104 protein-coding genes (1 of these 104 running past the window's edge) are annotated in these 115,343 nt (G+C 57.7%); 54 read left to right on the top strand and 50 right to left on the bottom strand.

Annotated elements, in window-relative coordinates; translation table 11 throughout:
• The 4 genes from C3451_RS14715 to hslO form a co-directional block, all read left to right on the top strand.
• Positions 1–1,552, top strand: the 3' portion of a protein-coding gene (locus C3451_RS14715; RefSeq protein ID WP_045621728.1) for an intracellular growth attenuator family protein. Its footprint begins 587 nt before the window's first position; the window shows 1,552 of its 2,139 coding nt (coding positions 588–2,139); the start codon falls outside the window, past its left edge; it ends in the stop codon at positions 1,550–1,552.
• Positions 1,553–1,616: 64 nt separating this feature from the next.
• The gene (yrfG, locus tag C3451_RS14710) at positions 1,617–2,300 is read left to right on the top strand and encodes a GMP/IMP nucleotidase (RefSeq protein WP_003861619.1); all 684 of its coding nucleotides are present in this window, start codon (positions 1,617–1,619) and stop codon (positions 2,298–2,300) included.
• Complete coding sequence (gene hslR, locus C3451_RS14705) at positions 2,297–2,698, top strand: ribosome-associated heat shock protein Hsp15 (protein ID WP_003861618.1); 402 nt, start codon at positions 2,297–2,299, stop codon at positions 2,696–2,698. Before yrfG ends, hslR begins: the two co-directional genes overlap by 4 nt.
• Before the next feature lie 18 nt (positions 2,699–2,716).
• The gene (hslO, locus tag C3451_RS14700) at positions 2,717–3,601 is read left to right on the top strand and encodes an Hsp33 family molecular chaperone HslO (RefSeq protein ID WP_162268585.1); all 885 of its coding nucleotides are present in this window, start codon (positions 2,717–2,719) and stop codon (positions 3,599–3,601) included.
• Between the two features lie 122 nt (positions 3,602–3,723).
• On the opposite strand, the gene C3451_RS14695 is transcribed toward hslO, so the two are convergent.
• On the bottom strand, positions 3,724–5,481 hold the full coding sequence (locus C3451_RS14695) for a DUF4153 domain-containing protein (protein WP_045621730.1): 1,758 nt from the start codon (positions 5,479–5,481) through the stop codon (positions 3,724–3,726).
• A 376-nt stretch (positions 5,482–5,857) separates the two neighbouring features.
• On the opposite strand from C3451_RS14695, the gene pckA reads away from it, so the two are divergent.
• Complete coding sequence (gene pckA, locus C3451_RS14690) at positions 5,858–7,474, top strand: phosphoenolpyruvate carboxykinase (ATP) (RefSeq protein ID WP_045621731.1); 1,617 nt, start codon at positions 5,858–5,860, stop codon at positions 7,472–7,474.
• Between the two features lie 530 nt (positions 7,475–8,004).
• Here pckA and envZ read toward each other — a convergent pair.
• Together envZ and ompR are read right to left on the bottom strand one after the other, a co-directional pair.
• Complete coding sequence (envZ, locus tag C3451_RS14685; protein WP_003861615.1) at positions 8,005–9,351, bottom strand: two-component system sensor histidine kinase EnvZ; 1,347 nt, start codon at positions 9,349–9,351, stop codon at positions 8,005–8,007.
• Positions 9,348–10,067 carry a two-component system response regulator OmpR gene (gene ompR / locus C3451_RS14680; RefSeq protein ID WP_001157751.1) on the bottom strand — a complete coding sequence of 240 codons (720 nt, stop codon included), beginning with the start codon at positions 10,065–10,067 and terminating at the stop codon, positions 9,348–9,350. The genes envZ and ompR overlap by 4 nt, the downstream gene beginning before the upstream one ends.
• 228 nt (positions 10,068–10,295) lie before the next feature.
• On the opposite strand from ompR, the gene greB reads away from it, so the two are divergent.
• The 5 genes from greB to feoC all read left to right on the top strand — a co-directional run bounded on the left by greB (position 10,296) and on the right by feoC (position 16,348).
• The gene (gene greB / locus C3451_RS14675) at positions 10,296–10,769 is read left to right on the top strand and encodes a transcription elongation factor GreB (protein WP_022649631.1); all 474 of its coding nucleotides are present in this window, start codon (positions 10,296–10,298) and stop codon (positions 10,767–10,769) included.
• Between the two features lie 87 nt (positions 10,770–10,856).
• The gene (locus C3451_RS14670; protein ID WP_045622210.1) at positions 10,857–13,187 is read left to right on the top strand and encodes a Tex family protein; all 2,331 of its coding nucleotides are present in this window, start codon (positions 10,857–10,859) and stop codon (positions 13,185–13,187) included.
• A 336-nt stretch (positions 13,188–13,523) separates the two neighbouring features.
• Positions 13,524–13,751, top strand: coding sequence for a ferrous iron transporter A (gene feoA, locus C3451_RS14665; protein ID WP_022649633.1), 228 nt, complete (start codon positions 13,524–13,526; stop codon positions 13,749–13,751).
• 30 nt (positions 13,752–13,781) lie between these two features.
• A complete protein-coding gene (feoB, locus tag C3451_RS14660; protein WP_124304337.1) occupies positions 13,782–16,100 on the top strand; it encodes a Fe(2+) transporter permease subunit FeoB in 2,319 nt (772 codons plus the stop codon).
• Between the two features lie 11 nt (positions 16,101–16,111).
• Positions 16,112–16,348 (top strand): [Fe-S]-dependent transcriptional repressor FeoC, encoded by a 237-nt coding sequence (gene feoC, locus C3451_RS14655; protein ID WP_015571443.1) that lies wholly within the window; start codon positions 16,112–16,114, stop codon positions 16,346–16,348.
• Here the strand turns inward: feoC and bioH are convergent.
• Entirely contained in the window at positions 16,323–17,105 is a 783-nt protein-coding gene (bioH, locus tag C3451_RS14650; RefSeq protein ID WP_045622171.1) for a pimeloyl-ACP methyl ester esterase BioH, read from the bottom strand. The genes feoC and bioH overlap by 26 nt on opposite strands.
• A gap of 36 nt (positions 17,106–17,141) precedes the next feature.
• Between bioH and gntX the strand changes: the two genes are divergently transcribed.
• The 3 genes from gntX to gntT all read left to right on the top strand — a co-directional run bounded on the left by gntX (position 17,142) and on the right by gntT (position 20,081).
• A complete protein-coding gene (gene gntX / locus C3451_RS14645) occupies positions 17,142–17,822 on the top strand; it encodes a DNA utilization protein GntX (protein ID WP_032626815.1) in 681 nt (226 codons plus the stop codon).
• Positions 17,823–17,883: 61 nt separating this feature from the next.
• Complete coding sequence (gene nfuA / locus C3451_RS14640; protein ID WP_003861601.1) at positions 17,884–18,459, top strand: Fe-S biogenesis protein NfuA; 576 nt, start codon at positions 17,884–17,886, stop codon at positions 18,457–18,459.
• A 305-nt stretch (positions 18,460–18,764) separates the two neighbouring features.
• A complete protein-coding gene (gene gntT, locus C3451_RS14635) occupies positions 18,765–20,081 on the top strand; it encodes a gluconate transporter (RefSeq protein ID WP_022649637.1) in 1,317 nt (438 codons plus the stop codon).
• Between the two features lie 87 nt (positions 20,082–20,168).
• Here the strand turns inward: gntT and malQ are convergent, their stop codons facing one another.
• Together malQ and malP are read right to left on the bottom strand one after the other, a co-directional pair.
• The gene (gene malQ / locus C3451_RS14630) at positions 20,169–22,247 is read right to left on the bottom strand and encodes a 4-alpha-glucanotransferase (RefSeq protein WP_045622173.1); all 2,079 of its coding nucleotides are present in this window, start codon (positions 22,245–22,247) and stop codon (positions 20,169–20,171) included.
• A 9-nt stretch (positions 22,248–22,256) separates the two neighbouring features.
• A complete protein-coding gene (malP, locus tag C3451_RS14625; RefSeq protein WP_045622175.1) occupies positions 22,257–24,650 on the bottom strand; it encodes a maltodextrin phosphorylase in 2,394 nt (797 codons plus the stop codon).
• A gap of 574 nt (positions 24,651–25,224) precedes the next feature.
• Here malP and malT point away from each other — a divergent pair.
• Complete coding sequence (malT, locus tag C3451_RS14620; RefSeq protein ID WP_022649640.1) at positions 25,225–27,930, top strand: HTH-type transcriptional regulator MalT; 2,706 nt, start codon at positions 25,225–25,227, stop codon at positions 27,928–27,930.
• A gap of 97 nt (positions 27,931–28,027) precedes the next feature.
• Here malT and C3451_RS14615 read toward each other — a convergent pair whose 3' ends face one another.
• Genes C3451_RS14615 through glpE form a run of 3 tightly spaced genes read right to left on the bottom strand, consistent with a single transcriptional unit; the run spans position 28,028 to position 30,013 of the window.
• The gene (locus C3451_RS14615) at positions 28,028–28,786 is read right to left on the bottom strand and encodes a DeoR/GlpR family transcriptional regulator (RefSeq protein ID WP_022649641.1); all 759 of its coding nucleotides are present in this window, start codon (positions 28,784–28,786) and stop codon (positions 28,028–28,030) included.
• Positions 28,787–28,802: 16 nt separating this feature from the next.
• Complete coding sequence (gene glpG / locus C3451_RS14610; RefSeq protein ID WP_022649642.1) at positions 28,803–29,633, bottom strand: rhomboid family intramembrane serine protease GlpG; 831 nt, start codon at positions 29,631–29,633, stop codon at positions 28,803–28,805.
• Between the two features lie 47 nt (positions 29,634–29,680).
• The gene (gene glpE / locus C3451_RS14605; protein WP_022649643.1) at positions 29,681–30,013 is read right to left on the bottom strand and encodes a thiosulfate sulfurtransferase GlpE; all 333 of its coding nucleotides are present in this window, start codon (positions 30,011–30,013) and stop codon (positions 29,681–29,683) included.
• A 285-nt stretch (positions 30,014–30,298) separates the two neighbouring features.
• Between glpE and glpD the strand changes: the two genes are divergently transcribed.
• Entirely contained in the window at positions 30,299–31,807 is a 1,509-nt protein-coding gene (glpD, locus tag C3451_RS14600; protein WP_022649644.1) for a glycerol-3-phosphate dehydrogenase, read from the top strand.
• Positions 31,808–31,897: 90 nt separating this feature from the next.
• Here glpD and glgP read toward each other — a convergent pair whose 3' ends face one another.
• The 6 genes from glgP to asd form a co-directional block, all read right to left on the bottom strand.
• Complete coding sequence (gene glgP, locus C3451_RS14595) at positions 31,898–34,345, bottom strand: glycogen phosphorylase (protein ID WP_045622177.1); 2,448 nt, start codon at positions 34,343–34,345, stop codon at positions 31,898–31,900.
• A gap of 18 nt (positions 34,346–34,363) precedes the next feature.
• Positions 34,364–35,797, bottom strand: a complete 1,434-nt coding sequence (glgA, locus tag C3451_RS14590) for a glycogen synthase GlgA (protein ID WP_022649646.1) — start codon at positions 35,795–35,797, stop codon at positions 34,364–34,366.
• On the bottom strand, positions 35,797–37,092 hold the full coding sequence (gene glgC / locus C3451_RS14585; RefSeq protein WP_003861582.1) for a glucose-1-phosphate adenylyltransferase: 1,296 nt from the start codon (positions 37,090–37,092) through the stop codon (positions 35,797–35,799). Before glgC ends, glgA begins: the two co-directional genes overlap by 1 nt.
• Positions 37,093–37,109: 17 nt before the next feature.
• Entirely contained in the window at positions 37,110–39,083 is a 1,974-nt protein-coding gene (glgX, locus tag C3451_RS14580; protein ID WP_023307124.1) for a glycogen debranching protein GlgX, read from the bottom strand.
• Positions 39,080–41,266 carry a 1,4-alpha-glucan branching enzyme gene (gene glgB, locus C3451_RS14575; RefSeq protein ID WP_023298793.1) on the bottom strand — a complete coding sequence of 729 codons (2,187 nt, stop codon included), beginning with the start codon at positions 41,264–41,266 and terminating at the stop codon, positions 39,080–39,082. The genes glgX and glgB overlap by 4 nt, the downstream gene beginning before the upstream one ends.
• Before the next feature lie 239 nt (positions 41,267–41,505).
• Positions 41,506–42,609 (bottom strand): aspartate-semialdehyde dehydrogenase, encoded by a 1,104-nt coding sequence (gene asd, locus C3451_RS14570; RefSeq protein WP_045622178.1) that lies wholly within the window; start codon positions 42,607–42,609, stop codon positions 41,506–41,508.
• Between the two features lie 178 nt (positions 42,610–42,787).
• On the opposite strand from asd, the gene C3451_RS14565 reads away from it, so the two are divergent.
• Entirely contained in the window at positions 42,788–43,381 is a 594-nt protein-coding gene (locus tag C3451_RS14565) for a YhgN family NAAT transporter (RefSeq protein WP_063139279.1), read from the top strand.
• 105 nt (positions 43,382–43,486) lie between these two features.
• Here the strand turns inward: C3451_RS14565 and gntU are convergent, their stop codons facing one another.
• The 5 genes from gntU to C3451_RS14540 form a co-directional block, all read right to left on the bottom strand.
• Positions 43,487–44,827, bottom strand: a complete 1,341-nt coding sequence (gene gntU / locus C3451_RS14560) for a gluconate transporter (RefSeq protein WP_017693851.1) — start codon at positions 44,825–44,827, stop codon at positions 43,487–43,489.
• 3 nt (positions 44,828–44,830) lie between these two features.
• The gene (gene gntK / locus C3451_RS14555; protein ID WP_003861569.1) at positions 44,831–45,358 is read right to left on the bottom strand and encodes a gluconokinase; all 528 of its coding nucleotides are present in this window, start codon (positions 45,356–45,358) and stop codon (positions 44,831–44,833) included.
• Positions 45,359–45,484: 126 nt separating this feature from the next.
• Entirely contained in the window at positions 45,485–46,480 is a 996-nt protein-coding gene (gene gntR / locus C3451_RS14550) for a gluconate operon transcriptional repressor GntR (protein ID WP_003861567.1), read from the bottom strand.
• A 91-nt stretch (positions 46,481–46,571) separates the two neighbouring features.
• Entirely contained in the window at positions 46,572–47,267 is a 696-nt protein-coding gene (locus tag C3451_RS14545; RefSeq protein ID WP_003861565.1) for a pirin family protein, read from the bottom strand.
• A gap of 123 nt (positions 47,268–47,390) precedes the next feature.
• Positions 47,391–48,428, bottom strand: coding sequence for an oxidoreductase (locus C3451_RS14540; RefSeq protein ID WP_045622180.1), 1,038 nt, complete (start codon positions 48,426–48,428; stop codon positions 47,391–47,393).
• A 257-nt stretch (positions 48,429–48,685) separates the two neighbouring features.
• On the opposite strand from C3451_RS14540, the gene yhhY reads away from it, so the two are divergent.
• Positions 48,686–49,174 carry an N-acetyltransferase gene (gene yhhY / locus C3451_RS14535; protein WP_038416861.1) on the top strand — a complete coding sequence of 163 codons (489 nt, stop codon included), beginning with the start codon at positions 48,686–48,688 and terminating at the stop codon, positions 49,172–49,174.
• Positions 49,175–49,274: 100 nt separating this feature from the next.
• On the opposite strand, the gene ggt is transcribed toward yhhY, so the two are convergent.
• The gene (gene ggt / locus C3451_RS14530) at positions 49,275–51,020 is read right to left on the bottom strand and encodes a gamma-glutamyltransferase (RefSeq protein WP_192894888.1); all 1,746 of its coding nucleotides are present in this window, start codon (positions 51,018–51,020) and stop codon (positions 49,275–49,277) included.
• Between the two features lie 122 nt (positions 51,021–51,142).
• Between ggt and C3451_RS14525 the strand changes: the two genes are divergently transcribed.
• A complete protein-coding gene (locus tag C3451_RS14525) occupies positions 51,143–51,514 on the top strand; it encodes a DUF2756 family protein (RefSeq protein WP_023298798.1) in 372 nt (123 codons plus the stop codon).
• On the opposite strand, the gene ugpQ is transcribed toward C3451_RS14525, so the two are convergent.
• The 10 genes from ugpQ to livK form a co-directional block, all read right to left on the bottom strand.
• Complete coding sequence (ugpQ, locus tag C3451_RS14520) at positions 51,504–52,244, bottom strand: glycerophosphodiester phosphodiesterase (RefSeq protein WP_045622182.1); 741 nt, start codon at positions 52,242–52,244, stop codon at positions 51,504–51,506. The two genes, C3451_RS14525 and ugpQ, sit on opposite strands and share 11 nt — an antisense overlap.
• Positions 52,241–53,311, bottom strand: a complete 1,071-nt coding sequence (locus C3451_RS14515; protein ID WP_022649656.1) for a sn-glycerol-3-phosphate import ATP-binding protein UgpC — start codon at positions 53,309–53,311, stop codon at positions 52,241–52,243. Before C3451_RS14515 ends, ugpQ begins: the two co-directional genes overlap by 4 nt.
• Before the next feature lies 1 nt (position 53,312).
• Positions 53,313–54,158, bottom strand: coding sequence for a sn-glycerol-3-phosphate ABC transporter permease UgpE (gene ugpE / locus C3451_RS14510; RefSeq protein WP_022649657.1), 846 nt, complete (start codon positions 54,156–54,158; stop codon positions 53,313–53,315).
• Positions 54,155–55,042 carry a sn-glycerol-3-phosphate ABC transporter permease UgpA gene (gene ugpA, locus C3451_RS14505; RefSeq protein WP_045622184.1) on the bottom strand — a complete coding sequence of 296 codons (888 nt, stop codon included), beginning with the start codon at positions 55,040–55,042 and terminating at the stop codon, positions 54,155–54,157. The genes ugpE and ugpA overlap by 4 nt, the downstream gene beginning before the upstream one ends.
• A gap of 102 nt (positions 55,043–55,144) precedes the next feature.
• Entirely contained in the window at positions 55,145–56,461 is a 1,317-nt protein-coding gene (ugpB, locus tag C3451_RS14500; protein ID WP_045622185.1) for a sn-glycerol-3-phosphate ABC transporter substrate-binding protein UgpB, read from the bottom strand.
• Positions 56,462–56,707: 246 nt separating this feature from the next.
• The gene (gene livF, locus C3451_RS14495) at positions 56,708–57,421 is read right to left on the bottom strand and encodes a high-affinity branched-chain amino acid ABC transporter ATP-binding protein LivF (RefSeq protein WP_023298801.1); all 714 of its coding nucleotides are present in this window, start codon (positions 57,419–57,421) and stop codon (positions 56,708–56,710) included.
• A 1-nt stretch (position 57,422) separates the two neighbouring features.
• Entirely contained in the window at positions 57,423–58,190 is a 768-nt protein-coding gene (livG, locus tag C3451_RS14490; RefSeq protein WP_022649661.1) for a high-affinity branched-chain amino acid ABC transporter ATP-binding protein LivG, read from the bottom strand.
• Complete coding sequence (locus C3451_RS14485) at positions 58,187–59,464, bottom strand: high-affinity branched-chain amino acid ABC transporter permease LivM (RefSeq protein WP_045622187.1); 1,278 nt, start codon at positions 59,462–59,464, stop codon at positions 58,187–58,189. The genes livG and C3451_RS14485 overlap by 4 nt, the downstream gene beginning before the upstream one ends.
• Entirely contained in the window at positions 59,461–60,387 is a 927-nt protein-coding gene (gene livH / locus C3451_RS14480; protein ID WP_003861540.1) for a high-affinity branched-chain amino acid ABC transporter permease LivH, read from the bottom strand. Before livH ends, C3451_RS14485 begins: the two co-directional genes overlap by 4 nt.
• Positions 60,388–60,433: 46 nt before the next feature.
• Positions 60,434–61,543: a high-affinity branched-chain amino acid ABC transporter substrate-binding protein LivK gene (livK, locus tag C3451_RS14475; RefSeq protein ID WP_022649663.1), complete on the bottom strand. Its 1,110-nt coding sequence runs from the start codon at positions 61,541–61,543 to the stop codon at positions 60,434–60,436.
• A 424-nt stretch (positions 61,544–61,967) separates the two neighbouring features.
• On the opposite strand from livK, the gene panM reads away from it, so the two are divergent.
• Positions 61,968–62,351, top strand: coding sequence for an aspartate 1-decarboxylase autocleavage activator PanM (gene panM, locus C3451_RS14470; RefSeq protein WP_022649664.1), 384 nt, complete (start codon positions 61,968–61,970; stop codon positions 62,349–62,351).
• Between the two features lie 163 nt (positions 62,352–62,514).
• Here panM and livJ read toward each other — a convergent pair whose 3' ends face one another.
• The 6 genes from livJ to ftsY form a co-directional block, all read right to left on the bottom strand.
• Positions 62,515–63,615 carry a branched chain amino acid ABC transporter substrate-binding protein LivJ gene (gene livJ, locus C3451_RS14465; RefSeq protein WP_015571474.1) on the bottom strand — a complete coding sequence of 367 codons (1,101 nt, stop codon included), beginning with the start codon at positions 63,613–63,615 and terminating at the stop codon, positions 62,515–62,517.
• A gap of 197 nt (positions 63,616–63,812) precedes the next feature.
• Positions 63,813–65,078 (bottom strand): 4-aminobutyrate--2-oxoglutarate transaminase, encoded by a 1,266-nt coding sequence (locus C3451_RS14460; protein WP_045622189.1) that lies wholly within the window; start codon positions 65,076–65,078, stop codon positions 63,813–63,815.
• Positions 65,079–65,214: 136 nt separating this feature from the next.
• Entirely contained in the window at positions 65,215–66,072 is an 858-nt protein-coding gene (gene rpoH, locus C3451_RS14455) for an RNA polymerase sigma factor RpoH (RefSeq protein ID WP_000159624.1), read from the bottom strand.
• Between the two features lie 250 nt (positions 66,073–66,322).
• Positions 66,323–67,378: a permease-like cell division protein FtsX gene (gene ftsX / locus C3451_RS14450; protein WP_022649667.1), complete on the bottom strand. Its 1,056-nt coding sequence runs from the start codon at positions 67,376–67,378 to the stop codon at positions 66,323–66,325.
• Positions 67,371–68,036 carry a cell division ATP-binding protein FtsE gene (gene ftsE, locus C3451_RS14445; protein ID WP_006812284.1) on the bottom strand — a complete coding sequence of 222 codons (666 nt, stop codon included), beginning with the start codon at positions 68,034–68,036 and terminating at the stop codon, positions 67,371–67,373. Before ftsE ends, ftsX begins: the two co-directional genes overlap by 8 nt.
• A gap of 2 nt (positions 68,037–68,038) precedes the next feature.
• Complete coding sequence (gene ftsY, locus C3451_RS14440) at positions 68,039–69,499, bottom strand: signal recognition particle-docking protein FtsY (protein WP_124304336.1); 1,461 nt, start codon at positions 69,497–69,499, stop codon at positions 68,039–68,041.
• 126 nt (positions 69,500–69,625) lie between these two features.
• Between ftsY and rsmD the strand changes: the two genes are divergently transcribed.
• Entirely contained in the window at positions 69,626–70,228 is a 603-nt protein-coding gene (gene rsmD, locus C3451_RS14435; protein ID WP_022649669.1) for a 16S rRNA (guanine(966)-N(2))-methyltransferase, read from the top strand.
• Positions 70,212–70,493 carry a DUF1145 family protein gene (locus C3451_RS14430; RefSeq protein ID WP_022649670.1) on the top strand — a complete coding sequence of 94 codons (282 nt, stop codon included), beginning with the start codon at positions 70,212–70,214 and terminating at the stop codon, positions 70,491–70,493. The genes rsmD and C3451_RS14430 overlap by 17 nt, the downstream gene beginning before the upstream one ends.
• A 54-nt stretch (positions 70,494–70,547) precedes the next feature.
• Here the strand turns inward: C3451_RS14430 and C3451_RS14425 are convergent, their stop codons facing one another.
• Positions 70,548–70,907, bottom strand: a complete 360-nt coding sequence (locus tag C3451_RS14425) for a DUF2500 domain-containing protein (protein ID WP_045622190.1) — start codon at positions 70,905–70,907, stop codon at positions 70,548–70,550.
• 129 nt (positions 70,908–71,036) lie between these two features.
• Between C3451_RS14425 and C3451_RS14420 the strand changes: the two genes are divergently transcribed.
• Both C3451_RS14420 and zntA read left to right on the top strand, forming a co-directional pair.
• A complete protein-coding gene (locus tag C3451_RS14420; RefSeq protein WP_022649672.1) occupies positions 71,037–71,663 on the top strand; it encodes a lysoplasmalogenase in 627 nt (208 codons plus the stop codon).
• A 76-nt stretch (positions 71,664–71,739) separates the two neighbouring features.
• Entirely contained in the window at positions 71,740–73,911 is a 2,172-nt protein-coding gene (gene zntA / locus C3451_RS14415) for a Zn(II)/Cd(II)/Pb(II) translocating P-type ATPase ZntA (RefSeq protein ID WP_045622191.1), read from the top strand.
• A gap of 89 nt (positions 73,912–74,000) precedes the next feature.
• Here zntA and C3451_RS14410 read toward each other — a convergent pair whose 3' ends face one another.
• The 4 genes from C3451_RS14410 to tusA form a co-directional block, all read right to left on the bottom strand.
• A complete protein-coding gene (locus C3451_RS14410) occupies positions 74,001–75,287 on the bottom strand; it encodes a TRAP transporter large permease (protein WP_022649674.1) in 1,287 nt (428 codons plus the stop codon).
• Between the two features lie 10 nt (positions 75,288–75,297).
• Entirely contained in the window at positions 75,298–75,807 is a 510-nt protein-coding gene (locus C3451_RS14405; RefSeq protein WP_023298808.1) for a TRAP transporter small permease, read from the bottom strand.
• Positions 75,808–75,819: 12 nt separating this feature from the next.
• Positions 75,820–76,791 carry a TRAP transporter substrate-binding protein gene (locus C3451_RS14400; protein WP_022649675.1) on the bottom strand — a complete coding sequence of 324 codons (972 nt, stop codon included), beginning with the start codon at positions 76,789–76,791 and terminating at the stop codon, positions 75,820–75,822.
• 234 nt (positions 76,792–77,025) lie between these two features.
• Positions 77,026–77,268, bottom strand: coding sequence for a sulfurtransferase TusA (tusA, locus tag C3451_RS14395; RefSeq protein ID WP_000130627.1), 243 nt, complete (start codon positions 77,266–77,268; stop codon positions 77,026–77,028).
• 169 nt (positions 77,269–77,437) lie between these two features.
• Here tusA and C3451_RS14390 point away from each other — a divergent pair, with 169 nt between their 5' ends.
• The 20 genes from C3451_RS14390 (at position 77,438) to acpT (ending at position 94,089) form a co-directional block, all read left to right on the top strand.
• Positions 77,438–78,103 carry a 7-cyano-7-deazaguanine/7-aminomethyl-7-deazaguanine transporter gene (locus C3451_RS14390; RefSeq protein WP_045622192.1) on the top strand — a complete coding sequence of 222 codons (666 nt, stop codon included), beginning with the start codon at positions 77,438–77,440 and terminating at the stop codon, positions 78,101–78,103.
• A gap of 72 nt (positions 78,104–78,175) precedes the next feature.
• A complete protein-coding gene (locus C3451_RS14385) occupies positions 78,176–78,733 on the top strand; it encodes a DcrB family lipoprotein (RefSeq protein WP_022649677.1) in 558 nt (185 codons plus the stop codon).
• 135 nt (positions 78,734–78,868) lie between these two features.
• The gene (locus tag C3451_RS14380; protein ID WP_003861270.1) at positions 78,869–79,918 is read left to right on the top strand and encodes an AI-2E family transporter; all 1,050 of its coding nucleotides are present in this window, start codon (positions 78,869–78,871) and stop codon (positions 79,916–79,918) included.
• Between the two features lie 125 nt (positions 79,919–80,043).
• Positions 80,044–80,766 (top strand): beta-ketoacyl synthase chain length factor, encoded by a 723-nt coding sequence (locus tag C3451_RS14375; RefSeq protein WP_023307137.1) that lies wholly within the window; start codon positions 80,044–80,046, stop codon positions 80,764–80,766.
• On the top strand, positions 80,763–81,578 hold the full coding sequence (locus tag C3451_RS14370) for a lysophospholipid acyltransferase family protein (protein ID WP_063139278.1): 816 nt from the start codon (positions 80,763–80,765) through the stop codon (positions 81,576–81,578). The genes C3451_RS14375 and C3451_RS14370 overlap by 4 nt, the downstream gene beginning before the upstream one ends.
• Complete coding sequence (locus tag C3451_RS14365) at positions 81,559–81,816, top strand: phosphopantetheine-binding protein (RefSeq protein WP_003861263.1); 258 nt, start codon at positions 81,559–81,561, stop codon at positions 81,814–81,816. The genes C3451_RS14370 and C3451_RS14365 overlap by 20 nt, the downstream gene beginning before the upstream one ends.
• An 11-nt stretch (positions 81,817–81,827) precedes the next feature.
• Positions 81,828–82,079, top strand: a complete 252-nt coding sequence (locus tag C3451_RS14360; protein WP_022649680.1) for an acyl carrier protein — start codon at positions 81,828–81,830, stop codon at positions 82,077–82,079.
• Complete coding sequence (locus tag C3451_RS14355) at positions 82,051–82,650, top strand: hypothetical protein (protein WP_045622193.1); 600 nt, start codon at positions 82,051–82,053, stop codon at positions 82,648–82,650. Before C3451_RS14360 ends, C3451_RS14355 begins: the two co-directional genes overlap by 29 nt.
• A complete protein-coding gene (locus C3451_RS14350) occupies positions 82,643–83,989 on the top strand; it encodes an AMP-binding protein (RefSeq protein ID WP_045622194.1) in 1,347 nt (448 codons plus the stop codon). Before C3451_RS14355 ends, C3451_RS14350 begins: the two co-directional genes overlap by 8 nt.
• Positions 83,976–84,326 (top strand): (3R)-hydroxymyristoyl-ACP dehydratase, encoded by a 351-nt coding sequence (locus C3451_RS14345; protein WP_022649683.1) that lies wholly within the window; start codon positions 83,976–83,978, stop codon positions 84,324–84,326. The genes C3451_RS14350 and C3451_RS14345 overlap by 14 nt, the downstream gene beginning before the upstream one ends.
• The gene (locus C3451_RS14340; RefSeq protein WP_045622195.1) at positions 84,317–86,008 is read left to right on the top strand and encodes a glycosyltransferase family 2 protein; all 1,692 of its coding nucleotides are present in this window, start codon (positions 84,317–84,319) and stop codon (positions 86,006–86,008) included. The genes C3451_RS14345 and C3451_RS14340 overlap by 10 nt, the downstream gene beginning before the upstream one ends.
• A gap of 3 nt (positions 86,009–86,011) precedes the next feature.
• A complete protein-coding gene (locus C3451_RS14335) occupies positions 86,012–86,434 on the top strand; it encodes a thioesterase family protein (protein ID WP_006812302.1) in 423 nt (140 codons plus the stop codon).
• Complete coding sequence (locus C3451_RS14330) at positions 86,431–87,036, top strand: outer membrane lipoprotein carrier protein LolA (protein WP_045622196.1); 606 nt, start codon at positions 86,431–86,433, stop codon at positions 87,034–87,036. Before C3451_RS14335 ends, C3451_RS14330 begins: the two co-directional genes overlap by 4 nt.
• Entirely contained in the window at positions 87,005–89,326 is a 2,322-nt protein-coding gene (locus C3451_RS14325; RefSeq protein WP_045622197.1) for an MMPL family transporter, read from the top strand. Before C3451_RS14330 ends, C3451_RS14325 begins: the two co-directional genes overlap by 32 nt.
• The gene (locus tag C3451_RS14320) at positions 89,323–89,901 is read left to right on the top strand and encodes a DUF3261 domain-containing protein (protein ID WP_022651978.1); all 579 of its coding nucleotides are present in this window, start codon (positions 89,323–89,325) and stop codon (positions 89,899–89,901) included. The genes C3451_RS14325 and C3451_RS14320 overlap by 4 nt, the downstream gene beginning before the upstream one ends.
• Before the next feature lies 1 nt (position 89,902).
• Positions 89,903–91,069, top strand: a complete 1,167-nt coding sequence (locus tag C3451_RS14315; protein ID WP_032626844.1) for a beta-ketoacyl-[acyl-carrier-protein] synthase family protein — start codon at positions 89,903–89,905, stop codon at positions 91,067–91,069.
• The gene (locus C3451_RS14310; protein WP_045622214.1) at positions 91,069–91,542 is read left to right on the top strand and encodes a 3-hydroxy-fatty acyl-ACP dehydratase; all 474 of its coding nucleotides are present in this window, start codon (positions 91,069–91,071) and stop codon (positions 91,540–91,542) included. Before C3451_RS14315 ends, C3451_RS14310 begins: the two co-directional genes overlap by 1 nt.
• The gene (locus tag C3451_RS14305) at positions 91,536–92,267 is read left to right on the top strand and encodes a 3-ketoacyl-ACP reductase FabG2 (protein WP_032626847.1); all 732 of its coding nucleotides are present in this window, start codon (positions 91,536–91,538) and stop codon (positions 92,265–92,267) included. Before C3451_RS14310 ends, C3451_RS14305 begins: the two co-directional genes overlap by 7 nt.
• Positions 92,264–93,493: a beta-ketoacyl-ACP synthase gene (locus C3451_RS14300; protein ID WP_045622198.1), complete on the top strand. Its 1,230-nt coding sequence runs from the start codon at positions 92,264–92,266 to the stop codon at positions 93,491–93,493. The genes C3451_RS14305 and C3451_RS14300 overlap by 4 nt, the downstream gene beginning before the upstream one ends.
• 2 nt (positions 93,494–93,495) lie before the next feature.
• Positions 93,496–94,089, top strand: coding sequence for a 4'-phosphopantetheinyl transferase AcpT (gene acpT / locus C3451_RS14295; RefSeq protein ID WP_022649693.1), 594 nt, complete (start codon positions 93,496–93,498; stop codon positions 94,087–94,089).
• 59 nt (positions 94,090–94,148) lie between these two features.
• Here acpT and C3451_RS14290 read toward each other — a convergent pair whose 3' ends face one another.
• Positions 94,149–94,607, bottom strand: coding sequence for a phenolic acid decarboxylase (locus tag C3451_RS14290; RefSeq protein WP_223862226.1), 459 nt, complete (start codon positions 94,605–94,607; stop codon positions 94,149–94,151).
• Between the two features lie 147 nt (positions 94,608–94,754).
• Here C3451_RS14290 and C3451_RS14285 point away from each other — a divergent pair, with 147 nt between their 5' ends.
• The 3 genes from C3451_RS14285 (at position 94,755) to C3451_RS14275 (ending at position 97,232) form a co-directional block, all read left to right on the top strand.
• Complete coding sequence (locus C3451_RS14285) at positions 94,755–95,636, top strand: LysR family transcriptional regulator (protein WP_023298821.1); 882 nt, start codon at positions 94,755–94,757, stop codon at positions 95,634–95,636.
• Positions 95,637–95,668: 32 nt separating this feature from the next.
• Positions 95,669–96,463 (top strand): SDR family NAD(P)-dependent oxidoreductase, encoded by a 795-nt coding sequence (locus tag C3451_RS14280; protein WP_022649696.1) that lies wholly within the window; start codon positions 95,669–95,671, stop codon positions 96,461–96,463.
• 106 nt (positions 96,464–96,569) lie between these two features.
• On the top strand, positions 96,570–97,232 hold the full coding sequence (locus tag C3451_RS14275) for an HAD family hydrolase (protein ID WP_063201337.1): 663 nt from the start codon (positions 96,570–96,572) through the stop codon (positions 97,230–97,232).
• 83 nt (positions 97,233–97,315) lie between these two features.
• Here C3451_RS14275 and C3451_RS14270 read toward each other — a convergent pair whose 3' ends face one another.
• Positions 97,316–98,341 carry a TerC/Alx family metal homeostasis membrane protein gene (locus C3451_RS14270; RefSeq protein WP_023298822.1) on the bottom strand — a complete coding sequence of 342 codons (1,026 nt, stop codon included), beginning with the start codon at positions 98,339–98,341 and terminating at the stop codon, positions 97,316–97,318.
• Positions 98,342–98,669: 328 nt separating this feature from the next.
• On the opposite strand from C3451_RS14270, the gene C3451_RS14265 reads away from it, so the two are divergent.
• Positions 98,670–100,004: an MFS transporter gene (locus tag C3451_RS14265; protein ID WP_022649699.1), complete on the top strand. Its 1,335-nt coding sequence runs from the start codon at positions 98,670–98,672 to the stop codon at positions 100,002–100,004.
• 36 nt (positions 100,005–100,040) lie between these two features.
• On the opposite strand, the gene C3451_RS14260 is transcribed toward C3451_RS14265, so the two are convergent.
• Positions 100,041–100,778, bottom strand: a complete 738-nt coding sequence (locus tag C3451_RS14260) for an IclR family transcriptional regulator (RefSeq protein ID WP_045622200.1) — start codon at positions 100,776–100,778, stop codon at positions 100,041–100,043.
• 169 nt (positions 100,779–100,947) lie between these two features.
• On the opposite strand from C3451_RS14260, the gene C3451_RS14255 reads away from it, so the two are divergent.
• Positions 100,948–101,640 (top strand): ribonuclease activity regulator RraA, encoded by a 693-nt coding sequence (locus C3451_RS14255; RefSeq protein ID WP_022649701.1) that lies wholly within the window; start codon positions 100,948–100,950, stop codon positions 101,638–101,640.
• Entirely contained in the window at positions 101,640–102,584 is a 945-nt protein-coding gene (locus C3451_RS14250; protein WP_045622202.1) for a hydroxyacid dehydrogenase, read from the top strand. The genes C3451_RS14255 and C3451_RS14250 overlap by 1 nt, the downstream gene beginning before the upstream one ends.
• Positions 102,585–102,614: 30 nt before the next feature.
• Here C3451_RS14250 and C3451_RS14245 read toward each other — a convergent pair whose 3' ends face one another.
• Entirely contained in the window at positions 102,615–103,811 is a 1,197-nt protein-coding gene (locus tag C3451_RS14245; RefSeq protein WP_023298827.1) for an NAD(P)/FAD-dependent oxidoreductase, read from the bottom strand.
• 228 nt (positions 103,812–104,039) lie between these two features.
• Between C3451_RS14245 and pitA the strand changes: the two genes are divergently transcribed.
• On the top strand, positions 104,040–105,539 hold the full coding sequence (pitA, locus tag C3451_RS14240) for an inorganic phosphate transporter PitA (RefSeq protein WP_022649706.1): 1,500 nt from the start codon (positions 104,040–104,042) through the stop codon (positions 105,537–105,539).
• Between the two features lie 54 nt (positions 105,540–105,593).
• Here the strand turns inward: pitA and uspB are convergent, their stop codons facing one another.
• On the bottom strand, positions 105,594–105,929 hold the full coding sequence (gene uspB / locus C3451_RS14235; protein WP_003861224.1) for a universal stress protein UspB: 336 nt from the start codon (positions 105,927–105,929) through the stop codon (positions 105,594–105,596).
• A 283-nt stretch (positions 105,930–106,212) separates the two neighbouring features.
• On the opposite strand from uspB, the gene uspA reads away from it, so the two are divergent.
• Positions 106,213–106,650, top strand: coding sequence for a universal stress protein UspA (gene uspA / locus C3451_RS14230; RefSeq protein ID WP_003861223.1), 438 nt, complete (start codon positions 106,213–106,215; stop codon positions 106,648–106,650).
• Between the two features lie 92 nt (positions 106,651–106,742).
• Here uspA and rsmJ read toward each other — a convergent pair whose 3' ends face one another.
• Complete coding sequence (gene rsmJ / locus C3451_RS14225; protein ID WP_032621975.1) at positions 106,743–107,495, bottom strand: 16S rRNA (guanine(1516)-N(2))-methyltransferase RsmJ; 753 nt, start codon at positions 107,493–107,495, stop codon at positions 106,743–106,745.
• 7 nt (positions 107,496–107,502) lie between these two features.
• On the bottom strand, positions 107,503–109,545 hold the full coding sequence (gene prlC, locus C3451_RS14220) for an oligopeptidase A (RefSeq protein WP_045622204.1): 2,043 nt from the start codon (positions 109,543–109,545) through the stop codon (positions 107,503–107,505).
• Between the two features lie 208 nt (positions 109,546–109,753).
• Here prlC and C3451_RS14215 point away from each other — a divergent pair, with 208 nt between their 5' ends.
• From C3451_RS14215 to C3451_RS14205, 3 genes are all read left to right on the top strand, one after another.
• Positions 109,754–110,596: a 23S rRNA (adenine(2030)-N(6))-methyltransferase RlmJ gene (locus C3451_RS14215; RefSeq protein ID WP_045622206.1), complete on the top strand. Its 843-nt coding sequence runs from the start codon at positions 109,754–109,756 to the stop codon at positions 110,594–110,596.
• A 70-nt stretch (positions 110,597–110,666) separates the two neighbouring features.
• Positions 110,667–112,019 (top strand): glutathione-disulfide reductase, encoded by a 1,353-nt coding sequence (gene gorA / locus C3451_RS14210; protein WP_045622207.1) that lies wholly within the window; start codon positions 110,667–110,669, stop codon positions 112,017–112,019.
• Positions 112,020–112,201: 182 nt separating this feature from the next.
• Positions 112,202–113,851: an alpha,alpha-trehalase gene (locus C3451_RS14205; RefSeq protein ID WP_032626866.1), complete on the top strand. Its 1,650-nt coding sequence runs from the start codon at positions 112,202–112,204 to the stop codon at positions 113,849–113,851.
• Between the two features lie 110 nt (positions 113,852–113,961).
• Here C3451_RS14205 and C3451_RS14200 read toward each other — a convergent pair.
• Positions 113,962–115,343, bottom strand: a 1,382-nt coding sequence (locus tag C3451_RS14200) for an STY4199 family HEPN domain-containing protein (protein WP_124304335.1), incomplete at its 5' end; no start/stop codon positions are given.

Genomic DNA, 115,343 nt, shown 5'->3' with positions numbered 1-115,343 from the left:
CGTCCTGAGCCGCCCGGATGGCATTCGCGAAGCGGTGCTGATTGTCGTCTCGTTCCTGCTCTTTTTCATCTGCCTGCTGACGCCGGACGTGTTTGTTCCGTGGCTCGCGGGTGGCGCAGTACTGCTTCTGGCCGCCGGGCTGTGGGGCATATTTGCCCCGCCGGCAAAAACGTCATTACGCGAAATTCACTGCCTGCGCGGAACCCCAAAACGCTGGGGACTGTTCGGCGAGAACGATCAGGAACATATCAACAATATCTCGCTCGGGATCATCGATCTTATCTATCCGCGCCACTGGCAGCCGTGGATTGCGCAGGACCTGGGCCACAAAACGGATATTGATATCTATCTCGACCGCCACGTTGTACGCCAGGGACGTTACTTATCCCTGCACGACGAAGTAAAAAACTTCCCGCTTCAGCACTGGCTTCGCAGCGCGGTGATTGCCGGTGGCGCCGCGTTAATCTTCCTCATGCTGCTGCTTTTCGTGCCGCTGGATATGCCGATTAAATTTACCCTGTCATGGATCAAAGGGGCGCAAACCGTGGAAGCCACCAGCGTACAGCAGCTCGAAGAAGCGGGTGTACGCGTGGGGGATACGTTGCGGCTGAAAGGCACCGGGATGTGTAATATCCACTCACCGGGCGCCTGGAACACGCGCCAGAACTCGCCGTTCGCGCCGTTCGACTGCTCTCAGATCATCTGGAATGACGCCTCTCCGCTGCCGCTTCCGGAATCGGATGTGGTCAATAAGGCCACCGCGCTCACCCAGACGATTAATCGCCAGCTCCATCCAAAACCGGATGATGATTCTCGCGTCAGCCCTGCCCTGCGTTCGGCCATTCAGAAGTCCGGCATGGTGCTGCTGGATGACTTTGGCGAAATCGTCCTGAAAACAGAAGATCTCTGCTCAGCTCAGGATGACTGTATCCGGCTGAAGAACGCGCTGGTCAACCTCGGCAACAGCAAAGACTGGGACGCGCTGGTGAAACGCGCCGAAGCGGGACGCCTCGATGGTGTGAATGTGCTTTTGCGTCCGGTCAGCGCCGAGTCGCTGGATAACCTGGTGGCGACCTCTACCGCCCCCTTCGTGATGCGTGAAACCACCCGTGCCGCCCAGGCGCTTAACAGCCCGGCGCCGGGTGGTTTTGTGATTGCCAGCGATGAAGGCAGCGACCTGGTGGATCAACCCTATCCGCAGGTTTCGCTGTATGACTATCCTGCCCAGGAGCAGTGGAGCGAATTCCAGCGTCTGGCGCAGATGCTGATGCAGACGCCATTCAGCGCGGAAGGGATCGTCACCACCCTCTTTACCGATGCCAACGGCACGCGTCATATTGGCCTGCACCGTATGCCGGATAGCGCTGGCCTGTGGCGCTATGTAGGGACATCCCTGCTGCTGATTGCGATGCTGGCGTGTATTATCTGGAACGGTTATCAGGCCGTACGCCGCTATCAGCGCTCCCGCACGCGACTGGCAGAAATCCAGGCCTACTACGAAAATTGCCTAAACCCGAAACTGATCTCCTCTTCTGAGAGCCTGATCGGATAACGTCTCTGCGCGACAAGTTGTGCTACCCTGTCGCGCACGTTTCTTCTGGCTGGAGTTCCCCCTTATGCATCTTAATATCGACTGGCAGGCGGTCGATACCGTCCTGCTTGATATGGACGGCACGCTGCTTGATCTCGCCTTTGATAACTATTTCTGGCAAAAGCTGGTTCCGGAAACGTACGGTGAACAGCAGGGGATCTCCCCGGCGGAAGCGCAGGAATTCATTCGTTCGCAATATAGCGCGGTGCAGCATACGCTAAACTGGTACTGTCTTGACTACTGGAGCGAGCGACTCGGTCTGGATATTTGCGCCATGACCACCGCCCAGGGCGCACGCGCCGTTCTGCGCGAAGATACGGTCCCGTTCCTGGACGCGCTGAAAGCCTGCGGTAAGCGCCGTATTTTGCTGACAAATGCGCATCCCCATAACCTGGCCGTGAAGCTGGAACATACCGGTCTTGCTTCGCACCTTGATTTATTGCTTTCCACCCACACATTTGGTTATCCGAAAGAGGATCAGCGGTTGTGGCATGCCGTGGTGGAAGAGACCGGTTTACAGCCGGAACGCACGCTGTTCATTGACGACAGCGAGCCGATTCTGGATTCTGCGGCCGCATTTGGCATTCGCTATTGTCTGGGCGTGACCAATCCTGATTCCGGCCTGGCTGAAAAAAGCTATCTGCGACATCCGGGGCTGAACGACTATCGCCGGATGATCCCCTCACTCACCGTGAAGGAGACGCCATGAAAGAAAAACCCTCTGATGGGGTAAGACTGGATAAATGGCTGTGGGCCGCCCGTTTTTACAAAACGCGCGCCCTTGCCCGAGAAATGGTTGACGGCGGAAAGGTGCATTACAACGGTCAGCGCAGCAAACCGAGCAAGCTGGTTGAACTGAATGCCACGTTAACGCTTCGCCAGGGCAACGATGAGAAAACGGTGGTGGTGAAAGCCATTACCGAACAGCGGCGGCCCGCAACCGAAGCCGTTTTGCTGTATGAAGAGACGGCCGAAAGCATAGAGAAGCGCGAGAAAACCGCGCTGGCGCGCAAAATGAACGCGCTGACGATGCCTCACCCGGACCGGCGACCGGATAAAAAAGAGCGCCGCGATCTGATGAAATTTAAACACGGTGAGAGCGAGTAACCCTCACCTGCATGAGAGATGAAAATGGCCCAACACGACCAATTACACCGCTATCTGTTTGAACAATTCGCCGTGCGCGGCGAGCTGGTCACCGTATCCGAAACCTGGAAACAGATTCTGGAAAACCACAACTACCCGCTGCCGGTAAAAACCCTGTTGGGCGAACTGCTGGTTGCCACCAGCCTGCTGACCGCCACGCTGAAGTTCGCTGGCGATATTACCGTCCAGTTGCAGGGCGATGGCCCAATGTCACTGGCGGTGATCAACGGCAATAACCAGCAGCAGATGCGCGGCGTGGCGCGCGTTCAGGGCGATATCCCTGAAAATGCGGATCTGAAAACGCTGGTCGGAAATGGCTACCTGGTTATCACGATCTCGCCTGAAGAAGGTGAGCGCTATCAGGGCGTTGTCGGTCTGGAAGGCGATACGCTTGCCGCCTGCCTGGAAGATTACTTCATGCGTTCCGAACAGCTGCCAACCCGTCTGTTCATCCGCACCGGTGAAGTGGATGGCCAGCCTGCTGCCGGCGGTATGCTGCTTCAGGTTCTGCCTGCGCAGGATGCGCAGACCAATGATTTCGAACATCTGGCAACGCTGACGGAAACCATCAAAGCGGAAGAGCTGTTCACCCTGTCGGCGACCGACGTGCTGTGGCGTCTCTACCACGAAGAAGAAGTGACGGTTTACGATCCGCAGGCGGTGGAATTTAAGTGCACCTGCTCCCGCGAGCGTTGTGCTGGCGCCCTGAAAACGCTGCCGGATGAAGAGATCGACAGCATCATGGTGGAAGACGGTGAAATCGATATGCACTGTGACTACTGTGGTACGCACTACGTGTTCAATTCGATGGATATCGCGGAGATCCGCAATAACGCCTCTCCGGCGGATCCGCAGGTTCACTAAGCTCTGAGCCTGTTGCCCGGCGGCGCTACGCTTGCACGGGCCTACAATGAATTGTGCAATTTTTTGATATGATTGCTAATTGTAGGCCGGGTAAGCGTAGCGCCACCCGGCAAGAAAGAGCACTAACGCCGCCGCGCATTATTGTAACTGTCGTAGCTCATATCGACACGCTCCCCAAAAATCTCAATATCCGCCCAGGGCTTCACGACAGATTTCACTTTCCTCTGCCTTAATGCGCGGTCAAGTTCTTCTCTGGTCAATGCCTCCGGCATTTTCCACGCGTCCCCGGCGATCCTCCAGCCCGTGTTGGTTTGTGTGTAAGCCACGATCGTGCGATCGGTAAATTGAAATAGCACGGCTTCAGGCTTGCCGTCGCCGTTAAGATCCAGCGGCATGAGTAAACAGTTACTCTGGGCGCTATCGCAGCTCTCAAAGCGATACTGATTGCTGAGCATGGCTTGCCACAATGCCTTATCAGGACGAGCCATTCCCGGTGCGAGCTGGACCTGTTTTTCCAGCATCGCGGCGGTCATCTTACCTGCTCCGCCAGCGTTCCTGGAGAGAAGACCATTTATTTCACGCTGCCGTTTTGGGTTAGAGATAAACTGCGGATCGTTTTGCAGCGTGAGCATTGCCTCCCGCCCCTTTCGTCCAGCGTTACTGAGCATATACAGGCTGACTTGATCCGCCGTTATTCTGCCGTCCTGATAGCGGGCCATATGGCTTGCAACGCTTATTCGCCACGGATCCAGCACGGGGGTATGGAGCAACGCCAGGAAGATGAGGGAAAGCAGCCCGGTCGCCGGGATGACGTACGCATGGATCTTCTGCGGTTCACGGCGCTGAATCAGAACGCTGGCGCAAAAACCGACCGCCCAGACCAGCGCCACGATGGTTATCAATACCCCGTACAGACGCTCGGGTGACCAGCCGTATTGCGAAATGCGTAGCCACAGCGCCCACCCCGCCAGAACCGGATACGCGGGTACGATAGTCACAGCAAGGCGAATCATCCCTCGCAGCGGGGCATAGTAAGGCAGCGTTTGACGCTGTGGATGCCACACTATCGTCACCAGGAATAACAGCAGCAGCGCTAAGGTGGTCAGCAAGCCCGCGGCGGATATTCTGGCTGAAATGGATTCAAAGCCGACAAAAGGCAACGCGCCAATAAAGAGCAGCGCCAGCGCCGCCATCAGGGGAAGCAGACCGGTGGCGATGAGGGTCAGCAGATTTTGCAGGGCAAGGATTAACCTTACCTGCATACGCGTGAGCACGGCCGCACTGGCTGAAACCACGCCAATCGCCACTGAAATAAATCCGTCAGAATGAAAGAAAAGCCGATCAAAAAAGCCGATGCCGATAAGTTCGAAAAGCTCGGCCCAGAGGAAAAGCACCAGCCAGAAGAGACCATTCGAAACAAAAATAATGAGCAGCGTCAGCGCGTTATGCCAGTTTCGTTGATAAAAGTCGCTGTAGAACGAGGTAGTCGGGACGGGATCCAGACGCCGCTGAAGCCATGGCAACACGAACAGCGTCATCAGCAGCAGATGAAAGCCGAAAACGAGCATCTCATCTCTGAGATTCCAGCTTTCGAGTCCTGCAACGCTCCACTTAAGCCAGCCGCCCATACCCGCGACTGCCGCGCCGATCATCCCGAGTGACAGCCACAAAAATGGCTTTCTGAATGACGTCATGGCAAGAGACAACGTGGTTGTCATTACCACGGTGGCAGGTACTACACACATCAGCCACAGCGTATCCGATGGCAATTTTGCGTACTCGATATACCACGTAATTACATAGCAAATTACGCCCTGTAGAGCCCCCGCCAGCACGACGGCTACGCGCGTTGAAGGAGATAACGTCTCACGGTTTTCCATTTCTCATCCCTTGTTCATGAAAAATCTATTGTCTCATCAAGGCAAAACTCTGGCCCCCACCTCAAACTCTGAAAATAGCTGACCCAAGAGACCTGAATCGTTTTCCCAATGTAACTCTTACGTAATTTTCTTTCATGTATGCGATTACATTCACATTCTTCTGGATAAATTCACCAGAGATTAACCTTTTAAGAACATTTTCCCCAACCAAAAAGCGATTCCTGCGATAATCTGCCCGCCCTGTGACTGGAGTCGCAGCGTTTTCCGTTAGTAAGGGTTTTGACCAGATACGTAAATCTATGAGCCCCGTCGCGGTTAACATCCCCAGAAAAACCCTACAATTTCAGGCAGTACATATTGGCTAAGGAGCAGTGATATGCGTGTTAATGGTTTAACCCCGCAAGATCTCAAGGCTTATGGTATTCACGACGTCCAGGAAGTGGTCTACAACCCCGATTACGATACGCTGTATCAGGAAGAGCTCAATCCGGCACTGGAAGGGTACGAGCGAGGTGTGTTGACGAAACTTGGTGCTATCGCCGTCGATACCGGTATTTTTACCGGCCGTTCGCCGAAAGATAAATACATCGTCCGAGATGATACCACCCGCGATACGCTGTGGTGGGCCGATAAAGGCAAAGGGAAGAACGATAACAAACCGCTCTCTCCTGAAACCTGGCAACATCTGAAAGGGCTCGTCACCCATCAGCTTTCCGGCAAGCGTCTGTTCATCGTCGATGCTTTCTGCGGCGCTAACGCCGACACCCGTCTCTCCGTTCGGTTTATCACTGAAGTGGCCTGGCAGGCGCATTTCGTGAAGAACATGTTCATTCGTCCGACCGATGAAGAACTGCAAAACTTCACCCCTGACTTTATCGTGATGAACGGCGCGAAATGCACCAACCCGCAGTGGAAAGAGCAGGGTCTGAACTCCGAAAACTTCATCGCCTTCAACCTGACCGAGCGTATCCAGCTGATCGGCGGTACCTGGTACGGCGGCGAAATGAAGAAAGGGATGTTCTCGGTCATGAACTACCTGCTGCCGCTGCGCGGTATCGCCTCCATGCACTGCTCGGCAAACGTCGGTGAAAAAGGTGACGTGGCGGTGTTCTTCGGCCTTTCCGGCACCGGTAAAACGACGCTGTCCACCGATCCAAAACGTCGTCTGATTGGCGACGACGAGCACGGCTGGGACGACGACGGTGTGTTTAACTTTGAAGGCGGCTGCTACGCGAAAACCATTCGCCTGTCTGAAGAGGCAGAGCCGGATATCTACCACGCGATTCGCCGCGATGCGCTGCTGGAAAACGTCACCGTGCGTGCCGATGGCTCTGTCGACTTCGACGATGCGTCCAAAACCGAAAACACCCGCGTGTCTTACCCGATTTACCACATCGACAACATCGTGAAGCCGGTGTCGAAGGCGGGCCACGCCACGAAGGTGATTTTCCTGACCGCGGACGCGTTCGGCGTGTTGCCGCCAGTTTCCCGCCTGACCGCCAGCCAGACGCAGTACCATTTCCTCTCCGGCTTTACCGCTAAGCTGGCGGGTACCGAGCGCGGTGTGACCGAGCCAACCCCAACCTTCTCCGCCTGCTTCGGCGCGGCGTTCCTGTCGCTGCACCCGACGCAGTATGCGGAAGTGCTGGTGAAACGCATGCAGGCATCCGGCGCACAGGCATACCTGGTGAACACCGGCTGGAACGGGACGGGCAAACGTATCTCCATCAAAGATACACGCGCCATCATCGACGCGATTCTGGATGGTTCGTTGGATAACGCCGAGACCTTTACGCTGCCGATGTTCGATCTGGCGATCCCAACCGAGCTGCCGGGCGTGGATACGCGTATCCTTGACCCGCGCAACACCTACGGTTCACCGGAACAGTGGCGTGAGAAGGCAGAATCGCTGGCGAAACTGTTTATCGAAAACTTCGAGAAGTATACCGACACCCCGGCGGGTGCTGCGCTGGTGAGTGCGGGACCAAGGTAAAAGCAAAAAGGCAACGAAAGTTGCCTTTTTTAATGTTTTCTCCCTCTCCCCGTGGGCTGAGGGATCCCCAGTAATTTTTTTATGCAGAAGCAATAAAGTTGCTTTCTAAATGACTGAGGGCTGTCAGCGATGCCCTGGTCCGGCTGTAAATCGCTGAGGCGTTTCCTGCAGGCCGGGGCGAGGCGCAGGGATGCGCCGAGAGGGCGGCTTTACAGGGACGTTGCCTCCGCCCGTACCCGATAAGCCGGAAGGAATAAGCCGAGGGCACCGCGAAGCGGCGATTTTCCGCCGGGAGCCCGGGTCGCCAGGGTGGTGGCGACTGAGCCACCCTGGCACGTTCACCGGTCATGTCGTTACAGATTAGCAAGGAACATTAAGTGAACGGAATGACCACCACCGCCGTATATTCCCCTCACCCTAACCCTCTCCCCGGAGGGGCGAGGGGATTGCTCAGTGCTCGCATTAATTTGTGGGGAACCCTCACCCCTGTGGGAGAGGGCCGGGGTGAGGGCATCAGGCCCCACCCTTTTTTAACTCTCTTTCACCTGCCCCCGTAAAACCGGCACCGGTAACCATGCGCGAATGCTCAAACCACCCCGTTCGCTGGTGCCAATTTCCAGCAGTCCGTTATGGTTATCAACAATACGCTGCACAATCGCCAGGCCTAAGCCGGTTCCGCTGGTGCTGCGCGCGCTGTCGCCGCGCACAAACGGCTGGAACAGGTGCTTACGCTGCTCAGGCTTGATGCCCGGGCCATCGTCTTCCACCTGGAACCAGGCGCGGTTGAGTTCCGTACCGCTGCTGACTTTGATCCAACCGTTGCCGTAGCGCGCCGCGTTGACCACCATATTCGCCACCGCGCGTTTTATGGAGAGCGGGTGCATACGTACCTGAATCTCACCCGCCTGAAGGTCGGTCGCAATTTCACGTTCGTAGCCGCTTTCGGCAGCAACAACTTCGCCCAGAACCGCGTTCAGATCCGCCATCTCCATCGGCATCTCCTGCCCGGTACGCAGGTAGTCGATAAACTGCTCGATGATGGCGTTACACTCTTCGATATCCTTGTTGATGGACTCTGCAAGATAACCATCCTGCTCGCCCATCATCTCTGTTGCCAGCCGGATACGTGTCAGCGGGGTGCGAAGGTCATGGCTAACCCCCGCCATCAGCAGCGTACGGTCGTCAGCCAGCTGTTTAACGCCTGCCGCCATGTGGTTAAAAGCACGCGTTACCGAGCGCACTTCCGATGCGCCATACTCGCGCAGCGGCGGTGGGATAATACCTTTACCAACCTGCAATGCCGCATGCTCCAGGTCGACCAGCGGTCGGTTCTGGATACGAATAAACAGCCATGCGCCGCCGATAGCCAGCAGCATGATCGCCAGGGTGTATCGGAACAGCGGTGAGAAGTCGCCCTGATGAATCTCGGTGAGCGGAACACGCACCCAGATGTTGGGTGACAGCCAGGTTTTCAGCCAGACAACCGGCGAGCTTTTATTGACCTCAACGCGCACTTCCGTCGGGCCGCCAAGCTGCTGCGCCATCTGCTGGCTAAGGAATTCATAGTGCTGCGCCCAGCGCAGGCCGGCATCTTCCGCCGCTTCGTTCGAGTAGAGAGAAATGCCCAACTCACGGTAGATTTCCCGACGGAACGCCGGGGGGACAACCAACTGCGTGCCGTCCTCCAGTTGCAGTTTGTCGGTCATCAGCATACGCACTTCGTATGCCAGCACCTTATTAAACTGCTGAAGGCTCGGCAGGATCGCAAAGTTCAGCACCACCAGGTAGGTCGTCACCAGGCTGACAAACAGCAGGGTGACGATCAATAACAGCGTGCGGGCAAACGAACTTCGCGGCGAGAAGCGCATTCGCCTCATGCTTTAGAGCCGTCCGGGACAAACACGTAGCCCAGACCCCACACGGTCTGAATATAACGAGGATGCGCCGGATCTTCTTCCACCATGCGGCGCAGACGAGAGATCTGCACGTCGATAGAACGTTCCATTGCGGAGTATTCACGGCCGCGCGCCAGGTTCATCAGCTTGTCACGTGAAAGCGGTTCACGCGGGTGGCTGACCAGCGCTTTCAGTACCGCAAACTCGCCGCTGGTGAGCGGCATTGGCTCATCTTCACGGAACATTTCACGGGTGCCGAGGTTCAGCTTGAACTTACCGAATGCAATGACGGCCTCTTCCTGAGACGGCGCGCCCGGCAGCTCGTTCGCCTGACGACGCAGCACGGCGCGAATACGCGCCAGCAGTTCACGCGGGTTGAACGGCTTAGGAATGTAGTCATCAGCGCCAATCTCAAGGCCGACGATACGGTCAACTTCTTCACCCTTCGCCGTCACCATGATGATTGGCATCGGGTTGCTCTGGCTACGCAGACGACGGCAAATAGAGAGCCCATCTTCGCCAGGCAGCATCAGGTCCAACACCATCAGGTGGAAGGATTCACGCGTCAGCAGACGATCCATCTGTTCCGCGTTCGCGACGCTACGAACCTGGAAGCCCTGCTCGGTCAGATAACGTTCCAGCAGCGCACGCAGGCGCATGTCGTCATCTACGACCAGAATTTTGTAGTTCTCTTGCATTGTGTGTACTCCCAAAGGTTCGGATAAGCCTGGAACAGCGTATTCTAAAAAAGTGCACGGGTTCGACCAGCAAATTCTGGTATAAATTCTAGACGAAATTGTTACAAAGCATATTTAACAGCAGCTTATCTGTTCATTTCATCACATAAATCATTATTAATCTTGTCTGTTACACTGTGCGCTACGTATTGTGCGCAAAGACAGTTAACCGGCATTAAAGGCAGCACCATGAAAACGCCTCTGATCACCCGCGAAGGGTACGAGAAACTCAAAAAAGAGATGGATTACCTGTGGCGCGAAGAGCGTCCGGAAGTGACCAAAAAAGTCACCTGGGCCGCAAGTCTGGGCGACCGCAGCGAGAATGCGGACTATCAGTACAATAAAAAGCGACTGCGCGAAATCGATCGCCGGGTACGCTACCTGACGAAATGCCTCGAGAATCTCAAAATTGTCGATTACTCCCCGCAGCAGGAAGGTAAAGTGTTTTTCGGCGCGTGGGTCGAAATTGAAAACGACAACGGCGACACCCTGCGTTTTCGTATCGTCGGCTATGATGAAATTTTCGGTCGTAAGGATTACATTTCTATCGATTCACCCATGGCCCGCGCCCTGCTGAAAAAAGAGGTGGGCGATTTAGCCGTTGTCCAGACGCCCGCGGGTGAAGCAAGCTGGTACGTCAACGAAATCGAGTATGTTAAATAGTCCGAGAGCGCCCTCCCCGGCTGGCATTTTTTGGTGTCAGCCCGTATAACTATCCCCCTGATTTTCGATCCACAAGATGAACTGACCATGATGAAAGAGTCGCTCTGCCGCATTATTGCGGGTGATATTCAGGCCAGAGCCGAACAGGTAGAAGCTGCCGTTCGTCTGCTTGATGAAGGGAACACCGTGCCGTTTATTGCACGTTATCGTAAGGAAGTCACCGGCGGTCTGGATGACACGCAGCTGCGTAACCTTGAGACCCGTCTGGGCTATCTGCGCGAGCTGGAAGACCGACGTCAGGCGATCCTCAAATCTATCGGCGAGCAGGGCAAGCTGACCAGTGACCTGGAAAAAGCCATTAACGGTACCCTGAGCAAAACCGAACTTGAAGATCTCTATCTGCCGTTCAAACCGAAGCGCCGCACGCGCGGGCAGATTGCGATCGAAGCCGGCCTTGAGCCGCTGGCCGACCTGCTGTGGAACGAGCCGTCTCACGATCCGGAAACCGAAGCCGCCAGATTTATCGACGCCGAAAAAGGCGTAGCGGACACCAAAGCCGCGCTGGACGGCGCTCGCTACATTCTGATGGAGCGCTTCGCCGAAGACGCGGCGCTGCTGGCCAAAGTGCGTGATTACCTGTGGAAGAACGCCCATATCGTCTCCACCGTGGTGTCCGGCAAAGAGGACGAAGGCGCGAAATTCCGCGACTACTTCGATCACCACGAACCCATTTCTACCGCGCCGTCTCACCGCGCGCTGGCGATGTTCCGCGGTCGTAACGAAGGCGTGCTGCAACTCTCCCTGAATGCCGATCCGCAGTTTGACGAGCCGCCTAAAGAGAGCCACTGTGAGCAGATCATTATGGATCACCTCGGTCTGCGCCTGAACAACGCCCCGGCGGACAGCTGGCGCAAAGGCGTGGTGAGCTGGACCTGGCGCATCAAGGTGCTCATGCACCTCGAAACCGAGCTGATGGGCACCGTGCGCGAGCGCGCCGAAGACGAAGCGATCAACGTCTTCGCCCGTAACCTGCACGACCTGCTGATGGCTGCGCCGGCTGGCCTGCGCGCCACCATGGGTCTCGATCCGGGTCTGCGCACCGGCGTGAAGGTGGCCGTGGTTGACGGCACCGGCAAGCTGGTTGCCACCGACACCATTTACCCGCACACCGGTCAGGCAGCGAAAGCGGCTGTCGTGGTCGCCGCGCTGTGCGAGAAGTACAACGTTGAGCTGGTTGCCATCGGTAACGGTACGGCGTCCCGCGAAACCGAACGTTTCTATCTCGACGTGCAGAAGCAGTTCCCGAAAGTGACGGCGCAGAAAGTGATCGTCAGCGAAGCGGGGGCATCTGTCTATTCCGCCTCTGAGCTGGCAGCGCAGGAGTTCCCGGAACTGGACGTTTCCCTGCGCGGTGCGGTCTCTATCGCCCGTCGTTTGCAGGATCCGCTGGCGGAGCTGGTGAAAATTGACCCGAAATCCATCGGCGTGGGCCAGTATCAGCACGACGTGAGCCAGACGCAACTGGCGCGCAAGCTGGATGCGGTGGTGGAAGACTGCGTTAACGCCGTCGGCGTGGACCTGAACACCGCTTCCGTTCCGCTGCTGACCCGCGTAGCAGGCCTGACCCGTATGATGGCGCAGAATATCGTCGCCTGGCGTGATGAGAACGGTCAGTTCCAGAACCGCCAGCAGCTGCTGAAGGTGAGCCGTCTGGGGCCGAAAGCTTTTGAGCAGTGCGCGGGCTTCCTGCGCATCAACCACGGCGATAACCCGCTGGATGCCTCTACCGTTCACCCGGAAGCCTATCCGGTTGTCGAGCGTATCCTGGCCGCCACCCAGCAGGCGCTGAAAGACCTGATGGGCGACAGCAGCGCGCTGCGTAACCTGAAAGCGGTGGATTTTACCGACGAACAGTTCGGCGTGCCGACGGTCACTGACATCATCAAAGAGCTGGAAAAACCGGGCCGCGATCCGCGTCCTGAGTTTAAAACCGCGACCTTTGCTGACGGCGTGGAAACCATGAACGACCTGCTGCCGGGCATGGTGCTGGAAGGGGCGGTAACCAACGTCACCAACTTTGGCGCGTTTGTGGATATCGGCGTGCATCAGGACGGTCTGGTGCATATCTCTTCCCTGGCCGACAAGTTCGTTGAAGATCCGCACACCGTGGTCAAAGCGGGCGACATCGTGAAGGTGAAAGTGCTGGAAGTGGATCTTCAGCGCAAGCGTATCGCCCTGACCATGCGTCTGGACGAGCAGCCGGGCGACACTAACGCGCGCCGTGGCGGTAATGGCGGTGGCCGTGAACAGCAGCGTCCGGCAGCGAAAGCCGCGAAGCCACGCGGACGTGACGCACAGCCAGCAGGCAACAGCGCGATGATGGATGCGCTGGCAGCGGCGATGGGTAAGAAACGCTAATCCTGTAAATGCCCCTCACCCTAACCCTCTCCCCAAAGGGGAGAGGGAACTTGAACACCCTCGCCCCTTTGGGGAGAGGGCCGGGGTGAGGGGAAAAATTATATCGTAAAATATGAAACCGATTGCATATCCATATTTAAACCGCTACTTATCACTCCATTAACAAATACGCTTTTTATTCCTTCCCGGCTATTCCCGCAAATATTGAGCAAGGTCAAGCAGACCGCAAATTAATACGATTAACAACATCCCGTCACATTTTTATTATTGCTGATAAAAACTATTCTCATTATCATCGCAGTGTTGATTATTTAACCTCTCGTGGAATCAGGCGCTATGCAATTCACTCCAGAAAGTGCGTGGAAAATTATCGGTTTTACCCGTGAGATAAGCCCGGCCTATCGGCAGAAGCTACTGTCACTGGGCATGCTACCCGGCTCATCATTCCAGGTGGTGCGCGTGGCGCCGTTGGGCGATCCTGTTCATATCGAAACCCGACGCGTTAATCTGGTTCTGCGTAAAAAAGACCTCGCATTAATTGAAGTTGAATCTTTATCCCGTTAACAAGCCAGCGGTTTCAGTGAGTCTAAAACAATGAAAAAATTAACTATTGGCTTAATTGGCAATCCTAATTCCGGCAAGACAACCTTATTTAATCAGTTAACCGGCGCACGCCAGCGTGTGGGAAATTGGGCAGGCGTAACGGTTGAACGCAAAGAAGGCCAGTTCACCACGACAGATAATCAGGTCACGCTGGTTGATTTACCGGGGACCTATTCACTCACCACAATTTCATCTCAGACCTCTCTCGATGAGCAAATTGCCTGCCACTATATTCTGAGCGGCGACGCGGATCTGCTCATCAATGTGGTGGATGCCTCCAATCTCGAACGAAATCTGTACCTCACGCTACAGCTGCTGGAGCTGGGGATCCCCTGCATCGTAGCGCTTAACATGCTCGACATCGCCGAGAAGCAAAAGCTGCGCATCGACGTCGACGCCCTCTCCGCCCGTCTGGGCTGCCCGGTGGTTCCGCTGGTTTCTACCCGCGCGCGCGGCATTGACGCCCTGAAGCTGGCAATTGACCGCCACACGGGCAATGCCGACGTCGAACTGGTGCACTACGCCCAGCCGCTGCTGCGCGAGGCCGGGCAGCTGGCGCAGGAGATGGACAACGCCATGCCCGCCAGACAGCGCCTGTGGCTTGGCTTGCAAATGCTGGAAGGCGATATCTACAGCCGCGCCTACGCAGGCGATGCGGCGGATAAACTGAGCGTTGCACAGGCTCGCCTGAGCGACGAGCTGGATGACCCGGCCCTGCATATTGCGGATGCGCGCTATCAGGCCATCGCCGCTATCTGTGACGTGGTCAGCAATGCATTAACCGCTGAACCCAGCCGCTTCACCGCCGCCGTGGATAAGATTGTGCTCAACCGCTTCCTCGGTTTGCCAATCTTTTTACTGGTGATGTACGTAATGTTCCTGCTCGCTATAAACATCGGCGGTGCATTGCAACCCATCTTTGATGGCGGCTCTGTCGCTATCTTCGTGCACGGTATTCAGTGGCTGGGCTACACCCTCCACTTCCCGGAATGGTTGACCATCTTCCTTGCGCAGGGGATCGGCGGCGGGATCAACACCGTCCTGCCGCTGGTGCCGCAGATCGGCATGATGTACCTGTTCCTCTCCTTCCTTGAGGATTCCGGTTACATGGCACGCGCCGCCTTCGTAATGGACCGCCTGATGCAGGCGCTGGGGCTGCCGGGGAAATCCTTCGTGCCGCTGATTGTCGGTTTTGGCTGTAACGTGCCGTCAGTCATGGGCGCGCGTACGCTGGACGCACCGCGCGAACGCCTGATGACCATCATGATGGCGCCGTTCATGTCCTGCGGCGCACGTCTGGCGATCTTCGCGGTCTTTGCCGCGGCGTTCTTTGGTCAGGAAGGGGCGCTGGCCGTCTTCTCCCTGTATGTGCTGGGTATCGTGATGGCTATTCTCACCGGCCTGATGCTGAAGCACACCATCATGCGTGGCGAAGCGTCGCCGTTCGTGATGGAACTGCCGGTTTATCACGTTCCGCATCTGAAAAGCCTGATTATTCAAACCTGGCAGCGCCTGAAGGGCTTTGTTCTGCGCGCCGGTAAGGTGATTGTAGTGGTCAGCATTTTACTGAGCGCCCTGAACAGCTTCACCCTGAGCGGCCAGGCAGCGGACAACATTAATGACTCTGCCCTTGCCTCCGTCAGCCGGATCATTACGCCGGTCTTCAAACCGATTGGCGTACAGGAAGACAACTGGCAGGCAACCGTGGGCCTGTTCACTGGCGCGATGGCAAAAGAGGTGGTTGTCGGCACCCTGAACACGCTCTACACCGCGGAAAACATCCAGGAAGAGGAGTTCAACCCAGCTGAGTTCAGCCTCGGTGACGAACTTCTGGGTGCAGTAGAAGAGACCTGGCAGAGCCTGAAAGACACCTTCAGCCTGAGCGTACTGGCGAACCCGATTGAAGCCAGCAAAGGCGACGGCGTAATGGCGACCGGAGCAATGGGCGTGATGGGCCAGAAATTTGGCAGCGCGTCGGCGGCCTACAGCTACCTGATCTTCGTCCTGCTCTATATTCCGTGCATCTCGGTCATGGGCGCCATTGCCCGTGAGTCCAGCCGCGGCTGGATGGGCTTCTCCATTCTGTGGGGGCTGAACATTGCCTACTCGCTGGCGACCGTGTTTTATCAGGCCGTCAATTACAGCCAGCATCCGCGCTACAGCCTGGTCTGTATCCTCGCGGTGATCCTGTTTAACGTGATGGTGATTGGCCTGCTGCGCCGGGCGCGTAGCTGCGTTGACGTTAACCTGCTGGCAACGCGCAAAACCCCAACGACCTGCTGTAGCAGCCCTGCGGGCGACTGTCACTGAGGGGAAAAAAGATGGCATCGTTGATTCAGGTCCGTGACCTACTGGCGTTACAGGGACGAATGGAGGCGAAGCAGCTCAGCCTCAGCCTGCATACGCCGCAGCCGATGATCGATGCCATGCTGGAAAGGCTGGAGGCGATGGGGAAAGCCGTGCGCATTCAGGAAGAGCCGGACAGTTGTCTGTCCGGCAGTTGTAAAAGTTGTCCGGAAGGTAAAGCCTGCCTCAGGGAGTGGTGGACGCTTCGCTGATAAAACCGGTCAGCGCCGAACAAAACTCAGCAGGATGAGAGATGAACGGCGCATGTGCCGCTTTGGCAACCACCATTGATTCACTCTCCGGCCACAGCGCATCCAGCAGCGGAACCACCTTGCGCGGGACCAGCCCATCCAGATAGCCATAAATACGCAGATGCGGCACCGTCAGTGACGCCAGCGGCTCACGCAGATCGGCCGTTTTCAGGATCTCCAGTCCACCGTTCAGCACCTCAACCTCCGGCATCGGCAGGGAAAGCACCGTCTGCTTCAGCATTCGCGCGTCCTGACGGGCGGTTTCTGTTCCCATCGTCTGCAACGCCAGGAAACGCTCCACCGTCCGCTGGAAATCTTCGCTCAACTGGTGCTGGAACCCGGCCAGCACCTCAGGTTTGATGCCCGGCCACGCCTCGCGGGCGCTGAAACAGGGTGATGAGGCAACGGTGATCAGCGCCTGCACCCGCTCAGGATGGCGCAGCGCAATCTGGCTTGCCACCAGCCCGCCCAGGCTCCAGCCGAGCCAGACGGCTTTTTGCGGTGCCGCTTCCAGAACCTGCTCCGCCATGTCCTCGAGCGTCATCGCGCCGTAGCCGTGGCTACGGCCATACCCCGGCAGATCCACCAGGTGTACCGTAAATTGCGAGGCCAGTTCCTCACTTATGCAACGCCACACTTCGGCGTTCAGTCCCCATCCGTGCAGCAGCACAAGATGACAATTTCCCGTCCCAACGGTCTGCCACCACAGCGTCTTCATCAGTTAACGTTCTCTTTTTTCACATGGAGGTTGCGTATGCTAACAGTGCCCGGCTTGTGCTGGCTATGCCGAATGCCACTTGCGCTGAGCGCGTGGGGCGTCTGTTCCGTTTGCACGGGAGCGCTGGGTTACCTGAAGGGCTGTCCGCAATGCGGCTTGCCTGCCGTAAGCCAGACGCTCCCCTGTGGTCGATGCCTGAAAAAAGTGCCGCCGTGGAGCGCGCTGGTGGCGGTGGATGATTACGTTTTGCCGCTGAGTCGTCTGGTTCATCAGTTTAAGTTTTCCAGCCAGTTCGCGCTGGCGCAGCCACTGGCACGCCTGTTATTACTGGCGGTATTGCAGGCGCGAAGAACGCGTGGGCTACCGTCGGTCGACACGCTCGTGAACGTGCCACTCTTTCAGCGTCGGCACTGGCGGCGGGGATACAATCAGAGCGACCTGCTGTGCCGTCCGCTCGCCCGCTGGCTGGGTTGCCGGTACCCCGCCTCTGCGCTGAAACGTATTCATGCCACTGCCGTTCAGCACCGGCTCAACGCCCGGTCGCGCAAAAGAAACCTGAAAAACGCCTTTCGCCTTGAATTGCCGGTCAACGGTCTCCATATCGCGATTGTGGATGATGTCGTCACCACGGGCAGTACCGTGGCTGAACTTTCCCGACTGCTTTTGCAAAGCGGCGCCGCGTCAGTTCAGGTATGGTGTCTGTGCCGTACCTTGTAGCCCTTCTTCAATGGGCGTATGATTATACCCAGGTAATTTAGTCAACTATTAGGCCAAAGCTATGATCCGTATTTCCGATTCTGCACAAGCGCACTTTGCCAAACTGCTGGCAAATCAGGAAGAAGGGACGCAGATCCGCGTGTTTGTGATCAATCCAGGCACTCCGAATGCAGAATGTGGTGTCTCTTATTGTCCTCCGGATGCTGTGGAAGCAACTGACACTGCCCTTAAATTTGAACAGCTCACCGCATACGTTGATGAGCTGAGCGCGCCGTATCTTGAAGATGCGGAGATTGATTTCGTCACCGACCAGCTGGGTTCGCAGCTGACGCTGAAGGCGCCAAACGCGAAGATGCGTAAAGTCTCTGACGATGCCCCGCTGATGGAGCGTGTGGAATATCTGCTGCAATCGCAGATCAACCCGCAGCTGGCCGGCCACGGTGGACGTGTTTCCCTGATGGAAATCACCGAAGATGGTCTGGCGATCCTGCAATTCGGCGGCGGCTGTAACGGCTGCTCCATGGTCGATGTAACCCTGAAAGAAGGGATCGAGAAGCAGCTGCTGAACGAATTCCCGGAACTGAAAGGCGTGCGCGATCTGACCGAACACCAGCGCGGCGAGCACTCTTACTACTAATTCAGTGCCCGTCTGTATTGCCCGGTGGCGCTGCGCTTACCGGGCCTGCTTTTTCTTGCCTCCCCCTCTATATGTTGACCTGCGTCTCATAATTCAAATTTTGCCTCCCTGGGTGATTCTCAATCACGTCATGTTACCCGTATCATTCCCATGGGCACTCAACACCCTTATAACAGCCGACTAAACTTATCGTTTTCGCAGGCATCAGTATGAGTGCCGTTAATACTCTGTTCCCAGTTGGGACAACCGGAATTTGTCGTTGAAACAATGACGTTACCCATAACAATTCAAAGGCCAGGTCAATCATGCCATTAGTCATCGTCGCTATCGGTGTTGTGTTATTACTGCTCTTGATGATCCGCTTCAAAATGAACGGATTTATCGCTCTGGTTCTGGTGGCACTTGCAGTCGGTCTGATGCAGGGAATGCCGCTGGTTAAAGTTATCAGCTCCATTAAAGCCGGTGTCGGCGGTACGCTCGGCAGCCTGGCGCTGATCATGGGCTTCGGCGCCATGCTCGGTAAAATGCTCGCGGACTGCGGTGGCGCGCAGCGTATTGCCACTACCCTTATCGATAAATTTGGCAAGCAGCACATCCAGTGGGCGGTGGTGTTAACCGGTTTTACCGTCGGTTTCGCACTGTTCTATGAAGTGGGCTTCGTCCTGATGCTGCCGCTGGTGTTCACCATCGCCGCTGCCGCCAACATCCCGCTGCTGTTCGTGGGCGTGCCGATGGCTGCGGCGCTGTCCGTCACCCACGGCTTCCTGCCGCCGCATCCGGGTCCAACGGCTATCGCTACCATCTTCCATGCCGACATGGGTAAAACCCTGCTGTTCGGTACGATTCTGGCGATCCCAACGGTTATCCTGGCCGGTCCTGTTTATGCGCGCTTCCTGAAAGGCATTGATAAGCCCATCCCGGAAGGCCTGTACAGCGCCAAAACCTTCACAGATGCAGAGATGCCTGGCTTTGGCGTCAGCGTCTGGACCTCTCTGGTGCCGGTGATCCTGATGGCAATGCGTGCCGTAGCAGAGATGGTTCTGCCGAAAGGTCACGCGTTCCTGTCCGTTGCGGAGTTCCTGGGCGACCCGGTGATGGCAACGCTGATTGCGGTCCTGATCGCCATGTTCACCTTCGGTCTTAACCGTGGTCGTTCCATGGATCAGATCAACGACACGCTGACCTCTTCCATCAAAATCATTGCCATGATGCTGCTGATCATCGGCGGTGGCGGCGCGTTTAAGCAGGTGCTGGTCGACAGCGGCGTGGATAAATACATTGCTGCCATGATGCATGAAACCAACGTATCGCCGCTCCTGATGGCATGGTCTATTGCCGCGGTGCTGCGTATCGCGCTGGGCTCTGCAACCGTTGCGGCGATTACCGCGGGTGGTATCGTTGCGCCGCTGATTGCGACCACGGGCGTAAGCCCTGAGCTGATGGTTATCGCGGTCGGTTCGGGCAGCGTGATTTTCTCCCACGTGAACGATCCGGGCTTCTGGCTGTTCAAGGAGTACTTCAACCTGACTATCGGTGAAACCATCAAGTCCTGGTCCGCGCTGGAGACCATTATTTCGGTGTGTGGCCTGGTCGGGGTGCTGCTGTTGAATATGGTGGTCTGATGCCCTAAGTCGGGTGGCGGCTACGCCTTACCCGACCTACATGAGCACGACCTGATAATAAAAAACCCGCCACTGGCGGGTTTTTTATTATTTCTTCGCGGCTGCTTTTCGCCGTTTATCCAAATCCTTAATCAACCTGTTCACCCCGTCATCGGCGAACATCGCTTCAAGCGTAGTGGACAGCTTGCGACGCCAGTTTTTGTACTGATAGCTGGTACCGGGTATGTTTACCGGCTCCGCCATATCAATCCAGTCTTCCGGTTGCAGACCGAGCAACGCGCTGTTGCTGTCGGCAATATAGCGCTGTAAGCCACGGTTAAGCGTTGGCGTCATCGACATCAGCGCCGCCTTATGCCCGGCGCGCTTCGGCAGACAGCCATGCTTATGCAGCGCATCCAGCAGCCCCTGTTTCGCCAGCTCGCGATCCTGATACAACCCACGCAGAACTTCTTCATCCGGGTAGAGACCCAGCGTTTTGCCGAGCGTCAGGTCGCCGCTTTCCCAGTAGCCTCTGAGCGTAGGAAGATCATGCGTCGTCGCGACTGCCATTGACTGTTCAGGGTACGCTTTCGGCGCGCGGAAGGTTTTCTCATGGTCGTTTTCAAAATAGAGCACTTTGTAGGAGTAAACCCCGCTGTCGCGGAGCTTGCTGACAATCTCAACCGGCACGGTACCGAGATCTTCGCCAATCACCATGCACTGATGACGTTTACTCTCCAGCGCGAGGATTGAGAGCAGATCGTCCACCGGATACTGCACGTACGCCCCGTGATCGGCCGTTTCACCGTACGGGATCCACCACAGACGCAGCACAGACATGACATGGTCGATACGCAACGCGCCGCAGTTCTGCATGTTAGCGCGCAGCAGATCGATAAATGGCTCGTAGGCACGCGCCGCCATCACGTGTGGATCCATCGGCGGCAAGCCCCAGTTCTGACCAAGCGGGCCCAGAATATCCGGCGGCGCACCGACGGAGGCTTTCAGACAGTAAAGTTCACGGTCACACCAGGTCTCCGCCCCACCTTCCGCCACGCCGACGGCCAGATCGCGATACAGACCGATCGGCATGTTATAGCCCTGGCTCACCTGCCAGCAGGCAGCAAACTGGCTGTACGCCAGCCACTGCAACCAGAGATAGAAATCCACCTCGTCGGCATGCGTCTCACAGAACGCCTTCACTTCCGGGGTATCCACGGACTGATACGCTTCCGGCCACACCGGCCAGCCCCAGCGCATCTCATCCTCCTGGACCTGATACGCATGCAGCGCATCAAACGCCGCCTGCCAGTAAAGGCTCTCGCCTTCCTGCATCACAAACTGGCGGAAGGCTGCCATCTGCTCGTCGTCACGCTTCGCAAAGCCCTTCCAGGCCAGACGCAGCGCCGCCATTTTCAGCGCGGTCACGGAGGCATAATCGACCCAGTCCGCATCGCGGGCCTGTTTCAGCATCTGTTGGGTGGTCTCAAGCTTCCACCACGCCTGCGCCTCTTTGCTGTTTTTGAAATCGTCTAACGCGTTAACGTCGATGTAGATCACGTTCAGCCAGCGGCGGGAAGACGGGCTGTACGGGCTGGCGCTTTCCGGATTCGCCGGATAGAGGGCGTGGATCGGGTTGAGGCCGATAAATGCCCCGCCGCGCTCACCAACAGATGCCAGCATCTTTTTCAGGTCGCCAAAATCGCCAATGCCCCAGTTGCTGTCTGAACGCAAGGTGTAAAGCTGCACACAGGCGCCCCACAGCTTTTTGCCTTCGAGTAGCGCCTGCGGCTCATAGCAGCGCTTCGGCGCGACGATCACCCGACAGTGGAAGCGGCTGTCATTCTGGGTGAGCGTCAGGCTGTGATAGCCCTCCGGCAGCTTCGCCGGAAGGGTGAGGGTTTTGCCGCCGGTGGCATGGCCTTTATGCTGATGCCCCTCTTCGGTGGTGAGCAGCCAGCTGAACTCGCCGCGTCCTTCCACCGCCAGCGGCATCTTTTTGCCCGCGGTAAAGACCTTCACGTTCGGCACCGGCGCTCCCGACGCTTTCGCGTCGGTTTTGTGCATGGCATCCAGCAAACGTCTTTTGGTGTCCGCACCAATAGACTGCGGTTTGCCGTGCGCATTGATGTAACTGAGGCTAATTCCCGCCGCCTGCGCGGCACTGTCCAGACGTTTACTCTCCATCGCGCTTCCTTAGCGTTTTGCCTGCCAGATACGAGCCTGATAATCACGGATTGAGCGGTCAGAGCTGAACATACCGCAGCGCGCGGTGTTCAGGATACATGCGCGAGTCCAGGCATCCTGGTCACGGTACAGCACGTCGACCTGCTTCTGCGCTTCAACGTAAGCGGTGAAGTCCGCCATCACCAGGTACGGGTCGCCGCCCTGTTTGTCCATGCTGTGCAGCATCTGGTCAAACGCGTGCTTGTCGCCGTCGCTGTACTTCCCGCTTTCCAGCTCTTTCAACACCGCATCCAGCACTTTGTCTTTTTTACGCCATTTCACCGGGTCGTACCCTTTGGCTTTGATGGCTTTCACTTCTTCAACAGTATGGCCGAAGATAAAGATGTTCTCTTCACCGACCTTCTCGGCGATTTCAACGTTCGCACCGTCCAGCGTGCCGACGGTCAGCGCGCCGTTCAGGGCCAGCTTCATGTTGCCGGTGCCGGACGCTTCTTTACCGGCGGTAGAGATCTGCTCGGAAATATCCGCCGCCGGGATCAGCATTTCAGCCGCAGAGACGCAGTAGTCCGGCAGGAATACCACCTTCAGCTTGTCGCCCACTTTCGGATCGTTATTGATCGCCGCCGCCACTTTATTAATGGCAAGGATAATGTTTTTCGCCAGGTAGTAGCCCGGCGCCGCTTTCGCACCGAACAGGAACACGCGCGGGACGCGGTCGGCCTGAGGGTTCTCGCGGATCTCTTTGTACAGCGCCAGAATGTGCAGCAGGTTCAGGTGCTGACGTTTGTACTCGTGCAGGCGTTTGATCTGGATATCGAAAATCGCATTTGGGTTAATTTCAATTCCGGTACGCATTTTCACGAACTCGGCCAGACGTACCTTGTTCTCCAGCTTAATGGCGCGGTACTGCTCGCGGAACTTCGCGTCGTCAGCGTATTTTTCCAGGTTGATGAGCTGGTCCAGATCGTTGGCCCACTCTTTCTTCAGGGTCTTGTCCAGCAGACCGGCCAGCAGCGGGTTGCACTGTTTGATCCAGCGACGCGGCGTAATGCCGTTGGTCACGTTGTGGAATTTGGTCGGCCACAGCTGGTGGTATTCCGGGAAGAGATCTTTCACCACCAGATCCGAGTGCAGCGCGGCCACGCCGTTCACCGCAAAGCCGCTTACCACGCACATGTTTGCCATGCGCACCTGTTTGTTGTGTACCACGGCCAGCTTCGCCCAGACGGCTTTGTCGCCCGGCCAGGTTTTCTCCACCAGCACGTTAAACTGGTCGTTAATTTTATTGATGATCTGCATATGGCGCGGCAGCAGCGTTTTCACCAGCTTCTCATCCCAGCACTCCAGCGCTTCCGGCATCAGGGTGTGGTTGGTGTAGGCGAAGGTGCGGCTGGTGATGGCCCAGGCGTCGTCCCAGCTCAGCTGATGCTCGTCGATCAGCACGCGCAGAAGTTCCGGGATGGCAATGGTTGGGTGCGTGTCGTTGAGCTGAATAACTTCGAAGTCCGGCAGCTGCGCCAGCTTGCGGCCCGCCAGGTGGTGGCGGCGCAGAATGTCCGCCACGGAGCAGGCGCACTGGAAGTATTGCTGCATCAGGCGCAGCTTTTTACCCGCCAGATGGTTGTCGTTCGGGTAGAGCACTTTGGTCAGCTTCTCGGCGTCGATACCCTGCTGCTCGGCGCGCAGGAAATCACCGTCATTGAATTTAGTCAGGTTAAATGGATGCGCGTGCTTCGCCTGCCACAGACGCAGCGGCTGCGCCACGCCGTTACGGTAGCCGAGCACCGGCAGATCCCAGGCTTCACCGGTAATGGTGAACGCTGGTTCCCAGAGCCCCTGCTTCGTGACTTTTCCGCCAATCCCGACCTGCACATCCAGCTGTGCGTTGTGGCGGAACCACGGGTAAGTATTACGATGCCAGTCGTCCGGCGCTTCCATCTGGTGGCCGTCAGCGAACGACTGGCGGAACAGACCGTACTGGTAGTTCAGACCATAGCCAATGGCCGACTGGCCCACGGTTGCCATGGAATCCAGGAAGCAGGCTGCCAGACGTCCCAGACCGCCGTTACCCAGCGCCGGATCAATCTCTTCTTCCAGCAGATCGGTCAGGTTGATGTCGTGTTCTTTCAGCACATCGCCGACGCCCTGATACCAGCCAAGGTTCAGCAGATTGTTACCCGTCAGACGGCCAATCAGGAACTCCATCGAAATGTAGTTGACGTGACGCTGGCCTTTCACAGGCTTCGTCGCGGGCTGAGCGTCCAGCTGCTCTGCGAGCGCCCCGCTCACCGCCTGCCACCACTGGTGAGGCGTCATCTCGTTTGCAGCATGAAGGCCAAAACGCTGCCACTGACGCGTCAGGGCAGCCTGGAATTGAGCTTTGTTGAAAGTAGGCTGTGACATAGGGAATCGGCATCCTGTAGAGAGAAAACACATTTGGCGCTAGTGTGCCTGGCTCATTGCGCCTCTTCCTCCTCCTGTCGGGGATTAGGCAGGGAGGAGTAGCGGGGATGAGCATAAAAGTGTGATCGAGGCCACTGTGTAAGTGTGCGCTTCGCTGAAAAAGCGATCCCGGAAGAGCGTCAAAGAAATGAAATGCAGTTTCGGAGGAAATTAATCATCGCTGAAATGATTACTTACGTAGAATAATATTTCTCACGTACAGCGGCTTTCCAGCAACACTATTAAGCCAGAGCAACTTTCCCCCAAAGTTAATTAACTTCACCGTCATTATCTCTTTCTGAAACCAGTTTCAGCGCAACCGCGCGCCATGCAGACAAGCCAGTAACAGCGCGGCATCCAGCCATTTATGAAAAGTTCCACCAATGATGAGAATGTTTTGTGACAGAGTGCAAATTCAGAGCCTCCAAACCCAGACATAACTTGCAATAGTTCCTCTATTGGCCGAACTTATAGATATTAATTACGAAGCGCAAAAAAAATAAATTCTCTCGTTCCCCACAGTGAAGTGAAAACTATGTTGATTCCGTCCAAATTAAGTCGCCCGGTTCGTCTTGACCATACTGTGGTCCGCGAGCGCCTGCTGGCTAAACTTTCCGGTGCGCATAATTTCCGACTGGCGCTGGTTACGAGTCCTGCGGGTTATGGAAAAACAACGCTCATTTCGCAATGGGCGGCAGGTAAAAGCGATCTTGGCTGGTACTCCCTGGATGAAGGTGATAACCAGCAGGAGCGTTTTGCCAGCTATTTAATTGCCGCGATTCAGCAGGCAACCAACGGACACTGCGTCACCAGCGAGGTGATGGTGCAAAAGCGCCAGTACGCCAGCCTGTCCTCTCTGTTCTCCCAGCTGTTTATCGAACTGGCCGAATGGCATCGCCCGCTGTATGTGGTGATTGATGATTATCATCTGATCACCAACCCGGTTATTCACGAGTCCATGCGGTTCTTCCTGCGCCATCAGCCGGAAAACCTGACGCTGGTCGTCCTGTCGCGCAACCTTCCGCAGCTGGGCATTGCCAACCTGCGGGTGCGCGATCAGCTACTGGAAATTGGCAGTCAGCAGCTGGCCTTTACCCATCAGGAAGCGAAACAGTTCTTTGACTGCCGTCTGACTTCTCCGATTGAGGCGTCGGAAAGCAGCCGCCTGTGTGATGACGTTGCAGGCTGGGCCACGGCGCTTCAGCTGATTGCCCTTTCCGCGCGGCAAAACAATAGCCCAACGCACCAGTCCGCGCGCCGCCTGGCGGGCATCAACGCCAGCCACCTGTCGGATTATCTGGTGGATGAGGTACTCAACAGCGTAGACCTCACTACCCGCCATTTCTTGCTGAAAAGCTCCCTGCTACGTTCGATGAACGATGCGCTGATTGTGCGCGTCACCGGTATTGAAAACGGGCAGCTTCAGCTCGAAGAGATTGAACGTCAGGGTTTGTTCCTGACGCGAATGGACGATCCCGGCGAATGGTTTAGCTACCATCCACTGTTTGGCAGCTTCCTGCGCCAGCGTTGCCAGTGGGAGATGGCCGCAGAGCTGCCAGAAATTCACCGCGCCGCCGCCGAAAGCTGGATGGCGCAAGGTTTCCCGAGCGAGGCTATCCACCATGCGCTGGCCGCCGGAGATGCCGGTATGCTGCGCGATATTCTGCTCAACCACGCGTGGGGACTGTTCAACCACAGCGAACTTACGCTGCTGGAAGAGTCGTTAAAAGCGCTGCCGTGGGAAAGCCTGCTGGAGAATCCGCGTCTGGTGCTGCTCCAGGCCTGGCTGATGCAGAGCCAGCATCGCTACAGCGAAGTGAACACCCTGCTGGCGCGCGCCGAGCAGGAGATGGAAAGCGAGATGGATGCCACCCTGCACGGCGAATTTAACGCCCTGCGTGCGCAGGTGGCGATTAACGACGGCGACCCGGAAGAAGCCGAACGGCTGGCGATGGTCGCGCTGGATGAGCTGCCGCTGGCGAATTTCTACAGCCGTATTGTGGCCACCTCGGTACACGGCGAAGTGCTGCACTGTAAGGGCGACCTCACGCGTTCGCTTTCGCTCATGCAGCAAACCGAACAGATGGCCCGCCGCCACGATGTCTGGCATTACGCCCTCTGGAGCCTGATCCAGCAAAGCGAGATTTTATTTGCTCAGGGGTTCCTGCAGGCCGCCTGGGAAAACCAGGAGAAAGCGTTCCAGCTGATCCGTGAACAGCATCTGGAACAGTTGCCGATGCACGAGTTCCTGTTGCGTATTCGCGCTCAGCTGCTCTGGGCATGGTCGCGTCTGGATGAAGCAGAAAGCTGCGCCCGCCAGGGCCTGAATGTGCTTTCGAGCTTCCAGCCGCAGCAGCAACTCCAGTGCCTGGCCCTGCTGGTGCAGTGCTCGCTGGCGCGCGGCGACCTGGATAATGCCCGCAACCACCTTAACCGCCTGGAAAACCTGCTTGGCAACGGACAGTACCATAGCGACTGGGTCTCCAACGCCGATAAGGTCCGGGTGATTTACTGGCAGATGACCGGCGATAAAAAGTCCGCCGCCAACTGGCTGCGTCACACGCCTAAACCAGAATTTGCCAATAACCACTTCCTGCAAAGCCAGTGGCGCAATATTGCCCGCGTGCAGATCCTGCTGGGTGACTTCGAGCCTGCCGAAATCGTGCTGGAAGAGTTAAACGAAAACGCCCGTAGCCTGCGCCTGATGAGCGATTTAAACCGCAACCTGCTGCTGTTAAACCAGCTTTACTGGCAGGCGGGACGTAAAAACGATGCCCAGCGCGTGCTGCTGGAAGCGTTGCAGCTGGCGAACCGCACCGGGTTTATCAGCCACTTTGTGATTGAGGGTGAAGTGATGGCCCAGCAGTTGCGCCAGCTGATTCAGCTCAACACGCTGCCGGAACTCGATCAGCATCGCGCCCAGCGCATTCTGCGCGAGATCAACCAGCACCATCGCCACAAGTTTGCGCACTTCGATGAGAACTTTGTTGAACGTCTGCTGAACCATCCGGAAGTACCGGAGCTTATCCGCACCAGCCCGCTCACACAGCGTGAATGGCAGGTGCTGGGGCTGATCTATTCAGGCTACAGCAACGAGCAGATAGCCGGTGAGCTGGCGGTGGCGGCAACCACCATCAAAACGCACATTCGCAATCTGTATCAGAAGCTGGGCGTGGCGCACCGTCAGGACGCGGTGCAGCATGCGCAGCAGTTGTTGAAGATGATGGGGTACGGAGTTTAGTTTTGTGCGGCCTGATGCCCTCACCCCGGCCCTCTCCCACAGGGAGAGGGAGAACAATTTGTAGGTCGGGTAAGCGCAGCGCCACCCGACACCACCGCTAGCACAACTCCAGCTGCAAATTGTTATCCTTAATCACCTGCAACACGCCCGCCGGCGGCATCTCGTCGGTGTAGACCGCATTCACCATGCTAATGCTGCCCATGTTGACCATCGCATTGCGGCCAAATTTCGAGTGATCCACCACCAGCATCACGTGGCGCGAGTTCTCAATAATCGCGCGCTTGGTGCGCACCTCGTGGTAATCAAACTCCAGCAGCGAGCCGTCGGTGTCGATGCCGCTGATCCCCAGAATGCCGAAATCGAGGCGGAACTGAGAGATAAAATCGAGCGTCGCTTCGCCGATAATGCCCCCGTCGCGGCTGCGCAGTTCGCCGCCCGCGAGGATGATGCGGAAATCGTCTTTCTGCATCAACGTGTTGGCCACGTTCAGGTTGTTGGTCACCACGCGGAGGTTCTCGTGATTCAGCAGCGCATGGGCGACCGCTTCCGGCGTGGTGCCGATATCAATAAACAGCGTCGCGCCGTTCGGGATCTGGCTCGCCACTTTACGGGCGATACGCTCTTTCTCTGCCGTTTGCGTCGCCTTACGATCATGCCATGAGGTGTTCACCGAGCTGGACGGCAGCGCCGCGCCGCCGTGATGGCGCAGAATACGGTTCTGATCGGCCAGGTCGTTGAGGTCACGACGGATGGTTTGCGGGCTGACGGCAAACTGCTCCACCAGCTCTTCAGTACTGACGTATCCCTGTTTTTTTACCAGTTCGATAATGGCGTCATGACGTTGTGTTTGTTTCATGAAATATCCCTGGGAATTATGTTCGTTTTCGCGCATGGAGCGTATCGGCCAGCGCCATCGCCAGCCCGACCGCCAGGCCGGTAACGTGCGCACCATTGGCGATAGACATACCAAACAGATCAAACCATCCGGCAATAAGCCATATTAACGCAAAGGTTATTAATCCACGTTGTAAATAGATGCCGCTTTCCGGGTCGCGCTCGCCTCTGAGCCAGGCGTAACCCATCAGGGCGTACACCACGCCGGATAACCCGCCAAACCACGGACCGCTGAATTTATGCTGCACATAGCCGCTTAACAGGGCGCTGATAAGGGTGATCACAATCAGCTTGCCACTGCCGAGCCGCTTCTCCACCGCCCCGCCGAGATACCACCACCACAGCAGGTTAAAGAGGATATGCATTACCGAGAAGTGCATCAGCGCATGCGTGAAGTAGCGCCAGACGTCAAATTGCAGGGAGGGATCGTACGGCCATGCGAGGGCAATCATCACGCTCTGGTCGCCCACCACGCTCATAATAATGAAGACGATGATGCAGGCTGCCATCAAAAGCAGCGTAAACGGTCCTGCGCGCTCGCGGAGGGTGGCGAGAAACGGAAAACGTTGATAGTGCAGGCCACTGTCGGTCTGGCCGGATTGCCAGCTTGCTGCCAGATAACGCGGGTCGCCCGGGTTTTCCAGGAAACGCGCCAGCTCGGCGTTCACGCGCCCAGCCTGGCTTTCGTCTGCCAGCCAGACATCCGTCTGTGTATGCTGCTGAATAGTCAGGATAATGCCCTGCGTCGCCATATAGTCGACAAACGCCTGGGCGACGCGCGGGTTGCTAAAAGAGGTGATCATCAACATGGGCAGCGGTCGCTTATTTCCACACAAAAGGGGACAGTATAGCGGGATCAGCGCTCAAACGCGTATTCAACTTCTGCCGGGAAATGACGATGCCATGCATCAAAGCCGCCGTCGACGCTGTATACCGCGTCGTAACCCTGCTGGAGCAGATACTGCGCCGCGCCTTTACTGCTGTTGCCGTGATAGCACATCACCATCACCGGCGTGTCGAAGTCGTTATCGCGCATAAACGCGCCCAGCGTGTCGTTGGTGAGATGGAACGCGCCCGGCGTGTGGCCCATCGCAAAGCTCTGCGGATCGCGGATATCCACCAGCACCGCGGTTTTCTGGTGCATCTTCTGATGGGCTTCTTCTACGTTAATACATTCAAACTGATCCATGGTGTTCTCATCTTATATTCAGGTGTGGTGCGGTTTTCCCCTCACCCTACCCTCTCCCGGAGGGAGAGGGAAACGGATCACCCTCTCCCCGTGGGAGAGGGCTGGGGTGAGGGCATCAGACCGCACCATTTTACCCCGTAGTGTACGTCCTGGCGGCGGGTAAACGCCATTATGTTATCCATATCACTCTAAATTGTTTTTTTGATGTTACCAAAAGCGCGTTCCTTTGCTATTATGAGCGATATCGAACATTTTTGAGCTTTAACGAAAGTGCATGAGGGGGTTATGGAAACCAAAGATCTGATTGTGATAGGCGGGGGCATCAACGGTGCCGGTATTGCGGTTGATGCCGCAGGACGCGGTTTATCCGTGCTGATGCTGGAAGCTAACGATCTCGCCTGCGCGACGTCGTCCGCCAGCTCCAAGCTGATCCACGGAGGCCTGCGCTACCTGGAACACTACGAATTCCGCCTGGTCAGCGAAGCGCTGGCCGAACGCGAAGTGCTGCTGAAAATGGCTCCGCATCTGGCGATCCCGATGCGCTTCCGCCTGCCCCACCGCCCGCACCTGCGTCCGGCGTGGATGATCCGCATCGGCCTGTTCATGTACGATCATCTGGGTAAACGCACCAGCCTGCCGGGTTCGACCGGTTTGCGTTTTGGCTCAGAATCGGTCCTTAAGCCTGAAATCGTGCGCGGTTTCGAATATTCTGACTGCTGGGTGGACGATGCGCGTCTGGTACTTGCTAACGCGCAGATGGTCGAGAAGAAAGGCGGCGAGGTGAAAACCCGTACCCGCGCGATCGCCGCGCGCCGCGAAAACGGCCTGTGGATCGTGGAAGCGGAAGACGTGGATACCGGCGAGAAGTTTAGCTGGAAAGCGCGCGGCCTGGTGAATGCCACCGGCCCGTGGGTGAAACAGTTCTTCGATGACGGTATGCACCTGCCTTCTCCGTACGGCATCCGCCTGATCAAGGGCAGCCACATTGTGGTGCCGCGCGTGCATACCCAGAAGCAGGCTTATATCCTGCAAAACGAAGACAAGCGCATCGTGTTTGTGATCCCGTGGATGGACGAGTTCTCCATCATCGGCACCACTGACGTGGAGTACAAGGGCGATCCGAAAAACGTTGAGATTGAAGAGAGCGAAGTCAGCTACCTGCTGAAAGTGTACAACGCACACTTTAAGAAACAGCTGGCGCGCGATGACGTGGTCTGGACCTACTCCGGCGTGCGTCCGCTGTGTGATGACGAGTCTGACTCACCGCAGGCCATCACCCGTGACTATACGCTTGATATTCATGACGTGGACGGTCAGGCGCCGCTGCTGTCGGTGTTTGGCGGTAAGCTCACCACCTACCGTAAACTGGCGGAGCACGCGCTGGAGAAACTGGCGCCGTATTACAAAGGCATCGGCCCGGCGTGGACGAAAGGCGCCGTGCTGCCTGGCGGCGATATCGGCAATAACCGCGACGATTACGCCGCGAAGCTGCGTCGCCGCTTCCCGTTCATTACCGAAGGAATGGCGCGCCACTACGCCCGCACCTACGGCAGCAATACCGAACTGTTCCTCGGCGACGCAAAAGAGATTGCCGATCTGGGCGAGCATTTTGGCCATGAGCTGTACGAAGCGGAACTGCGCTACCTGGTGGAACACGAATGGGTGCGCCGTCTGGACGATGCCATCTGGCGTCGTACTAAAGAAGGGATGTGGCTGAATGCCGAGCAGCAGTCTCGCGTGGCGCAATGGTTGCAACAGCATGCGGGAAAGCGTGAATTGTCACTGGCGTCCTGAGGGTGACAAAAAATGCCCGGTGGCGCTGCGCTTACCGGGCCTACAGGATCGAGTAGGCCGGGTAAGGCGGAGCCGCCACCCGGCTTTGTTTTACAACCTCACCGGATCAATATGCCAGATATTCTCGGCATACTCTTTGATGGTCCTGTCTGACGAGAAGTATCCCATGTTGGCGATGTTATGCATCGCGGCGCTGGTCCACTTCTCCTGCTGACGGTACAGTTCGTCCACCTTATTCTGACAATCCACGTAGCTGCGGTAATCCGCCAGCACCTGATAGTGATCGCCAAAGTTAATCAGCGAGTCCACCAGGTCACGATAGCGCCCAGGCTCCTCAGGGTTAAACACCCCGGTGGCGATTTGCGTCAGCACCTGGCGTAACTCTTCATCCTCTTCATAATACTCACGCGGCGAGTAGCCCTGCTTGCGAAGCGCCTCTACCTCTTCCGCCGTATTCCCGAAGATAAAGATATTCTCCGCGCCCACATGCTCCAGCATTTCGACATTTGCGCCGTCCAGCGTGCCGATGGTCAGCGCGCCGTTCAGGGCAAACTTCATGTTGCTGGTGCCGGATGCTTCCGTCCCCGCCGTGGAAATCTGCTCAGAGAGATCCGCCGCCGGAATAATCAGCTGCGCCAGGCTTACGCTGTAGTTCGGGATAAACACCACTTTCAGCTTGTCGCCAATGTCCGGATCCTGGTTCACTACCTTCGCCACATCGTTGATAAGATGAATGATGTGCTTCGCCATGTAGTACGCGGAGGCCGCCTTACCGGCAAAGATTTTCACGCGCGGCACCCACTCCGCCGTCGGGTCAGCCTTAATGCGGTTGTAGTGAGTGATGACGTGCAGGACGTTCATCAGCTGACGCTTGTACTCGTGGATACGTTTGATCTGCACGTCGAACAGCGCTTTCGGGTTCGCCACCACGTTGAGATGCATCGCCAGCCAGACTGACAGCCGTTTCTTGTTCAGCAGCTTGGCTTCCCGCACGGCTTTGTTCACCGTCGGAAAATCAATGTGTTGTTCAAGCTCGCTCAGCTGGCTCAAATCGGTGCGCCAGGTGCGGCCGATATTTTCGTCCAGCACGTCAGACAGCGGCTGGTTCGCCAGCGCCAGCCAGCGGCGCGGGGTGACGCCGTTGGTCACGTTGCAGAAACGCGTCGGGAAGATCTTCGCAAAGTCCGCAAACAGGGATTGCACCATCAGGTTCGAATGCAGCTCTGAAACCCCGTTAACCTTATGGCTGATCACCACCGCCAGCCAGGCCATGCGTACGCGGCGACCATTGGATTCATCAATGATCGAGGCGCGGCTCAGCAGGCCGGTATCGTTCGGGTACTGCTCCTGCAAGGTCTTGAGGAAGTAGTCGTTGATCTCGAAGATGATTTGCAGGTGGCGCGGCAGAATTTTGCCGAGCATATCCACCGGCCACGTCTCCAGCGCTTCACTCATCAGCGTATGGTTGGTGTACGAGAACACCTGGCAGGTCACTTCAAACGCGTCATCCCAGCTGAACTTATGCTCGTCAATCAGCAGGCGCATCAGCTCAGGGATCGACAGCACCGGATGGGTATCGTTGAGGTGAATCGCCGTTTTCTCCGCCAGATTCGCATAGGTTTTGTGCAGCTGATAGTGACGGCTAAGGATATCCTGAATCGTTGCCGAGACGAGGAAATACTCCTGACGCAGACGCAGCTCGCGGCCCGAGTAGGTCGAGTCATCCGGATAAAGGACGCGGGACACGTTCTCAGAGTGGTTTTTATCTTCCACCGCCGCGAAGTAGTCGCCCTGATTGAATTTACCGAGGTTGATCTCGCTACTGGCCTGCGCGTTCCACAGACGCAGCGTGTTGGTCGCATCGGTGTCGTAGCCGGGGATAATCTGGTCATAGGCCACGGCGAGGATCTCTTCGGTTTCCACCCAGCGGGATTTTTTCCCTTCCTGCTGAATACGCCCGCCAAAACGCACCTTGTAGCGCGTGTTGTGGCGCTTGAACTCCCACGGGTTACCGTACTCCAGCCAGTAGTCCGGCGACTCTTTCTGACGCCCATCAACGATGTTCTGCTTGAACATGCCGTAGTCGTAGCGAATACCGTACCCGCGTCCCGGCAGCGCCAGCGTCGCCAGTGAATCGAGGAAGCAGGCGGCAAGACGCCCGAGACCACCGTTACCCAGCCCCGGGTCGTTCTCTTCGTCAATCAGCTCTTCTAAGTCCAGCCCCATCTCTTCCAGTGCGTTTTTGACGTCGTCATAAATCCCGAGCGATAACAGCGCATTGGAGAGGGTGCGACCAATCAAAAACTCCATCGACAGGTAATACACCTGTCGCGTCTCCTGCGAGAGCTGGGCGCGGTTGGAGCGCAGCCAGCGTTCGACCATACGGTCACGCACCGCAAACAGCGTGGCGTTCAGCCACTCATGTTTGTTGGCAATAACGGGATCTTTCCCAATGGTAAACATCAGCTTATAGGCGATGGAGTGTTTCAACGCCTCAACGCTGAGCGTGGGGGAAGAGTAGCTAAATGGAGCATTCATATCAGTAACTTCGCCTCGTTACATCAAGCGTTGATAAAGGTCGCGGTAGGACTGCGCCGCAACGTGCCAGCCAAAGTCCATGGACATCGCCTGACGTTGTACGTAACGCCACAGGGATGGACGGGACCACAAGACGAAAGCACGCCGGATCGCCCGAAGCAGCGACCAGGCATTACTGTCCTCGAAAACAAACCCGCTGGCGATACCATCCGCCAGGTTTTCCAGGGAGCTGTCAGACACCGTATCCGCCAGCCCGCCCGTGCGGCGTACCAGCGGCAGCGTGCCGTATTTCAGACCATAGAGCTGCGTCAGGCCGCAGGGCTCGAAACGGCTCGGCACCAGAATCACGTCTGCGCCGCCCATGATGCGGTGCGAGAACGCTTCGTGATAGCCAATCTGCACGCCCACCTGCCCCGGATGTTCCGCCGCGGCCGCGAGGAAACCTTCCTGCAATACCGGGTCGCCCGCGCCGAGCAGCGCAAGCTGCCCACCCTGCTCCAGTAATCCCGGCAGCGCTTCCAGCACCAGATCCAGCCCTTTCTGGCTGGTCAGGCGGCTGACCACCGCAAACAGCGGTACCTTGTCGTTGACCTTCAGCCCCATCGCAATCTGTAGCTGACGCTTGTTCTCCGCTTTGTCCTCCACGGAGTCGCGACCATAGCGCGCTGCCAGCAGGAGGTCCGTTTCCGGATTCCAGATCTGTTCATCCACGCCGTTCAGAATGCCCGACAGACGACCTTCACGGTGGCGCTGTTGCAGTAGCCCTTCCATACCGTAACCGAACTCCGGCTGGGTAATTTCCCGCGCGTAGGTTGGGCTGACCGCCGTGATGTGGTCGGCGTAGTACAGACCGGCCTTCAGGAACGAAATCTGTCCGTTAAACTCCAGTCCGTGCATGTTAAAGAACGACCATGGCAGATCGATGTCATTCATATGATGCGCGTAATACATGCCCTGATACGCCAGGTTGTGCACCGTAAACACCGATTTCGCCGGGTGTCCTTTCGCCGCCAGATACGCAGGAGCCAGCCCCGCATGCCAGTCGTGCGCGTGCACCACGTTCGGACGCCAGAACGGATCCAGCCCGACGGCCATCTCCGCCCCCACCCAGCCGAGCAGGGCAAAGCGCAGCACGTTATCGGTATAGGCGTACAGGTTGGTATCGTGATACGGGCTGCCGGGTCGGTCGTATAAATGCGGCGCATCAATCAGGTAAATCCCTACGCCATTGTAATGTCCAAACAGCAGGGTGATACGTCCCGCGAAGGTCTCGCGGCGGGTAACAACCTTCGCATCGGGAATACCACGCCGGATATCCGGAAAAGCGGGTAACAACACGCGGGTATCCACCCCTCCGGCAATTTGCGCCGCCGGTAATGCACCAAGAACATCCGCCAGTCCGCCCGTTTTTAACAACGGGAACATCTCAGAACATACGTGTAAAACCTGCATCATCGCTCCTGTTTGATTTGCAGCTTCCGCAACATTTCCCGTGTTACTAACACGATCCCCTCTTCCGATCGGTAGAAACGACGTGCATCTTCTTCCGCGTTTTCCCCAATCACCATCCCTTCGGGAATGACGCAGGCACGGTCGATAACGCAGCGACGCAGACGACATGAGCGCCCTACCCAGACATCCGGCAGCAGGACTGCCGAATCGATATTACAGAATGAGTTTATACGCACGCGCGGGAACAGCACGGACTGCACCACCACCGAACCGGAGATAATGCACCCGCCAGAGACCAGCGAGTTCAGCGTCATACCGTGGCTGCCGGAGCGATCCTGGACGAACTTCGCCGGCGGCAGCGATTCCATATGGGTGCGAATCGGCCAGTTCTGGTCGTACATATCCAGTTCAGGCGTCACAGATGCCAAATCGAGGTTGGCTTTCCAGTAGGCTTCCAGCGTGCCGACGTCGCGCCAGTAAGGTTCCGCATTTGGATCGGACTGCACGCAGGACAATGGGAAAGGATGTGCATACGCCATGCCAGCTTTGGTAATTTTCGGGATGATGTCTTTACCGAAGTCGTGGCTGGAGTTTTCGTCTTTGTCGTCTTCTTCCAGCAGCTCATAAAGATAATCGGCATCAAAGACATAGATCCCCATGCTGGCGAGCGATTTGGTGTCGTCTCCCGGCATGGTTGGCGGATTCGCCGGTTTTTCGACAAAGTCGATAATCTTGTCATCGCCATCTACATGCATCACGCCAAACGCGGTTGCTTCTGCAACAGGCACCGGCAGACACGCCACGGTGCAGCGCGCACCTTTTTCGACGTGGTCGATCAGCATGTGGGAGTAATCTTGCTTGTAGATGTGGTCCCCGGCGAGGATAACGATGTATTCCGCGTTGTAGCGGCGAATGATGTCGAGGTTCTGGGTCACGGCATCCGCCGTGCCGCGGTACCAGTTCTCCCCGTGAACGCGCTGCTGCGCCGGGAGCAGATCGACAAACTCGTTCATCTCTTCGCTGAAGAATGACCAGCCGCGCTGAATGTGCTGCACCAGCGTGTGCGACTGATACTGGGTAATGACGCCAATACGGCGAATGCCTGAGTTCAGGCAGTTGGAGAGTGCAAAATCGATAATACGGAACTTACCACCAAAGTGAACGGCCGGTTTGGCGCGCTTGATGGTCAAATCTTTCAGACGGGTACCACGCCCGCCCGCGAGGATCAGGGCAACTGTTTTTAATGGTAGCTGGCGCGCCAACATTAACGGATCGTTCTTCTCTAATCTAACCATGACTAACTCCTTTTTTATCATCTTTGGAATACGCACACTCCGTGCGCAGGCCCGTGCCAGACAGCCATAACAACCGGATTATCCGCTCCGGCAAAGGGAGGAATGGCTCGCCATTCCCCGTCAGGTAAAACAATCTCTGCGACGTCATCCGTCGCGTTCAGCGTCACCAGCCACGCATCCGAAAGCAGGATTTGCAGACAGGGTATGCCGTGTTGCCACTCTTGCGCGCTTAACGGTTGCGCGTCTTTATTCAGCCAGCGAACGTTGCCGTCGCCCTCTTCCCACCAGCAGTCGGCGGTGAGCGCGGGGATGTGCTGGCGAAGATGGATCAGCGCCGCGGTGAAATGGGTCAACCCGCTGTTCGCTTCTTCCCAGTTGAGCCAGGTCAGGGTGTTGTCCTGGCAATAGGCGTTGTTGTTGCCGTGCTGGCTGTGACCGTGCTCATCGCCCGCCAGCAGCATCGGCGTGCCCTGCGACAACAAAAGCGTCGTCAGCAGCGCATGAACGCTGGCGCGTCGCCGCTCGATCACATCCAGACTTCCGCCTAACCCTTCTATACCATGGTTAAAGCTATGGTTGTTGTTAGTCCCATCGCGATTCTCTTCGCCGTTTGCCTCATTGTGTTTCTGATTGAAACAAACGCAGTCGCGCAGCGTAAAACCGTCGTGCGCCGTCACCAGATTAATGGTGGCCGACGGACGTTTGCCGTCACGCTTAAAGAGATCGCTGGAGCCGGCAAAGCGACCGGCAAACTCCCCCAGCGACAGATCGCGCGTCAGCCAGAAGCGGCGGACGGCATCGCGGAAGTGGTCGTTCCACTCGGCAAACAGCGGCGGGAAGTTCCCCACCTGATAGCCGCCCTCGCCGATGTCCCAGGGCTCCGCAATCAGCTTCACCTTTGAAAGCACCGGACAGTTTTTGATGGCCTCAAACAGCGGCGCCTGCTGGCTGAACGCCGGGGTGCGCCCCATTACCGGCGCCAGGTCGAAACGAAAACCGTCCACGTGGAACGTCTCAACCCAGTATTTCAGGCACGCGTATGCGTAATGCGTAACGGCCGGATGACTGAGGTTGAGGGTGTTACCGCACCCGGTCCAGTTCTCGTAATCGCCGTCGTCCCTGATCCAATAATAGCTACGGTTATCGATTCCGCGCTGTGAGAGCGTCGGGCCATCAAGATCGCTTTCTGCACTGTGGTTCAACACCACGTCCAGAATGACCTCGATACCCGCCGCGTGAAGCGCCTTCACCGCATCGCGAAACTCATCCCGCGCCTTCTCCGGATGCACCGCGTAGCGCGGGTCGAGGGCGAACATCGCCAGCGGGTTGTAGCCCCAGTAGTTGCTTAACCCAAGACGCTGCAGCCGCGGCTCGCTGGCAAAATGCGCCACGGGCAACAGCTCCAGGGCGGTGATCCCTAAGTGCTTCAGGTACGCGACCATCGTCGGATGCCCAAGCGCTTTGTAGGTGCCGCGCATCTCTTTGGGGATTGACGGATGCAGATACGTCAGCCCTTTGACGTGGGCTTCATAAATAACGGTGTTGCCCCACGGCGTGCGCGGCGGGGCATCGTCTTCCCAGTCGTAGAGATCGTGCACCACCACGCTTTTGGGCGCGACGGGTGCGCTGTCGCGGTGGTCTGGTTCGCCGTAGCCAACGTGGAACAGCGGATCGTCTTTAAACTCGCCGTCCACGCGGTGCGCACATGGGTCAATCAGCAGCTTCGCCGGGTTAAACCAGTGCCCCTGAGAGGGCTCCCAGGGGCCGTGTACGCGAAAACCGTAGTGCATCCCCGGCCGTCCTCCGGGCAGGTAGCCATGCCAGGTATCCCCCGTGCGCGCCGGTAAATCGTAACGGTGTTCGTTACCTTCCCCGTCAAACACACAGAGTTCCACCCGCTCAGCATGGGCAGAAAAGAGCGTAAAGTTCACCCCCTTTCCGTCAAAACTCGCCCCGAGCGGTTCGGGTTTACCTGCCGAGAGCTGCGTCATTCTCCCTCCCGCACCAGCCAGATTGTGCTCAGCGGCGGCAGCGTCAGGCCAAGGGAGTTCGGACGACCGTGGCTTTCGATGGCGTCGCTCTGTACCAGGCCACCGTTACCGGCGTTGCTGCCGTGGTAGTGCATGGAGTCGGTGTTAAGGATTTCGCGCCATTTGCCCGGCTGGTTTATGCCGAAGCGGTAGTGTTCGCGCGGTATCGGCGTGAAGTTGCTGGCGACAATGATCTCGTTACCCGCCTTGTCGCGGCGCACAAAGACAAACACCGAGCGCTCGTGGTCGTCCACCACCAGCCACTCAAAGCCGTACGGATCGAAGTCCAGCTCGTGCAGCGCTTTGTGGTGGCGATAGGTCAGGTTCAGGTCGCGAACCAGACGCTGCACGCCGTGGTGCCAGTTGTCCGCGCCTTCCAGCAGATGCCAGTCAAGGCTGGTGTCGTGGTTCCATTCGCGCCCTTGCGCAAATTCGTTGCCCATAAACAGCAGCTTTTTGCCCGGGAAGGCGAACATCCAGCCGTAATAGGCGCGCAGGTTGGCAAACTTCTGCCACGCGTCCCCCGGCATGCGGTCGAGAACGGATTTCTTGCCGTGTACCACTTCATCGTGCGACAGCGGCAGCATGAAGTTTTCGGTGTAGTTGTAGAGCAGCCCGAAGGTGAGCTTATCGTGGTGATACTGACGATAAACCGGGTCAAGCTTCATGTAGTCGAGCGTGTCGTGCATCCAGCCGAGGTTCCACTTGTACCAGAAGCCCAGGCCGCCCATTGCCGGTGGACGGGAAACGCCCGGGAAGTCGGTTGACTCTTCAGCCATGGTCACAGCGCCTTCCACCTGCTCGCCGATAATGCGGTTGGTGTTGCGCAGAAACTCAATCGCTTCGAGGTTTTCACGCCCGCCATACTCGTTTGGGATCCACTCACCCTCTTTGCGGCTGTAGTCGCGGTAGATCATCGACGCCACTGCATCGACGCGCAGGGCATCAATGCCGAAACGTTCGATCCAGTACAGCGCGTTCCCGACCAGGTAGTTTGACACTTCACGGCGACCGTAGTTGTAGATCAGCGTGTTCCAGTCCTGGTGATAGCCTTCGCGCGGATCGCTGTGCTCGTACAACTTCGTACCGTCAAACTCTGCCAGCGCAAAATCATCCGACGGGAAGTGGCCCGGCACCCAGTCGAGGATCACGTTCAGTCCGGCGGCGTGCGCGGCATCAATGAAATAGCGGAAGTCATCGCGCGTGCCGAAGCGGCGCGTAGGCGCATATAGCCCGGTCGGCTGATAGCCCCAGCTACCGTCGAACGGGTGTTCGTTGATTGGCAGCAGCTCCAGATGGGTAAAGCCCATCCATTTGGCGTACGGCACCAGCTGGTCCGCCAGCTCGCGATAGCTCAGCCAGAAGTTGTTATCGGTGTGGCGACGCCAGGAGCCGAGATGCACTTCATAGACGGAGATCGGCGCATCAAAGCGGTTGGCCTGCTTGCGCTCCTCGCTCTGGACAACCTTCTCCGGCAGGCCGCAAATCAGCGAGGCGGTATTCGGGCGCAGTTCGGCCTCAAAGGCGTACGGGTCGGATTTAATACGCAGCTTGCCGTTGGCATCGATCATCTCGAATTTGTAGAGCTGACCGTTGTGCGCGCCGGGGATAAACAGCTCCCAGATGCCGGTTTCCCGGCGCAGGCGCATGGGGTGACGACGACCGTCCCAGTAGTTGAACTGCCCGACGACGGAGACGCGCTGGGCGTTTGGCGCCCATACGGCAAAGCGCGTGCCGGTGATACCGTCCATGGTATCCGCATGGGCACCCAGCGTTTCGTAGGGGCGTAAATGGGTCCCTTCGGACAGCAGCCAGGCGTCCATCTCTTTTAAGAGCGGGCCGAAGCTATAGGGATCATCAATCAGGTTTTGCTGACCGTGCCAGATAACGGCAAGCTGATAACGAAAAGGATTTTTACGGCGGGGCATGACGCCCGAGAAGAAGCCACGCGAGTCGAGGCATTCCAGATTACCCACCTTGCGGCCGGTTTTGGGTTCGATAACCCACACTTCTGTTGCATCCGGTAACAGCGCCCGAACTTCCAGTCCGGCCTCTGTACGGTGCATCCCTAGCACAGAAAAGGGGTCGGCAAAGTGACCCGCAATAAGCGCATTAATCACGTCTCTCGAAATACGATCGGACATGGTATTCATCCTGTTTTTTTATGTCGCCCTTTTTACGCGCTCCGGGACGACTTTTAATGTGACCTAAACGGTGCAGTTAATCCTCTCTGCTCCGCCCTACCCTCAGGTGAGAAATAAATCTTCCTTAAAGCATAGCCAACGTCGTGGGCCCTCCTGATAAAAAATAAGACATCTGCGTTTTACTCCATGTAGTACGCAAAAAAAGGGGGTGACATTCACCCCCGGTGTTTAACAAATTATTACGCCAGCTGGCGCAGCATGCGGCGCAGCGGCTCGGCGGCACCCCATAGAAGCTGGTCGCCAACGGTGAACGCGGAGAGGTACTCCGGCCCCATGTTCAGCTTGCGCAGGCGGCCAACCGGGGTGGTCAGCGTGCCGGTGACGGCTGCCGGGGTCAGTTCGCGCATGGTGATATCGCGATCGTTTGGCACCACTTTCGCCCACGGGTTGTGCGCGGCCAGCAGCTCTTCCACGGTCGGAATAGACACATCTTTTTTCAGTTTAATGGTGAAAGCCTGGCTGTGGCAGCGCAGCGCGCCGATACGCACGCACAGACCGTCAACCGGAATGGTGTTCGCGGTGGCGAGGATTTTGTTGGTCTCAGCCTGGCCCTTCCACTCTTCGCGGGTCTGGCCGTTATCCAGCTGTTTGTCGATCCACGGGATCAGGCCGCCGGCCAGCGGTACGCCAAAGTTATCCACCGGCAATTCGCCACTGCGGGTGAGCTGAGTGACTTTACGCTCGATATCAAGGATCGCGGACGCCGGGTTTGCCAGCTCGGTCGCGACGCTATGGTGCAGCTGGCCCATCTGGGTCAGCAGCTCGCGCATATGTCGCGCGCCGCCGCCGGACGCCGCCTGGTAGGTCGCTACGGAGACCCACTCCACCAGATCCTGTGCGAACAGGCCGCCGAGGGACATCAGCATCAGGCTGACGGTGCAGTTACCGCCAACAAAGGTTTTCACGCCGTTGTTCAGGCCGTCGGTAATGACATCCTGGTTAACCGGGTCGAGAATGATGATGGCATCGTCTTTCATACGCAGCGAAGAGGCCGCGTCAATCCAGTAGCCCTGCCAGCCGCTTTCACGCAGCTTCGGATAAATTTCGTTGGTATAATCGCCGCCCTGGCAGGTCACAATAATGTCGAGTGCCTTCAGCGCTTCCAGATCGTAAGCATCCTGCAACGTGCCTGTGGTACCACCAAAGGACGGTGCAGCCTGGCCGAGCTGGGAAGTGGAGAAGAAGACCGGGCGGATGGCGTCGAAATCGCGCTCTTCAACCATGCGTTGCATGAGTACAGAGCCGACCATACCGCGCCAGCCGATAAAACCAACGTTTTTCATAGCATTTTTTTCCTGCAAGGGGTGTGTGCTGATTGTGCAAGCCAGTATTGAACTGGGATATGCTTCACATTACAAAATGCTGCCAAAGTCGCAAGCGAAATTAATCGATGATTGCCCGGCAATCAGAAAAAGTGCTAATCATCGCAATGACCACAATAAGTATCAGGGATAATTTAAGATGAGTGAAATCATTTCCGCAGCGGTTTTATTGATCCTGATTATGGATCCGCTCGGTAATCTGCCGATCTTCATGTCGGTGCTGAAGCACACCGAGCAGAAGCGCCGTCGGGCGATCATGATCCGCGAGCTGCTCATCGCCCTGCTGGTGATGTTTATCTTCCTGTTCGCCGGTGAAAAAATCCTCGCTTTCCTGAACTTACGTGCCGAAACGGTCTCCATTTCCGGCGGGATCATTTTGTTCCTGATTGCCATAAAGATGATTTTCCCGAGCGCGGAAGGCAGCAGCAGCGGCCTGCCTGCGGGTGAAGAACCGTTTATCGTGCCGCTGGCGATTCCGCTGGTCGCCGGGCCAACGATTCTGGCAACGCTGATGCTGTTGTCGCATCAGTATCCGAATCAGATGAGCCACCTGGTCATTGCCCTGCTGATCGCCTGGGGCGGGACATTTATTATCCTGTTGCAGTCATCGCTGTTCCTGCGCCTGCTGGGCGAGAAAGGGGTGAACGCCCTCGAGCGCCTGATGGGGCTGATTCTGGTGATGATGGCGACGCAGATGTTCCTGGATGGGATCCGGGCATGGATGAAAGGGTGAAGATGTAAAAAAGCCGGGTGGCGCTTACGCTTACCCGGCCTACGGGACCTGATTTTTTTGTAGGTCGGGTAAGGCGAAGCCGCCACCCGACAAAATACGGTCTCGTTAGCTCAGCAGCGTAAACGCAATCATCCCGACAACCGCACCCGTCGTGCCGAGGATGGTTTCCATCAGCGTCCAGGTTTTCAGGGTTTGCGCTTCGGTTGCGCCGGTAAATTTACCGAACAGCCAGAAGCCTGCGTCGTTCACGTGAGAAACCACAATCGAACCGCCCGCGATACAGATAGAGAGCGCCGCCATCTGCGCGCCGGAGTAGTTCAGCTGTTCAATCACCGGCATCACCAGCCCCACCGCGGTTAAGCACGCCACGGTCGCGGAGCCCTGAATGATACGCACCGCCGCGGCCAGCACGAAGCAGGTGACCGCAATCGGCAGGCCCATTCCGGTCAGCGCTTCGCCCAGCGCCGGGCCAACGCCGGAATCCACCAGCACCTGCTTGAACACGCCGCCCGCCCCGATCACCAGCAGAATAATCCCCGCCGGTTGTAGCGCGGCACCGCATATCTCCATCACGCGATCTTTTGGCATGCCCTGACGCATCGCCAGGCCGTAAATTGCCACCAGACACGCCACCAGGATCGCAGTGAATGGATGGCCAATAAATTCGAACCATTCGTAAGCGGTTGACCCCACCGGTACAAAACGCGCGGCGATGGTTTTCAGGCCCACCAGCACCAGCGGCAGCAGGATCAGTGACAGACTGAAGCCGAAGGACGGCATTTTGCCCTCGCCCAGGTGCGGCTCGGAGATGTCATCCGGAATGTGCAGCTCAACGTAACGGCTAATGAAGTTGCCCCACAGCGGACCGGCGATAATCATCCCCGGGATCGCCGCACACAGGCCAATCAGGATCATCCAGCCAAAGTCAGCATGCATCTGGGAGGCCAGCAGCATCGGCGCAGGCCCCGGCAGCAGAAACGCCGCCGCCGCCGCCACGCCCGCAAACAGCGGAATGACCAGCTTCACGAGGTTGGTACCGGTATGGCGTGCCATGGAGAACGCCACGCTAATCAGCAGCACCACCGCCACTTCAAAGAACAGCGGCAGCGCGCAAATCAGACCAGCCAGACCAATCGCGTAGTGCGCACGGCTGTGTCCGAAGGATTTCAGCATCTTGACGGCAATCTGATCGACCGCGCCCGTCTCGTGCAAAATCTTGCCAAACATCGCGCCGAGCGCGACTACGATGGCCAGGAAGCCGAGCGTGCCGCCCATCCCTTTTTCCATCGTCGCCGCAATTTTGTCGAGCGGCATTCCGGAAAAGAGACCGGCACCAATAGAAACCACCATCAAAGCAACGAAGGCGTGCATACGTGCCTTCATCACTAAAAACAGCAGCAGCAATACGGAACCCACTGCTGTCAAAACTAGCGTTAATGTACTCAAAACTTACTGCCTTTTATTAATAACCTCGATGGTGCTGGCAACAACACCTTCCAGCGGCTGATCGATATCAACCACTAAGACATCCTGTTCGTCAGCCCCAGGCTCCTGCAACGCTTCGAACTGCGTTACCAGCATCTGGGTTTTGAAGAAGTGGCCTTTACGCGCCTTCAGGCGACTTTCAATTACCCCGAAATCGCCTTTCAGGTAGATGAAAGAGAGGTTCGGGTTGCCATCGCGCAGCAGGTCGCGATAGGTTTTTTTCAGCGCGGAACAGACTATCAGGGAGACTTTATTGGTGCGCTGCATCGCGAACGCGGCATCATTCAGCGCCTGCAACCAGGGTTTGCGGTCGTCGTCATTCAGCGGCTCGCCGGAAGCCATTTTCATGATGTTGCTGCGCGGATGGAGGAAGTCACCATCAAGAAACGCAGCCTGGAGTTGATGCGCCACTTCGCTCGCCACGGCAGATTTACCGCTACCGGACACGCCCATCAGGACGTAAACGTGGTGATCGTGATTAGTCGTGCTCAAAGGGTGTCCCTCAGTCAATTGTTACGGGTAACAGTTATCGGTAACATTGTCCTGCCGGGGCATAAGAGAAGCAATATCCAAACGTGCGCGAAGTGAATAAGTGTGAGCTACTTCAAATTTGTCGGATTAAATAGATCCACCCGGTGACAAGGTGAAACCTAAATCTAACATTTTAGGGGTAACTGCCTCACCACGAATGCGCGCCAGCAGGCGTTCTGCACCAATGCGGCCCATGCGTTCACGCGGGGTCAGGACGCTTGCCAGACGCGGCTCCATCACCTGGCCAATATCGTGGCCGTGGAAGCCGGCAATCGCCATATCATCCGGGATTTTTAAACCCAGGCGCTGACACTCAAACGCGGCGCCGACCGCAAGGTCATCGTTGGTACAGAAAATACCGTCCAGTTGCGGATACTCGCGTCGCGCCTGACGCATCAGCTCAATACCCGACGTATAAGAGGAAGATTGCTCCACCATCACGCTGTACGGGGTTAAACCGGCGTCGAGCATCGCCTGCTCGTATCCCTTCTGTTTGATGATAGTACGTTCATCCAGACGCGCACCCAGATAGGCCACATGGCGATGACCGCGGGCGATGATCGCCGCCGTCATCTGACGCGCCGCTTCAAAGTTATCGAACCCCACGGCGATGTCGAGGCACGGCGACTGGCTGTCCATCAGCTCCACCACCGGAATGCCTGCCACTTCAATCATTTTCAGCGTGCGCGGGGTGTGAGTACGTTCCGTTAAAATCAGGCCGTCAATGTTCCAGGAAAGCATCGATTCAAGACGTTCCTCTTCCAGTTCCGGCTTGTACCCATAGTGGGCGAGCATGGTCTGATAACCAAAGGCATCGGTCACGCTTTCGATGCCACGCAGCACTTCAGCGAAAACCTGGTTGGTTAAGGAAGGAAGCAGGACGCCCACCGCACGGCTGGTCGCATTGGAGAGAATATCGGGCGCGCGGTTGGGGATATAACCCAGTTCATCAAGGGCGGCGGCAATCTTGCCACGCAACGCCACGGAAACCTGCTCCGGGTTACGTAAAAAACGGCTGACCGTCATTTTGGTCACACCGACGCGATCGGCGACATCCTGAAGTACGGGGCGTTTCTTTTTCATCGTCCTGAGAAATCTTGAAGTGAGAGATTTGCTCAGTTTATCACGGACAAAGCTCAACCTTCCCCGTTTAAAGGGAAGGTTGAGAAATTATTTAGACCGGCGGCAGATCAAACAGCAGAATTTCACTTTCGCTGTCGGCATGCACGGAGAGCGCCTGCTCATCCCAGACTGCCAGGCCATCGGCGGTGGTGGCTTTGGTGCCGTTGATGGACACCTCGCCTTTCACCACCTGGATCCACACGCGGCGGTTGGCGGCGATCTGGTGCACAGACTGTTCATCTTTCGCCAGCGCCCAGCGGTACAGCTCCATATCCTGATGCACTTTCAGGGAACCTTCACGCGCATCCGGGGAGAGCACCAGCTGTTTACCCTGTTTCGCATCGAAGCGGCGCTGTTCGTAGCGTGGCGTGATGCCGGTCTCTTCTGGAATGATCCAGATTTGATACAGGTGCAGTTTTTCCGTTTTGCTCGGGTTGTACTCAGAGTGACGCACCCCGGTCCCCGCGCTCATAATCTGGAACTCGCCCGCCGGAACCTGCTCTTTATTGCCCATGCTGTCCTGGTGCTCAACCGCCCCTTCCAGCACATAGGTCAGGATTTCCATGTCCTTGTGCGGGTGGGTACCGAAGCCCTGGCCTGCATCAATCACGTCGTCGTTAATGACGCGCAGCGCGGAGAAGCCCATGAAGTTCGGGTCGTAGTAGTCGGCAAACGAGAATGAATGCCATGAGTCCAGCCAGCCATGATTCGCGTGACCACGTTCGTTTGCTTTGCGTAAGTAGATCATTGTTTTCACCCTCAGTTCGTTTCGATGGAGTAAGTGTGGACGCAAACGCTCAGGGATCATAGAGGGTGAAAATTGACTCCTCTGTTCAAAAATTTAGAACAAGCACAAAGGAGCCATTTTTGCTTATCTGGCGAGGGTTACCGTGGCAGGGGAAGCCTGTTCGAATGCCCTTTCAAGGATTTCCAGGTTCGTCAGAACGTCAGATTCCTTGACGTAATTCGGCGTGCCGCTGGAGAGGGTTTCATACAGCGCATCGTAGACGCGTCCATAATCGCCCGTTTCCGGCTTCAGCTCTTCCCTGACCGTCAGGCCCTCGTCGTTCACGTACTCCAGCACGCCCATGGAATCATCTGCCGCAAAGCCCGGTTCGCCCGGCATGATGTTGGCCTTCAGGCTGGTCTCCTGCTGGTCAATACCGTACTTGATAAAGGAGCCTTTCTTGCCGTGAACGATAAATTTCGGGTAGTCGATTTTCACCAGATGACTGGTTTTGACGATGGCTTTGAGATCGCCGTAGAACAGCTGTGCTTCGAAGGTATCGTCCGGATTGGCCTTATTGCGCAGGCTGCGGATGTCGTACGCCACGTGGTCCGGGCGGCCAAACAGGGAGATGATCTGGTCCATGGTGTGTACGCCCAGACCGTAGAACGAACCGTCCTGCGGCAGGCCGGGTTTGGTTTCTGCCACAGGGCGGTAGTAATCGAAGTGGCTTTCGATTTCAACGATCTCGCCGAGCTTGCCGCTTTCGATTGCCTTTTTTGCCGTCAGGAAGCAGCTGTCAAAGCGACGGTTCTGGTACGGCGTGACGGTCAGGCCTTTGCTTTTCGCCAGCGCAAAGAGTTCCTTCGCTTCGGCGATGGTCGGGGTGAACGGTTTTTCCACCAGCACGTTTTTACCCGCTTCCAGCGCGCGTTTCGCGTAGTCAAAGTGGCTGTCGGCGTGGGTACAGACCACCACCAGCTTCACCTGCGGATCATTTAACACTTCATCAAGATCGCTGGTGAAATGAATATGGGAATACTGCGGAGACTGCTCTTCTGGCTTCGCGCGGCGGCGATAGATATGGGCCACGTGCCAGGTCTCTTTTCGGTTAAGAACATACGGAAGGTGGTAACGCGTGGTGCTTTTGCCAAATCCAATAAATGCACAATGTAGTGTCATGGCTCAGTCCTTTTGGAAGGTTACTGAGTCTAACCATAACAAAAAAAAAGCCAGCGAGAAGCTGGCTAAAGTAATACTGGAAGCAATGTGAGCAATGTCGTGCTTTCAGGTTCCCGTAGGAGGTCTTCCTGAATGCAGAGCAATAATAATCATTCTCATTCGCACTTGTCCAACACTTTTTGCAAAAAATAGCGATTGACTCAACTTTTAAAGTCACTGATGTTGGAAGGGACTTTTAACTGACTGAGGAACAAGGAATGAGTGAGATAGTGATACGCCACGCTGAACCGAAAGATTACGACGCCATTCGTCAGATCCACGCCCAGCCGGAGGTGTACCACAACACGCTACAGGTTCCTCATCCCTCAGAGCAGATGTGGCATGACCGGCTAACCGATCAGCCCGGTATCAAGCAGCTTGTCGCCTGTATTGATGATATCGTCGCCGGGCATCTGTGCATTGCCGTAGCCCAGCGTCCGCGCCGCAGCCACGTTGCCGATTTTGGAATTTGTGTGGGTGCGCAGTGGCAAAACCGGGGCATCGCCAGCGCGCTGATACGCACCATGATTGATATGTGCGATAACTGGCTGCGCGTCGACCGCATCGAGTTAACGGTGTTTGTCGATAACGCACCGGCAATCGCGGTGTACAAAAAGCACGGGTTTGAGATTGAAGGCACCGGCAGGCGCTACGCCCTGCGCAACGGCGAGTACGTGGATGCGTATTATATGGCGCGTATGAAGTAACCCCTCACCCCGACCCTCTCCCGGAAGGGGCGAGGGAGAAAAGACCGCACCGTGCAATCCCCTCTCCCCTATGGGGAGAGGGTTAGGGTGAGGGGAGCCCTCAATACCCCGCCGTTAAATCATCCACCGACCGCGGATCCGACGCGCCAAACAGGGCCCCGTCCGGCCCGACCATAATGCTCTGGGTGCTGCCCATCGCCTCCTTCACCGCCACCTTCTGCCCGCGCTGCTCAAGCAGCTTGAGGGTATCCGGGCTAAAGCCCTTCTCCACGCGCAACTCGTCCGGCAGCCACTGGTGATGGAAACGCGGCGCATTGGTCGCTTCGGCGACGTTCATCCCAAAGTCGATGCTGTTCACTACCATTTGCAACACGGTGGTGATAATGCGGCTCCCGCCCGGGCTGCCGGTCACCAGCCAGGTTTTGCCGTCTTTCACCACGATGGTGGGCGACATGGACGACAGCGGGCGCTTCTTCGGCCCGACCGCATTTGCATCGCCGCCGACCAGCCCGTAGACGTTCGGCACGCCCGGCTTGGCCGAGAAGTCATCCATCTCGTTGTTCAGCAAAATACCGCTGTTGCCCGCCACAATCCCGGTGCCGAAGGTGGTGTTGAGCGTGTATGTCACCGCCACCGCGTTTCCGTCTTTGTCCACGACCGAGAAGTGGGTGGTCTGGTTACTTTCATACGGCGCCAGCTTGCCCGGGCGGATCTCGCTGGACGGTTTAGCCTTGTTGATGTCGATCTCATCGGCAATCGATTTGGCATAGGCTTTGTTAGTCAGCGCCTGCCACGGTACCTTCACGAAATCCGGATCGCCAAGATATTCCGAGCGGTCCGCGTAGGCGCGCTTTTCTGCCTCCGCCATCACCTGCATGGCATCGGCACTACCGAAGCCGAACTTGTGCATATCGAAGTTTTCCAGAATATTGAGGATCTGCACGATGTGAATGCCCCCGGAGGACGGCGGCGGCATGGAGAAGACCTCGTAGCCGCGATAGGTGCCGCTAATCGGCTCGCGCTCCACCGCCTTATATTCCGCCAGATCCGCTTTGGTGATCAGCCCGCCGTTCTTCTGCATCTCATCGGCAATCTGATCGGCAATCGGCCCCTTATAGAAGGCGTCCGGACCGTTTTCGGCAATCAGTTCGAGACTTTTTGCGAGGTTCTTCTGCACCAGCTTATCGCCCTTTTTCAGCGGCTCGCCGTCTTTCCAGAAGATAGCCTTGCTGTTCTCATGATTGGGAATAACTTCGCTGCCGTAGGTTTTGAGGTCGTCCGCCAGCGCGTCGTTGACGCCGAAGCCGTCGCGCGCCAGCCTGATGGCAGGCTGCACCACTTTATTCAGCGGCAGCGTGCCGTATTTTTCCAGCGCCAGCGAGAACCCCGCAACGGGGCCCGGCGTGCCAGAGGCAAGGTGCGAGGTCAGGGATTTTTTACTGTCCGGATTGCCCTGATCGTCGAGGAACATATCGCGGGAGGCCTGATTCGGTGCCATCTCACGGAAGTCGATGGCCGTAGTTTTACCGTCTTTCGTGCGCAGCATCATAAACCCGCCGCCGCCCAGGTTCCCCGCCTGTGGATGCGTTACCGCCAGTGCATACCCGACCGCGACCGCCGCATCCACCGCGTTACCGCCCTGTTTAAGAATATCGACGCCCACCTGAGTTGCAAGCGCGTCAACCGAGGCCACCATGCCGTGCGTCGCCCGCACGGGATGAAAAACATCCTCCTCCACGCCGTAAGAGACCGGAGGAGCGGCGGGCGGGTTGGCCGCCACGGTAAATGTGCCGCCTGCCATCAGCGCAGCGATGGCGACCCAGCGCAAAAAGGTTGGTTTCATCATTATTGTTCTCCAGGTGAAGGGGCCTATATTCCCCGCTTAAGCCTGGTTCACAACTCTTAAAAAATCATCGTTATGCCGGAATCAGGATAAACTTAAGAGAAGCCTCAAAGGAGGAGATAACCATGAAACGATTACCGATCCTGATCGCGCTGCTTCCGTTCGCCGCGCTCGCACAGCCGATAAACACGCTGAACAACCCGAACCAGCAGGGCTATGTCATTCCGAGCCAGCAGCGTATGCAGACGGAGATGATGAGCCAGCAACAGCAGCAGAAAGGGATGCTTAATCAGCAGTTAAAGACGCAGACCCAGGTGCAGCAGCAGCACCTGCAAAACCAGATGAACGCTAATACCCAGCGCGTGCAGCAGGGCCAGATGCGCGAGCAGCCGCTGTCAAACTCAAACGGTGGGATGTTAGGGGGCGGGGTGTCGCAAAGCAGCGGTCAGCAGCATATGCTGCCGACCCAGCAGAACGGCAGTATGCTTAATAAATAAAGTTCGACCCGATCTGGTCAATCGCATCGGTACAGATGCTGTCCACGCCCCAGCGCAGCAGCTCGGCTGCACGCTGGGGTTTGTTGACGGTGTAGACCAGGATATGCAGACCGGCCTCTTTCAACAGCGTCACGCGCGCTTCATCCAGCAGCTTATGGTTGAGGTGGATCGACACGCAACCTAAGCGGGCAGTCAGCGCGCGCCAGTCTTCTCGCCACTCATCCAGCAGCAGCCCGCGCGGCAGCTCTGGTACGGCCGCCTGTGCCGCTTCCAGCGCGTCGATGTCAAACGACGACAGCAGCGGTACCGTCATCCCTTCCCACAGCTCACGCGCGGCCAGCGCGATGACTTTGCCCGTCAGTGGCCCGGTGCCGGTGGTCGGTTTGATTTCGATGTTGGCCATCATGCCGTGCTGTCGGCAGCGGTCCGCCACTTCCGCCAGCAGCGGCAATGGCTCGCCTTTGAATTCCCCGCTGAACCAGCTTCCGGCGTCCACCTTCAGCAGATCGCGCCACGGCAGTTCGCCCGCCACGCCCCAGCCGTTGCTGGTGCGTTCGAGGTTGTCGTCATGCAGCAGGAAAATTTCGCCGTCCTTCGACAGCTTGGCATCGAACTCGATCATCGTGTGGCCGTAGCGCGCGCCAGCGTCAATTGCCGCCAGGGTGTTTTCCGGCGCCAGTTTACCGCCGCCACGGTGGGCGACAATATGGGGGTAAGGCCAGTTGCTCATACTCGTTGTCCTGTTTCACCGTCAAATAAGTGCAGGTGATTTTCCGGCATATGCAGCCACAGCGTGCTGCCTGCCTTCGGGCGCTCCTGATGCGGCAGGCGCACCACCAGCTTTTGTTCGCCCCAGCGTCCGTGCGCCAGGTTGTCTGCGCCCAGCATCTCCAGCGTGTCCATCACCAGCGGCACGCCGCCGTCCGCCTGAGACGTCAAACCAATATGCTCCGGGCGGATACCGAGCGTCATCTTACGCCCGGCGTAGCCACGATAGTACCAGTTGATCGGCAACGCCATCCCGCTTTCCAGCTCAAAATGGGTTCCTGCAGCATTGATCCGCCCGTCCAGCAGGTTCATCGCCGGGCTGCCGATAAAACTCGCCACAAAACGGCTGGCCGGTTTTTCGTAGACTTCCACCGGGGTGCCAATCTGCTCGGCGATGCCTTTGTTCATCACCATCACGCGCTGGGCGAGAGTCATGGCCTCTACCTGATCGTGGGTCACGTAGAGGGACGTGGTTTTAAGGCGGCGATGCAGCTGCTGTAGCTCAAGGCGCATCTGCACGCGCAGCTTGGCGTCGAGGTTTGACAGCGGTTCGTCGAACAGAAAGACCGCCGGGTCGCGCACGATGGCGCGCCCCATCGCCACGCGCTGACGCTGGCCGCCGGAAAGCTCACGCGGGCGACGCTTGAGCAGGCCGTCAAGCTCCAGAATGCGCGCGGCTTCTTTCACGCGCTCCTCGATATGGCCTTTGCCCATGCCGCGAATTTTCAGCCCCCAGGCCATGTTCTCTTCCACGCTCATGTGCGGATAGAGGGCGTAGTTCTGGAACACCATCGCGATGCCGCGATCTTTGGGTTCCATCTCGGTAACGCGCTGGCGGTCAATCCAGATATCCCCGGACGTCACGCGTTCCAGCCCCGCCACCATGCGCAGCAGCGTGGATTTCCCACAGCCGGACGGGCCGACCATGACGATAAATTCCCCGTCCGCTACGTCTAGCGTCAGCGGCTGAATGACCTGGGTTTTGCCGTCCCAGCTTTTGGTTACTGCCTGTAATTTTAAACCTGCCATCTTATTTCTCACTGTCCACTAAACCACGCACAAACGCACGCTGCATGGCTAAAACGATAACGACCGGGGGGATAAGGGTGAGCAGCATCGCCGCCATCACCTGGTTCCAGAGGGTGGTGCCTTCGCCGGTGGCGATCATGCCTTTGATGCCCGCCACGGCGGTGCCGAGGTTGACGTCCTGAACGATCAGCAGCGGCCACAGGTACTGGTTCCAGCCGTAGATAAAGGTGATCACAAACAGCGCCGCAAGGTTGGTTTTCGACAGCGGCAGCACGATGTCGCGGAAGAAGCGCATCGGCGAGGCGCCGTCAATACGCGCGGCTTCAATCAGCTCATCCGGCAGGGTCATAAAGAACTGGCGGAACAGGAAGGTGGCGGTCGCCGAAGCCATCAGCGGCAGGGTTAAGCCCGCGTAGCTGTCGAGCATCTTCAGGTTGGCGATCACCTCCACCGTCGGGAAGATACGCACCTCCACCGGCAGCATCAGAGTGATAAAAATCATCCAGAAAAACAGGTTACGCAGCGGAAAGCGGAACCAGACGATGGCAAACGCCGAAAGCATCGACACCGTGATTTTGCCGATGGTGATGCCGAACGCCATGATGAAACTGTTGAGCATCATCAGCCAGAACGGCGCGCTGTTGGCCCCCACGCCCTGGGTCCAGATAGTTTTCATGTTCTCGAAAAGATGCCCGCCGGGGACGAGCGTCATCGGCGTGTCGAACACCGCTTTGGTGTCCAGCGTGGCGGCGACGAAGGCCACGTACAGTGGAAACAGGATGACGAGGATGCCCAGGATCAGCAGGGTATGGCTGAAAATCGTCAGCCCGCGACGGTTCTCAATCATTGGTAGCGCACCTTACTTTCAACATAGCGGAACTGCACCACCGTCAGGATGATGACGAGGAACATCAGCACCACGGACTGGGCGGCAGAGGCAGAGAGATCAAGCCCGGCAAAGCCTTCGCGGTAAATTTTATAAATCAGCGTGGTCGTCGCCTGTACCGGACCGCCCGCAGTGGCGGCGTCGATCACCGGGAAGGTGTCGAAGAAGGCGTACACCAGGTTGACCACCAGCAGGAAGAAACTCACCGGGGCAATCAGCGGCAGCGACAGCCGGAAGAAGCGGCGCACTGGCCCTGCGCCGTCAATCGCGGCGGCCTCCACCAGCGAACGCGGGATAGACTGTAGCGCGGCGAAGAAAAACAGGAAGTTATAGCTGATCTGCTTCCACACCGAGGCGAACACCACCAGGAACATGGCCTGACCGCTGTTCTGGGCGTGGTTCCAGTCGTAGCCAAACTCGCCCAGGAAATGGGTAATCAGCCCGCGCCCCGGGTTAAACAGGAAGATCCACAGCACGGCGGCCACGCCGGGAGCCACAGCGTAAGGCAGCAGCATCAGGGTCTGATACAGACGGCTGCCGCGCACTACGTAATCCACCAGCGCGGCGAAGAACAGCGACGCGACAAGACCGCTGACGGTGACCAGCGCGCTGAATTTGATCGTCGTCCAGAAGGAGTCCAGGTAGTAGCTGTCATGGAACAGCGCGGTAAAGTTGTCCAGCCCGACAAACTGGCTGGAAAGCCCGAACGGATCGACGCTTTGTACCGAGTACCACAGCGCTTCGCCCGCAGGCCAGATAAAGAAGATAACGGTGATGACCAGCTGCGGCGCAACCAGCAGGTACGGCAGCCAGCGGGAACGGAACACCGGACGGGATGAGGACATTGAGATTAGGTTCCTGAACAATGCCGGGTGGCGGCTACGCCTTACCCGGCCTACATGTGGTACGTCGTAGGCCCGGTAAGCGCAGCGCCACCGGGCATTTTTTTACGATTTGGTCGACTGCTCAAAACGGCGCAGCAGCTGATTCCCGCGCTCTACCGCAGCGTCAAGCGCCTGCTGTGGGGTTTTCTTCCCGGTCCAGACGCTTTCCAGCTCTTCATCAACGATGGTGCGGATCTGCGGCATGTTGCCCAGACGCAGGCCTTTGGTGAACGGCAACGGCGGCTTGTTCAGCATCTGACGCGTCGCGATGTCCGCGCCCGGGTTCTTGCTGTAGAAGCCCTGCTCCCGGGTCAGGTCGTACGCGGCTTTGGTGATCGGCAGGTAGCCGGTCTTCTGGTGCCACTCGGCGGCGTTTTCCGGCTTCGCCAGGAAGTCGAGGAACTCGGCCACGCCTTTGTAGGTGCCGTTGTCTTTACCCTGCATCACCCACAGGCTCGCCCCGCCGATGATGGCGTTCTGCGGCGCGCCTTTTACATCAGCGTCGTACGGCATCATGCCCACGCCGTAGTTGAATTTGGCGTAGTGACGGATGTCCGCCAGCGAACCGGAAGACGCGGTAGTAATGGCGCAGTCACCGTTGTAGAACTTCTCGGTGGATTCGTCTTTGCGCCCGAAATAGCTGAAGTCGCCCTTCTTGTTCAGATCGGCCAGCAGCGCGATGTGCTTCACCTGCTCCGGCTTGTTAAATTCCAGAACCGCGTCGGTGCCATCGAAGCCGTTGTTTTTGGTGGCAACCGGCAGGCCGTGCCAGGCGCTGAAGTTTTCAATCTGGATCCAGCCCTGCCAGCCGCTGGCGTAGCCGCACTTCATCCCCGCCGCTTTCAGCTTCGCGGTGTACTCCGCCAGATCCTGCCAGGTTTTTGGCGGCTGTTCCGGATCTAAACCGGCTTTTTTGAAGGCATCTTTGTTGTAGTACAGCACCGGCGTGGAGCTGTTAAACGGCTGAGACAGCAGGTGGCCGGTTTTGGAATCGGTGTAGTAACCGGAGACGGTCGGCACAAACTGGGATTCGTCAAAGTTGATGCCCGCGTCTTTGAACACTTCATAGACCGGCTTGATGGCTTTGGAGGCCATCATGGTCGCGGTGCCGACTTCATAAACCTGTAACAGGGCTGGCGCATTCCCGGTACGGAAGGCGGCGATGCCCGCGCTCAGGCTCTGCTCGTAGTTGCCTTTGTACACCGGCACAATTTTGTAATCCGGGTGGGTGTCGTTGAAACGTTGCGCCAGGGAGTCAACCTCTTTACCCAACTCCCCTTCCATAGAATGCCAGAACGGAATGGTGGTCACAGCCATTGCGTTCGTCGCAAAAGCCAGACCGATTGCCAGACCCAAAGCTGTGTGTCGTAACGATGTCATTGTCATCTCTCTTATTATGCCGGATGCGCGATATCACGCGTTTTGTGCTCGCGAGGTAACATGACATGCTCGAATGACAGAAAAATAACTGTTTGTTTACAGATAGGTGACAGCCAGGCGTCAGAGGGATGATGGTTGTGTGAAGGGGTTAATATGAAAAAAAGCCGGGTGGCGGCTTCGCCTTACCCGGCCTACATGGTATCCGTAGGCCCGGTAAGCGCAGCGCCACCGGGCGATACAGACGGCTTAGCCGCCCAAATACGCGCTCCGCACCGCTTCGTTCGCCAGTAGCGCATCGCCGGTATCGGAGAGCACCACGCGGCCGTTCTCCAGCACGTAGCCACGGTCAGCGAGCTTCAGCGCCTGGTTGGCGTTCTGCTCGACGAGGAAGATGGTCATCCCCTCTTTGCGCAGCTGCTCGATGGTGTCGAAAATCTGCTGAATGATGATAGGCGCCAGCCCGAGCGACGGTTCATCCAGCAGCAGCAGACGCGGCTGGCTCATCAGCGCGCGGCCAATCGCCAGCATCTGTTGCTCCCCGCCGGACATGGTGCCCGCGCGCTGAATTCGCCGCTCCCACAGGCGCGGGAAGAGTTCGTATACCCATTTGATGCGGGTCTGGTATTCATCCCGGTGGGCGAAGAAACCGCCCATCGCCAGGTTCTCTTCGACCGTCATGCGCGAGAACACGCGACGCCCTTCCGGGACGATCGCTACCGCTTCACGCATAATTTTAGCCGTCTGCCAGTCGGTAATATCTTTGCCGTCAAACACAATCCGCCCGCTGGTGGCGCGCGGATCGCCGCACAGGGTGCCGAGCAGCGTGGTTTTCCCCGCGCCGTTGGCACCAATCAGGGTGACGATCTCGCCCTGATTGATGTGCAGGCTGACGTCGTGCAGCGCCTGGATCTTACCGTAGTGCGCATTGACCTTGTCGAACGTTAACATCGCTTTTTCCATCTTATGCCTCACCAAGGTATGCGCGGATCACGTCCGGGTTGCTGCGGATCTCTTCCGGCGTGCCGTTTGCCAGCGGCGTGCCCTGGTTTACCACGTAGATACGGTCCGAAATGCCCATCACCAGCTTCATGTCGTGCTCAATCAGCAGGATGGTGGTGTCGTGATGATCGCGAAGCTCGGCAATCAGCTCGTCCAGCTCTTTGGTCTCTTTCGGGTTAAGGCCCGCCGCCGGTTCGTCGAGCATCAGGATCTCCGGCTGGGTCACCATGCAGCGCACGATCTCAAGGCGACGCTGGTCACCGTAGGCGAGGTTGCTCGCCTGACGGTTGGCGTGCTGGAGCAGGCCGATACGGTCGAGCCAGGTGGCGGCGCGATCGAGCGCCTCCTCCTGCGCGCGGCGGAAGGCCGGGGTTTTCAGCAGGCCGGAAAAGAGGCCGGTTTTGAGTTGCTGATGTTGCGCCACCAGCAGGTTCTCAATCACCGTCATCTCCCGGAACAGACGCACGTGCTGGAAGGTACGCACCACGCCCATGCGGGCAATCTGCTGGCCCGGTAGCCCTTCGAGGTGCTGGTCGCGCAGCATGATGGTGCCACCTGTCGGCTTGTAAAAACCGGTCAGGCAGTTGAATACTGTGGTTTTCCCTGCGCCGTTCGGGCCAATCAGGGAGACAATCTCTTTCTTATGCAGATCCAGATTCACGTTGTTGACCGCCAGCAGGCCACCAAAACGCATCATCAGACCGTTAACGGATAATAATGGCTGACTCATGCCTGCTCTCCTTTCGCTTCCGCGCTCTTAAGCTTCAGCTGTGGACGCGTCATCGGCAGCAGGCCCTGCGGACGCCAGATCATCATCAGCACCATCAAGCCACCCAGCATCAGCATGCTGTATTCGTTAAAGTCGCGCATCAGCTCGCGCGAGACCACCAGCAGGATGGCCGCGAGGATCACGGCGAACTGGGAACCCATCCCGCCGAGCACCACAATCGCCAGCACGAAGGCCGATTCGGCAAAGGTGAACGATTCCGGGCTGACGAAGCCCTGACGCGCGGCAAACAGCGTTCCGGCGAAACCGGCAAACGCGGCGCTGATGGTAAACGCGGTCAGCTTGATACGGGTCGGATTCAGGCCCAGGGAACGGCAGGCGATCTCATCCTCACGCAGCGCTTCCCATGCGCGGCCCAGCGGCATGCGCAGCAGACGGTTGATCACAAACAGGGTAATCACCACCAGCAGCAGCGCCACCAGGTAGAGCCAGATCACGCGGTCGGACGGGTCGTATTTGATGCCAAAGAAGTTGCTGAAGGTATCCCAGCCGCCTTCGCGGGCGGTACGGCTGAACTCCAGGCCGAAGAAGGTCGGTTTCGGGATCTGGCTGATGCCGTTCGGACCGCCGGTCACTTCGGTATTGTTGAGCAGCAGGATACGGACGATTTCGCCGAAGCCTAAGGTCACAATCGCCAGGTAGTCACCGCGCAGGCGCAGCACCGGGAAGCCGAGCAGGAAGCCCGCGGCGGCAGAGACCAGCCCCGCCAGCGGCAAACAGGTCCAGAAGCCGAGGCCGTAATAATGGTTCAGCAGCGCGAAGGTGTACGCGCCGATGGCGTAGAACCCGCCGTAGCCCAGCACCAGCAGGCCAGACAGCCCCACCACCACGTTCAGACCTAGCCCCAGAATCACGTAGATCATGGTCAGGGTGGCAATATCCACCGTCCCGCGCGATACCATAAACGGCCACGCCACGGCAGCCACCAGCAGCGCCACAAGGAACAGCTTCTGCTTCACGGTTGTACCGTCGATCGCCGGAAGGACGAATTTCGGCCCGGAGACGTTCTTCAGCGTCTTCTGGAACAGCGGACGCAGCAGCTGGAACAGGAACACCACGCCAGTACCGATAAACACCCACTGCCAGCGAATATCAGCGGCGGTGTCGACCACCAGCTTCGTGCCGTCCAGCCCTAACTGGACGCCCATAAAGACGCCCGCCAGCACGAAGAACATGGCGGCAGAGAGCAGCGCCATCGCAAAATGCATCGGTTTCATACTTTCTCTACCTCCGGACGGCCCAGAATACCGGTAGGCATCACCAGCAGAACCAGAATCAGCAGGGCAAACGACACCACATCTTTATATTCGGTGCTCAGGTACGCCGAGGAGAGCGCTTCGGCCACGCCCAAAATCAGGCCGCCAATCATCGCGCCCGGAATGCTGCCGATACCGCCCAGTACCGCGGCGGTGAAGGCTTTCATCCCGGCCATAAAGCCGATGTACGGGTTGATTACGCCGTAGAACTGGCCGAGCAACACGCCCGCCACCGCCGCCATCGCTGCACCGATCACGAAGGTCAGGGCAATCACGCGGTCGGTGTTGATCCCGAGCAAGCTCGCCATCTTCAGGTCTTCCGCGCAGGCGCGGCAGGCGCGTCCCATGCGGGAGTAGCGGATGAACAGGGTCAGGGCCAGCATGGCAATAAAGGTCACAACCCAGATAACCAGCTGCATGGTGGTGACAGAGGCAGAGAAGTTTTCGCTGGCCCCCACAATCCACTGGCCGTTAAACAGGCTTGGCAGCGCCACGTCACGCGAACCTTCTGTCAGGCTGACGTAGTTTTGCAGGAAGATGGACATACCGATGGCGGAGATCAGCGCAATAAGGCGCTTGGAGCTGCGCACCGGCCGGTAGGCCACCCGTTCGATGCTCCAGCCGTAGGCGCTGGCAATCACAATCGCGCCGACAAACCCGGCGGCCACCAGCAACCAGCTGCTGTCGATGCCCATCATCATCAGCGCAGCGATGATCATAAAGGAGACGTAGCTACCGATCATGTACACCTCGCCGTGGGCGAAGTTAATCATGCCGATAATGCCGTAAACCATCGTGTAGCCGATGGCGATCAGCGCGTAGGTGCTTCCCAGCGTGACGCCGTTAAACATCTGCTGCAAAAAGTAGAGAAACTGCTCGGACATATGCAAACCTTTTTATATCCGCCCGGTAAACCGGGCGGTGGGATTATTATTTGGCGACCGAGGACGAACCGTCGGCGTGCCACTTAAAGACACCAAATTCAAATCCCTTCAGATCGCCTTTCTCATCCCAGTTCAGCGGCCCAATCACGGTGTTCGCCCCGTGTGCTTTTAAATCTTTCACCAGATCCAGCGGCTCTTTGCTGCCGGTGCGATCCATGGCCGTGGCCAGCGACTGCACGGCCGCGTAGGTGATCCAGACGTATGGGCCACTCGGATCTTTCTTCTGTGCCTTGAGCGCATCCACGATAGCTTTATTCGCCGGATCCTGGTCATAGCGTTTTGGCATCGTCACCAGCATGCCTTCGGCAGAATCGCCCGCGATGTTCGACAGGGAGGCATTACCGACGCCCTCAGGCCCCATAAACTGGGTTTTCAGACCGGTGGCGCGCGCCTGGCGCAACATCTGCCCCATTTCCGGGTAGTAGCCGCCGTAGTAAACGAAGTCGATATTCTCTTTTTGCAGGCGGGCGATCAGCGCGGAGAAGTCTTTCTCACCGGCGGTAATGCCGTCGAAGAAGACGATATTCGCCCCGCCTTTTTTCAGGCCGTCCTGTACGGAGCGCGCCAGGCCTTCACCGTACTGCTGTTTGTCATGAATGATGGCAATGCGCTGTGGCTTAACGGTTTCGAGGATGTATTTGGCGGCGGTTGGCCCCTGCGAGGAGTCCAGACCGGCGGTACGCATAATGTGCTGGTAACCCCGCTGGGTCAGTTCCGGGTTGGTGGCGCCCGGGGTGATCATCAGGATGCCTTCGTCTTCGTAGATATCAGACGCAGGCTGCGTGGAGGAGGAACACAGGTGCCCGATGACGTACTGGATACCGTCGTTAACGATTTTGTTGGCGACCGCGACGGCCTGTTTTGGATCGCAGGCGTCGTCATACTCCACGCCCACCAGCTTGTCGCCTTTGATGCCGCCTTTAGCATTGATATCTTTGATGGCCTGACGCGCGCCGTTGAACTCCATATCGCCCCACTGGGCAACGGGGCCGGACATCGCACCCACTACCGCAACTTTAATGTCGTCTGCCATAGCGGCATGCGAGATCGACAGTGCGACCATCCCCGCGATTAACGTCTTCGCGTTCCTTTTCATCTCAGAATCCCCATTCGTGAAGTGATGTTTATATTTTGTTTTATTATGGTTAAAAAGCATTCTGTACTTTTAATGAACAACGCTATTTTTACCAGTGCCTTTAATGGTTTAGCGCAGGTTTTTAACAAAAACCAGACTAATATCTCTATTTTTCAGGCGATTAAGCAAAGATAATATTCTGAAATCAGACGGAGATAAACAAATAAAAGCGCAGTTTGCAGCATAAAATAACGGTACAAAGCGCCGAATAAATCACTACCATTCAGGTTAAAATTCTGCTTATTTTTCGATCCATGTGTTTTCAAACTGCCCATCGCGTTGCCAAAAAACTAATCACCTGGTAAATGGGAAGGAAAAGAGAAAGTGCCTGAGCAATTAAATTGAGTACACTGGCCGTACTCTTTTTGATTTGGACAAGCAGCTAATGAAACTGACTATCGTGCGTCTGGTGACCTTTAGCGACCAGGATCATATCGACCTGGGCAAGATCTGGCCGGAATATTCTTCTTCATCGCTGGCCGTCGATGAGAACCACCGCATCTATGCCGCGCGCTTTAACGAGCGCCTGCTGGCCGCCGTCCGCGTAACGCTGAGCGGCACGGAAGGGGCGCTGGACTCCCTGCGCGTGCGCGACGTGACCCGTCGTCGCGGGGTCGGGCAGTATTTGATTGAAGAGGTGATCCGCGAAAACCCGAGCGTGACCTCCTGGTGGATGGCCGACGTGGGCGTGGAGGATCGCGGCGTAATGGCGGCGTTTATGCAGGCGTTAGGGTTTACGGCGCAGGCGAACGGGTGGGAGAAGCGCTAAAAGAAAGCCGGGTGGCGGCTGCGAGGTGCTCATTGTAGGCCCGGTAAGCGAAGCGCCACCGGGCAAAAGCGGGGCTCTGCGGCCTGATGCCCTCACCCCGGCCCTCTCCCACGGGGAGAGGGAGAAAACATTAAAAAAGGCAACTTACGTTGCCTTTTTGCTTTTATTTGGCGTCTGTCGCCGTGCCGTTGGCATGCCAGTCAAACACGCCGAACTCGAAGCCCTTCAGGTCGCCCTTCTCATCCCAGGACAGCGGCCCCATCACGGTTTCCACCGAGTTCGCTTTCAGCCAGGTGGCAATCTCCGCCGGATCGGCTGACTGGTTCAGGCCCGCTTGCAGAGACTGCAACGCTGCGTAAGTGGTCCAGACGAACGCACCGCTTGGATCCTGTTTCTTCGCCTTGATGGCATCTACAACAGGTTTGTTCGCAGGCACCTGGTCGTAGTTTTTCGGTTTGGTCACCAGCAGCCCTTCAGCAGACTCACCCGCGATGTTAGACAGGGAAACGTTCGCCACGCCTTCTGGCCCCATGAACTGTGTCTTCAGACCCGCCGCACGCGCCTGACGCAGGATCTGCCCCATTTCCGGGTGGTAGCCGCCGTAATAAACGAAGTCGATATTCTCTTTCTTCAGACGCGCTACCAGAGTCGAGAAGTCTTTCTCACCGGCGGTAATACCGTCAAAGAACACCACGTTGGCATTCGCTTTTTTCAGGTTATCCTGCACCGCACGGGCCAGGCCTTCGCCGTACTGCTGTTTGTCATGAACAATCGCGATGCGCTGCGGCTTCACTTTTTCCACAATGTATTTCGCGGCGGTTGGCCCCTGATCCGAGTCCAGACCGGTGGTACGCAGGATCAGCTTATAGCCGCGCGCGGTCAGCTCTGGTGCCGTCGCAGCCGGCGTGATCATCAGAATGCCTTCGTCTTCGTAGATGTCAGACGCGGGCTGGGTGGAAGAGGAGCACAGGTGACCGATAACGTATTTGATCCCGTCATTTACCACTTTGTTCGCCACCGCGACCGCCTGTTTCGGGTCACAGGCATCGTCATATTTTACGATTTGCAGCTTTTCGCCCTTGATGCCGCCCTTAGCATTAATGTCTGCAACCGCCTGTTCCGCGCCCGTAAATTCCTGGTCGCCGTACTGTGCTACCGGACCGGACATCGCGCCCACCACGGCCACTTTAATATCGGCCTGCGCCATAGTGCTGAATGCCAACGCGATACATCCTGCCAGTAACGCTTTACCCTTCATGTTCATCCTGAGATTCCCCATTATTATGGTTATAACGATTGTTGTGATGTTGTTGTGTAGCGCTTTATTTCAATTATAGGCGTGCTGTTCGCGCTTTTTCAGCATACTCTGCTAAAACATACCCCATTTTTATGATTTTGGAATAGCTAATTTGAAATGAAAATATGATAAGCCCGACTGTCATTTCAGCCGGGCTTTTGGCTTTATCGTGTCAGCGAGGCGGAAATAATATCCAGCGCTTTACGGAACTGCGCTTCGGGGATGGTGAGCGGGTAGAGGAAGCGGATAACGTTGCCGTAGACGCCGCAACTCAAAAGCAGCAGCCCTTCGTTCAACGCGCGTTCCTGAACCTGACGGGTAAATTCCGGCGACGGCTGTCCGGTTTGCGGATCGGTAAATTCCACCGCCACCATCGAGCCCTGCCCACGGATATCGGCGATCCAGGGACAGCCATCCTTCGCTTTATTCAGCACCTCAACAAGATGATGGCCGAGATGAGACGCGCGCGTGCAGAGATCTTCCTCGTCAATCACGTCCAGCACCGCATGGGCCGCCGCAATCGCCAGCGGGTTACCCGCGTAGGTGCCGCCCAGTCCGCCCGGAGCGGGCGCGTCCATCACCTCTGCCCGGCCAGAGACGGCAGAGAGCGGCATTCCGCCCGCCAGGCTTTTCGCCATGGTGATCAGATCGGGCTTCACGCAGTGGTTTTCCATGGAGAATAGCTTGCCGGTACGGGCGAAGCCGGTTTGCACTTCGTCGGCAATCAGTAAAATCCCGTGGGTATCGCACAGGGCACGCAGCGACTGCATAAAATCAGCGGGCGCGACGTTGAATCCGCCCTCGCCCTGAACCGGTTCAATAATGATTGCCGCCACCTGATCGGGCGCGATATCGGCTTTGAAGATGCGCTCCAGGCTTTTTAACGCTTCGGCGGTACTGACGCCGTGCAGGCTGTTGGGGAATTGCGCGTGGTACACCGAGCCGGGGAACGGGCCGAAGCCGAGCTTATAGGGCGCCACTTTGCCGGTCAGCGCCATGGTCATAAAGGTACGGCCGTGGAACGCGCCGCCGAAGGTGATAAGGCCGGGACGTCTGGTGTACGCGCGGGCAATTTTCACCGCGTTTTCGACCGCTTCTGCACCCGTTGAGAAGAAGGCGGTTTTGGCTGGCCCCTCTATGGGTACGCGCTGGTTGATGCGCTCGGCAAGCGCCACATAACCTTCATAGGGGACGATCTGGTAAGCGGTATGGGTAAAGGCATGAAGCTGTTTTTCGATGGCGGCGATAACTTTAGGATGGCGATGCCCGGTATTCAGCACGGCGATCCCGGCGGCAAAATCAATATACTCGTTACCTTCTACATCCCACACCGTGGCGTTTTCGGCTTTATCGGCATAGAAGTTACACATGACGCCGATACCGCGCGGCGTCGCCTGTAAACGCCGGTCGTTCAGTTCGTTATTTTTCACCCTGTCACCCTCTGAAAGTCGCCTGCTTAGCGCATCAGTAAGTGTTTGCCAGGGGGAAGAAATTCGCCAGAGCGGGCGCTAAAAAAACAAAACCCCCAGACTCTCATCCAGGGGTTCTCGGTGTACTTCGCGGAAATTACGCTTCGATAGCGGCGCGAAGTTTTTTCATGGCGTTCTTCTCAAGCTGACGCACACGTTCAGCGGAGACGCCGTAGCGGTCGGCCAGTTCCTGCAACGTGGACTTGTTATCTTCGTCCAGCCAGCGGGCACGGATGATATCCTGGCTACGCTCGTCGAGGCCTTCCATCGCGAAGGTCAGCTTGTTTGCCGCCTGGTCTTCCCAGTTATCCTCTTCAATGCCGTCAGCAAAGTTAGAGGTTTTATCCTGCAGATACAGGACCGGGGCCATCGGCTGGCTGTCGGAGGCATCGTCGTCGGCAGACATATCAAACGTCATGTCCTGCGCGGCCATACGGGATTCCATCTCGCGGACGTCTTTGCTGGAAACGCCCAGCTCGCGCGCCACCATTTCCACTTCATCCTGATTGAACCAGCCCAGACGCTGCTTGGTTTTACGCAGGTTGAAGAACAGTTTGCGCTGCGCTTTCGTCGTGGCGACTTTCACAATACGCCAGTTACGCAGGACGTATTCGTGAATTTCCGCTTTGATCCAGTGCACGGCGAAGGAGACGAGTCGCACACCCACTTCCGGGTTGAAGCGACGTACCGCCTTCATCAGGCCAATGTTACCTTCCTGAATCAGGTCCGCCTGCGGCAGGCCGTAGCCCGCATAATTACGAGCAACGTGAACAACAAAGCGCAGGTGAGACAGGATCAGCGTTTTAGCTGCTTCCAGATCGCCCTGGTAATGCAGCTTTTCAGCAAGCTCCTTTTCTTCCTCAGCCGTTAACATCGGCCAGGTGTTCGCAGCCCGGATGTAAGATTCCAGGTTACCAACAGGGGCTAAAGCTAAAGTTTGCATTTCTTTGGTCATTCATTCCTCTCAATGTTTCTTCTGGTCCAGGTTGTCCCCGTCAGGCAACAACCATGCCAAAGCGTTTGAGCAACGAGATTAGCATTCACTCTTTTATCAGACAGTGATTTTATCCACAAGTTCCAGGTGCAACAGTGAATAAATTACGCACAAAATGTGACATGAAGATGATTACAGGGGAAGAGACAACAGGGACGCTTTCCCTGCAAGCGAACATCTCGGTGCAGGGAAAGATTATATCACGCTTTTATTAGTCGGGAGTAAAGTGGCGTAAATGTTGAACCGTTGCCAGCCATGCCGCCACCCAGCCGATCATGGAGCAGACCAGCAGCAACAGCAGGCACTCATCGAACCCTAAGCCACTGATATCAAACTTCGTTCCGAAAACCTGCGCCACCTCGGTGACGGCAGACGACAGCCGCATCACCAAAATTTCTGACAAAATCAATGAAAGAAATGCACCAGAAAAACCTAATAACGCGCCGCCATAGAGGAACGGGCGGAGGATGAAACCATCCGTTGCGCCAATCAGTTTCTGCACGTTGATGGTATCGCGACGGGCGAAGATGCTCAGGCGCACGCTGTTACCGATGACGAGGAACACCGCCGCCACCATCAGCACGCCGATCATCGCCGATACGCGCCCCACCAGCCCGGTCAGGGCGGCAAGACGGGCAAACCAGCTGTCGTCCATGCGCACTTCATCAATCCCATTGATGCGGGTAATGCGGTCGCGCAGGGTGTTGAGCGAATCGGTGCCCTGGAAATCGAGCTTCGGGATCACCACCGCCACGGCGGGCAGCGGGTTCTCTTCCAGCATATCCAGCGCGCCGCCGAACCCGGACCAGTTGCGGAATTCGCCCAGCGCTTCATCGCGGGAAAGATAGTTCACCTTCTCCACGCCCTGCTCGGCCTGAATCTGCCCCACTACCTGAGCCGCCGCGTTATCGTCGAGGGCTTTATCCAGATAAACGGTAATCTGCGGCGACGGATAGTACTGGGACGCCGCCTGGTTCACGTTTTTGTAAACCATGTAGCAGACGCTGGGCAGCGTCAGGGAGATGGCAATCACCATCACCGTCAGGAACGTCGCCAGCGGTTTGCTTTTTAGATCCTGCAACGCGCCCTGGAAGGCGTAGCGCACCTGTTCGTTGAAGACGTTGGTTTTACGGGAGTTCGGTTTCGGTGTCGCTTTGGCACGCTTAGGCGCATGGCGATTGCCGTCCCCGCCGCCCTGAGGCTTGCGGAAACGGTCAAACCGGTTGCTGAACTGCCGAATCTGGTTCATTGCATCACGCTTATTCACCGTGGCCTCCGTGCAAATGCCCGTCGCTCAGGGTCAGCATGCGGTACGAACGGCGTGAGATAAGCCCCATGTCGTGCGTCGCCATCAGTACCGTGACCCCCACGCGGTTAAATTCCTCAAACAGACGCAGGATCCCTTCAGAGAGGGCATCGTCCAGGTTACCGGTCGGTTCATCCGCCAGCAAGACGGCAGGCTTGTTCACCACCGCACGGGCGATGCCCACGCGCTGCTGCTCACCGCCGGAGAGCTGGATCGGGAAGTTCTTCGCTTTGTCCAGCAGCCCGACCTTATCCAGCGCCGCCGAAACGCGACGGCGGATATCATCGTAACTGGCGCCGGCAATAATCAGCGGGATCGCGACGTTATCGAAAACCGTGCGATCCATCAGCAGGTGGTGATCCTGGAAAATCATGCCAATCTGACGACGCAGGAACGGCACTTCACGGTTCTTAAGACGGCTAATTTCATGGCCGCTGAACCAGATTTTCCCGGCACTTGGCCGCTCGATCCCACAGATCAGCTTGAGCAGGGTACTTTTCCCCGCGCCGGAATGGCCGGTCAGGAATGCCATCTCGCCTGGCTGGAGGTGGAATGTTACCCCCTGCAGCGCTTGTCTCCCGCCGAGATAGGCCTTGCTGACGTGTTCAAAGCGAATCATTGTTAGTCCTCTCGGGCAAATAGTGCCTCAATAAAGTCGTCCGCTTTAAACGGACGTAAATCCTCAATACGCTCGCCCACACCGATATAACGGATAGGAATGCCGAACTGGTCGGCCACGGAGAAGATCACCCCGCCTTTCGCGGTGCCGTCCAGCTTGGTCAGCGTGATCCCGGTCAGTCCTACCGCTTCATTGAACAGCTTCGCCTGGCTGATGGCGTTCTGTCCGGTGCTGGCGTCGATAGTCAGCATAATTTCATGCGGTGCATCTTCGTCCAGCTTCTTCATGACGCGAACGATTTTCTTCAGCTCTTCCATCAGGTGCGATTTGTTCTGCAAACGCCCTGCGGTATCTGCAATCAGCACGTCCACATTACGCGACTTCGCCGCCTGGATGGCATCGAAAATCACGGACGCGGAATCCGCGCCGGTGTGCTGGGCAATGACCGGAATCTTGTTGCGCTGGCCCCACACCTGGAGCTGTTCCACCGCTGCCGCACGGAAGGTATCGCCCGCCGCCAGCATCACCGATTTGCCCTGCTGCTCAAACTGGCGCGCCAGCTTGCCGATGGTGGTGGTTTTACCCACGCCGTTGACGCCAACCATCAGAATAACAAAGGGCATTTTGCCTTCAATATTAAGCGGTTCGTCAACTTTTGCGAGAATTTCACCCATCTCGTCTTTCAGCAGGCCGTACAGCGCCTCGGCGTCACGCAGCTGTTTGCGGTTCGCCCCTTCGGTCAGGTTGGCGATGATTTTCCGGGTGGTTTCCACGCCCACGTCCGCAATCAGCAGTTGCTCTTCCAGCTCCTCAAACAGATCGTCGTCGATCTTCTTGCCGCGGAACAGACTGATAAATCCGGAACCTAAGTTTTCTTTGGTTTTGAGCAGGCTGCGCTTCAGGCGCGCGAAGAAACCTTCTTTGGTCGGTTTTTCCTGCTCCTGAACGATCTCTTCTTCGGCCTGCTCTTCCACCGGCACGACGATGACCGCTTCTTCAGCCGCTTCCGCCGCCAGCGCCTGGGCCTCCAGCTCTTCGTCGGTCAGCTCTGGCTCAAGGGCCGCTTCTTCTTCCACCGCCTCAACAATTTCAACGGTTTCCGCTTCGGCCTGCCACTCTTCGGCAGAAACCTCTTCAGCTTTCACCTCTTCCGGCAGCGGCAGCGCTTCGTGTTCGATAGCGGCCTGCGGCGCTTCGGTAAGGGTTTCAACGATAACCGGCTCTGGTTTTTCGCTCTCCTGAACCTGTTCGGTAACCTCAACCACCTCTTCGGCAAAGGATTCAATCTCTTCTTTGCTGTGGGCTGGCTCTTCCGCTTCGACAACCGCAGCGGTTTCGACAGGCGTTTCAGGCTGTGACTGCTCTTCTACAACCTGCTGTTCTTCGGTTTTCTGTTCTGTTTCTTGCTCTTTTTCACCGAAACCCAACCAGGAAAAGAAGCCACGTTTTTTTTGTTTTGCCATCTGCGACTACACTCCTCGCGGCGCTATATACAGGGAAGCTAAAAAAATGATGAAATAGTCTAACACTTTACTTAATTGACATCACCGCCCGCAATCGCAGGGCATTGTTAACAGAGCTTTCCTGAGATGAAGAAACCCACCCGCGCCCCGGCCGGTCAAATTCGCATTATCGGCGGTCAGTGGCGAGGCCGGAAATTACCGGTGCCGGACAGCCCCGGTTTACGCCCTACCACGGACCGCGTTCGCGAGACGCTGTTTAACTGGCTCGCCCCGTCAATGGTAGACGCCCATTGCCTGGACTGCTTCGCCGGAAGCGGTGCATTAGGGCTGGAAGCGCTGTCGCGCTATGCTGCGAGCGCCACGCTACTGGAGATGGAGCGCGGCGTCGCGCAGACGTTGCAGCAAAATTTGGCTACGCTGAAAGCAACCAACGCCAAAGTGGTGAATACCAACACGCTGAGCTTCCTCGCGCAACAGGGAACGCCGTTCAACGTGGTGTTTGTTGACCCGCCGTTCCGTAAAGGGCTGCTGGAAGAGACATTATCGTTGCTGGAAAAAAATGGCTGGCTGGCAGACGACGCGCTGATTTACGTTGAAAGCGAAGTGGAAAATGGTCTGCCGCCCGTTCCCGTTCACTGGGATCTGCACCGCGAGAAGGTCGCCGGCCAGGTGGCTTATCGTCTGTATCACCGTCAGGCACAAGGAGGATCCGATGCCAGTACTGATTAACGTAGGGCGCTTGCTGATGCTGGGCGTCTGGGCATTTTTGATTTTGAATCTGGTACACCCGTTCCCGCGTCCGCTGAATATCTTCATTAACGTGGCGCTGATTTTCACCGCGTTCATGCATGCCTTGCAGATGGTGATGCTGAAAAACGGACTGCCGAAAGATAGCCCACCGATGACCGGCTGGCAGCAGCTACGGGTGTTTATTTTCGGCGTATTTGAGCTGCTGGTGTGGATGAAGAAGTTTAAGGCGCAGGTGAAGAAGTAACCCCCTCACCCTAACCCTCTCCCCTTCGGGGAGAGGGCCGGGGTGAGGGGAAAATTACTGCTCCGGTTCAAACCCTTCAAACCGCGACCCTTTGTAGCTCAGCGTGCCTTTCTCCCCCACCGTCAGCTGGTGGTACTGCTGCGCCTCCAGTCTGAAGGTCATCTCCAGCCCGCCGATTTCCGGCTTAAAGCTCGCTTCATAGCGCATCGTTGTGCCCGCAGGCGTCACCTGCTGCTGGCGGGATCGGCGGTCATTAAGCGGTTTCTCGCGCTTGTTCGTCACCACCACGCGCTTTTGCATCAGCGGTGCGGCATCGTTGTCGGCCTTCTCACGGCGCTGCTGCACGAAGCGAAACGAGGCGGCAATGACGATAATCGCCAGCACGACAATAAAAAACAGCGGCATCTTGCTCATTGAAAAATCCCATCAGATTATGCGGAATTCAGGATACCTCGCCTGCCCCGGCATTGCCAAACGCCCGCTCGCGTCACTACACTGGATCAGAAACTGATCATTCAGCCTCAACAGTTACAGGGAGTTAATATGCTTTGGTCATTTATCGCTGTCTGTTTTTCCGCATGGCTTTACGTCGATGCGTCTTACCGTGGCCCAGCCTGGCAGCGCTGGTTGTTTAAACCCGTCACGCTATTGCTCCTGCTGTTGCTTGCCTGGCAGGCACCGATGTTTAACGCCATCAGCTATCTTGTCCTCGCGGGGCTGTGTGCGTCCCTGATTGGCGATGCCTTAACCCTGCTGCCGCGCCAGCGTCTGCTGTACGCCGTGGGGGCATTCTTCCTGTCGCATCTGCTCTATACCATCTACTTTGCCAGCCAGATGACGCTCTCCATCTTCTGGCCGCTGCCGCTGGTGCTGCTGGTGATTGGCGCCCTGCTGATCGCGGTGATCTGGTCGCGTCTGGAAGAGATGCGTCTGCCGGTGTGTACGTTTATCGCCATGACGCTGGTGATGGTGTGGCTGGCGGGCGAGCTGTGGTTCTTCCGTCCGACAGCGCCTGCGATGTCCGCGTTCTTCGGTGCCGCACTGTTGCTGTTGGGTAACATCGTCTGGCTGGGCAGCCACTATCGCCGCCGCTTCCGTGCGGATAATGCGATTTCTGCCGCCTGTTACTTTGCCGGACACTTCCTCATTGTGCGTTCACTGTATATCTAAATAACGCTTGACTCTGGAGTCGACTCCAGAGTGTATGCTGCGGTTAATGAGAAAATTATCATTACCGGAGACTGCCATGTCGACTCCAGAAATACCTAAAAAAGTTCCCAAATTCTCGGCACTTAAGCTCAGCCCGGTTCCGCCAAAAGAGGACTGCTGCTGCGAGGGCGCATGCGAAACGCAAACTCAAACGCTGCCTGAAAGCGGCAATCACTACAGCTGGGTCGTCAACGGCATGGACTGCGCGGCCTGCGCCCGCAAAGTGGAAAACGCGGTGAAGCAGGTGCCGGGCGTGAGCCACGTTCAGGTGCTGTTCGCTACCGAAAAGCTGCTGGTCAGCGCCGAAAACGACGTCAGCAGACAGGTTGAAGCCGCCGTCAGCAAAGCGGGTTATACCCTGCGCAGCGAAACGGCGCCCGCAGAAAAAACGTCCCCGCTAAAAGAAAACCTGCCCCTTATCACCCTCATCATCATGATGGCCCTGAGCTGGGGGCTGGAGCAGATCAACCACCCGTTCGGCAACCTGGCGTTTATCGCCACCACGCTGGTTGGCCTGTTCCCGATTGCCCGTCAGGCGCTGCGTCTGATGAGAAGCGGCAGCTGGTTTGCCATCGAAACGCTGATGAGCGTGGCGGCTATCGGGGCGCTGTTTATTGGCGCGACGGCGGAAGCGGCGATGGTGCTGCTGCTGTTCTTAATTGGCGAACGCCTTGAGGGCTGGGCGGCGAGCCGGGCGCGTAAAGGGGTGAGCGCGCTGATGGCGCTAAAGCCGGAAACCGCCACGCGGGTTATTGATGGTCAGCGTGAAACGGTCGCCATCAACACCCTGCGACCGGGTGACGTGATTGAAGTGCCCGCAGGCGGACGTCTGCCAGCCGATGGGGCCCTCGTTACCGCCACCGCAAGTTTTGACGAAAGTGCCCTGACCGGGGAATCCATCCCGGTTGCGCGCGCGGCGGGTGAAAAGGTGCCTGCGGGCGCCACCAGCGTCGACCTACTGGTGCAGTTGACGGTCCTTTCCGAACCGGGCGACAGTGCCATCGACCGCATCCTCAGGCTGATTGAAGAGGCCGAGGAGCGCCGCGCGCCGGTAGAACGCTTTATCGATCGCTTCAGCCGGATTTACACCCCCGCCATCATGCTGGTGGCGCTGCTGGTCACCGTCGTCCCGCCGCTGTTCTTCGGCGCACCGTGGGAGGGCTGGATTTACAAAGGGCTGACGCTGCTGCTGATCGGCTGTCCGTGTGCGCTGGTGATCTCCACCCCGGCGGCGATTACCTCCGGGCTGGCGGCGGCGGCACGTCGCGGGGCGCTGATTAAGGGCGGCGCGGCGCTGGAGCAACTGAGCCAGGTCCAGCACATCGCCTTCGATAAAACCGGCACGCTGACCGTCGGCAGGCCGCAGGTGACCGGCGTGTATCCGCAGGACATCAGTGAAGACGCCCTGCTGACGCTGGCCGCTGCCGTGGAGCAGGGTTCCACCCACCCTCTGGCGCAGGCGATTGTACGTGAAGCGAAGGGCCGCGGGCTGAACATCCCTCCAGCAACGGCCCAGCGAGCGCTGGTCGGGTCAGGCATTGAAGCTGTGGTCGAAGGCAAAAAAGTGCTGATCGCCGCGGCGGACGCGCGCTCTACTCCACAGGTTGAGGCGCTGGAGCAGGCCGGGCAGACGGTCATTACCGTGATGCAGGACGGTGTGCCGATGGGCATGCTGGCGCTGCGCGACACCCTGCGTGACGATGCGAAAGAGGCCGTCGACGCACTGCACAGGCTGGGAGTACAGGGCGTGATCCTGACCGGCGATAATCCGCGCGCGGCGGCGGCGATTGCCGGCGAGCTGGGGCTGGAGTTTAAGGCCGGATTGTTGCCTGCGGATAAAGTCAGCGCGGTAACCGGGCTGAACAGCAACGCCCCGCTGGCGATGGTCGGGGACGGAATAAACGATGCCCCGGCAATGAAAGCTTCCACCATCGGCATTGCGATGGGCAGCGGCACCGACGTGGCACTGGAGACCGCCGATGCGGCGCTGACGCACAACCGCCTGACCGGGCTGGCGCAGATGATAGAACTTGCGCGGGCGACGCGCGCCAATATTCGGCAGAACATCGCCATTGCGCTGGGTCTGAAGGGGATTTTCCTGGTCACCACGCTGCTCGGCATGACCGGACTGTGGCTGGCGGTACTGGCGGATACGGGGGCGACGGTGCTGGTTACGGCGAACGCGTTGCGGCTGTTGCGTCAAAGGTAAAAGTGAAACGGCAACCGGGTTGCCGTTTCTCGTGTTTGCCCCCTCTCCCCGCGGGAGAGGGCCGGGGTGAGGGCATCAGGCCGCACGCGTCACTGCATCCCTAACAGCCCCGGCAACCACAATGAAATCGCCGGAATGTACGTCACCATCCCCAGCACGACCAGCAACATACCGTAAAACGGCAGCATCGCCCGCACCACGTGTTCGATCTTCTGCTTACTCACCGCGCTCGCCACAAACAGCACCGACCCGACCGGCGGCGTGATCAGCCCAATCCCCAGGTTAACCATCATGATCATCCCAAAATGCACCGGGTCGATACCCAGTGCATTGGTCACCGGCAGCAGCACCGGCGTCAGGATCAGGATGATCGGCGCCATGTCCATCAGCGTGCCAATCAGCAGCAGCATGATGTTGAGGTACATGAGGATCACGTACTTGTTATCGGAGAGCGATGTGAAGAATTCGGTGATGCGCATCGGCAGTTGCATGTAGGTCATCACCGCCCCAAACGCCGCGGCAAAGCCGATTAAAATCATCACGATGGTGACGGTTTTCACCGTGCGGCACATCAGCTTCGGCAGTTCGCTCCACTTGTAGTCGCGGTAGATAAACATGGTGACGAAGAACGCCCACAGGCAGGCCACGGCGGCAGATTCGGTGGCGGTAAAAATCCCGGACAAGATCCCGCCGAGGATAATCACCACCGTCATCAGCCCCCACAGGGCATCGAGCATAATTTTCAGCGCCTGCCTGAACGGGATTTTGTCCCCCTTCGGGTAGCCGCGCTTGCGGGCGAAGCACAGGCAGAGCACCATCAGGCTCACGCCCAGCAGCAGGCCCGGCAGCACGCCCGCGATAAACAGCGTGGCGATGGAGACCGTTCCCCCCGCCGCCAGGGAGTAAATCACCGAGTTGTGGCTGGGCGGGATCAGAATCGCCTGCACCGACCCGCTGGCCGTCACCGCCGCCGCGTATTCGCGCGGATAACCCTTCTTCTCCATCTCCGGGATCATCACGCTGCCGATAGACGCCGTATCCGCCACCGACGAGCCGGAAATCGCGCCGAAGAACGTCGAGGCGACAATGTTCACCAGCGACAGCCCACCGCGGATAAAGCCGACGAACACGTAGGCGAAATTCACCAGCCGTCGGGCAATGCCCCCTTCCGCCATGATCGCCCCGGCAAGAATGAAGAACGGGATTGCCAGCAGGGTAAATTTATTGACCCCGCTGGTGATCTGGATCATCAGCGCCTCCAGCGGCAGGTCAATCCACAGCGCGCCCGCCACGGCGCTTAAGCCGACGGCGAAGGCCACCGGCATCCCCAGCGCCAGCAAAATGGCGAGGGTGAATAACAAAACAAAAGCATCCATTGTTCACCCCTTAACTGTGATTGCCGATCAGCACGACCGGACGGTTTTCCTGCGAGCCAAACAGCAGGCGTTCAAGCACAAACAGGATCAAAATGGCCGACCCGACAGGCAGAGGCAGATAGCTTTCGCCGGAGGTCAGGAGCGGAAACTCCGCCACCGGCTGCTCCCACAGCTCGACGCACAGCCAGTAGCTGTACCAGCACATCAGGCCAGAAATCAGCAGCATCAGCAGATCCACTACCCGCGCGCACAGCCTTTGCAGCGACGCGGGCAGGCGGTCGGTAAGCATGTTGACCGCAATATGCGACCCGGCGCGGTAGCTTACCGCCGCGCCGATGAAGGTAAACGTCACCATGCAGATAATGGCGATCGGCTCCGGCCAGGATTCGCCGCGATTGAGCACGTAGCGTGAGAAGATGCCGATGGGGATGACAATCGTCATCACCAGCAGCGAGAGACCCGCCACCGCCATGGCGAGCAGGTACAGACGATCCATCCACTTCAGGTAGAGTTCGGACATACGTACTCCGGATTACTGAACGTCAGCGATGGCTTTCATCAGATCCTGATGCTTGTCGCCATACTGCGCGCGCACCGGCTCAGTGGCTTTGATGAACACCGTTTTGTCGATATCGTGGAACTTCACGCCGCCAGCCTTCATTTTTGCCAGCGCCTGGTCGTTATACGCATTCCACAGCTTGCGCTGCTCGAACTGCGCTTCGCGGGCCAGCGTCAGGATCTTTTGCTGTTCGTCAGCGCTGAGCTTGTCCCATTTCACTTTGGAGTAGAGCAGCATTTCCGGAGTGATAAAGTGGCCGCTCAGCGTGTAGTTTTTGGCGATCGGCATGTAGTTGTGGGCGATAAAGGTTGGCGGGTTGTTCTCCGCGCCATCGATCACCCCGGTCTGCATGCCGCTGTAAACCTCGCTGACGCCCATCGCCACCGAGTTCGCCCCCATCGCTTTCAGCGTGGCCAGCGCCACCGGGCTACCCTGGACGCGGATCTTCTTCCCTTTCAGGTCTTCCGGTTTAACGATTGGCTCTTTGGTGATCAGGTTGCGGGTGCCGGAATCCATCCAGCCGAGGAAGACCAGGCGCGATTTCGGGTTGGCGGTCAGCTTGTCGCCAATCTGCTTGCCGATATCCCCGTCGATCACCTTGTGCATGTGGTCTTCATCGCGGAATACGTAGGGCAGCGTAAACACTTCGATATCCGGCAGGATGGCGGCAACCGGCGCCATAGAGACGCGGATCATGTCTATCGCCCCCATCTGCGCCTGCTCAATCATCTGCTTTTCATCCCCCAGCACGCCGCCGGGGAAGACCTTAATCTCCAGCTTGCCATCGGTTTGTTGTTTGAGTTTTTCACCCATCTGCTGAACCGCCACTACGTTCGGGTAGCCTTCAGGATGCACATCGGCGGCTTTGATGGTCTGGGCAGAAACGGTGCAGGCAAAAGCAGACAGGCACAGAGCAGCCAGTAACGGCTTGAGGGTCGTTTTCATTGAGTCAACTCCAGGGTAGTGAAATAAGTGTTAAAACGATGTTTTAGTTTTTGACGTTTAAAAATTAGACTACGGCTGGAAAAAGGAGGGTGAAGCGCCTCACAAAAAGCGCGAAATTTTGAAACGATGGTTCGAAATTGTGATGAGTACTTGTCGGGTGGCGGCTGCGCCTTACCCGACCTACTACACCCGTAGGCCCGTGCAAGCGAAGCGCCGCCGGGCGTCAGGCCGCACTTACCCCTTACGAATCAAATACCGGTACGGCAAGGTCTCGGTTTGCTGCGCCACCAGCTCATGTTCCATAAAGGTACAAAAGCCGGGGATATCACGGGTGGTAGCCGGGTCATCGGCGACGATCAGCAGCGTTTCGCCGCTCTGCATGTTACGGACGGTCTTACGCACCATCATTACCGGCTCCGGGCAACGGAGGCCCTGAGCATCAAGCGTGTGGTCTGGGCTGGAAAACAGGTCGGTCATGTTCTTCTCGTTCAGGCAAAAACGGCTGTAGTTTACGCCCCGCTATCGCCAATGCAAACCAGGTTAACGATTGCGTGAAAATTAGCCATTGCAAAGTGTCGTTAAAGCAGTATCATGCGGCGGCTTTATTGGGTTCCCTCACCCCAAATATTAATCAAAAAGGTACAATATGAACTCCTTTACACAATCGCAACGCGTCAAGGCGTTGTTCTGGCTTTCGCTATTTCATCTGCTGGTGATCATCTCCAGTAACTATCTGGTACAGCTCCCCATCTCCATTTTTGGTTTCCATACCACCTGGGGCGCGTTCAGTTTCCCGTTTATTTTCCTTGCGACGGATTTAACCGTGCGTATTTTTGGCGCACCGCTGGCGCGGCGGATTATTTTTGCGGTGATGATCCCGGCACTGTTTGTCTCCTACGCCATCTCCTCGCTGTTTTACATGGGAAGCTGGCAGGGCTTCGAAGCGCTGACGCACTTCAACCTGTTCGTCGCGCGTATTGCCGCCGCCAGCTTTATGGCCTATGCCCTGGGGCAGATCCTCGATGTCCACGTGTTTAACCGCCTGCGTCAGAACCATCGCTGGTGGATGGCACCAACGGCTTCCACGCTGTTCGGTAACGTGAGCGATACGCTGGCCTTCTTCTTCATTGCCTTCTGGCGCAGCCCGGACGCCTTCATGGCAGAACACTGGATGGAAATCGCTCTGGTGGACTACGCCTTTAAGGTGCTTATCAGCCTGGTCTTCTTCCTGCCGATGTACGGCGTGCTGTTGAATATGCTGCTGAAAAGACTGGCAGATAAATCTGAAATGTCCGCATTGCAGGCAGGTTAAGGGTTCGCTTTATCAGTTGTGATAAGATGAACGAATGAGCCGCTATGGCCGTTTATCGAAAGGAAGAAGTCAATGCGCAATCTGGTTAAATATGTCGGGATTGGCCTGCTGGTTGTTGGCCTTGCAGCCTGTGATAACAGCGACACCAAAACGCCTGCTCAGGGCGCGTCAGCAGAAAGCAACGCCACCGGTCAGCCGGTGAGCCTGATGGATGGCAAACTCAGTTTCTCTCTGCCCGCGGACATGACCGATCAGAGCGGTAAGCTGGGCACCCAGGCGAACAACATGCACGTCTACTCCGATGCCACCGGGCAAAAAGCAGTCATTGTGATTGTCGGTGACGATACCAGCGAAGATCTGGGTGTGCTGTCCAAACGTCTGGAAGATCAGCAGCGCAGCCGCGACCCGCAGCTTCAGGTGGTGACCAATAAGTCTATCGAGCTGAAAGGCCACACGCTGCAACAGCTGGACAGCATCATCTCCGCCAAAGGCCAGACCGCTTACTCCTCCGTGGTTCTCGGCAAGGTAGATAATAAACTGCTGACCATGCAGATCACTCTGCCTGCAGATAATCAGCAAAAAGCGCAGGCTACCGCTGAAAACATCATTAACACCCTCGTGATCCAGTAATTGTTCACCAGGATGACGTGGCCTCCGTCGCTTGCGCCGGGGGCCATTTTTTTTCCATGACTTTAAGACTAACGCTCCAGACGAAGCGAATCCGGCGCACTACAATTAGCAAGCCCCCCGGAAAAAGGAATTCTTATGACTGCCAGCCCGCCCGACAAAGCCGGACTTCATATTTTATTAAAACTCGCCTGCCTGGTGGTTATCCTTGCGGGTATCCATGCGGCGGCGGATATCATTGTTCAGCTTCTGCTGGCGCTGTTTTTCGCCATCGTCCTCAACCCGCTGGTGACGTGGTTTTTACGCCGGGGCATCAGCCGCCCGGTCGCGATTACCATTGTGGTGATGGTGATGCTGGTTGTCCTGACGGCGCTGTTCGGCGTGCTCGCCGCCTCGCTGAGCGAATTTTCCACCATGCTGCCGCAGTACAATAAAGAGCTGACGCGCAAGCTGGTCGATCTCCAGCGCATGTTGCCGTTCGTTAATCTGCATATCTCACCGGAACGGATGCTGCGCCGGATGGATTCCGAGAAGGTGATGACCTACGCCACCACGTTGATGACCGGGCTTTCCGGGGCAATGGCCAGCATTCTGCTGCTGGTGATGACGGTGGTGTTTATGCTGTTCGAAGTGCGCCACGTGCCGTATAAGCTGCGTTTTGCCCTGAACAATCCGCAGATCCACATTGCCGGCTTGCATCGCGCGCTGAAGGGTGTGTCCAAATATCTGGCGCTGAAAACGCTGTTAAGCCTGTGGACCGGCGTGATCGTCTGGCTGGGGCTGGTGCTGCTGGACGTGCAGTTCGCGCTGATGTGGGGCGTGCTGGCGTTTTTACTGAACTACGTGCCCAATATCGGCGCGGTGCTTTCTGCCGTTCCGCCGATGATCCAGGCGTTCCTGTTTAACGGTTTTTATGAGTGCATGCTGGTAGGAGCGCTGTTCCTCGTCGTGCATATGGTGCTGGGCAATATTCTCGAACCGCGCATGATGGGTCACCGTCTGGGCATGTCGACGATGGTGGTGTTTTTATCGTTACTGATCTGGGGATGGCTGCTGGGACCGGTGGGCATGCTGCTCTCCGTGCCGCTCACCAGCGTCTGTAAAATCTGGATGGAAACCACGAAAGGAGGCAGTAAACTCGCCATTCTGCTGGGTCCGGGTCGGCCAAAAAGCCGTTTGCCGGGATAACCGGGTGGAAAGGGTTAAAAGTGACGTTTATTCGCCAGCGCGACGACAACATTGTACGATGTGCGCAGCAAATCGCGCTGGCGAAGAAAAAGTCACAGAAACAGGTTTATCGCGGACGCGCGTAGATGAAATTTACACTTACCCTTATCGACTGGCAGGCAAGAGCGCCAGGACTCAGCGATGCCGACGAATGGCAGGCATGGTCACGCCGGTCTGACGCCATCGATCCTGATGCACCGCTGGCGAAACTGACCGATCTGCCGATGATGACCGCCCGCCGCCTGAATTCAGGCAGCAAGCTGGCCGTCGATCTTGGCCTGATGATGCTGCGCAAACACCGCATCGACGCCGTCGTCTACAGCAGCCGTCACGGGGAGCTGGAACGCAATTTTCGTATTCTCCAGGCCCTGGCGGCAGATCAGCCCGTTTCCCCCACCGATTTTGCCATGTCGGTACACAACTCGGCGGTCGGCAATCTCACTATCGCCGCGCGTCAGCCTGTTGTCTCTTCGTCGGTTTCCGCCGGTATGGATACCTTCCAGCAGAGCTTATGCGAGGTGCTGAGCCTGCTGCATGCGGGCTACTCACGCGTGTTACTGGTAGATTTCGACGGTCTGCTGCCGGAGTTTTATCACGCCGGGCTGCCGCCGCAGATGCCCGTCTGGCCCTACGCGCTGGCGCTGGTAATTGAGGCCGGAAATACGCTCAGCTGTGAAACGCACGCCAACCGCAGGCCTGAAGAGCCCGCGCTGCCGCAAAGCCTGCAGTTCCTGCGCCATTACCTGCGGGACGAGCGCCAGTTTACCCTGCCGGGCGAGCGCCTGCTGTGGCAATGGACGCGCCAATGAGAGGGTTACGTTCCCGCCTCGATCGGGTATGGCGCATGCTGATGACCGGATTGTGCTTCGCCCTGTTCGGCCTCGGCGGGCTGACGCTGTCGCTGGTGTGGTTTAACCTGCTGCTGATTTTCCAGCGTGACCGCACTCAACGTCGCCGCCTGGCACGCCGCACTATTTCTGCCAGTTTCCGCCTGTTCCTCGCGGTGGTACGCGGTGTAGGGGTACTGGATTACCGTTTCAACAACCTGGACGTTTTGCGCGCCGAGCGGGGCTGTCTGGTGATTGCGAACCATCCCTCGCTGCTGGACTACGTTCTGCTGGCGTCGGTGATGAACGAAACCGACTGTCTGGTGAAAAGCGCGTTGCTGCGTAACCCGTTCGTCAGCGGCGTGATCCGCGCGGCGGACTATCTGATTAACAGCGAAGCCGACACGCTGCTTGCCGCAAGCCAGCAGCGTCTGGCCCAGGGCGACACCCTGCTTATCTTCCCTGAAGGCACCCGCACCCGGGTGGGGGAAGCCATTACCCTGCAACGTGGGGCGGCGAATATCGCCGTTCGCTGCAACAGCGCCGTGCGCGTGGTGGTGATCCACTGTAGCGAACGGATGCTGGATAAACAGAGCAGCTGGTATAACGTGCCCCCCAACAAACCTGTTTTCACCGTGGATGTTCGCGAACGCATCAACATTCATGATTTTTATGATGCGAGTCAGCACGAACCCGCGCTGGCGGCAAGGCAGTTAAACCGGCATATGCAGCATCAGTTAACAACCGGTCTTCAATCTTTGTCAGGAACGAAAGATGCAAGCGCTCTATCTTGAAATTAAGAATCTCATTATCTCTACGCTGAATCTGGAAGAACTTACCCCAGAGGATATTGATACAGACGCCGCGCTCTTTGGCGACGGCCTCGGTCTGGACTCAATCGACGCCCTTGAGCTGGGGCTGGCGGTAAAAAATCAGTACGGCGTAGTGCTTTCTGCCGAAAGTGACGAGATGCGTCAGCACTTCTATTCCGTTGCCACGCTCGCGGCTTTTATTCATCAACAACGCGCCTGAGAATGACCGCTATGACAGAACAACAAACGATTTATCAGGAAGTCTCTGCGCTTCTTATTACGCTGTTTGAAGTCGCTCCGGAGGATATTACCCCTGAGGCACGGCTTTACGAGGATCTGGATCTCGACAGCATTGATGCCGTCGATATGGTAGTGCACCTGCAAAAGAAAACGGGCCATAAAATCAAGCCCGAAACCTTCAAAGCGGTGCGCACGGTGCAGGACGTCGTGGACGTTGTGGAACAGCTTCAGCGCGACGCGTAACGTGCGTTCGATTCCAGTTCTTCCCGCCCTGACGGGGCTGATGCTGCTGGCATGGCCGTTTTTGATCGGCTTTGGGCTGGCAAATAATAGCCTGCACGGGATACTGCCCGTGATGGCGCTGGTGCTGCTGTTACGCGTCTGCCAGGCCCGTCGGCAGGGCGGTCCCCTGCGTTATCTTTTCGTGAGCGTGGCGCTGGCTGGCATAGCGCTTTGCGCGGCGAGCTACGTCCTGCACGCGCACCAGTGGGTGCTGTTTTATCCGGTGGTGGTGAATCTGGTGATGCTGGTGGTGTTTGGCGGTTCGCTGTGGACGGCAATGCCTGTCGTTGAACGGCTGGCGCGCCTGCGTGAACCGGATCTCTCCCCCGTCGGGGTACGTTACACGCGCCGGGTTACCCAGGTCTGGTGCGGCTTTTTTATTATTAACGGGGCGATCGCGCTGTTTACCGTATTACACGCCGATATCCGTCTGTGGACGCTGTGGAACGGGATGATTGCCTATCTCCTGATGGGCACGCTGATGGCCGGCGAGTGGCTGGTGCGACAACGGGTGATGAAAAACGATGCTTAACCCTCTCCCGCTTAGCCAGTGGCTCAGTGCCCCCCGCCCTGACGACACCCCTGTCGCCTGGCAGGACAACCATCTCTGGACGCTTGGCGATCTGCGCCACGACGTCACTCAGCTGGTCGACACGCTGCGTGATGAAGAAGGCGAGCGCTGGGCGCTGTGCATCGAAAACGGCTATCTGTTTATTGTCGCGCTGCTGGCGACGCTGCATGCGGGTAAAACGCCGGTCCTCCCTGGGCACAGCCGGGCGGCGCAGCTTAACGAACAGCGGGCGCTGTTCAGCGGCGTCCTGAGCGACACCACGCTCGATTTTCAGGGGCGACAGCTGCGGGTGGCTTCCGCTCAGCGGGCAGGCCATCCCTTTTCACCGCTGCCTGCCATCGATGAGATGCGCACGATCGAGCTTTACACCTCCGGCTCGACCGGCACGCCGCAGCGGGTGAGTAAGCCGGTGGTCAGCCTGGATCGTGAGGCTCGTCTGCTGGCGGAACATTTTGGCGATCGTCTGGCAGGCTGTCACGTCGTCGCTTCCGTGGTGCTGCACCACCTGTATGGCCTGACGTTTCGTGTCGTCTTACCCATGGCGCTCGGCCTGCCGCTGCACGCCAGCCTGCTCAACTATGCCGAGCAGCTCTCTGCCCTTCCCGACGATAAACGCTATCTTTTCATCAGCAGTCCGGCGTTTCTCAAGCGGCTGGACGCGTCACTGACGCCGCCCCCCGTCAACCTGCTCTTCTCCGCTGGCGGCGCGCTGCCCTGGCAGGAGGTCGCCGCGGTTCAGGCCTGGCTCAACGTCTGGCCGGATGAAATATACGGCAGTACAGAAACGGGGGTTATGGCCTGGCGCTACCGTCAGGAGGAAAGCATCCGCTGGCAGCCTTTCCCCGGCGTGACGTTTCACGGCGATCGCGTGACGTCGCCGCTGATCCCCGAGGCGGAGGGGGTCCTGCTGGATGATATCCTGCACTTCACGGCTGACGGGCAGTTCAGCCTCGTCGGGCGCCGCGGTCGGGTGGTCAAAATTGAAGATAAGCGCATTTCGCTCGATGACATTGAGCGCCGCCTGCTGGCGCTGGACGGCATCCGCGAAGCCGCCGCGCTGACGGTGACGCGCGGCGGGCGTCAGGGTATTGGCGTATTGCTGGTGCTGAATAAAGCGGTGCGTCAGCAACACGAACAGAGCAAAAAAGCGCAGGAGCTCGCCTGGCGTCGCGCCCTTCGCCCCTGGCTTGAACCGGTTGCCGTGCCGCGCTACTGGCGGATCGTTGATGAAATTCCGGTCAACAGCATGAACAAGCGCGTAACTGCGCAGCTACAGGAGTTGTTTCATGAAAATCCCTGAAATCGAACGCCGCGAGCCTGGCCCCGGGTATCTGGAGATAACCCTTTATCTTGATCCTGACCTGCTCTGGTTTAAGGGACATTTCGCCGTACAGCCGCTGCTGCCGGGCGTAGCCCAGCTCGACCGGGTGATGCATTACGCCGCCGCGCTGGCGCCGGGCTACCGTTTTCACAGTATTCAGAACGTAAAGTTCGCCGCCCCGCTGTTACCGGAGAACACGGTCACGCTGCTCCTTGCCTGGCAGCCCGAACGCCAGATGCTGACCTTTAGCTACCAGCGCCATGCGGGTAACGAGCGTCACACCGCCAGCAGCGGGAAGATTCGCTTATGTCAGTAACCTTCCGTCCCTGCGTCCTGATCCCGTGCTACAACCACGGGGCGATGATGGCTTCGGTGCTGGCGCGCCTGGCGCCTTTCGATCTGCCCTGTCTGGTGGTGGACGACGGCAGCGATGAAACCACGCGCCGCACGCTTGAAGCGCTGGCGGCGGATCGTCCGCAGGTCACGCTGCTGCGCCTCGCCGAAAACAGCGGCAAAGGCGCGGCGGTGATGCAGGGGCTGAAAGCCTGTGCCGATCGCGGCTTCACCCACGCCGTTCAGGTGGACGCTGACGGCCAGCACGCTATTGAAGACATCCCCAAACTGCTGGCGCTGGCCGAACGCCATCCCGATGCGCTCATTTCCGGTCAGCCCGTTTATGATGACTCGATCCCCCGTTCGCGCCTGTACGGGCGCTGGATAACACACGTCTGGGTCTGGATTGAAACCCTCTCCCTGCAACTAAAAGACAGCATGTGCGGGTTTCGCGTTTACCCGATAGCGCCGGTAATGCGCCTGGCGGCGGGCACACCGCTCGGCAGGCGGATGGATTTTGATACTGAAGTGATGGTGCGCCTCTACTGGCAGGGCAACATTAGCTATTTTCTGCCCACCCGCGTGACCTATCCGCCGGATGGGGTATCCCATTTCGATGCCCTGAAAGACAACGTGCGCATCTCGTTGATGCATACCCGTCTGTTTCTCGGCATGCTGCCGCGCATTCCTTCCCTGCTGATGCGTCGCCGCTCGCAGCACTGGGCGCAGCAGCAGGAGGTGAAAGGATTATGGGGCATGCGCCTGATGCTGCGCGTCTGGCAGTTGCTGGGGCGAAAGGCGTTTACCATCCTGCTGTGGCCGGTTACGGCCGTCTACTGGCTGACCGCCCGCGCTGCGCGTCAGGCGTCGCAGCAGTGGCTGACGCGGGTTAAAACGGTGATGGCACAGCGGCAAATGCCGCAACCCGTACGGCTTAACAGTTTTTCCCACTTCCTGCGCTTCGGTCATGCCATGCTGAACAAAGTGGCCAGCTGGCGCGGCGAAATGAAGCTTCATCGCGATCTGGTCTTTGCGCCAGGCGCGCAGGAGGCGCTGGGTCTTGACGATCCTCAGGGCAAACTGCTGCTCGCGTCGCATCTTGGCGATGTGGAAGCCTGCCGGGCGCTGGCCCAGCGCGAAGGGGCGAAAACCATCAACGCGCTGGTCTTTAGCGACAATGCTCAGCGTTTTAAACAGGTGATGGAGGAGATGGCGCCGCAGGCGGGCATTCACCTGATGCCGGTCACCGACATTGGCCCGGAGACCGCCATCCTCATTAAAGAGAAGCTGGATCGCGGCGAATGGGTGGCGATCGTGGGCGATCGCATCGCCGTCACCCCGCAGCGCGGCGGCAGCTGGCGGGTGATATGGAGCGAATTTATGGGCCAACCCGCGCCGTTCCCGCAGGGACCGTTTATTCTGGCGTCCCTATTGCGCTGCCCGGTGGTGCTGATTTTTGCCCTCTGCCAGCAGGGAAAGCTGACCCTGCACTGCGAGCCGTTTGCCGACCCGCTGCTGCTGCCGCGCGGCGAACGCCAGCAGGCGCTACAGCAGACCGTCGATCGCTATGCGCAGCGGCTGGAGCATTACGCGCTCTTGTCGCCGCTCGACTGGTTTAATTTTTTCGATTTCTGGCAGCTGCCAGAGGTCAACGAGAAGGAGTAAAGGGTGCTGACCGATCCCCGCTTTACGGCTGAAGTTGAAATCACCGTTCCGTTCCACGACGTCGATATGATGGGCGTGGTGTGGCACGGCAACTATTTCCGCTATTTTGAGATTGCCCGCGAAGCGCTGCTCAACCAGTTTGATTACGGCTATCGCCAGATGAAAGCGTCCGGCTACGTCTGGCCGGTGGTGGATACGCGGGTGAAATACCGCGACGCGGTGACCTTCGAGCAGCGCATTCGCGTCCGCGCTCACATTGAAGAGGTTGAAAACCGTCTGCGCATCGCCTATCAAATCTTCGACGCGCAAACCGGGAAACGCACCACCACCGGCTACACCATTCAGGTGGCCGTGGAGGAAGCAAGCCGGGAGATGTGCTTTGTCAGCCCGGCCATTCTGTTCGAACGCATGGGGATCGCGCCATGAAGTGGATAACGCTACTCGCGCTGCTGGTAAGCCCGCTGGTGAACGCGGTCACGCTGGATGAACTGCAACAGCGGTTTGCGGAGCAACCGGTGGTGCGCGCGCACTTCGAACAGACCCGCACGATCAAGGACATGCCTCAGCCCCTGCGCTCGCAGGGGGAGATGCTGATCGCCCGTGACAATGGCCTGCTGTGGGATCAAAAAGCGCCGTTCCCGATGACGCTGCTGCTGGATGACAAACGGATGGTGCAAATCGTCAACGGTCAGCCGCCGCAGACCATTACCGCCGACACTAACCCGCAGATGTTCCAGTTCAACCATCTGCTGCGGGCGCTGTTCCAGGCCGACCGCAAGGTGCTGGAAGAGAACTTCCGCGTCGATTTCAAAGACCTGGGTGAAGGCCGCTGGTCGCTGGTGCTGACGCCCGTTACCACGCCGCTAGACAAGATTTTCTCCACCCTTGATTTGAAGGGCGCGATCTATCTGGAATCCATTCGCCTGAACGATAAGCAGGGCGACACGACGGATATCGCCCTCTCCCGCCACCAACTGACGCCCGCCCGCCTGACCGATGCAGAACGCCAGCGCTTTGCCGCACCGTAACGCCCTGCGCCCGGCGCTGCTGTGGGCCGCGGTATGCCTGATCCTGCTGGGCGTGCTGCTGTCGCTGCTGCCTGGCGCGCGGCTGAACAGCAGCGTGCTCGCCATGCTGCCGAAACAGACGCTCGGCGCGATCCCTCCCGCCCTCAACGACGGATTTATGCAGCGCCTCGACCGCCAGCTCATCTGGCTGGTCAGCCCTGGTAAACAGCCGGACCCGCGCGTGGCGCAGCAGTGGTTAACCCTGCTGCAACGCAGCCAGGCGCTGAGTGTCGTAAAAGGTCCGCTGGATGCCGCCGGGCAACAGGCCTGGGGAGATTTCTTCTGGCAGCACCGCAATGGCCTGGTCGATCCGGCCACCCGCGCCCGCCTGCAAAACGGCGGTGAAGCGCAGGCTCAGTGGATCCTGTCCCAACTCTACTCCGCCTTTTCCGGCGTGAGCGGCAAGGAGCTGCAAAACGATCCGCTGATGCTGATGCGCGGCGCGCAGCTCGCGCTGGCGAAGAACAGCCAGAAGATGCAGCTGATGGACGGCTGGCTGGTGACAAAAGATGCGGCCGGGAACTACTGGTATCTGCTGCACGGCGAGCTGGCAGGCTCTTCGTTTGACATGCAGCAAACCCACCAGCTGGTGACCACCCTCAACGCGATGCAGCAGACGCTGACAAGCCAGTATCCACAGGCGCAGCTGCTGTCGCGCGGGACAGTGTTCTACAGCGATTACGCCAGCCAGCAGGCTAAAAAAGATATTTCCACGCTTGGCGCCGCCACGGTGCTCGGGGTGATCCTGCTGATTGTGTCGGTGTTTCGCTCCGTACGTCCGCTGCTGCTGAGCCTGCTCTCTATTGCCATCGGCGCGCTGGCGGGGACGGTCGTGACGCTCCTGCTGTTCGGTGAGCTGCACCTGATGACGCTGGTGATGAGCATGAGCATCATCGGCATCTCGGCGGACTATACGATTTACTACCTCACGGAGCGGATGGTGCACGGCGCGGAACACTCGTCCTGGCAAAGCCTGGCAAAAGTGCGTAACGCGCTGCTGCTGGCGCTGCTGACTACCGTCGTGGCGTATCTCTTCATGATGCTGGCCCCCTTCCCCGGCATTCGTCAGATGGCGGTGTTCGCCGCCGCAGGGCTGAGCGCCTCGTGCCTGACGGTAATTTTCTGGCACCCGTGGTTGTGCCGTGGCATGCCGGTTCGCCCGATCCCCCTGAGAGGGATGATGCAGCGCTGGCTGAACGCCTGGCGCGACAGCAAAGCCCTCTCCGTCGGGCTGCCGGTAGCACTGGCGCTGCTCTCCGCCATCGGGATCGCCAGCCTGCGGGTGGATGACGATATCGCCCGGCTTCAGGCGCTGCCGCAGGACATTCTGGCGCAGGAAAAAACCATCACCGCCCTGACCGGGCAAAATGTCGATCAGAAGTGGTTCGTGGTGTATGGCGCGTCGGCTCAGGAAACGCTGGAGCGGCTGGAGGCGTTTGCCCCGGCGCTGGCGCAGGCGCAAAAAGCCGGAGAATTAAACCGCTGGCGCACCCTGCCGCTGAACTCGCTGGCGCGGCAGAACAGCGATCTGCAACTTCTGCGTAACGCCGCACCGACAGTGACGAAAATGCTGCAAAGCACGGGGCTGAATGCCGTCGCCCCGAATCTGAACGCCATGCCTGTCAGCGTGGAGGCGTGGCTCGCCAGCCCGGCCAGCGAGGGCTGGCGTTTGCTGTGGCTGACGCTGCCGGACGGCAAAAGCGGTGTGCTGGTCCCGGTCGATGGCGTCAGAAACAGCGCTGCGCTCGGTGAGCTGGCCGCCCGCCATCCCGGAGTCGTCTGGGTTGACCGTAAGGCCAGCTTCGACAGCCTGTTTGCACTCTACCGCGCGCTGCTGACGGGGCTGCTGGGCGTGGCGCTGGCGGTGATTGCCTGCGGCGCGGTGGTGCGCCTCGGCTGGCGAAAAGGGCTGGTGGCGCTGGTGCCATCCGTGCTGTCGCTGGGCGGCGGGCTGGCGGCGCTGGCCGTGACGGGCCATCCGGTGAACCTGTTTTCCCTGCTGGCGCTGGTGCTGGTCCTCGGCATTGGCATCAACTACACGCTGTTTTTCAGCAACCCGCGCGGCACGCCGCTGACCTCCATGCTGGTGATTACCCTCGCCATGATGACCACCCTGCTGACGCTGGGAATGCTGGTGTTCAGCACCACTCAGGCCATCAGCAGCTTTGGCATTGTGCTGGTGAGCGGTATCTTCACCGCGTTCCTGCTCGCCCCGCTGGCGATGCCGACTAACAAAGAGAACTTACCATGACCCGTTTCATTCGCCTGGCGGCAGTGATGATGGCCCTGTTGCTGGCGGGGTGTAGCCATACGACGAACCGCGATGACGCGCGCCCTCAGGCCTGGCTCCAGCCCGGCACCCGCGTCACGCTGCCACCGCCGGGCATCACGCCTGCCATCCGCGCGCAGCAGTTGCTTACCGGCAGTTTTAAAGGCCAGACCCAGTCGCTGCTGGTGATGCTGAACGCCGATGGAAATAAAGTGACGCTTGCCGGCCTCTCCTCCGTCGGGATCCGCCTGTTCCTCGCCACCTACGACGACACCGGGATCCACACTGAGCAGTCGGTCGTGATGCCGCAGTTGCCGCCCGCCAGCCAGGTGCTGGCCGACGTGATGCTCAGCCACTGGCCCCTCAGCGCCTGGCAGCCGCAGTTGCCGAAAGGCTGGACGCTGAACGATACTGACACCAGACGCGAACTGCGCAACCCCGATGGCAAGCTGGTCACGGAAATTGCCTACCTGAACCGTAACGGCAGGCGCGAACCGATTAGCATTGTGCAGCACGCTTTTCACTACCACATCACCATTCAATATCTGGGTGACTGAGATGATTTACCTTTCTGCCGTTGGCATGGTCAACGCGCTCGGCAACTCGGCTGATGAAATAGCGGCGAACCTGATCGCTGGTGTGGCCCCCGGGATGCGCCAGCGTGCGGGCTGGCTACAGGGCTTACCCGAGGCCGTGCTGGGCGGGGTGGAGGGTGATCTTCCCCCTGTTCCCGGGTCTTTTTCTGCGCATCGAAGTCGCAACAACCAGCTGTTGCTGGCAGCGCTGGCGCAAATCCGGCCCGCCGTCGATGCGGCCATTGCGCGCGTGGGGCGCGACCGCGTGGCGGTGGTGCTGGGCACCAGCACCTCCGGACTGGACGAGGGTGATGAGTACGTGCGCCGCGCGCAGAACGGCGAGCGCAGTCCGCAGTGGCAATATCCGCAGCAGGAGCTGGGCGATCCGTCGCGCTTTCTCGCCAGCTGGCTTGCGCTGGACGGCCCGGCGTATACCATCTCGACCGCCTGCTCCTCCAGCGCACGGGCGATCATCAGCGGCCGTCGCCTGATCGACGCCGGTCTGGTGGACGTCGCCATCGTCGGCGGGGCCGACAGCCTGAGCCGCATGCCGGTCAACGGCTTCAACAGCCTGGAATCCTTCTCCCCCACCCTGTGCGAACCGTTTGGCCGCAACCGTCGGGGGATCACCATTGGCGAAGCGGCAGCATTGATGGTACTGACCCGCGAGCCGGGCGAGATTGCGCTCCTGGGCGCGGGGGAATCCAGCGATGCGTACCATATTTCCGCCCCACATCCACAGGGCGAAGGGGCGATCCGCGCCATCACCCAGGCGCTGAACGAGGCGGGCATGACGGCGGCGGACGTCGGTTATATCAACCTGCACGGCACCGCCACGCCGCTGAACGATCGCATTGAGGCGCAGGTGATCCACGATCTCTTTGGCGACCGCGTGCCGTGCAGCTCCACGAAACATCTTACCGGCCACACGCTGGGCGCCGCCGGGATCACCGAGGCCGCCCTGAGCTGGCTGATCCTGACCCGAGACCTGCCGCTGCCGCCGCAGGATTTTTCCCGCTACGCGCCGGACGACACCCTGCCCGCCTTCGGCCTACTGCACCAGAGCGCACCGCTGAATAAACCAGTGATCCTGTCAAACTCTTTCGCGTTTGGCGGCAACAACGCCAGCCTTCTGCTGGGGAGAGTATGATGCGCTACTTACCACCCGGGGATTATCTTCCTCACGACACGCCGATGCTGCTGCTTGAGAGCGTGGAAAGCGTCACCGATGACCGCGCCATTTGCAACGTGACGGTGAACGAACGGGGCGTTCTGGCGCCGTTTCTGGACGCAGGCGGCAACCTGCCCGGCTGGTTTGCGCTGGAGCTGATGGCTCAGACCGTGGGCGTCTGGTCTGAATGGCACCGGATGCAAAAAGGGCTGCCGCACTGTGCGCTGGGTATGGTGCTGGGCGCGCGCGAGCTGGTATGCGACGCAGGGCATTTTGCCGCAGGCTGCACGCTGACCATCACCATCGAACGTCTGATGCAGGATGAGCGCTTTGGCAGCTTCGAGTGCACCATTCATGCGGATAATATTTCCCTCGCCACGGGCCGCGTAAACACCTTCCAGCCGAGCGAGGAAGAATTAACCACACTTTTTAACCAGGGAACACCATCATGAGATCCGTACTGGTCACCGGCGCCAGCAAAGGCATTGGCCGCGCTATCGCCCTTCAGCTTGCGGCGGACGGTTTCACCGTCGGCGTGCATTACCATCGTGATGAAGCGGGCGCGCAGGAGACGCTGGAGGCGATTGTCCAGGCAGGCGGCGCGGGCCGTTTACTCACCTTTGACGTGGGCAACCGCGAGCAGTGCCGTACGGTGCTGGAACAGGCGATCGCTGACCACGGCGCGTGGTATGGCGTGGTCAGTAACGCCGGTATTACCCGCGACGGCGCATTTCCGGCGCTCAGCGACGATGACTGGGACAGCGTGATCCACACCAATCTCGACAGTTTTTATAACGTCATTCATCCCTGCATTATGCCGATGATCGGCACCCGCAAGGGCGGGCGGATCATCACCCTGTCGTCGGTGTCAGGCATTATGGGCAACCGTGGGCAGGTGAACTACAGCGCGGCGAAAGCCGGGATCATCGGCGCCACCAAAGCGCTCGCCACCGAGCTGGCAAAACGCAAAATCACCGTCAACTGCATCGCGCCGGGGCTGATTGATACCGGTATGATCGAGATGGATGAAGCCGCGCTGAACGCGGCGATGTCGATGATCCCGATGCAGCGTATGGGCCAGGCCGAGGAAGTGGCCGGGCTGGCGAGCTACCTGATGTCGGATAAAGCAGGCTATGTGACGCGACAGGTGATATCGATCAACGGAGGCATGCTATGACCCGCCGGGTAGTGATTACGGGCATGGGCGGCATCACCGCATTCGGCGAGGACTGGCCGACCATCTCGCGCCGTCTGCGCGAGTATGAAAATGCGGTGCGTACCATGACGGAGTGGCAGGCGTATGACGGCCTGCAAACCCTGCTCGCCGCGCCGATTGAAGATTTCACCCTCCCCGCTCACTATACCCGTAAGCGCATTCGCGCCATGGGCCGCGTGTCGCTGCTCTCAACCCGCGCCACCGAGCTGGCGCTGGAGCAGGCGGGACTGATCGACAACGCGGTGCTGACCAACGGTCAGACCGGCATCGCCTACGGCTCGTCGACGGGCAGCACCGGGCCGGTCAGCGAGTTTGCCTCCATGCTCACCGAAAAGCACACCCACAACATCACCGGCACCACCTACGTGCAGATGATGCCGCACACCACGGCGGTGAATACCGGACTGTTCTTTGGCCTGCGCGGACGGGTGATCCCCACCTCAAGCGCCTGTACCTCTGGCAGCCAGGCGATTGGCTACGCCTGGGAAGCGATTCGTCACGGCTACCAGACCGTGATGGTGGCAGGCGGCGCGGAAGAGCTGTGCCCGTCGGAAGCGGCGGTTTTCGATACCCTGTTTGCCACCAGCCAGCGTAACGACGCGCCCAAAACCACGCCGTCGCCGTTTGACGTTCAGCGCGATGGCCTGGTGATTGGCGAAGGGGCGGGCACGCTGGTGCTGGAAGCGCTGGATCACGCCAGAGCACGCGGGGCGACAATCTATGGCGAGATCGTGGGCTTTGCCACCAACTGCGATGCGGCGCACATCACCCAGCCCCAGCGTGAAACCATGCAGGTGTGTATGGAGCAGTCGCTGGCGATGGCGGGTCTTAGCCCGCAGGACATTGGCTACATTTCTGCCCACGGCACGGCAACCGATCGCGGGGATATCGCCGAGAGTCAGGCGACCGCCGCTATTTTCGGCGACAGCGTGCCCATTTCATCCTTAAAGAGCTATTTCGGCCATACCCTGGGTGCCTGCGGCGCGCTGGAAGCCTTGCTGAGTCTGCATATGATGCGGGAGGGCTGGTTCACGCCGACGCTCAATTTAAGACAACCGGATGAGCAATGCGGCGCTTTAGATTATATTATGGGGGAAACCCGCCCGATTGATTGCGAATTTATTCAGAGCAATAACTTTGCCTTTGGCGGCATTAATACCTCGATAATCATTAAACGCTGGGCGTAACTATGTACCAGTTTGTACTGGGAAAGATCTCCACCCTTAGCGCGGACCCGCTGGCGTCAACGCTCGCAGACATGGCACCTCAGGGTGCGCGATACGCTTCCTGGCTTGCAGGCCGGACGCTGCTCGCCAGAACTTTATCCCCCTCACCGCTTCCCGAGATAATCTACGGCGAGCAGGGAAAACCGGCCTTCGCTAACGGCCATCCGCTGTGGTTTAACCTGAGCCACAGCGGGGACGATATTGCCATGCTGATAAGCGATGAAGGCGAGGTTGGCTGCGATATCGAAGTGATCCGCCCGCGGGAGAACTGGCAGGCGCTGGCGAATGCCGTTTTCAGCCTCACCGAGCATGACGAGCTGGAGCGTGAAGCGCCGGAAGAACAGCTTTCCGCATTCTGGCGCATCTGGACGCGCAAAGAGGCGATCGTCAAACAGCGTGGCGGCAGCGCGTGGCAGATTGTCAGCATTGACAGCACCGCCCAGTCGCTCCCGGTCAGCCAGCTGCGCTTCGGCTCGCTGAGTCTGGCGGTCTGTACCCCTACGCCTTTCACCTTAACGGCGGAATCGGTGACTTACTCCGGTATTTCTGCGGCATAAAAAACGGCCATTCCGGTTAAAACCGAAATGGCCGTTGTGCATTTAACGCGTTGCTAAGCTTATTTTAAATTATCTGGAAAGTTTTTTGGCAACTCGCTGGCAGCACACGCAATAACGCTATCGTCATTCGCACCGCAGTCGCGTACAAAAGTAATCGTCGCAAATTCATCAATCACTTCGGTTGGATACGCTGGCCCGGCATCACGGTAGCTGTTCATCAGCGGAATGTGATCGTTCTGGAAGCAGACGGTTTTTTCCGGATTATTCATGACCCAGCGTGGGAAGAAGATGGTGCCGTGGAACAGGCGGTCGCCCAGGTTCACAATCAGGCTCACGTCGGTACCGGTTGGCTCCGTCCAGGAAATTTTATAGATGCTTTCCCCGACGCGGACAATGTAGGCCTGCTGATCTTTCACCCAACGATTGCCCACCAGACCACTGTGAATACGGTAGTCGAGCGTGTTCTCGTTTTTAACGTAAATTTCGTAGTTCCAGCCATTGTCGTAGGTATATACCAGATGTTAGCCGACGAAGCCGCTTAAATCATGTTTATCGAAGGTGCTCATAAGATGTCTCCTTTGTTTTGATGAGACGATCGTACCCCTTCAAAAAATGAATGAATAACGCTATGTTTGAATCAAATTCATCCAAAATTTAGATTAATCATGCACAAGACGACGCTCGAACAGTGGGCCTTGCTGGAAAGAGTCATCGAGGCTGGCAGCTTCGCTAAGGCGGCGGAAGAGACCCATCGCAGCCAGTCCTCGGTCAGCTATAACCTGTCGCTTTTGCAGGAGCGGCTGGGCGTAGCGCTCCTGATGACAGAGGGACGCCGTGCCGTGCTAACCCCGGCGGGTGAGCTGTTGCTGAACCAGGTTAAACCGCTGCTGAAAGCCTTCGCCTATGTTGAAACGCGCGCTGCGACCCTGCGCAGCGGGATGCGAACCCGTATCGACCTGATGGTAGACAGTATTTTTCCGCGCAGCCGGCTGTTCGCGATTTTGCGCCAGTTTCAGCAGCTGTACCCGCAAACGCAGGTGCGGCTTACCGAGGTGCTGGAAAACAGCCGCGCAGATGCGCTCAATGATGAGGCCGACGTGATGGTCTTAACCCGCCGCCAGGACATTACCGGCCTGGGCGAATGGCTGATGAATATCGATTTTGTTGCCGTCGCGCATCACGCGCACCCGCTGTTTGCGCTGGATACACCGCTTAACGACGAGATGCTTCGACCGTGGCCGCGCATTCAGATCGCAGACAGCCAGCCCACCGTTCGCCCCACCGGGGAGTCGTGGACATTCTCCACCATCGATGCCGCGATCGAAGCAGTGATGTATCAGGTTGGATATGGCTGGTTACCGGAAGAACGCATTCAGACCCCGCTCCAGCAGGGCATCCTCAAAATCCTGCCCCTCAGCCACGGCGTTCGACGCGCCACGCCGCTGCACCTCATCGTTAAACGCTCCCTCAGCCCGCTGGACGAGCAGGTTGAGACGCTGTTGCGCCTTTTTAAACAGGAGCCGTCATCGTCAACTGCTACGCTTTAAGTTTTGAACCATAAAACGACAAGGAGTGAACGATGAAAATCGATTTAACGGGGAAAGTGGCGCTGGTGACCGCGTCCACCGGCGGTATTGGGTTTGCCATCGCCCGCGGACTGGCGGAGAGCGGTGCGGAAGTGATCGTCAACGGGCGCAGCGTCGACTCGGTGAACAAAGGCATTCAGGCGCTCCAGCAGGTGGTGCCAGGCGTACAGGTCCGTGCCGCCATCGCCGACCTGAGCTCGCAGGAGGGCGTTGACGAACTGCTCAGGGTCGCCACGCACGTCGATATTCTGGTGAATAACGCCGGGATCTATGGCCAGCAGGATTTTTATTCCACCGACGACGAGACCTGGGAACGCTACTGGCAAACCAACGTGATGTCCGGCGTGCGCCTCTCCCGTGCCCTGCTGCCCGGTATGGTACAAAAAGGCTGGGGTCGGGTAGTGTTTATCTCGTCAGAATCGGCCTGCAATATTCCTGCGGATATGATCCACTATGGCGTGACAAAAACCGCCCAGCTCTCGCTGGCGCGCGGTCTGGCGAAGTTCGTGGCAGGCAGCGGCGTCACGGTGAACAGCGTGCTGCCGGGCCCGACAATGTCGGACGGTTTTGCCGCAATGATGAAAGACGAGATGGAGAGAACCGGCAAATCGCTGGAGCAGCTGGCGAAAGCGTTCGTGATGGAGAATCGCCCCAGCTCGGTTATTCAGCGCGCCGCAACGGTAGAAGAAGTGGCGAATATGGTGGTGTATGTCTGTTCCATGCAGGCCTCCGCGACTTCCGGCGCGGCGCTGCGCGTTGACGGTGGCGTGGTGGATGACATAGTTTGACCCGTCAGCCCACAGGTTCGAGAAAAAATGAGATCGGATAGAAGGACTGTGAAGGTAAAGCAGGTAAACTAGTGAACAGAATGTGTATTTCAGCTAAGACGTATTTATGACCAATATGATTGCCGACGAAGCCGTGGCGAAGTCCAGCGTGCTCTCTGTCTTTGACTTTGATGGTACGTTGACGCACCACGACAGTTTTATTCCGTTCCTGCGCTTTGCCTTTGGCAAGCGCTACTTTGCGGGTCGCCTGGTGCGCATGGCCCTGCCTACGCTGCACTGCGTGCGTCGCAAGCTGACGCGTGATGAGCTGAAAGAGGTGTTGATCAAAACCTTCCTGACGGGGGTGGATGAGCACTGGTTACGTCAGCAGGCAGAGGCCTTCTGTGAAAAATACTGGAACAAGCTGATGCGCCCGGAAGGGGTCATGGCTGTCGCCAACGAAGTTAATTCCGGTGCGGAAGTGACGATTTGCTCCGCCTCCCCGGCGCTGGTATTGCAGCCGTGGGCCGATAAGCTCGGCATTAAGCTGATTGGCACGCAGCTGGAAGTGAAAGACGGCAAGCTGACCGGGCGGATCACCGGTAACAACTGCCGCTGCGCGCAGAAAGTGGCGAGGCTGGAAAAGGTGTATGGCGATCTGAACGCATATCACCTGCGCGCCTGGGGCGACACGCGTGGCGACCACGAGCTGCTGGCGGCGGCGCAGGATCCGCACTGGCGCCATTTCCATCATCCGCGCAAGCGCCGAAACTCACCGATAATAAAGTAGCCTTTTGCCGGGTGGCGGCTGCGCCTTACCCGGCCTACATCCCAGTCGTAGGCCCGGTAAGCGAAGCGCCACCGGGCGATACATCAGGCCTCACGTTTCCCCGGGAACATCACGCTCGCAATAATCCCCAGCGCCAGTACCCCCAGCACCACAAACAGGCTTGCCGTGGCACCGATGTTATAGCCGTGATGCCAGAAGTGATCGGTCGCATTCAGCCCCAGCTTGAACGCCACGAAGAACAGCAGTAACACTACCGCTTTCTCAAGATGCACCAGATACTGCTTCAGCGCTTCCAGCACGAAGTAGAGGGTACGCAGGCCGAGGATTGCGAACATCATGGCGCTGTAGATAATCAGCGGCTCGCGGCTGACGGCAATGATCGCGGGAACGGAGTCGAAGGCGAACATCACGTCGGACAGCTCTACCACCGCCACGCAGAGCAGCAGCGGCGTCGCGTAGCGCTTCGCCTTCTTCACACGACCTACCATCACATCCTTGTTTTCAGGCTTCTCCAGCTCGGCGTCCACCTCTTTTTGGGTCAGGATAAACGCGTGGCTGCTGATTTTTGGCCAGACCGGATAGAAGCGTTTTACCAGGCGGTACGCCAGATGGTTGGAGTAATCCTCGACTTCATCACTCTCTTCATTGCGTTTCAGCATCATCACCGCGGTCCAGCCGACGACCAGCGCAAAAATCACCTCAACGTATGGCCCCAGGCTGAGCAGGCTGGTGCCGATGGCAACAAAAATACCGCGGAACACAATCGCCCCCAGCACGCCCCAGTAGAGCACGCGGTGACGATACTTATCCGGCACGCCGAACCAGGCGAAGATCGCCATCATCACAAACAGGTTGTCGACGGAGAGCACCTCTTCCAGTGCATAGCCGGTGAGGAACAGACTGGCCATCTCCGCGCCGTGGTGCACGTATAAGAAGCCAGCAAACGCCATCGCCATCATGACCCAGAAGATGGACCACATGGCCGCGCTTTTCAGCGAGATCGGTTTATCGTGACGGTGCATGAAGAGGTCGATAAACATCGCCCCAACGGCCATCACCACAAAGACAACAACGGTTTCCGTCGGGAAACCGAGATGAGCAGCAGACATAGACAACCCTTTTAAGAAGACAAAACACAACACCATGCAGGCTGGCGTAAACCAGAAGTGAGAATGGGGGAGCGTGTTATTCGCCTATACCCCACAAAACCGCAGCTCTTTGGCTGCGCAAGGTGTGTACTTTACCTCACAACGAGGGGTGGCGCATCTGTCGTTTAGGCTCACGAGGTAAAGCCCGTTAACTGTGAGTCACGTCTTATTTACATCATTTAAACCTTCCATTAACTGGATAAAAAGAAGGCGCCGACGCTATAGTGGTTTTGTTTAATAAAACCGAGTTGTACCTGATAAAACCAAGAACAGACCCTGCGAGGAACACATGACAGAACATATTCGTAATGGCACTGCCGCCACTGAGGACATAGAAAGAGAGACTATGCGCAAGGTGATCTGGCGTATCCTCCCGTTTCTGATAGTCAGTTATCTGGTCTCCATTATCGATCGCGGCAATATCGGCATGGCTTCGCTACAGATGAATGAGGATCTCGGTCTCAGCAAAGCGGCGTTTGGCTTCGCCAGTAGCCTCTATTTCGTGGCGTATTTTCTGTTTGAAGTTCCAAGCAATCTGGCAATGCAGAAAGTTGGCGCACGTCTGTGGATCCCCCGCATTATGATCAGCTGGGGGGTGGTATCCATGTGTATGGCACTGGTACAAAACACGACGTCGCTTTATATCGTGCGTTTTCTGCTGGGTGCCGCGGAGGCGGGCTTCTTCCCCGGCGTCGTACTCTTTCTGACCTGGTGGATCCCTTCCCGCTACCGTGCGCGAATTATCGCGTCCTTTATGGTCGCGATCCCGCTGGCCAATTTTATTGGCTCGCCGCTGTCCGGGTTGATTCTGTCGCTGGATGGATGGCTGGGTCTGCGCGGCTGGCATCTGCTGTTTATCATTGAAGGTTTACCCGCCGTCCTGCTGGGTATTGCCGCCTGGTTTGTTCTTCGCGATCGTCCGCACCAGGCTAACTGGCTTAACGCGGAACAGAAAAAATGGCTGGAAACGACGCTTGAAACCGAGCGTCAACAGCAAAAAAATATCGGACACCAGACGACATGGCAGCTGCTCAGGCATCGTCAAATCTGGCTGCTGGCGCTGATTTACGCAGGCGCGTCATCAGCGGGCACCACCATCAGCGTCTGGTCACCGCAGCTGCTGAAATCGTTCCACCTGGATAATCTGGAGACGGGTCTGTTCAACGCCATTCCTTACGGTCTGGCATCCGTACTGATGATTGTGTGGGGACGCAGTTCGGACCGAACCAACGAACGCCGCTGGCATACCGCTCTGACCCTTTTCATTATTGCCGCAGGCGTATTTGCCGCCTTTGTCAGCGTCTCTCTTTCCGCCACCATTGTTATCCTGAGCATCATGCTGATAGGGGCGTATTCAATGAAGGGGCCTTTCTGGGCGCTGGCGTCAGGCTGGATGAGCAGCACGTCGGCGGCTGCGGGCCTGGCTGCAATTGGCGCCATCGCTAACCTTATCGGCGGTGCGGTGATGGTCAACGCTTACGGTATTATCAACGAACGGACGGGTAGCCACACGCTGGCCATGCTTCCTCTGGCGGCGTTATGCGTCACGGGGGGTATCGCGGTATTGGTGATGGGACGCCAGGCCAGCAATGCTCAGTTGCATGAAAAGCAGGTCACCCATTAGACATAACAAAAGCGGGACGCACGTCCCGCTTTATGCTTAGAGACTCTCTTCCGCAGTATCCTGCGTTTCCCCATAAAACTGCTGGCAAAAAGGCTTACTGGCCCCCATTTTCTGTGACAGGCGGCTGGCGGTGGCATGCATTAGCTGGCTGATCCCCTGTTCACGGCGATCTTCAGTCAGTCTGGAGATGGGCCCGGTCAACGCCAGCGCCGCAACCAGCTTGTCATTGACGCCGAAGACGGGCATTGCGAACGCCGCAGTATGCGGGTCACGGGCGCCTGCGGTATAGAGCGGAACAGCGGGCTCCCCCTCTGGCAGCGCGTCATTAAGGCCCCAGTGGCGAAGCACTTTACTGATGGCAGAATCGTCCAGCGGAAACTGAGTACCCGGCAGATTGCTGTGACGCAACCCGTGCGATGCTTCTGCCCGGAACAGGCACAGACGTTGCCCGCCTTCTAACACATACCAGCTGGCGCTCTCCTGAGAGGCCTGTGATAACGCCTGAAGCTCAGGCTGCACCACCCGGGAAAGATGGAAAGATTGTTCATAAAGTTTGCCAAGGTAAAGCAGACGTGGGCCAAGCGCATAATTGCCGTCATCATGCCTGACGACATAGTTCATTCGCTCAAGCGAATTCATTAACCGGTAAACCGTGGTTTTGTGATAACCCGATAGCTGCGCCAGCGCGGTCAGCGTCAGGCTCTCATCGCCGGGACGGAAGCAATCCAGTAAAGCCAGCGCCTTTTCGACCGCTACAACGCCTTCGTTACCCATCATCATCTCCTTTTCTGCTCGGCAGTGAGTGTACCTCAATTTTTGTGAGTCACTTCGTGTTTACATCACAAACGCCATCGCAGATCTGGCTAATGGGAAAGTAACACCGCTATAGTTGTTTTGTATTGTACACCTGCATTGTACACAGTAAAACAATATGGAGGCATATATGTCCGTTTCTGAAAAATCATTGATTAATCGTCAGGTCGAACGCGTATCGGCTGAACAGGTTCACCAGGCTGCCGAGTATCAGGCCGCCATTCTGGCGGATGTTGCCGGTCGCCGCGGTACACTCCATGGTCGTATCAAACCGCTCGCGCCTCACATGGCCGTTGCGGGCCCGGCAGTCACCGTGGAGGTGCGCCCGGGAGATAATCTGGCCATCCATGCCGCAATGGCCGTAGCACAGCCTGGCGATGTGTTGGTTGTTGACGGGAAAGGCGACCTGACCTGTGCGCTGCTCGGTGAGATTATGGCGACGCAGGCCCAGGCAAGCGGTATTGCGGGCATCATCATTGACGGGGCGGTACGTGATGCCGATACCCTGAGTAAAGGGCACTACCCCGTCTTCGCCGCCGGTCTTAACCCCTGTGGCCCGACAAAATCAATTCCTGGCCGGGTTAATCACCCCATCTCTATCGCTGGTGCAACGGTACGAGCCGGGGATCTGGTGGTCGCGGATATCGACGGCGTGGTGGTGATCCCGCGTGATGAAGTGCAGGCCGTTATCGCCATGGCCAAAGGGAAACTCGAAACAGAGACCCGACGTCTTGCTGCTATTCGTGAGGGCGATTTACGTCCACACTGGCTTAACGACGCGCTGCGTAAGGCAGGCATGTTATCTGACGGGGAGACGCTGTAATGGAAGATAAACGCGTTGTACTGGTCACGGGATGCGACCTGGCGGACCAGGCTGTCAGCATGCTGCGAGACTTTGACGTGGTGTATGCCGGTCACCAGCCCACAGAAGATCAGCTGGTTACGCTGTGCGAACGGCACAATCCTGTGGCCATCCTGGTGCGTTACGGCAAAATAACCGCAAGGATCATGGATGCAGCCCCTGCATTACAGGTTATATCGAAACACGGAAGCGGCATTGACGTGATAGACCAGCCAGCGGCAGCGGCGCGTAATATCGCCGTTCGTTCCGCCCCCGGCGCCAATGCGGCAGCGGTTGCAGAACATACCTGGGCATTGATTCTGGCTTGTGCCAAATCCGTGGTCACCCTCGATAAACGCCTGCGCGACGGGCACTGGGATAAAGCCACGCACAAATCTATCGAGCTGGAAGGCATGACGCTGGGGCTTATCGGTCTGGGGGCGATTGGCTCGCGGGTTGCGCTGGTGGGGCAGGCATTCGGCATGCAGATTGTGGCGTATGATCCTTACGCTAAAACGATGCCATCTGGTTGTGAACGGGCAAACACCTTACCCGACCTTTTATCCCGTGCCGATGTTATCTCATTGCATTGTCCGCTCACTGACGACAACAGAGGAATGATCAACGCAGACACGCTCGCGCACTGTAAACGTAACGCGATTCTGGTGAACACAGCGCGCGGCGGGTTAATTAACGATGAAGCCCTGTTACACGCGCTGAAGGATGGAACCTTGCACAGCGCGGCACTCGACAGCTTTACCAGCGAGCCACTGACCGCCCCGAACCTGTGGCAGACCGTCGATAACGTCATCATTTCGCCGCATATTGGCGGCGTCAGCGCAGCGTCATACATCAAGATGGGAACCGTGGCCGCCAGCAATATTCTGGACGTTGTACACCTGACTGACGTCGCCGTCAGCCCCTAAAATGCAATGATGAATGACCGCGCCCGCTTGTCATTTACCCTCAGCGAGTGCCTGCGCGCATGCCCAGGCACTGGCCCACGCCCACTGGAAGTTATACCCGCCGAGCCAGCCGGTCACGTCCATCACTTCACCAATGAAATAAAGACCCGGCACGTTGCGGGCTTCCATCGTGCGGGATGAGAGTTCGTTTGTATCCACGCCGCCCAGCGTCACTTCCGCCGTGCGGTAGCCTTCGGTGCCGTTTGGCTGCACGCGCCAGTTCGTCAGCGTCTCCACCAGCGTGTCCTGCTCGCGGCTGTTGAGCTGCTTAAGCGCAACATCTGGAATTTGCCCTAACACCTGCAAGCACTCCACGAGACGCTTCGGCAGCTGCATCGCCAGGGTATTTTTCAGGCTTTGATTCGGGTGCGCGGCGCGTTGCTCATTGAGGAAGGCGTCCAGATCGCAGTCCGGCACCAGGTTTACGGAGACAAACTCCCCCGGCTGCCAGTAGCTGGAGATCTGCAATACCGCTGGCCCCGAGAGACCGCGATGGGTAAAGAGCAGGTTTTCGCGGAACACCGTGCCGTCTTCGGCCGTAATGACCGACGGCACAGACACGCCGGAGAGCGTCTGAAGCTGTTCCAGCAGCGGCTTATGCAGCGTGAACGGCACCAGCCCGGCGCGCGTGGGCAGTACCTTCAGGCCAAACTGCTCGGCGATTTTGTAGCCGAACGGTGAGGCACCCAGCCCCGGCATCGAGAGGCCGCCGCTGGCGATCACCAGGTTATCGGCGCTGACGGTTTCGCCGTTGAGTTGCAGCGTGTACCCTTGCTCGTTACGGGCGACGTCCAGCACTTCGGTGCGCAGGCGCATGACTACGCCGCCTTTCTCGCACTCGGCCACCAGCATATCCACGATTTGCTGGGCAGAGTCGTCGCAGAACAGCTGTCCCAGCGTCTTCTCATGCCACGCGATACCGTGTTTACCCACCAGTTCGATGAAATCCCACTGCGTGTAGCGCGCCAGCGCAGATTTACAAAAATGACGGTTCTGGCTCAAATAGGCCGCAGGCTCGACATAAAGATTAGTGAAATTGCAGCGCCCGCCACCGGACATCAGGATCTTGCGGCCAGGCTTTTTTCCGTTATCCAGCAGCAGCACACGACGACCCGCTTGTCCGGCCATTGCCGCACAAAACATACCCGCCGCACCGGCGCCAATTACTACGGCATCAAACCTTTCCACGTCAAAATCCTCTTCGTTAACTGCCGCGGATTGTAAAGTTTCCTCAGTGGTCGCACCAGCGTAAAAAGATATTACAAAGCCATTTCATTGATATTTAAAGATTATCTATTCAGGCACATTTCTCAAATCAGGTGGTATGTCAAAAAAAGTCTATATTTCACTTTGCCCGTTGCGCATTTGTCCTGGATAATGCGCCGCGTTCATGTCCTCAAAATGGCGTAACGTCCTATGCTACATTTGTTTGCCGGCCTGGATTTACATACCGGGCTTTTATTATTGCTTGCTCTGGTTTTTGTGCTGTTTTACGAAGCGATCAATGGCTTCCACGACACTGCAAACGCAGTTGCAACGGTTATCTACACTCGCGCAATGCGATCGCAGCTTGCGGTCGTTATGGCGGCGGTATTTAACTTTTTTGGTGTCCTCCTGGGCGGACTGAGCGTTGCCTATGCCATTGTGCATATGCTGCCAACGGATCTGCTGCTTAACGTGAGTTCCGGTCATGGCCTGGCCATGGTGTTCTCAATGCTGCTTGCTGCGATTATCTGGAACCTCGGTACCTGGTATTTCGGCCTGCCGGCATCCAGCTCTCACACCCTTATCGGCGCGATTATCGGTATCGGTTTAACTAACGCCCTGATGACCGGTACATCGGTTGTTGATGCGCTGAACCTTCCTAAAGTACTGGGTATTTTCGGCTCTCTGATCATCTCCCCTATCGTCGGTCTGGTGGTAGCGGGTGGATTGATTTTCATCCTGCGTCGCTACTGGAGCAACACGAAGAAACGTGCACGTATCCACCTGACGCCAGCAGAGCGTGAGAAGAAAGACGGCAAGAAAAAGCCGCCGTTCTGGACGCGTATCGCGCTGATCATTTCCGCTATCGGCGTCGCCTTCTCTCATGGCGCGAACGATGGTCAGAAAGGTATCGGTCTGGTGATGCTGGTTCTGATTGGCGTCGCACCGGCAGGCTTCGTGGTTAACATGAACGCCTCTGGCTATGAGATCACCCGTACCCGTGATGCGGTAAACAACGTTGAGACTTACTTCCAGCAGCATCCTGATTTGCTGAAGAAAGCGACCGGCGTAGACCAGTTGATCCCTTCTCCTGACTCTGGCGCACTGACTGCACCGGGCGAGTTCCATTGCCACCCGGCAAACGCGATTAACGCGCTGGAACGTGCGAAAGGCATGCTGGCCGATATCGAAAGCTACGACAAACTGGCTGTAGAACAGCGTGGTCAGCTGCGTCGTATCATGCTCTGTATCTCCGACGTGACCGATAAAGTCGCGAAGCTGCCAGAGGTCAATGCTGACGATAAGCGTCTGCTGAAGAAACTGAAAGGCGATATGCTCAACACCATTGAGTACGCGCCAATCTGGATCATCATGGCGGTCGCGTTGGCGCTGGGTATCGGTACGATGATTGGCTGGCGTCGTGTGGCGACCACCATCGGTGAGAAGATCGGTAAGAAAGGCATGACCTATGCTCAGGGCATGTCCGCGCAGATGACGGCGGCAGTGTCTATCGGTCTGGCGAGCTACACCGGTATGCCAGTCTCCACCACCCACGTACTCTCTTCGTCCGTGGCAGGTACCATGATTGTTGACGGCGGCGGTTTGCAGCGTAAAACCGTGACCAACATTCTGATGGCCTGGGTGTTCACCCTCCCGGCGTCCATCCTGCTGTCTGGCGGTCTGTACTGGATTTCGCTGAAGCTAATTTAATCGGCTGAAGGCGACAAAAAAGCGGGTCAGGAAACTGACCCGCTTTTTTTATGCTCAGTGCCATATCATCAGCGCAATCATACTCACCACAACCAGACCACACAGGGCGCTGGTCAAAATGAACTGACGACGCAGGCGCTCGCAGCGACGGATAAACTCTTCATCGTGGTGATCGCGGTAGCGCTGGTAGTAGATATACCCCACCAGACGCATCTGCTTGCTGGGCTGTCCGTGCGAGGTGAAGAACCCTCCACCGTCCACATATTGATAAAGCAACGGATCGCAACCACGAAGTACCACTAACAGCGCACGTAACGATGAGAAGTAGCGCGCCATATTCACTATGCAAACCACGCATAACGCCCAAAACAATGCGACGGTGCTAATCATACATCCTCCCCGGCGTCCACCCACGAAGCAAGGCTCCTGAGCTACCGCACCCCAATGCCCTGACAGACAGTTCAGTGAAAGAATGACTAAAAGTCGATCCGGTTCGCGTTTTAATATCCGAACGGCTCATTAAATAGTGTAGGAGATCCGTTAATTTTTTTGCCACAAGGTTAATCGTTATCAACACCAAAGCTTGAAAAATATGTTTAACTGGGCCGTAATGAAAGCATCAGACGACGGCTTTCCCATTTAGTCATCGATAACTTAAGGAAGGAGTAACACTATGGCTTACAAACACATTCTTATCGCGGTAGACCTCTCCCCGGAGAGTAAAGTGCTGGTTGATAAAGCAGTATCCATGGCACGTCCCTACAACGCGAAAGTTTCGCTGATTCACGTTGATGTGAATTACTCCGACCTCTACACCGGTCTGATCGACGTGAATCTCGGCGATATGCAGAAACGCATCTCCGAAGAGACTCACCACGCGCTGAGCGAGCTTTCTACCAACGCGGGCTATCCAATCACAGAAACCTTAAGCGGTAGCGGCGATCTGGGCCAGGTGCTGGTTGATGCGATTAAGAAATACGATATGGACCTGGTGGTATGCGGTCACCATCAGGACTTCTGGAGCAAACTGATGTCTTCCGCACGTCAGCTGATTAACACCGTACACGTGGATATGCTGATTGTTCCACTGCGTGACGAAGAAGACGAGTAAGTGCAAAAAAGCCCGGTGGCGCTAACGCATACCGGGCCTACAAGCGGCACTGAATGTAGGCCGGGCAAGGCGAAGCCGCCACCCGGCTTTTTTTATTCCGGCGTACCTGAGTAGATATCAAAGCGATGCCCTTTGGTGGTCACCGCGTTAGTGGTCGCAACGTCCGCCAGCGGCGGCGCATAGTCAGGACGTTTCACCACCACCCGCTTCGTCGCCAGTTGACGAGCCGGCTCCAGCAGGCCATCGGCATCTAAATCTGGCCCCACCAGCGACTGAAACACCCGCATCTCTTTCTTCACCAGCGCGCTTTTCTGCTTATGCGGGAACATGGGGTCGAGATAGACCACCTGCGGGCGCGGGGTGATATCGGTCAGCGCCGTCAGGCTGGAGGCATGAATAAGTTGCAAACGTTCCTGTAACCACGAGCCGATTTCCGGGTCCGCATAGCCTCGCGTCAGCCCGTCGTCGAGCAGCGCGGCGACAACCGGATTACGCTCCAGCATCCGCACACGGCAGCCCACCGAGGCCAGCACAAACGCATCGCGCCCCAGCCCCGCCGTGGCGTCCACCACGTCCGGAAGATAGCTCCCTTTAATGCCAACCGCCTTGGCCACCGCTTCGCCGCGACCGCCGCCGAACTTACGCCGGTGCGCCATCGCGCCGCCGACAAAATCGACAAAAATCCCGCCAAGCTTTGGCTCATCGCGCTTGCGCAGCTCCAGATGTTCCGGCGTCATCACCAGCGCCATCAGGTTCTCTTCATCATGTTCCAGCCCCCAGCGGGCCGCCAGAACAGATAAGGCGCCGTCACCGGCGCCTGTTTCATCTACTAAGCAGATCTTCACGTAGCAATCAGCCTTTGATTCCGTAATGCTCCAGCATCGCATCCAGCTGCGGCTCGCGGCCACGGAAGCGTTTGAACAGCTCCATAGGCTCTTCTGAACCGCCGCGCGTCAGGATGTTGTCGAGGAACGACTGACCGGTTTCGCGGTTGAAAATCCCCTCTTCTTCGAAGCGCGAGAAGGCATCCGCCGCCAGCACGTCGGCCCACAGGTAGCTGTAGTAGCCTGCGGCGTACCCGCCTGCGAAGATATGGCTGAACGCGTGCGGGAAGCGTCCCCAGGTCGGGCCTGGAATAACGGCAACCTGCTTTTTAATCTCAGCCAGGGTTTCGAGGATTTTCGCCCCCTGCTCCGGGCTGAACTCGGCGTGCAGGCGGAAGTCAAACAGGCCGAACTCCAGCTGACGCAGGATAAACATCGCCGCCTGGTAGTTTTTCGCCGCCAGCATTTTATCCAGCAGTTCTTTCGGCAGCGGTTCGCCCGTTTCGTAATGACCAGAGATAAACGCCAGCGCGTCCGGCTCCCAGCACCAGTTCTCCATAAACTGGCTTGGCAGCTCGACCGCATCCCATGGCACACCGCTGATACCAGCGACGCCAGCGGTTTCGATGCGGGTCAGCATGTGGTGCAGGCCGTGACCGAACTCGTGGAACAGGGTGATCACTTCATCGTGGGTAAACAGAGCAGGTTTGCCGCTCACCGGACGGTTGAAGTTACAGGTCAGGTAGGCAACAGGTTTTTGCAGGGAACCATCCGCTTTACGCATCTGGCCCACGCAGTCGTCCATCCACGCCCCGCCGCGCTTGTTCTCACGCGCGTAGAGATCGAGATAGAAGCTGCCGCGCAGCTCGTTGTTCTCGTCATACAGCTCGAAGAAGCGCACGTCCGGATGCCAGACCTCGATGTCGGTACGCTCTTTCGCGGTAATGCCGTAGATGCGCTTCACTACCTCGAACAGACCGTTGACGGCTTTGTTTTCCGGGAAGTACGGACGCAGTTGTTCGTCGCTGATGCTGTAGAGGTGCTGTTTCTGTTTTTCGCTGTAGTATGCGATATCCCACGGCTGAAGCTCGTCCACGCCGAACTCCGCTTTCGCAAAGGCGCGCAGTTGGGCTAACTCTTTTTCACCCTGAGGACGGGCGCGTTTCGCCAGATCGGTCAGGAAGTCGAGCACCTGCTGTGGGTTCTCGGCCATTTTGGTGGCGAGGGATTTATCCGCGTAGCTGTCGAAGCCCAGCAGCTGTGCCAGCTCGTGGCGCAGGGCGAGGATCTCCGCCATCACCGGGCTGTTATCCCACTTACCGGCATTCGGCCCCTGATCGGAGGCGCGGGTGCTGTAGGCGCGGTACATCTCTTCGCGCAGGGCCTGGTTGTCGCAGTAGGTCATCACCGGCAGATAGCTTGGGATATCCAGCGTTAACAGGAAGCCTTCCTGCTCTTTCGCTTCGGCCTGGGCTTTTGCCGCCGCCAGCGCACTTTCCGGCATACCGGCCAGTTCGGATTCATCGGTAATCAGCTTCGTCCAGCCCATGGTGGCGTCGAGGACGTTGTTGCTGTACTGGTTGCCCAGCTCGGACAGGCGCGCGGCGATTTCGCCGTAGCGAACCTGTTTTTCTTTTGGCAGGCCAATCCCGGACAGTTCGAAATCACGCAGCGCGTTATCAACCGATTTTTTCTGCGCCGTGTTCAGTTCGGCATAATGGTCGCCGTCGCGCAGGTCGCGGTAGGCTTTGTAGAGCCCCTCGTGCTGGCCGACCCAGGTGCTGTACTCGGAGAGCAGCGGCAGGGTCTGTTCGTAGGCTTCGCGCAACTCCGGGCTGTTTTTCACCGAGTTCAGGTGGCTCACCGGGGAGAAAATGCGCCCCAGCACGTCGTCCACTTCGGCCAGCGGCTGACACAGATTTTCCCAGGTGTACGGCGCGCCCTGCGCGACCACGTTCTCTACCGCCGCGCGGCAGTTTTCCAGCGACTGGGTAACGGCTGGAACCACATGCTCAGGGAGGATTTTAGAAAACGGTGGCAACGAAAAAGGCGTCAGTAATGGATTGGTCATAAACGCTGTCCTGTTGAAATAGATGAATGAAGCGCGCATCCGGCGCTGTGCATATTGTTTTCTGTAATGGGGTTAAGTGTAGAGGATTTCAATGCCGGAGGTTGTCGAAAAACGCCCTGTGGCGCTGCGCTTACCGGGCCTACGGGTAATCTGTGCCGTTCTGCTGTAAACTGTGGAAAATCGTCAATTCAGCGGAAAATCATTACCCATGCTCAGTTATCGCCACAGCTTCCACGCTGGCAACCACGCCGACGTCCTTAAACACACCGTTCAGAGCCTGATCATTGAAGCGCTTAAAGAGAAAGACAAGCCGTTTCTCTACCTGGACACCCACGCGGGGGCGGGCCGTTATCAGCTGAGCGGCGAACATGCCGAGCGTACCGGTGAATATCTGGAAGGCATCGCCCGTATCTGGCAGCAGGACGATCTGCCTGCCGAACTGGAGCCGTACATCGGCGTGGTGAATCATTTCAACCGCAACGGCCAGCTGCGCTATTACCCTGGCTCTCCGCTGATTGCCCGCCAGCTGCTGCGCGAGCAGGACAGCCTCCAGTTGACCGAGCTGCACCCAAGCGACTTCCCGCTGCTGCGCGCTGAGTTTCAGAAAGATAACCGCGCCCGCGTGGACAAAGCCGATGGCTACCAGCAGCTAAAAGCCAAACTACCGCCGGTTTCGCGTCGCGGCCTGGTGCTGATCGACCCGCCGTACGAAATCAAAACCGACTATCAGGCGGTGGTGACCGGTATCAACGAAGGTTACAAACGCTTTGCGACCGGAACCTATGCCCTGTGGTATCCGGTAGTGCTACGCGCGCAAATTAAGCGCATGATCAAGGATCTGGAGGCGACCGGCATCCGCAAAATCCTGCAGATTGAGCTGGCGGTGCGCCCCGACAGCGACCAGCGCGGCATGACCGCGTCCGGCATGATTGTGATTAACCCGCCGTGGAAGCTCGAAGCGCAGATGAACAACGTGCTGCCGTGGCTGCACAAAACGCTGGTGCCAGCCGGTACGGGCCACGCCACCGTAAGCTGGATCGTGCCGGAGTAATCGCAGCCATCGGTGGAAACTATTGATTTCAAGTATACAATCGCGGCAATTCACGATTAAGGACAACGCTATGACTAAGCATTATGACTACATCGCAATCGGCGGCGGCAGCGGCGGCATCGCCTCCATTAACCGTGCAGCCATGTACGGCCAGAAGTGTGCGCTGATTGAAGCCAAAGAACTCGGCGGCACCTGCGTGAACGTGGGTTGTGTACCGAAGAAAGTGATGTGGCATGCCGCGCAAATCCGTGAAGCTATCCATATGTATGGCCCGGACTACGGCTTTGACACCACCATCAACCACTTCGACTGGGATAAACTGATCGCCAGCCGTACCGCCTACATCGACCGTATTCACACCTCGTACGATAACGTGCTGGGCAAGAATAACGTCGACGTGATCCGCGGCTTCGCCCGTTTCGTGGATGCGAAGACGATCGAAGTGAACGGCGAGACGATCACCGCCGATCACATCCTGATCGCCACCGGCGGCCGTCCGAGCCACCCGCACATTCCGGGCGCGGAATACGGTATCGACTCCGACGGGTTCTTCGAGCTGCCTGCTCTGCCAGAACGCGTTGCCATTGTGGGCGCAGGTTACATTGCGGTTGAACTGGCCGGCGTGATTAACGGCCTGGGGGCGGAAGCGCACCTGTTCGTGCGTAAACACGCGCCGCTGCGTAGCTTTGATCCGCTAATCGTCGACACGCTGGTCGAGGTGATGAACGCCGAAGGCCCAACCCTGCACACCAACGCCGTGCCAAAAGCGGTGGTTAAAAATGCGGACGGTAGCCTGACCCTGGAGCTGGAAGATGGCCGCAGCCAGACCGTTGATTGCCTGATCTGGGCGATTGGTCGTGAACCGGCCACCGACAACTTCAACCTGGCCGCAACCGGGGTGAAAACCAATGAAAAAGGCTACATCGTCGTTGATAAGTTCCAGAACACCAGCGTACCGGGTATTTATGCCGTTGGTGATAACACAGGTGCCGTAGAACTGACGCCGGTTGCCGTGGCCGCGGGGCGTCGTCTTTCCGAGCGTCTGTTTAACAACAAGCCGGACGAACATCTGGATTACAGCAACATCCCGACCGTGGTCTTCAGCCACCCGCCAATCGGCACCGTCGGCTTAACCGAGCCGCAGGCGCGCGAGCAGTACGGCGACGATCAGGTGAAAGTGTATAAATCGGCGTTTACCGCGATGTATACCGCGGTCACCTCGCACCGTCAGCCGTGCCGCATGAAGCTGGTCTGTGTGGGCCCGGACGAGAAGATCGTTGGCATCCACGGCATAGGCTTTGGCATGGACGAGATCCTGCAGGGCTTCGCAGTGGCGCTGAAGATGGGCGCAACGAAAAAAGACTTCGATAACACCGTGGCGATCCACCCCACTGCGGCAGAAGAGTTTGTAACAATGCGTTGATATTGATGCCCCTCTTCAAAGGGGCATTTTTTTAACATTCATAAATCGTTGCAAAACGAATGCTCCGAAAATCGTGATCTACCGCACATATCCCTCCACATCCACCGAAGCGAATGTCTACGCTTATAAGACGCCCGGAAAAACCTGTCTTTTAGAACACACAACCGGAGGTCCTTATCACCATGTTCAACCAGAAACTACAGGCTACCGAGAACATCGAGTTCGAGATTGCAGAAGAGCTGCGCTACGAGACCGATCCCTGCGAGTTGAAACTGGATGAAATGATTGAGGCGGAGCCGGAACCCGAAATGATCGAGGGGCTACCTGCCTCCGATGCCCTGACGCCTGCCGATCGTTATCTTGAACTGTTCGAACATGTGCAGTCGACACGGCTGTTTGCGGACAGCAAAACTTTCCCAGACTGCGCGCCGAAAATGGACCCGCTGGATATCCTGATCCGCTACCGTAAAGTGCGTCGTCATCGGGATTTTGACCTGGCGCGCTTTGTGGAGAATCACTTCTGGCTGCCGGAGGACTACAGTAAAGAGTATGTCTCTGATCCCGGCTTCTCCCTGAAAGAACACATTGATAACCTGTGGCCGGTGCTGACGCGCGAGCCGCAGGATCACATCCCGTGGTCGTCGCTGCTGGCGCTGCCGCAGGCCTATATTGTGCCCGGCGGGCGATTCAGCGAGACCTACTACTGGGATTCTTATTTCTCCATGCTGGGGCTGGCAGAAAGCGGTCGTAACGATCTGCTGAAATGCATGGCCGATAACTTCGCCTGGCTGATTGAGCGCTACGGACATATCCCGAACGGCAACCGCACCTACTACCTCAGCCGCTCCCAGCCGCCGGTTTTTGCCCTGATGGTGGAGCTGTTTGAAGAGGACGGCGTGCGCGGGGCGAAGCGCTATCTTGAGCATCTCAAGATGGAGTACGCCTTCTGGATGGACGGGGCGGACTCGCTGCTGCTCAACCAGGCCTATCGCAGTGCGGTGCGCATGCCGGATGGCTCATTGCTCAACCGCTACTGGGACGATCGTGATACGCCACGGGATGAATCCTGGATTGAGGACGTTGAAACCGCCCGTCATTCCGGTCGTCCGCCGAACGAGGTGTATCGCGACCTGCGCGCCGGGGCAGCCTCAGGATGGGATTACTCGTCCCGCTGGCTGCGCGATCCTGCGCGGCTGGCCAGTATCCGCACGACGCAATTTATCCCCATCGATTTGAACGCATTCCTGTTCAAACTGGAGAGCGCTATCGCCAATATCTCAGCGTCGAAAGGGGATAAAGAGACGGCTGATCTGTTCCGCCAGAAAGCCAGCGACCGGCGCGCGGCGGTGAACCGCTATCTGTGGGACGAAGAGAACGGCTGTTATCGTGATTACGACTGGCGCCGTGAAGCCCTGGCGCTGTTCTCTGCGGCCAGCATTGTGCCGCTGTATGTGGGCATGGCGACGCATGAGCAGGCTGAACGGCTGTCCGATGCCGTTAAAGCCCGTCTGCTCACGCCGGGCGGTATTCTCGCCACCGAATATGAAACAGGTGAGCAGTGGGATAAGCCGAACGGCTGGGCACCGCTACAATGGATGGCGATCCAGGGGTTCAAGCAGTACGGCAACGACTCGCTGGGGGATGAGATCGCCTGGAGCTGGCTGCACACGGTAAACCATTACTACAAAACCCATCATAAGCTGATTGAGAAGTACCACATCGCCAGCAGCACGCCACGCGAAGGTGGCGGGGGTGAGTATCCGTTGCAGGATGGCTTCGGCTGGACGAATGGGGTGGTGCGGCGGTTGATTGGGCTGTATGGGGAGCCCTGAGTCTCCCCCCTCACCCTGACCCTCTCCCCTGAGGGGAGAGGGGACTTAACGGTGCGGCCTTTTCTCCCTCGCCCCTTTGGGGAGAGGGCCGGGGTGAGGGGGAAAAATAATCAGCGGATCACTTCATAAATGGCAGTCTGGATGGACTGCCATTTTTTTGTACTGGCATCGGGCTGCGTCTTCGCGCGGCGCGTTGCCATATCGGCGTCGTGCTGCTGACGTTTCACTACCGCGGGGATGGTACAGAATGCTTTCAAGTACTGCTTACGCATAGACGTCAGCGATTCGCCGTTCGCCATCGCATGGCTAAGCGTATTAATAAAGCGTCGGCAGGGCTTTTGCTCTGTCATTTGCAGGCGGTAGCGCAACATCACTTCCAGCACGTCATCGTAGCCTGCCGACAATGCCTCCTCCGTCCATGACATTTTCCAGTCCATGCCACCCTGCAAGAACAGGAGCGCCACGCGGGTATCATTGCGGCTAATCGCTGAACGGAAGTTGTTTTCATCCCAGGTGACACCCATGCGCGTCAGCGTTTCTCGCGAGGAAGGCGTTTCGCGCATCTCCTGCACCGGCGCGGGAGATGCCGTGCTGGCCACAGTCGGCTGCGGTTTACTGCTGGTTACCAGCCAGACTCCTCCCACGACAATCGCGATAACCATCACGCCAACCGCTCCCCACAGCACGCCGGAAATCAGCTGTTCGCGCTGCTCTGGCGTACGCGCGGCGCGCTGAGTCGGTTTCTCTATGCTGTCACGCACTTCAAACAGATCGCCGCCTGTGGTGCGGTCTATTTTTTGCGCCTTTTCCCAGAATGCATGCAGCTCGCTTTCATCCACCGCCATCAGCGCCGCCGGGTTAACGCGTGTCCGCCCTTCCTCAAACGCGCGCTGAACGGAGCGGGTGATCTGCGTGTAATAGCTGTCGAGCAGCTGGATTTGCGCCCCGCTCAACGGCTGCTGCACGGTGATGCTGTTGCGGATTTGACGGATATCTTCGAGGAAGGTTTGCAGGGTTTTGCGGGGTTCTACCAGCAGCGTCAGCATGTCCGGGGCGTTAAACAGCGACGTGTAGTAGCGGCTAAATTCTTTCTTATCCACCAGCAGCTGGGCCAGCTCACTAAATAACATGCCGCTCAGAACATCATTAATTTCACCGTTTTTCAGCCAGCGACGCACACGTTCAGCATTAAACAAGGTCTTAAGAGGATTATTCAGCCGCACCGGATCGGGCCATGCCTGCTGTATCAATCCTTTTATCATCAGCTCAATGGCACGCACCTGTTTCTGCGCCTGGAGCTGGCTCGCCTTGTCTGGCACCCTCCCGGTATCGTAGGTCAGAAGGGGCTGTTGCAGACGCAGATATTCAAGGGATGTGACGAAGCGCATCGCCGCAATCAGCTGGTTTTCGCTGACATCCTGCCCGCTTTCATACTGGGGAACGCGCTGCTGAAGCAAGCGTAATTGCAGCGTAAAGGCCGTCATTTCCGCAT

Source organism: Enterobacter sp. 301B, assembly GCF_003850715.1.
GTDB classification, from domain to species: domain Bacteria; phylum Pseudomonadota; class Gammaproteobacteria; order Enterobacterales; family Enterobacteriaceae; genus Enterobacter; species Enterobacter intestinihominis.
This window is presented reverse-complemented; position numbering and strand designations above follow the sequence as displayed.

Excerpts from the sequence above, each read along its gene's own strand:
- yrfG (WP_003861619.1), top strand. The coding sequence starts at position 1,617 with ATGCATCTTAATATCGACTGGCAGGCGGTCGATACCGTCCTGCTTGAT.
- hslR (WP_003861618.1), top strand. The coding sequence starts at position 2,297 with ATGAAAGAAAAACCCTCTGATGGGGTAAGACTGGATAAATGGCTGTGG.
- hslO (WP_162268585.1), top strand. The coding sequence starts at position 2,717 with ATGAAAATGGCCCAACACGACCAATTACACCGCTATCTGTTTGAACAA.
- C3451_RS14695 (WP_045621730.1), bottom strand. The coding sequence starts at position 5,481 with ATGGAAAACCGTGAGACGTTATCTCCTTCAACGCGCGTAGCCGTCGTG.
- pckA (WP_045621731.1), top strand. The coding sequence starts at position 5,858 with ATGCGTGTTAATGGTTTAACCCCGCAAGATCTCAAGGCTTATGGTATT.
- envZ (WP_003861615.1), bottom strand. The coding sequence starts at position 9,351 with ATGAGGCGAATGCGCTTCTCGCCGCGAAGTTCGTTTGCCCGCACGCTG.
- ompR (WP_001157751.1), bottom strand. The coding sequence starts at position 10,067 with ATGCAAGAGAACTACAAAATTCTGGTCGTAGATGACGACATGCGCCTG.
- greB (WP_022649631.1), top strand. The coding sequence starts at position 10,296 with ATGAAAACGCCTCTGATCACCCGCGAAGGGTACGAGAAACTCAAAAAA.
- C3451_RS14670 (WP_045622210.1), top strand. The coding sequence starts at position 10,857 with ATGATGAAAGAGTCGCTCTGCCGCATTATTGCGGGTGATATTCAGGCC.
- feoA (WP_022649633.1), top strand. The coding sequence starts at position 13,524 with ATGCAATTCACTCCAGAAAGTGCGTGGAAAATTATCGGTTTTACCCGT.
- feoB (WP_124304337.1), top strand. The coding sequence starts at position 13,782 with ATGAAAAAATTAACTATTGGCTTAATTGGCAATCCTAATTCCGGCAAG.
- feoC (WP_015571443.1), top strand. The coding sequence starts at position 16,112 with ATGGCATCGTTGATTCAGGTCCGTGACCTACTGGCGTTACAGGGACGA.
- bioH (WP_045622171.1), bottom strand. The coding sequence starts at position 17,105 with ATGAAGACGCTGTGGTGGCAGACCGTTGGGACGGGAAATTGTCATCTT.
- gntX (WP_032626815.1), top strand. The coding sequence starts at position 17,142 with ATGCTAACAGTGCCCGGCTTGTGCTGGCTATGCCGAATGCCACTTGCG.
- nfuA (WP_003861601.1), top strand. The coding sequence starts at position 17,884 with ATGATCCGTATTTCCGATTCTGCACAAGCGCACTTTGCCAAACTGCTG.
- gntT (WP_022649637.1), top strand. The coding sequence starts at position 18,765 with ATGCCATTAGTCATCGTCGCTATCGGTGTTGTGTTATTACTGCTCTTG.
- malQ (WP_045622173.1), bottom strand. The coding sequence starts at position 22,247 with ATGGAGAGTAAACGTCTGGACAGTGCCGCGCAGGCGGCGGGAATTAGC.
- malP (WP_045622175.1), bottom strand. The coding sequence starts at position 24,650 with ATGTCACAGCCTACTTTCAACAAAGCTCAATTCCAGGCTGCCCTGACG.
- malT (WP_022649640.1), top strand. The coding sequence starts at position 25,225 with ATGTTGATTCCGTCCAAATTAAGTCGCCCGGTTCGTCTTGACCATACT.
- C3451_RS14615 (WP_022649641.1), bottom strand. The coding sequence starts at position 28,786 with ATGAAACAAACACAACGTCATGACGCCATTATCGAACTGGTAAAAAAA.
- glpG (WP_022649642.1), bottom strand. The coding sequence starts at position 29,633 with ATGTTGATGATCACCTCTTTTAGCAACCCGCGCGTCGCCCAGGCGTTT.
- glpE (WP_022649643.1), bottom strand. The coding sequence starts at position 30,013 with ATGGATCAGTTTGAATGTATTAACGTAGAAGAAGCCCATCAGAAGATG.
- glpD (WP_022649644.1), top strand. The coding sequence starts at position 30,299 with ATGGAAACCAAAGATCTGATTGTGATAGGCGGGGGCATCAACGGTGCC.
- glgP (WP_045622177.1), bottom strand. The coding sequence starts at position 34,345 with ATGAATGCTCCATTTAGCTACTCTTCCCCCACGCTCAGCGTTGAGGCG.
- glgA (WP_022649646.1), bottom strand. The coding sequence starts at position 35,797 with ATGCAGGTTTTACACGTATGTTCTGAGATGTTCCCGTTGTTAAAAACG.
- glgC (WP_003861582.1), bottom strand. The coding sequence starts at position 37,092 with ATGGTTAGATTAGAGAAGAACGATCCGTTAATGTTGGCGCGCCAGCTA.
- glgX (WP_023307124.1), bottom strand. The coding sequence starts at position 39,083 with ATGACGCAGCTCTCGGCAGGTAAACCCGAACCGCTCGGGGCGAGTTTT.
- glgB (WP_023298793.1), bottom strand. The coding sequence starts at position 41,266 with ATGTCCGATCGTATTTCGAGAGACGTGATTAATGCGCTTATTGCGGGT.
- asd (WP_045622178.1), bottom strand. The coding sequence starts at position 42,609 with ATGAAAAACGTTGGTTTTATCGGCTGGCGCGGTATGGTCGGCTCTGTA.
- C3451_RS14565 (WP_063139279.1), top strand. The coding sequence starts at position 42,788 with ATGAGTGAAATCATTTCCGCAGCGGTTTTATTGATCCTGATTATGGAT.
- gntR (WP_003861567.1), bottom strand. The coding sequence starts at position 46,480 with ATGAAAAAGAAACGCCCCGTACTTCAGGATGTCGCCGATCGCGTCGGT.
- C3451_RS14545 (WP_003861565.1), bottom strand. The coding sequence starts at position 47,267 with ATGATCTACTTACGCAAAGCAAACGAACGTGGTCACGCGAATCATGGC.
- C3451_RS14540 (WP_045622180.1), bottom strand. The coding sequence starts at position 48,428 with ATGACACTACATTGTGCATTTATTGGATTTGGCAAAAGCACCACGCGT.
- yhhY (WP_038416861.1), top strand. The coding sequence starts at position 48,686 with ATGAGTGAGATAGTGATACGCCACGCTGAACCGAAAGATTACGACGCC.
- ggt (WP_192894888.1), bottom strand. The coding sequence starts at position 51,020 with ATGATGAAACCAACCTTTTTGCGCTGGGTCGCCATCGCTGCGCTGATG.
- C3451_RS14525 (WP_023298798.1), top strand. The coding sequence starts at position 51,143 with ATGAAACGATTACCGATCCTGATCGCGCTGCTTCCGTTCGCCGCGCTC.
- ugpQ (WP_045622182.1), bottom strand. The coding sequence starts at position 52,244 with ATGAGCAACTGGCCTTACCCCCATATTGTCGCCCACCGTGGCGGCGGT.
- C3451_RS14515 (WP_022649656.1), bottom strand. The coding sequence starts at position 53,311 with ATGGCAGGTTTAAAATTACAGGCAGTAACCAAAAGCTGGGACGGCAAA.
- ugpE (WP_022649657.1), bottom strand. The coding sequence starts at position 54,158 with ATGATTGAGAACCGTCGCGGGCTGACGATTTTCAGCCATACCCTGCTG.
- ugpA (WP_045622184.1), bottom strand. The coding sequence starts at position 55,042 with ATGTCCTCATCCCGTCCGGTGTTCCGTTCCCGCTGGCTGCCGTACCTG.
- ugpB (WP_045622185.1), bottom strand. The coding sequence starts at position 56,461 with ATGACATCGTTACGACACACAGCTTTGGGTCTGGCAATCGGTCTGGCT.
- livF (WP_023298801.1), bottom strand. The coding sequence starts at position 57,421 with ATGGAAAAAGCGATGTTAACGTTCGACAAGGTCAATGCGCACTACGGT.
- livG (WP_022649661.1), bottom strand. The coding sequence starts at position 58,190 with ATGAGTCAGCCATTATTATCCGTTAACGGTCTGATGATGCGTTTTGGT.
- C3451_RS14485 (WP_045622187.1), bottom strand. The coding sequence starts at position 59,464 with ATGAAACCGATGCATTTTGCGATGGCGCTGCTCTCTGCCGCCATGTTC.
- livH (WP_003861540.1), bottom strand. The coding sequence starts at position 60,387 with ATGTCCGAGCAGTTTCTCTACTTTTTGCAGCAGATGTTTAACGGCGTC.
- livK (WP_022649663.1), bottom strand. The coding sequence starts at position 61,543 with ATGAAAAGGAACGCGAAGACGTTAATCGCGGGGATGGTCGCACTGTCG.
- panM (WP_022649664.1), top strand. The coding sequence starts at position 61,968 with ATGAAACTGACTATCGTGCGTCTGGTGACCTTTAGCGACCAGGATCAT.
- livJ (WP_015571474.1), bottom strand. The coding sequence starts at position 63,615 with ATGAACATGAAGGGTAAAGCGTTACTGGCAGGATGTATCGCGTTGGCA.
- rpoH (WP_000159624.1), bottom strand. The coding sequence starts at position 66,072 with ATGACCAAAGAAATGCAAACTTTAGCTTTAGCCCCTGTTGGTAACCTG.
- ftsE (WP_006812284.1), bottom strand. The coding sequence starts at position 68,036 with ATGATTCGCTTTGAACACGTCAGCAAGGCCTATCTCGGCGGGAGACAA.
- ftsY (WP_124304336.1), bottom strand. The coding sequence starts at position 69,499 with ATGGCAAAACAAAAAAAACGTGGCTTCTTTTCCTGGTTGGGTTTCGGT.
- rsmD (WP_022649669.1), top strand. The coding sequence starts at position 69,626 with ATGAAGAAACCCACCCGCGCCCCGGCCGGTCAAATTCGCATTATCGGC.
- C3451_RS14430 (WP_022649670.1), top strand. The coding sequence starts at position 70,212 with ATGCCAGTACTGATTAACGTAGGGCGCTTGCTGATGCTGGGCGTCTGG.
- C3451_RS14425 (WP_045622190.1), bottom strand. The coding sequence starts at position 70,907 with ATGAGCAAGATGCCGCTGTTTTTTATTGTCGTGCTGGCGATTATCGTC.
- C3451_RS14420 (WP_022649672.1), top strand. The coding sequence starts at position 71,037 with ATGCTTTGGTCATTTATCGCTGTCTGTTTTTCCGCATGGCTTTACGTC.
- zntA (WP_045622191.1), top strand. The coding sequence starts at position 71,740 with ATGTCGACTCCAGAAATACCTAAAAAAGTTCCCAAATTCTCGGCACTT.
- C3451_RS14410 (WP_022649674.1), bottom strand. The coding sequence starts at position 75,287 with ATGGATGCTTTTGTTTTGTTATTCACCCTCGCCATTTTGCTGGCGCTG.
- C3451_RS14405 (WP_023298808.1), bottom strand. The coding sequence starts at position 75,807 with ATGTCCGAACTCTACCTGAAGTGGATGGATCGTCTGTACCTGCTCGCC.
- C3451_RS14400 (WP_022649675.1), bottom strand. The coding sequence starts at position 76,791 with ATGAAAACGACCCTCAAGCCGTTACTGGCTGCTCTGTGCCTGTCTGCT.
- tusA (WP_000130627.1), bottom strand. The coding sequence starts at position 77,268 with ATGACCGACCTGTTTTCCAGCCCAGACCACACGCTTGATGCTCAGGGC.
- C3451_RS14390 (WP_045622192.1), top strand. The coding sequence starts at position 77,438 with ATGAACTCCTTTACACAATCGCAACGCGTCAAGGCGTTGTTCTGGCTT.
- C3451_RS14385 (WP_022649677.1), top strand. The coding sequence starts at position 78,176 with ATGCGCAATCTGGTTAAATATGTCGGGATTGGCCTGCTGGTTGTTGGC.
- C3451_RS14380 (WP_003861270.1), top strand. The coding sequence starts at position 78,869 with ATGACTGCCAGCCCGCCCGACAAAGCCGGACTTCATATTTTATTAAAA.
- C3451_RS14375 (WP_023307137.1), top strand. The coding sequence starts at position 80,044 with ATGAAATTTACACTTACCCTTATCGACTGGCAGGCAAGAGCGCCAGGA.
- C3451_RS14370 (WP_063139278.1), top strand. The coding sequence starts at position 80,763 with ATGAGAGGGTTACGTTCCCGCCTCGATCGGGTATGGCGCATGCTGATG.
- C3451_RS14365 (WP_003861263.1), top strand. The coding sequence starts at position 81,559 with ATGCAAGCGCTCTATCTTGAAATTAAGAATCTCATTATCTCTACGCTG.
- C3451_RS14360 (WP_022649680.1), top strand. The coding sequence starts at position 81,828 with ATGACAGAACAACAAACGATTTATCAGGAAGTCTCTGCGCTTCTTATT.
- C3451_RS14350 (WP_045622194.1), top strand. The coding sequence starts at position 82,643 with ATGCTTAACCCTCTCCCGCTTAGCCAGTGGCTCAGTGCCCCCCGCCCT.
- C3451_RS14345 (WP_022649683.1), top strand. The coding sequence starts at position 83,976 with ATGAAAATCCCTGAAATCGAACGCCGCGAGCCTGGCCCCGGGTATCTG.
- C3451_RS14340 (WP_045622195.1), top strand. The coding sequence starts at position 84,317 with ATGTCAGTAACCTTCCGTCCCTGCGTCCTGATCCCGTGCTACAACCAC.
- C3451_RS14330 (WP_045622196.1), top strand. The coding sequence starts at position 86,431 with ATGAAGTGGATAACGCTACTCGCGCTGCTGGTAAGCCCGCTGGTGAAC.
- C3451_RS14325 (WP_045622197.1), top strand. The coding sequence starts at position 87,005 with ATGCAGAACGCCAGCGCTTTGCCGCACCGTAACGCCCTGCGCCCGGCG.
- C3451_RS14320 (WP_022651978.1), top strand. The coding sequence starts at position 89,323 with ATGACCCGTTTCATTCGCCTGGCGGCAGTGATGATGGCCCTGTTGCTG.
- C3451_RS14315 (WP_032626844.1), top strand. The coding sequence starts at position 89,903 with ATGATTTACCTTTCTGCCGTTGGCATGGTCAACGCGCTCGGCAACTCG.
- C3451_RS14310 (WP_045622214.1), top strand. The coding sequence starts at position 91,069 with ATGCGCTACTTACCACCCGGGGATTATCTTCCTCACGACACGCCGATG.
- C3451_RS14300 (WP_045622198.1), top strand. The coding sequence starts at position 92,264 with ATGACCCGCCGGGTAGTGATTACGGGCATGGGCGGCATCACCGCATTC.
- acpT (WP_022649693.1), top strand. The coding sequence starts at position 93,496 with ATGTACCAGTTTGTACTGGGAAAGATCTCCACCCTTAGCGCGGACCCG.
- C3451_RS14285 (WP_023298821.1), top strand. The coding sequence starts at position 94,755 with ATGCACAAGACGACGCTCGAACAGTGGGCCTTGCTGGAAAGAGTCATC.
- C3451_RS14280 (WP_022649696.1), top strand. The coding sequence starts at position 95,669 with ATGAAAATCGATTTAACGGGGAAAGTGGCGCTGGTGACCGCGTCCACC.
- C3451_RS14275 (WP_063201337.1), top strand. The coding sequence starts at position 96,570 with ATGACCAATATGATTGCCGACGAAGCCGTGGCGAAGTCCAGCGTGCTC.
- C3451_RS14270 (WP_023298822.1), bottom strand. The coding sequence starts at position 98,341 with ATGTCTGCTGCTCATCTCGGTTTCCCGACGGAAACCGTTGTTGTCTTT.
- C3451_RS14265 (WP_022649699.1), top strand. The coding sequence starts at position 98,670 with ATGACAGAACATATTCGTAATGGCACTGCCGCCACTGAGGACATAGAA.
- C3451_RS14260 (WP_045622200.1), bottom strand. The coding sequence starts at position 100,778 with ATGGGTAACGAAGGCGTTGTAGCGGTCGAAAAGGCGCTGGCTTTACTG.
- C3451_RS14255 (WP_022649701.1), top strand. The coding sequence starts at position 100,948 with ATGTCCGTTTCTGAAAAATCATTGATTAATCGTCAGGTCGAACGCGTA.
- C3451_RS14250 (WP_045622202.1), top strand. The coding sequence starts at position 101,640 with ATGGAAGATAAACGCGTTGTACTGGTCACGGGATGCGACCTGGCGGAC.
- pitA (WP_022649706.1), top strand. The coding sequence starts at position 104,040 with ATGCTACATTTGTTTGCCGGCCTGGATTTACATACCGGGCTTTTATTA.
- uspB (WP_003861224.1), bottom strand. The coding sequence starts at position 105,929 with ATGATTAGCACCGTCGCATTGTTTTGGGCGTTATGCGTGGTTTGCATA.
- uspA (WP_003861223.1), top strand. The coding sequence starts at position 106,213 with ATGGCTTACAAACACATTCTTATCGCGGTAGACCTCTCCCCGGAGAGT.
- prlC (WP_045622204.1), bottom strand. The coding sequence starts at position 109,545 with ATGACCAATCCATTACTGACGCCTTTTTCGTTGCCACCGTTTTCTAAA.
- C3451_RS14215 (WP_045622206.1), top strand. The coding sequence starts at position 109,754 with ATGCTCAGTTATCGCCACAGCTTCCACGCTGGCAACCACGCCGACGTC.
- gorA (WP_045622207.1), top strand. The coding sequence starts at position 110,667 with ATGACTAAGCATTATGACTACATCGCAATCGGCGGCGGCAGCGGCGGC.
- C3451_RS14205 (WP_032626866.1), top strand. The coding sequence starts at position 112,202 with ATGTTCAACCAGAAACTACAGGCTACCGAGAACATCGAGTTCGAGATT.